The organism is Caballeronia sp. A2-2, assembly GCF_057612605.2.
In genome coordinates this window covers 800,866-916,208 of record NZ_CM173618.1, presented here as the reverse complement: position 1 = coordinate 916,208, position 115,343 = coordinate 800,866, and the positions used below count along the sequence as shown (strand labels likewise).

At 59.5% G+C, this 115,343-nt stretch carries 108 protein-coding genes and 9 pseudogenes (2 of these 117 only partly in view); 44 read left to right on the top strand and 73 right to left on the bottom strand.

Going from position 1 to position 115,343, the window contains the following annotated elements:
• Window positions 1–1,184, top strand: the 3' portion of a protein-coding gene (locus ACZCWR_RS27840) for an aconitase X (protein ID WP_487304892.1). It extends 70 nt beyond the left edge of the window; 1,184 of the gene's 1,254 nt are visible here — the last part of the coding sequence; its start codon lies beyond the left edge, outside the window; the stop codon is at window positions 1,182–1,184.
• Window positions 1,171–1,596 (top strand): aconitase X swivel domain-containing protein, encoded by a 426-nt coding sequence (locus ACZCWR_RS27835; RefSeq protein WP_487304891.1) that lies wholly within the window; start codon window positions 1,171–1,173, stop codon window positions 1,594–1,596. The genes ACZCWR_RS27840 and ACZCWR_RS27835 overlap by 14 nt, the downstream gene beginning before the upstream one ends.
• Here ACZCWR_RS27835 and ACZCWR_RS27830 read toward each other — a convergent pair.
• From ACZCWR_RS27830 to ACZCWR_RS27790, 9 genes are all read right to left on the bottom strand, one after another.
• Window positions 1,583–2,278 (bottom strand): GntR family transcriptional regulator, encoded by a 696-nt coding sequence (locus tag ACZCWR_RS27830; protein WP_487304890.1) that lies wholly within the window; start codon window positions 2,276–2,278, stop codon window positions 1,583–1,585. The genes ACZCWR_RS27835 and ACZCWR_RS27830 overlap by 14 nt on opposite strands.
• Before the next feature lie 51 nt (window positions 2,279–2,329).
• Complete coding sequence (locus tag ACZCWR_RS27825) at window positions 2,330–3,565, bottom strand: metal-dependent hydrolase family protein (RefSeq protein ID WP_487304889.1); 1,236 nt, start codon at window positions 3,563–3,565, stop codon at window positions 2,330–2,332.
• Between the two features lie 16 nt (window positions 3,566–3,581).
• Window positions 3,582–4,580, bottom strand: coding sequence for a 4-hydroxyproline epimerase (locus ACZCWR_RS27820; RefSeq protein WP_487304888.1), 999 nt, complete (start codon window positions 4,578–4,580; stop codon window positions 3,582–3,584).
• A gap of 13 nt (window positions 4,581–4,593) precedes the next feature.
• Entirely contained in the window at window positions 4,594–5,496 is a 903-nt protein-coding gene (locus tag ACZCWR_RS27815; protein ID WP_487304887.1) for a dihydrodipicolinate synthase family protein, read from the bottom strand.
• 20 nt (window positions 5,497–5,516) lie between these two features.
• Window positions 5,517–6,767 (bottom strand): NAD(P)/FAD-dependent oxidoreductase, encoded by a 1,251-nt coding sequence (locus tag ACZCWR_RS27810; protein ID WP_487304886.1) that lies wholly within the window; start codon window positions 6,765–6,767, stop codon window positions 5,517–5,519.
• Window positions 6,764–7,831 (bottom strand): proline racemase family protein, encoded by a 1,068-nt coding sequence (locus ACZCWR_RS27805; protein ID WP_487304885.1) that lies wholly within the window; start codon window positions 7,829–7,831, stop codon window positions 6,764–6,766. The genes ACZCWR_RS27810 and ACZCWR_RS27805 overlap by 4 nt, the downstream gene beginning before the upstream one ends.
• A 3-nt stretch (window positions 7,832–7,834) precedes the next feature.
• Entirely contained in the window at window positions 7,835–9,139 is a 1,305-nt protein-coding gene (locus ACZCWR_RS27800; protein ID WP_487304884.1) for an MFS transporter, read from the bottom strand.
• A gap of 145 nt (window positions 9,140–9,284) precedes the next feature.
• The gene (locus tag ACZCWR_RS27795) at window positions 9,285–12,386 is read right to left on the bottom strand and encodes a CHAT domain-containing protein (protein ID WP_487304883.1); all 3,102 of its coding nucleotides are present in this window, start codon (window positions 12,384–12,386) and stop codon (window positions 9,285–9,287) included.
• 645 nt (window positions 12,387–13,031) lie between these two features.
• Window positions 13,032–14,234 carry a hypothetical protein gene (locus tag ACZCWR_RS27790; RefSeq protein ID WP_487304882.1) on the bottom strand — a complete coding sequence of 401 codons (1,203 nt, stop codon included), beginning with the start codon at window positions 14,232–14,234 and terminating at the stop codon, window positions 13,032–13,034.
• Between the two features lie 568 nt (window positions 14,235–14,802).
• Here ACZCWR_RS27790 and ACZCWR_RS27785 point away from each other — a divergent pair.
• The 5 genes from ACZCWR_RS27785 to bfr all read left to right on the top strand — a co-directional run bounded on the left by ACZCWR_RS27785 (window position 14,803) and on the right by bfr (window position 21,130).
• A complete protein-coding gene (locus ACZCWR_RS27785; RefSeq protein ID WP_487304881.1) occupies window positions 14,803–16,056 on the top strand; it encodes a CHAT domain-containing protein in 1,254 nt (417 codons plus the stop codon).
• A gap of 37 nt (window positions 16,057–16,093) precedes the next feature.
• On the top strand, window positions 16,094–17,809 hold the full coding sequence (locus tag ACZCWR_RS27780; RefSeq protein ID WP_487304880.1) for a hypothetical protein: 1,716 nt from the start codon (window positions 16,094–16,096) through the stop codon (window positions 17,807–17,809).
• Between the two features lie 47 nt (window positions 17,810–17,856).
• Window positions 17,857–18,228, top strand: coding sequence for a GYD domain-containing protein (locus ACZCWR_RS27775; RefSeq protein WP_487304879.1), 372 nt, complete (start codon window positions 17,857–17,859; stop codon window positions 18,226–18,228).
• Complete coding sequence (locus tag ACZCWR_RS27770) at window positions 18,225–20,420, top strand: CHAT domain-containing protein (RefSeq protein ID WP_487304878.1); 2,196 nt, start codon at window positions 18,225–18,227, stop codon at window positions 20,418–20,420. Before ACZCWR_RS27775 ends, ACZCWR_RS27770 begins: the two co-directional genes overlap by 4 nt.
• Window positions 20,421–20,644: 224 nt before the next feature.
• Complete coding sequence (gene bfr, locus ACZCWR_RS27765; protein ID WP_487304877.1) at window positions 20,645–21,130, top strand: bacterioferritin; 486 nt, start codon at window positions 20,645–20,647, stop codon at window positions 21,128–21,130.
• On the opposite strand, the gene ACZCWR_RS27760 is transcribed toward bfr, so the two are convergent.
• Window positions 21,113–22,021: a LysR family transcriptional regulator gene (locus ACZCWR_RS27760; protein ID WP_487304876.1), complete on the bottom strand. Its 909-nt coding sequence runs from the start codon at window positions 22,019–22,021 to the stop codon at window positions 21,113–21,115. The two genes, bfr and ACZCWR_RS27760, sit on opposite strands and share 18 nt — an antisense overlap.
• Window positions 22,022–22,132: 111 nt before the next feature.
• Between ACZCWR_RS27760 and metE the strand changes: the two genes are divergently transcribed.
• Complete coding sequence (metE, locus tag ACZCWR_RS27755; RefSeq protein ID WP_487304875.1) at window positions 22,133–24,388, top strand: 5-methyltetrahydropteroyltriglutamate--homocysteine S-methyltransferase; 2,256 nt, start codon at window positions 22,133–22,135, stop codon at window positions 24,386–24,388.
• A 185-nt stretch (window positions 24,389–24,573) separates the two neighbouring features.
• The gene (locus tag ACZCWR_RS27750) at window positions 24,574–25,302 is read left to right on the top strand and encodes a CbtA family protein (protein ID WP_487304874.1); all 729 of its coding nucleotides are present in this window, start codon (window positions 24,574–24,576) and stop codon (window positions 25,300–25,302) included.
• 45 nt (window positions 25,303–25,347) lie between these two features.
• Here ACZCWR_RS27750 and ACZCWR_RS27745 read toward each other — a convergent pair whose 3' ends face one another.
• On the bottom strand, window positions 25,348–25,662 hold the full coding sequence (locus tag ACZCWR_RS27745) for a hypothetical protein (RefSeq protein ID WP_487304873.1): 315 nt from the start codon (window positions 25,660–25,662) through the stop codon (window positions 25,348–25,350).
• A 226-nt stretch (window positions 25,663–25,888) separates the two neighbouring features.
• Here ACZCWR_RS27745 and ACZCWR_RS27740 point away from each other — a divergent pair, with 226 nt between their 5' ends.
• On the top strand, window positions 25,889–27,484 hold the full coding sequence (locus ACZCWR_RS27740) for an aspartate:alanine exchanger family transporter (protein WP_487304872.1): 1,596 nt from the start codon (window positions 25,889–25,891) through the stop codon (window positions 27,482–27,484).
• On the opposite strand, the gene ACZCWR_RS27735 is transcribed toward ACZCWR_RS27740, so the two are convergent.
• Entirely contained in the window at window positions 27,468–28,202 is a 735-nt protein-coding gene (locus tag ACZCWR_RS27735) for a phosphatase PAP2 family protein (RefSeq protein ID WP_487306171.1), read from the bottom strand. The genes ACZCWR_RS27740 and ACZCWR_RS27735 overlap by 17 nt on opposite strands.
• Before the next feature lie 192 nt (window positions 28,203–28,394).
• Here ACZCWR_RS27735 and fae point away from each other — a divergent pair, with 192 nt between their 5' ends.
• The 3 genes and pseudogenes from fae to ACZCWR_RS27720 form a co-directional block, all read left to right on the top strand.
• Window positions 28,395–28,907, top strand: a complete 513-nt coding sequence (gene fae / locus ACZCWR_RS27730; RefSeq protein ID WP_487304871.1) for a formaldehyde-activating enzyme — start codon at window positions 28,395–28,397, stop codon at window positions 28,905–28,907.
• Window positions 28,908–28,920: 13 nt separating this feature from the next.
• The gene (locus ACZCWR_RS27725; protein WP_487304870.1) at window positions 28,921–29,958 is read left to right on the top strand and encodes an aldo/keto reductase; all 1,038 of its coding nucleotides are present in this window, start codon (window positions 28,921–28,923) and stop codon (window positions 29,956–29,958) included.
• Window positions 29,955–31,370 (top strand): annotated as a pseudogene (locus ACZCWR_RS27720) (NAD-dependent succinate-semialdehyde dehydrogenase); the annotation flags it as partial. The gene ACZCWR_RS27725 and the pseudogene ACZCWR_RS27720, both read left to right, overlap by 4 nt.
• A 687-nt stretch (window positions 31,371–32,057) precedes the next feature.
• Here the strand turns inward: ACZCWR_RS27720 and ACZCWR_RS27715 are convergent.
• Window positions 32,058–33,230, bottom strand: a pseudogene (locus tag ACZCWR_RS27715) (IS3 family transposase).
• On the opposite strand from ACZCWR_RS27715, the gene ACZCWR_RS27710 reads away from it, so the two are divergent.
• The 7 genes and pseudogenes from ACZCWR_RS27710 to ACZCWR_RS27680 all read left to right on the top strand — a co-directional run bounded on the left by ACZCWR_RS27710 (window position 33,202) and on the right by ACZCWR_RS27680 (window position 39,214).
• Window positions 33,202–33,756 carry an Lcl C-terminal domain-containing protein gene (locus tag ACZCWR_RS27710; protein WP_487304869.1) on the top strand — a complete coding sequence of 185 codons (555 nt, stop codon included), beginning with the start codon at window positions 33,202–33,204 and terminating at the stop codon, window positions 33,754–33,756. The pseudogene ACZCWR_RS27715 and the gene ACZCWR_RS27710 overlap by 29 nt on opposite strands.
• Window positions 33,746–34,114, top strand: coding sequence for a hypothetical protein (locus tag ACZCWR_RS27705; protein ID WP_487304868.1), 369 nt, complete (start codon window positions 33,746–33,748; stop codon window positions 34,112–34,114). Before ACZCWR_RS27710 ends, ACZCWR_RS27705 begins: the two co-directional genes overlap by 11 nt.
• Before the next feature lie 48 nt (window positions 34,115–34,162).
• Window positions 34,163–34,531 (top strand): annotated as a pseudogene (locus tag ACZCWR_RS27700) (transposase); the annotation flags it as partial.
• Window positions 34,532–34,607: 76 nt separating this feature from the next.
• The gene (locus ACZCWR_RS27695; RefSeq protein WP_487304867.1) at window positions 34,608–35,081 is read left to right on the top strand and encodes a hypothetical protein; all 474 of its coding nucleotides are present in this window, start codon (window positions 34,608–34,610) and stop codon (window positions 35,079–35,081) included.
• A gap of 756 nt (window positions 35,082–35,837) precedes the next feature.
• Entirely contained in the window at window positions 35,838–37,457 is a 1,620-nt protein-coding gene (locus ACZCWR_RS27690) for an asparagine synthetase B family protein (RefSeq protein ID WP_487304866.1), read from the top strand.
• Between the two features lie 7 nt (window positions 37,458–37,464).
• Entirely contained in the window at window positions 37,465–38,247 is a 783-nt protein-coding gene (locus ACZCWR_RS27685; protein WP_487304865.1) for a class I SAM-dependent methyltransferase, read from the top strand.
• 25 nt (window positions 38,248–38,272) lie between these two features.
• Window positions 38,273–39,214 carry a phosphotransferase enzyme family protein gene (locus ACZCWR_RS27680; RefSeq protein WP_487304864.1) on the top strand — a complete coding sequence of 314 codons (942 nt, stop codon included), beginning with the start codon at window positions 38,273–38,275 and terminating at the stop codon, window positions 39,212–39,214.
• 249 nt (window positions 39,215–39,463) lie between these two features.
• Here the strand turns inward: ACZCWR_RS27680 and ACZCWR_RS27675 are convergent, their stop codons facing one another.
• Both ACZCWR_RS27675 and ACZCWR_RS27670 read right to left on the bottom strand, forming a co-directional pair.
• Entirely contained in the window at window positions 39,464–39,619 is a 156-nt protein-coding gene (locus ACZCWR_RS27675) for a hypothetical protein (protein WP_487306194.1), read from the bottom strand.
• A 39-nt stretch (window positions 39,620–39,658) separates the two neighbouring features.
• Window positions 39,659–39,763: pseudogene (locus ACZCWR_RS27670) on the bottom strand (hypothetical protein); the annotation flags it as partial.
• Here ACZCWR_RS27670 and ACZCWR_RS27665 point away from each other — a divergent pair.
• The 5 genes and pseudogenes from ACZCWR_RS27665 to speG all read left to right on the top strand — a co-directional run bounded on the left by ACZCWR_RS27665 (window position 39,762) and on the right by speG (window position 43,928).
• Window positions 39,762–40,883 (top strand): annotated as a pseudogene (locus ACZCWR_RS27665) (IS3 family transposase). The pseudogenes ACZCWR_RS27670 and ACZCWR_RS27665 overlap by 2 nt on opposite strands.
• 118 nt (window positions 40,884–41,001) lie before the next feature.
• Window positions 41,002–41,475: a hypothetical protein gene (locus ACZCWR_RS27660; RefSeq protein WP_487304863.1), complete on the top strand. Its 474-nt coding sequence runs from the start codon at window positions 41,002–41,004 to the stop codon at window positions 41,473–41,475.
• Between the two features lie 568 nt (window positions 41,476–42,043).
• Window positions 42,044–42,442 carry an ATP-binding cassette domain-containing protein gene (locus ACZCWR_RS27655; RefSeq protein ID WP_487304862.1) on the top strand — a complete coding sequence of 133 codons (399 nt, stop codon included), beginning with the start codon at window positions 42,044–42,046 and terminating at the stop codon, window positions 42,440–42,442.
• The gene (locus tag ACZCWR_RS27650) at window positions 42,411–42,713 is read left to right on the top strand and encodes an ATP-binding cassette domain-containing protein (RefSeq protein ID WP_487304861.1); all 303 of its coding nucleotides are present in this window, start codon (window positions 42,411–42,413) and stop codon (window positions 42,711–42,713) included. Before ACZCWR_RS27655 ends, ACZCWR_RS27650 begins: the two co-directional genes overlap by 32 nt.
• A gap of 651 nt (window positions 42,714–43,364) precedes the next feature.
• Window positions 43,365–43,928, top strand: a complete 564-nt coding sequence (speG, locus tag ACZCWR_RS27645) for a spermidine N1-acetyltransferase (protein ID WP_487304860.1) — start codon at window positions 43,365–43,367, stop codon at window positions 43,926–43,928.
• 120 nt (window positions 43,929–44,048) lie between these two features.
• Here the strand turns inward: speG and ACZCWR_RS27640 are convergent, their stop codons facing one another.
• From ACZCWR_RS27640 to ACZCWR_RS27630, 3 genes and pseudogenes are all read right to left on the bottom strand, one after another.
• Window positions 44,049–44,495, bottom strand: a complete 447-nt coding sequence (locus ACZCWR_RS27640) for an Rz1 family lipoprotein (RefSeq protein WP_487304859.1) — start codon at window positions 44,493–44,495, stop codon at window positions 44,049–44,051.
• A 171-nt stretch (window positions 44,496–44,666) separates the two neighbouring features.
• Entirely contained in the window at window positions 44,667–44,801 is a 135-nt protein-coding gene (locus tag ACZCWR_RS27635) for a hypothetical protein (RefSeq protein ID WP_487304858.1), read from the bottom strand.
• A 50-nt stretch (window positions 44,802–44,851) separates the two neighbouring features.
• Window positions 44,852–45,424: pseudogene (locus tag ACZCWR_RS27630) on the bottom strand (methyl-accepting chemotaxis protein); the annotation flags it as partial.
• A 64-nt stretch (window positions 45,425–45,488) separates the two neighbouring features.
• Between ACZCWR_RS27630 and ACZCWR_RS27625 the strand changes: the two are divergent.
• Window positions 45,489–46,324: pseudogene (locus ACZCWR_RS27625) on the top strand (IS110 family RNA-guided transposase); the annotation flags it as partial.
• 101 nt (window positions 46,325–46,425) lie between these two features.
• Here the strand turns inward: ACZCWR_RS27625 and ACZCWR_RS27620 are convergent.
• Window positions 46,426–47,801, bottom strand: a protein-coding gene (locus tag ACZCWR_RS27620; RefSeq protein ID WP_487306170.1) for an IS3 family transposase whose coding sequence is annotated in 2 segments (ribosomal slippage) — window positions 46,426–47,327 and window positions 47,327–47,801 — 1,377 coding nt in all. Because the reading frame shifts where the segments join, the coding sequence is not laid out codon by codon here.
• Window positions 47,802–47,846: 45 nt separating this feature from the next.
• On the opposite strand from ACZCWR_RS27620, the gene tnpA reads away from it, so the two are divergent.
• From tnpA to ACZCWR_RS27600, 4 genes and pseudogenes are all read left to right on the top strand, one after another.
• Window positions 47,847–48,230 (top strand): IS66-like element accessory protein TnpA, encoded by a 384-nt coding sequence (tnpA, locus tag ACZCWR_RS27615; protein ID WP_487304857.1) that lies wholly within the window; start codon window positions 47,847–47,849, stop codon window positions 48,228–48,230.
• Window positions 48,227–48,565, top strand: a complete 339-nt coding sequence (gene tnpB / locus ACZCWR_RS27610; RefSeq protein ID WP_487304856.1) for an IS66 family insertion sequence element accessory protein TnpB — start codon at window positions 48,227–48,229, stop codon at window positions 48,563–48,565. Before tnpA ends, tnpB begins: the two co-directional genes overlap by 4 nt.
• 63 nt (window positions 48,566–48,628) lie before the next feature.
• Window positions 48,629–50,182 (top strand): IS66 family transposase, encoded by a 1,554-nt coding sequence (gene tnpC, locus ACZCWR_RS27605; RefSeq protein WP_487304855.1) that lies wholly within the window; start codon window positions 48,629–48,631, stop codon window positions 50,180–50,182.
• Window positions 50,183–50,218: 36 nt separating this feature from the next.
• A pseudogene (locus ACZCWR_RS27600) lies at window positions 50,219–50,416 on the top strand (IS110 family transposase); the annotation flags it as partial.
• Window positions 50,417–50,681: 265 nt separating this feature from the next.
• Here ACZCWR_RS27600 and ACZCWR_RS27595 read toward each other — a convergent pair.
• The 43 genes and pseudogenes from ACZCWR_RS27595 to ACZCWR_RS27385 all read right to left on the bottom strand — a co-directional run.
• A pseudogene (locus ACZCWR_RS27595) lies at window positions 50,682–51,185 on the bottom strand (methyl-accepting chemotaxis protein); the annotation flags it as partial.
• Between the two features lie 139 nt (window positions 51,186–51,324).
• Window positions 51,325–51,765 (bottom strand): MCP four helix bundle domain-containing protein, encoded by a 441-nt coding sequence (locus ACZCWR_RS27590; protein ID WP_487304854.1) that lies wholly within the window; start codon window positions 51,763–51,765, stop codon window positions 51,325–51,327.
• 263 nt (window positions 51,766–52,028) lie between these two features.
• Window positions 52,029–52,589 (bottom strand): flagellar transcriptional regulator FlhC, encoded by a 561-nt coding sequence (gene flhC / locus ACZCWR_RS27585; protein ID WP_487304853.1) that lies wholly within the window; start codon window positions 52,587–52,589, stop codon window positions 52,029–52,031.
• Window positions 52,586–52,903 carry a flagellar transcriptional regulator FlhD gene (locus ACZCWR_RS27580; RefSeq protein WP_487304852.1) on the bottom strand — a complete coding sequence of 106 codons (318 nt, stop codon included), beginning with the start codon at window positions 52,901–52,903 and terminating at the stop codon, window positions 52,586–52,588. The genes flhC and ACZCWR_RS27580 overlap by 4 nt, the downstream gene beginning before the upstream one ends.
• An 874-nt stretch (window positions 52,904–53,777) precedes the next feature.
• Window positions 53,778–54,275, bottom strand: a complete 498-nt coding sequence (locus tag ACZCWR_RS27575) for a lysozyme (RefSeq protein ID WP_487304851.1) — start codon at window positions 54,273–54,275, stop codon at window positions 53,778–53,780.
• A 70-nt stretch (window positions 54,276–54,345) separates the two neighbouring features.
• A complete protein-coding gene (locus ACZCWR_RS27570) occupies window positions 54,346–54,546 on the bottom strand; it encodes a hypothetical protein (protein ID WP_487304850.1) in 201 nt (66 codons plus the stop codon).
• Window positions 54,547–54,864: 318 nt separating this feature from the next.
• Window positions 54,865–55,848 carry a pentapeptide repeat-containing protein gene (locus tag ACZCWR_RS27565; protein WP_487304849.1) on the bottom strand — a complete coding sequence of 328 codons (984 nt, stop codon included), beginning with the start codon at window positions 55,846–55,848 and terminating at the stop codon, window positions 54,865–54,867.
• Window positions 55,848–58,988 (bottom strand): phage tail protein, encoded by a 3,141-nt coding sequence (locus tag ACZCWR_RS27560; RefSeq protein WP_487304848.1) that lies wholly within the window; start codon window positions 58,986–58,988, stop codon window positions 55,848–55,850. The genes ACZCWR_RS27565 and ACZCWR_RS27560 overlap by 1 nt, the downstream gene beginning before the upstream one ends.
• Window positions 58,976–59,728 (bottom strand): C40 family peptidase, encoded by a 753-nt coding sequence (locus ACZCWR_RS27555; RefSeq protein WP_487304847.1) that lies wholly within the window; start codon window positions 59,726–59,728, stop codon window positions 58,976–58,978. Before ACZCWR_RS27555 ends, ACZCWR_RS27560 begins: the two co-directional genes overlap by 13 nt.
• A complete protein-coding gene (locus ACZCWR_RS27550) occupies window positions 59,729–60,418 on the bottom strand; it encodes a phage minor tail protein L (protein WP_487304846.1) in 690 nt (229 codons plus the stop codon). It lies immediately after the preceding gene.
• Window positions 60,415–60,774 (bottom strand): phage tail protein, encoded by a 360-nt coding sequence (locus ACZCWR_RS27545; protein WP_487304845.1) that lies wholly within the window; start codon window positions 60,772–60,774, stop codon window positions 60,415–60,417. Before ACZCWR_RS27545 ends, ACZCWR_RS27550 begins: the two co-directional genes overlap by 4 nt.
• Complete coding sequence (locus ACZCWR_RS27540) at window positions 60,771–63,518, bottom strand: phage tail length tape measure family protein (protein WP_487304844.1); 2,748 nt, start codon at window positions 63,516–63,518, stop codon at window positions 60,771–60,773. The genes ACZCWR_RS27545 and ACZCWR_RS27540 overlap by 4 nt, the downstream gene beginning before the upstream one ends.
• On the bottom strand, window positions 63,511–64,011 hold the full coding sequence (locus ACZCWR_RS27535) for an HK97-gp10 family putative phage morphogenesis protein (RefSeq protein ID WP_487304843.1): 501 nt from the start codon (window positions 64,009–64,011) through the stop codon (window positions 63,511–63,513). The genes ACZCWR_RS27540 and ACZCWR_RS27535 overlap by 8 nt, the downstream gene beginning before the upstream one ends.
• Complete coding sequence (locus ACZCWR_RS27530; protein WP_487304842.1) at window positions 64,008–64,391, bottom strand: phage tail assembly protein T; 384 nt, start codon at window positions 64,389–64,391, stop codon at window positions 64,008–64,010. The genes ACZCWR_RS27535 and ACZCWR_RS27530 overlap by 4 nt, the downstream gene beginning before the upstream one ends.
• Window positions 64,392–64,411: 20 nt before the next feature.
• Window positions 64,412–64,747, bottom strand: a complete 336-nt coding sequence (locus ACZCWR_RS27525; protein WP_487304841.1) for a hypothetical protein — start codon at window positions 64,745–64,747, stop codon at window positions 64,412–64,414.
• Between the two features lie 41 nt (window positions 64,748–64,788).
• The gene (locus tag ACZCWR_RS27520; protein WP_487304840.1) at window positions 64,789–65,292 is read right to left on the bottom strand and encodes a phage tail tube protein; all 504 of its coding nucleotides are present in this window, start codon (window positions 65,290–65,292) and stop codon (window positions 64,789–64,791) included.
• A 67-nt stretch (window positions 65,293–65,359) separates the two neighbouring features.
• On the bottom strand, window positions 65,360–65,713 hold the full coding sequence (gene gp17, locus ACZCWR_RS27515; RefSeq protein WP_487304839.1) for a tail completion protein gp17: 354 nt from the start codon (window positions 65,711–65,713) through the stop codon (window positions 65,360–65,362).
• A complete protein-coding gene (locus tag ACZCWR_RS27510; protein ID WP_487304838.1) occupies window positions 65,703–66,026 on the bottom strand; it encodes a phage head closure protein in 324 nt (107 codons plus the stop codon). Before ACZCWR_RS27510 ends, gp17 begins: the two co-directional genes overlap by 11 nt.
• Window positions 66,026–66,589, bottom strand: a complete 564-nt coding sequence (locus ACZCWR_RS27505) for a hypothetical protein (RefSeq protein ID WP_487304837.1) — start codon at window positions 66,587–66,589, stop codon at window positions 66,026–66,028. Before ACZCWR_RS27505 ends, ACZCWR_RS27510 begins: the two co-directional genes overlap by 1 nt.
• Window positions 66,590–66,595: 6 nt before the next feature.
• Window positions 66,596–66,781, bottom strand: coding sequence for a hypothetical protein (locus ACZCWR_RS27500; protein ID WP_487304836.1), 186 nt, complete (start codon window positions 66,779–66,781; stop codon window positions 66,596–66,598).
• Complete coding sequence (locus ACZCWR_RS27495; protein ID WP_487306169.1) at window positions 66,782–68,089, bottom strand: phage major capsid protein; 1,308 nt, start codon at window positions 68,087–68,089, stop codon at window positions 66,782–66,784.
• Window positions 68,090–68,172: 83 nt separating this feature from the next.
• Window positions 68,173–69,132, bottom strand: a complete 960-nt coding sequence (locus tag ACZCWR_RS27490; RefSeq protein ID WP_487303061.1) for a S49 family peptidase — start codon at window positions 69,130–69,132, stop codon at window positions 68,173–68,175.
• Window positions 69,129–70,382: a phage portal protein gene (locus tag ACZCWR_RS27485; RefSeq protein ID WP_487304835.1), complete on the bottom strand. Its 1,254-nt coding sequence runs from the start codon at window positions 70,380–70,382 to the stop codon at window positions 69,129–69,131. Before ACZCWR_RS27485 ends, ACZCWR_RS27490 begins: the two co-directional genes overlap by 4 nt.
• A gap of 3 nt (window positions 70,383–70,385) precedes the next feature.
• On the bottom strand, window positions 70,386–70,580 hold the full coding sequence (locus tag ACZCWR_RS27480) for a hypothetical protein (RefSeq protein WP_487304834.1): 195 nt from the start codon (window positions 70,578–70,580) through the stop codon (window positions 70,386–70,388).
• On the bottom strand, window positions 70,577–72,316 hold the full coding sequence (locus ACZCWR_RS27475; protein ID WP_488876498.1) for a terminase large subunit: 1,740 nt from the start codon (window positions 72,314–72,316) through the stop codon (window positions 70,577–70,579). The genes ACZCWR_RS27480 and ACZCWR_RS27475 overlap by 4 nt, the downstream gene beginning before the upstream one ends.
• Complete coding sequence (locus ACZCWR_RS27470) at window positions 72,313–72,789, bottom strand: terminase small subunit (RefSeq protein WP_487304833.1); 477 nt, start codon at window positions 72,787–72,789, stop codon at window positions 72,313–72,315. Before ACZCWR_RS27470 ends, ACZCWR_RS27475 begins: the two co-directional genes overlap by 4 nt.
• A gap of 112 nt (window positions 72,790–72,901) precedes the next feature.
• Window positions 72,902–73,096 carry an HNH endonuclease gene (locus tag ACZCWR_RS27465; RefSeq protein ID WP_487303284.1) on the bottom strand — a complete coding sequence of 65 codons (195 nt, stop codon included), beginning with the start codon at window positions 73,094–73,096 and terminating at the stop codon, window positions 72,902–72,904.
• Between the two features lie 278 nt (window positions 73,097–73,374).
• Window positions 73,375–73,830, bottom strand: a complete 456-nt coding sequence (locus tag ACZCWR_RS27460; protein WP_487300316.1) for a hypothetical protein — start codon at window positions 73,828–73,830, stop codon at window positions 73,375–73,377.
• A 19-nt stretch (window positions 73,831–73,849) separates the two neighbouring features.
• Window positions 73,850–74,080, bottom strand: a complete 231-nt coding sequence (locus ACZCWR_RS27455; RefSeq protein WP_487300315.1) for a hypothetical protein — start codon at window positions 74,078–74,080, stop codon at window positions 73,850–73,852.
• Entirely contained in the window at window positions 74,077–75,237 is a 1,161-nt protein-coding gene (locus ACZCWR_RS27450) for a tyrosine-type recombinase/integrase (RefSeq protein WP_487304832.1), read from the bottom strand. The genes ACZCWR_RS27455 and ACZCWR_RS27450 overlap by 4 nt, the downstream gene beginning before the upstream one ends.
• On the bottom strand, window positions 75,234–75,413 hold the full coding sequence (locus ACZCWR_RS27445; RefSeq protein WP_487304831.1) for a hypothetical protein: 180 nt from the start codon (window positions 75,411–75,413) through the stop codon (window positions 75,234–75,236). The genes ACZCWR_RS27450 and ACZCWR_RS27445 overlap by 4 nt, the downstream gene beginning before the upstream one ends.
• A 109-nt stretch (window positions 75,414–75,522) precedes the next feature.
• Window positions 75,523–76,107, bottom strand: coding sequence for an HAD domain-containing protein (locus tag ACZCWR_RS27440; protein WP_487304830.1), 585 nt, complete (start codon window positions 76,105–76,107; stop codon window positions 75,523–75,525).
• Between the two features lie 9 nt (window positions 76,108–76,116).
• Complete coding sequence (locus ACZCWR_RS27435; RefSeq protein WP_487304829.1) at window positions 76,117–76,605, bottom strand: hypothetical protein; 489 nt, start codon at window positions 76,603–76,605, stop codon at window positions 76,117–76,119.
• Window positions 76,602–76,850: a hypothetical protein gene (locus tag ACZCWR_RS27430; RefSeq protein ID WP_487304828.1), complete on the bottom strand. Its 249-nt coding sequence runs from the start codon at window positions 76,848–76,850 to the stop codon at window positions 76,602–76,604. Before ACZCWR_RS27430 ends, ACZCWR_RS27435 begins: the two co-directional genes overlap by 4 nt.
• 131 nt (window positions 76,851–76,981) lie before the next feature.
• A complete protein-coding gene (locus tag ACZCWR_RS27425) occupies window positions 76,982–77,575 on the bottom strand; it encodes a hypothetical protein (protein WP_488876497.1) in 594 nt (197 codons plus the stop codon).
• Window positions 77,569–77,898: a hypothetical protein gene (locus ACZCWR_RS27420; protein ID WP_487304827.1), complete on the bottom strand. Its 330-nt coding sequence runs from the start codon at window positions 77,896–77,898 to the stop codon at window positions 77,569–77,571. Before ACZCWR_RS27420 ends, ACZCWR_RS27425 begins: the two co-directional genes overlap by 7 nt.
• Complete coding sequence (locus tag ACZCWR_RS27415) at window positions 77,895–78,056, bottom strand: hypothetical protein (protein ID WP_487304826.1); 162 nt, start codon at window positions 78,054–78,056, stop codon at window positions 77,895–77,897. The genes ACZCWR_RS27420 and ACZCWR_RS27415 overlap by 4 nt, the downstream gene beginning before the upstream one ends.
• A complete protein-coding gene (locus ACZCWR_RS27410; protein ID WP_487304825.1) occupies window positions 78,053–79,114 on the bottom strand; it encodes a helix-turn-helix domain-containing protein in 1,062 nt (353 codons plus the stop codon). The genes ACZCWR_RS27415 and ACZCWR_RS27410 overlap by 4 nt, the downstream gene beginning before the upstream one ends.
• The gene (locus ACZCWR_RS27405) at window positions 79,111–79,896 is read right to left on the bottom strand and encodes a Rha family transcriptional regulator (protein WP_487304824.1); all 786 of its coding nucleotides are present in this window, start codon (window positions 79,894–79,896) and stop codon (window positions 79,111–79,113) included. The genes ACZCWR_RS27410 and ACZCWR_RS27405 overlap by 4 nt, the downstream gene beginning before the upstream one ends.
• A gap of 100 nt (window positions 79,897–79,996) precedes the next feature.
• Window positions 79,997–80,686 carry a ParB/RepB/Spo0J family partition protein gene (locus ACZCWR_RS27400; RefSeq protein WP_488876496.1) on the bottom strand — a complete coding sequence of 230 codons (690 nt, stop codon included), beginning with the start codon at window positions 80,684–80,686 and terminating at the stop codon, window positions 79,997–79,999.
• A 123-nt stretch (window positions 80,687–80,809) separates the two neighbouring features.
• Entirely contained in the window at window positions 80,810–80,968 is a 159-nt protein-coding gene (locus tag ACZCWR_RS27395) for a hypothetical protein (protein ID WP_487304823.1), read from the bottom strand.
• A gap of 69 nt (window positions 80,969–81,037) precedes the next feature.
• On the bottom strand, window positions 81,038–81,409 hold the full coding sequence (locus ACZCWR_RS27390; RefSeq protein ID WP_487304822.1) for a hypothetical protein: 372 nt from the start codon (window positions 81,407–81,409) through the stop codon (window positions 81,038–81,040).
• A 396-nt stretch (window positions 81,410–81,805) separates the two neighbouring features.
• Window positions 81,806–82,183: a hypothetical protein gene (locus ACZCWR_RS27385; RefSeq protein ID WP_487304821.1), complete on the bottom strand. Its 378-nt coding sequence runs from the start codon at window positions 82,181–82,183 to the stop codon at window positions 81,806–81,808.
• Window positions 82,184–82,493: 310 nt separating this feature from the next.
• Between ACZCWR_RS27385 and ACZCWR_RS27380 the strand changes: the two genes are divergently transcribed.
• From ACZCWR_RS27380 to ACZCWR_RS27355, 6 genes are all read left to right on the top strand, one after another.
• Window positions 82,494–82,958: a helix-turn-helix domain-containing protein gene (locus ACZCWR_RS27380; protein WP_487304820.1), complete on the top strand. Its 465-nt coding sequence runs from the start codon at window positions 82,494–82,496 to the stop codon at window positions 82,956–82,958.
• Between the two features lie 629 nt (window positions 82,959–83,587).
• Window positions 83,588–84,343 (top strand): hypothetical protein, encoded by a 756-nt coding sequence (locus ACZCWR_RS27375; RefSeq protein WP_487304819.1) that lies wholly within the window; start codon window positions 83,588–83,590, stop codon window positions 84,341–84,343.
• A gap of 723 nt (window positions 84,344–85,066) precedes the next feature.
• Window positions 85,067–85,759, top strand: coding sequence for a hypothetical protein (locus tag ACZCWR_RS27370; RefSeq protein WP_487304818.1), 693 nt, complete (start codon window positions 85,067–85,069; stop codon window positions 85,757–85,759).
• 62 nt (window positions 85,760–85,821) lie between these two features.
• Window positions 85,822–86,022, top strand: a complete 201-nt coding sequence (locus tag ACZCWR_RS27365) for an excisionase (protein ID WP_487304817.1) — start codon at window positions 85,822–85,824, stop codon at window positions 86,020–86,022.
• Complete coding sequence (locus tag ACZCWR_RS27360) at window positions 86,019–87,128, top strand: tyrosine-type recombinase/integrase (RefSeq protein WP_487304816.1); 1,110 nt, start codon at window positions 86,019–86,021, stop codon at window positions 87,126–87,128. The genes ACZCWR_RS27365 and ACZCWR_RS27360 overlap by 4 nt, the downstream gene beginning before the upstream one ends.
• A gap of 254 nt (window positions 87,129–87,382) precedes the next feature.
• On the top strand, window positions 87,383–88,741 hold the full coding sequence (locus ACZCWR_RS27355; protein ID WP_487306166.1) for an MFS transporter: 1,359 nt from the start codon (window positions 87,383–87,385) through the stop codon (window positions 88,739–88,741).
• 828 nt (window positions 88,742–89,569) lie between these two features.
• Here the strand turns inward: ACZCWR_RS27355 and ACZCWR_RS27350 are convergent.
• The 6 genes from ACZCWR_RS27350 to aldA all read right to left on the bottom strand — a co-directional run bounded on the left by ACZCWR_RS27350 (window position 89,570) and on the right by aldA (window position 97,281).
• Entirely contained in the window at window positions 89,570–90,460 is an 891-nt protein-coding gene (locus ACZCWR_RS27350; RefSeq protein ID WP_487304815.1) for a LysR substrate-binding domain-containing protein, read from the bottom strand.
• 28 nt (window positions 90,461–90,488) lie between these two features.
• Entirely contained in the window at window positions 90,489–91,385 is an 897-nt protein-coding gene (locus tag ACZCWR_RS27345; protein ID WP_487306165.1) for a LysR substrate-binding domain-containing protein, read from the bottom strand.
• A gap of 153 nt (window positions 91,386–91,538) precedes the next feature.
• Window positions 91,539–93,197, bottom strand: a complete 1,659-nt coding sequence (locus tag ACZCWR_RS27340; RefSeq protein ID WP_487306164.1) for a GMC family oxidoreductase — start codon at window positions 93,195–93,197, stop codon at window positions 91,539–91,541.
• A gap of 39 nt (window positions 93,198–93,236) precedes the next feature.
• Entirely contained in the window at window positions 93,237–94,454 is a 1,218-nt protein-coding gene (locus ACZCWR_RS27335; protein ID WP_487304814.1) for a mandelate racemase/muconate lactonizing enzyme family protein, read from the bottom strand.
• Window positions 94,451–95,752, bottom strand: a complete 1,302-nt coding sequence (locus ACZCWR_RS27330) for an MFS transporter (RefSeq protein WP_487304813.1) — start codon at window positions 95,750–95,752, stop codon at window positions 94,451–94,453. The genes ACZCWR_RS27335 and ACZCWR_RS27330 overlap by 4 nt, the downstream gene beginning before the upstream one ends.
• Before the next feature lie 104 nt (window positions 95,753–95,856).
• Entirely contained in the window at window positions 95,857–97,281 is a 1,425-nt protein-coding gene (aldA, locus tag ACZCWR_RS27325) for an aldehyde dehydrogenase (protein ID WP_487304812.1), read from the bottom strand.
• 275 nt (window positions 97,282–97,556) lie between these two features.
• Here aldA and ACZCWR_RS27320 point away from each other — a divergent pair, with 275 nt between their 5' ends.
• From ACZCWR_RS27320 to ACZCWR_RS27295, 6 genes are all read left to right on the top strand, one after another.
• Window positions 97,557–98,702 carry a porin gene (locus tag ACZCWR_RS27320; RefSeq protein WP_487304811.1) on the top strand — a complete coding sequence of 382 codons (1,146 nt, stop codon included), beginning with the start codon at window positions 97,557–97,559 and terminating at the stop codon, window positions 98,700–98,702.
• Between the two features lie 1,023 nt (window positions 98,703–99,725).
• Window positions 99,726–100,385 carry a hypothetical protein gene (locus ACZCWR_RS27315; RefSeq protein ID WP_487304810.1) on the top strand — a complete coding sequence of 220 codons (660 nt, stop codon included), beginning with the start codon at window positions 99,726–99,728 and terminating at the stop codon, window positions 100,383–100,385.
• A 152-nt stretch (window positions 100,386–100,537) separates the two neighbouring features.
• Entirely contained in the window at window positions 100,538–101,098 is a 561-nt protein-coding gene (locus ACZCWR_RS27310) for an RBBP9/YdeN family alpha/beta hydrolase (RefSeq protein ID WP_487304809.1), read from the top strand.
• A gap of 146 nt (window positions 101,099–101,244) precedes the next feature.
• Window positions 101,245–102,210: a sulfate ABC transporter substrate-binding protein gene (locus ACZCWR_RS27305; protein ID WP_487306163.1), complete on the top strand. Its 966-nt coding sequence runs from the start codon at window positions 101,245–101,247 to the stop codon at window positions 102,208–102,210.
• 104 nt (window positions 102,211–102,314) lie between these two features.
• Window positions 102,315–102,686 carry a hypothetical protein gene (locus ACZCWR_RS27300; RefSeq protein WP_487304808.1) on the top strand — a complete coding sequence of 124 codons (372 nt, stop codon included), beginning with the start codon at window positions 102,315–102,317 and terminating at the stop codon, window positions 102,684–102,686.
• Window positions 102,687–103,049: 363 nt separating this feature from the next.
• On the top strand, window positions 103,050–105,422 hold the full coding sequence (locus ACZCWR_RS27295; RefSeq protein WP_487304807.1) for a beta strand repeat-containing protein: 2,373 nt from the start codon (window positions 103,050–103,052) through the stop codon (window positions 105,420–105,422).
• A gap of 38 nt (window positions 105,423–105,460) precedes the next feature.
• Here ACZCWR_RS27295 and ACZCWR_RS27290 read toward each other — a convergent pair whose 3' ends face one another.
• Window positions 105,461–107,188: a ShlB/FhaC/HecB family hemolysin secretion/activation protein gene (locus ACZCWR_RS27290; protein ID WP_487304806.1), complete on the bottom strand. Its 1,728-nt coding sequence runs from the start codon at window positions 107,186–107,188 to the stop codon at window positions 105,461–105,463.
• A 369-nt stretch (window positions 107,189–107,557) separates the two neighbouring features.
• Between ACZCWR_RS27290 and ACZCWR_RS27285 the strand changes: the two genes are divergently transcribed.
• Entirely contained in the window at window positions 107,558–109,951 is a 2,394-nt protein-coding gene (locus ACZCWR_RS27285; protein ID WP_487304805.1) for an ATP-binding protein, read from the top strand.
• Window positions 109,952–110,809: 858 nt separating this feature from the next.
• Here ACZCWR_RS27285 and ACZCWR_RS27280 read toward each other — a convergent pair.
• The gene (locus ACZCWR_RS27280) at window positions 110,810–111,964 is read right to left on the bottom strand and encodes a porin (protein ID WP_487304804.1); all 1,155 of its coding nucleotides are present in this window, start codon (window positions 111,962–111,964) and stop codon (window positions 110,810–110,812) included.
• A 409-nt stretch (window positions 111,965–112,373) separates the two neighbouring features.
• Window positions 112,374–114,140 carry a RecQ family ATP-dependent DNA helicase gene (locus tag ACZCWR_RS27275; protein ID WP_487304803.1) on the bottom strand — a complete coding sequence of 589 codons (1,767 nt, stop codon included), beginning with the start codon at window positions 114,138–114,140 and terminating at the stop codon, window positions 112,374–112,376.
• 345 nt (window positions 114,141–114,485) lie between these two features.
• Here ACZCWR_RS27275 and ACZCWR_RS27270 point away from each other — a divergent pair, with 345 nt between their 5' ends.
• Complete coding sequence (locus ACZCWR_RS27270; RefSeq protein ID WP_487304802.1) at window positions 114,486–114,731, top strand: hypothetical protein; 246 nt, start codon at window positions 114,486–114,488, stop codon at window positions 114,729–114,731.
• Here ACZCWR_RS27270 and ACZCWR_RS27265 read toward each other — a convergent pair whose 3' ends face one another.
• Together ACZCWR_RS27265 and ACZCWR_RS27260 are read right to left on the bottom strand one after the other, a co-directional pair.
• Window positions 114,732–115,001 (bottom strand): hypothetical protein, encoded by a 270-nt coding sequence (locus tag ACZCWR_RS27265; protein ID WP_487304801.1) that lies wholly within the window; start codon window positions 114,999–115,001, stop codon window positions 114,732–114,734.
• A gap of 82 nt (window positions 115,002–115,083) precedes the next feature.
• On the bottom strand, window positions 115,084–115,343 hold the 3' portion of the coding sequence (locus ACZCWR_RS27260) for a hypothetical protein (protein WP_487304800.1). It continues 130 nt past the right edge of the window; only the last 260 of its 390 coding nucleotides appear in the window; the start codon falls outside the window, past its right edge; its stop codon occupies window positions 115,084–115,086.

The following is a 115,343-nucleotide window of genomic DNA, read 5'->3' as shown; positions in this document are numbered from 1 at the left end:
TGCGCATCGTCGCGGCGACCGCGCGTGTCATGGATGCCCGCACGCTCATCGATATTTCGTCGGCGCATATCGACGGCTGTCTCTATCACGGCGCGGCCAGCCTCGACTTCGTGGAGCGCTTCGTCGCGAGTGGCGCGAAGGTTGCGGTGCCGACCACGCTCAATGTCGGCTCGCTTGATCTCATCCATCCCGAACTTTTTCATGGCGATGCCGCCACCGCGCACGCAGGCACGCGTCTCATGCAAGCGCATCTCGAACTCGGCTGCGAGGCGAGTTTCACATGCGCGCCGTATCAGTTGAAGCATCGGCCACGTGCGGGAGATCAGATTGCGTGGGCGGAATCGAACGCCATCGTGTTCGCGAATTCGGTGCTCGGCGCGCGCACGAGCCGCTATGGCGATTTCCTCGATCTCGCCGCCGCGATAACCGGCCGCGTGCCGCATGCGGGATTGCATGTGAGTGCGAATCGCGCGGCGCGCATCGTGATCGAAGCACCGGATTTGCGCGCATCGATGCATCGCGATGCGGACTTTGCCGCGCTTGGTTTCGCGCTGGGCGGCATCGCGGGCGCGACGGTTGCGGCCATCACCGGATTGCCTGCGGACACCACGGAGGACGAACTGAAGGCGCTAGGCGCGGCGGCGGCATCGAGCGGCGCGGTGGCGCTGTTTCATGCGGTCGGCATCACGCCCGAAGCACCGACGCTCGATGCCGCGTTGCAAGGTCACACGCCCGAACGCACGATCGCGTTAAGCGCAGCCGATCTGCTCGACGTTCGGCGCCGCTGGAACCGCGCACAAGCAGGCGATGCCCTCGTCGCCATAAGCCTGGGCACACCGCATTTCTCCGTCGATGAATTCCGCACGCTCGCCGCGTTGTTCGACACGCACGAAGGCACGCCGCGCTGCGATGTCTACGTGAACACGAGCCGCTTCGTGCTATGGCAACTCGAAGAAGAAGGCCTGGCGCAACGCTTGCAGAAACGCCGCGTGCAGATCGTGCTCGACACCTGCACTTACATTACGCCCGTCATGAAACAGCTATCGGGCCTTGTCATGACCAACTCGGGAAAGTGGGCGCATTACGCGCCGGCGAACATCGGCGTGACGGTGGCATTCGGCAGCATGAGCGAATGCGTGCGGTCCGCGTTCGAAGGTAAGGTGTGCATCGATGAACACGTTTGATGCCACCGTGCTCGTGCCTGGCCGTGCACGCGGCGACGTCATCTCCGTCGCGCCATTGAGCTTTTGGGGCGGCTATGATGCCGCGCGCGGCGTGATCGTCGATGCGACGCATCCATCGCAGGGCGCGAGCCTCGCCTCGCGCATCCTCGTGATGCCGCGAGCACGCGGTTCAAGTTCGAGCAGCAGCGTGCTTGCCGAAGCATTGCGTAATGGCACCGGACCGAGCGGTATCGTGTTGATGGAGCGGGACTTGATCGTGTGCATCGGCGCGATCACGGCCAACGAGCTATACGTGCTGAACGTGCCTGTCGTGATGTGCGATGAAGCCGCGTTCGATGCCATCGCCGCATCGCCAGGATCAATCGAAATCGATGCACAAGGCGCCGGATCGATCCGCCTCAACGCGCCATGATCTTCTCGACCACCGCCACAATCTGCTGCGACGCCACCTTCACATGCTGCTCCAACAGCTTCGCGCCGAGTTTCGCATCGCGCTTGCGGCAGGCATCGACCAGACTCATATGCTCGGCATGCGATTGTTCGCGAATGGGCACCTGTACCACCTGAAAGCGAAAATAGCGGTCGCTGCGGTCGTGCAGCACGCGCAGCATCTGCAAGGTGATATCGCGGCGCGCGGGCATGTACAGCGTTTCATGCAGCCGCCAGTTCAGTTGTCCCCACAGGCTGGACTCCGCGCGATCCATTTCATCGACGAGTTGCGCGGCACGTTCGATCTCCGCATCGCTGATATGCGGAATTGCCTGTGAAAACAGCCACGGCTCGAGCCGCAAGCGTATTTCGAACGTCTCCTGCACTTCCTCGATAGAAAGCTGCGCGACATACGCGCCCTTATGCGGCACATTGAACAACAGGCCTTCGCCCGTCAGCCGAGTGATGGCTTCGCGAATCGGCACGCGGCTCACGCCCAGTTCATCCGCGAGTGCTTCCTGACGCACCGGTTCGCCCGGCGCGAGATCGCCGCTCAGGATGCGCTGACGAATCGCGGTGGTGACAAGCTCTACCGTGGTCGTGCGCACGATCCGGCGCGTGATGTCGTTATCCTTCGTGTGCGGCTTGCTCGCGACCGGTGGCATAGAGGTTTTAGTGCTTGTTTAAAGGGTTCGGCGGCATCGTAGCATGCGGGCTTATTGCAACGTCTCACGCGCCCACGCGCCGTTTTTCATCACGCCGACAATGCGTCCGCCTTCACGCGTCAGCACGCGAATGTCCTTGAGCGGATCGCCATCGACTACGAGCAAATCCGCGAACGCGCCCGCCGCGATCACGCCGAGCTTGCCCTTCATGCCGATGATCTCCGCGCCCGTTTCCGTCGCTTGCCGCAGCGTTTCGAACGCACCGATCACGCCCGCGCGAATCGACAGTTCATCGTTCTGATATTGATGCATGTCGCCGAGCAGATCCGTGCCGAGACCCATGCGCACGCCGTGCTTGTGCAACATGCCGAGCGCTTCGATACCGCGCTTGCGCACCGCTTCGTTCTTCACCAGCGTATCCGGCCCGATGCCCATTTCCGCGCCGACCTTGTTCATCGCGTCATACGTGACGAGCGTCGGCACGACGAACGCGCCGTGTTTTTGCATGACGTCTGCGGTTTCTTCATCGATCAGATTGCCATGCTCGATGGTGCGCACGCCGAGCTTCACCACGCGCGCAATCGCCTTCGCCGTGTACGCGTGCGCCATCACATACGTCTGATGCGATTCGGCTTCTTCGACGGCGGCCTTCACTTCATCGACCGAGAACTGCATGTTGCCGATGGGATCGGTCGGCGACGCCACGCCGCCCGACGCCATGATCTTGATGTGATTCGCCCCGGCGCGCATTTCCTCGCGCACGGCAAGACGCATGGCATCGACGCCATCCACTACACGCCCGATTGCGCCGAAGCTGCGATTGCAGCCGCACGGGTCCGGGTCGGAGTTATCGAAGCGCTCGCGAAAATCGCCATGTCCGCCGGTTTGCGACAGCGCCTTGCCCGCGACGAACAAACGCGGCCCCGCGATCACGCCTTCTTCGACAGCACGCGATAACGCGTAATCCGCGCCGCCTGCATCGCGCACGGTGGTGAAGCCGCGCTCCAGCATGCCCGCGAGAACGGGCACCGCGCGCAGCACGGCGAACGTGTTCGGCAAACGGCTGTTGTTGCCCAGATGCGCGACGGATGCCACCACATGCACGTGGCAATCGATCAGGCCGGGCATGACCGTCTTGCCGCCGACATCGATAACCTGCGCGCCTTCTGCATTCACCGGCTCGCGCGTGACTTCGCGGATGGTGTCGCCATCGATCACGATGGAATAGCGGCCGTCGTCGCGTTCGTGAGCGGCATCGAGCACGCGGGCGTTCTTGAGTATCAGCATCGCTTGAAATCTCCCGTTATTTGAGCAGGAATCCGTGCGCGAGCGGGTCGCGGTCATCGACGAAAATGGTGTTGTGGCCGGTCACGCGCGCCCAGCCTTCGATGGCGGGCACGATGGCTTCGTACTTGCCTACGTGCGTTGACTGCATCGGCGTGCCTTCGAACAAGGTGCCGATAATGCTCTCATGCACGAAACGTTCGCCGATCTTCAATTGCCCCTTCGCCACGCGTTGCGCCATGCGCGCGGACGTACCTGTGCCGCAAGGCGAACGGTCGATGGCCTTGTCGCCATAGAACACCGCATTGCGCGCGCTCGCGCCCTGCACGGTCGGCTCGCCGGTCCACATCACATGAGAAAGCCCGTTGATGGCCTCGTTCTCAGGATGCACGAACGTGTATTTCTCATTGCCCTTCTGCCGCAACAACGGACTGAGCCGTTGAATGTCCGAAGGCTTCAACGCATGCAAGCCTTCGTAATTGCGCTGCGGCTCGACGATCGCATAGAAATTGCCACCATACGCCACATCGAAACGAATCTCGCCGAGCCCTTCCACTTCCACCGACAGATCGCGCGAATGCAGAAACGAAGGCACGTTCACAAGCTGCACGGAATCCACATGCTCGCCGTTCATGCGATAACGCGCGACCACCACGCCCGCAGGCGTATCGAGCCGCAACACGCCCGGCTCGCGCGGCTTCACCAGACCATGTTCGATGGCCGTCGTCACCGTGCCGATGGTGCCGTGTCCGCACATCGGCAGGCAGCCGCTCACTTCGATAAAGAGAATCGCGAGATCGCAGTCCTCGCGCGTGGGCGGATAAAGAATGCTGCCGGACATCACTTCATGGCCGCGCGGCTCGAACATGAGCGCGGTGCGTATCCAGTCGAACTCGCGCAGGAAATGCGCGCGCCGCTCGATCATGTCGCGGCCTTCGAGACGTGGCGCACCGCCCGCGACCACGCGCACGGGATTGCCACAGGTATGGCCGTCGATGCAAAAGAACGTGGACTTCATGAGGTAGCTTCCGTCAATGCGACAACGCGTGAACGTTCGCCAGCGCCTGCTCGACGATAGCCACCACGCGTTCGCGTTCCGCGCCTTCCAGCACGAGCCGCGGCGCTTTCACATGTTCCGCATAACCCGCCGTGATGCTCTCCGCGAGCTTGATGTACTGCACGAGCTTGACGTGCGTATCCAGATGGAACAAGTCGATCAACGCACGATACAACGCGCGCGCCTTGTCATAGTCGCCGCTCATCGCGAGCTTCATCAGTTCGACGGATTCCTTCGGCACCGCGTTCGCCATGCCCGAGACCCAGCCTTTCACGCCGAGCGCGACGGATTCCAGCACGAGATCGTCGACGCCGCACATCACGGTGAAGCGATCGCCGAAGCGCGCGAATAGATCCGTTACGCGCGTGGTGTCATACGTCTCCTCTTTGATGGCGACGATGTTCGCCTCGCTCTTGAGTTCATCCAGCAAGTCCGGCCGCACATCCACGCCATAGCCGCGCGGATTGTTGTAGAGCATGAGCGCGAGCGTGGTCGAACGCGCGATGGTGCGGTAATACTCGACCGTCTCGCGGTCATCGGAGCGGTAGGTCAGGCCCGGAAACACCATCAAACCCTGCACGCCGATGTTCTGTGCATCCTTCGCGAACTGCACGGCGTTCGCGGTGCTCAACTCCGCAAGACCCGAGATGACGGGCACGCGGCCCTTGACCGTTTCCACCGCGATCTTCAGCACCGTGCGCTTTTCTTCGGGCGTAAGCTGCGCGTTCTCGCCGACCATGCCCATCATCACCACGCCGCCGACACCGTTATCGATGAGGCGATTCAGGCCGCGCGCGATGGCATCGTGATCGAGTGCGCCATCGGCTTTGAGCTTGGTCGTGACAGCGGGAAATACGCCTTGCCAGTCGATTTGCATGTTCTCTCCTGTCTTGTGAATCACGTTTCGAAGCGTTTGATCGAATAAGGCGCGAGCGGCACGCGCGGCGTGTGGCCGGTCAACAAGTCGGCGACGAGCGCCGCCGTGGTCGCGGATTGCGTGAGGCCAAGATGACCATGCCCGAACGCATAGATCACCGAAGGCGCGCGCGGCGATGCGCCGATCACCGGCAGCGAATCCGGCGTGGCGGGACGATTGCCCATCCAGTTCACGGCATCCGTTTCGTCGATGTCGGGAAGGAAGCGCCTGCCGAGCGCGAGCAACGCTTCGCTGCGCCGATAGTTGGCCGGCGCATTCAGTCCCGCGAATTCCGCCGCGCCACCGATACGCACGCCCACATCCAGCGGCGCGGCCACGAACTTGCGTTCCGCGAAGATCACTTCGCGCGACAGGCGGATGCCGTGCTTCGGCAGCGTGGCGTTGTAGCCGCGTTCGCTTTCTAGCAACACGCGGTCGCCGAGCGTCTTCGCGAGCGCCGCCGACCACGCGCCCGCTGCAACGACGATTCGCTTGCCCGTTATGCGCGTGCCATCTTCCAAAACCACCGCGCCCGCCGCCTCAATAGCCTGCGCCACGCCTGTCACGAAACGCGCACCGAGCGCAAGCGCACGCTCACGCAAGAGCTTCACGATTCGCTTAGGATCGCCAACATGCGACCAGTCTTCGAGATACACGCCATGCCTGAACACGGGCGCAAGCGACGCTTCCATCTCACTCACTTGCTGCGCGTTCATCGCGTTCCAGCGCACGCCGAGTTCGCGCTTGAGCATCCATTCGCGTTGATCGGCCTCGAACGCCTCGTCGGTTTCATAGACCGTGAGCGCGCCGTTGCGATAATGCATCGACGATGCGCCGATGTCGTGGAACATCGGCAAGATATCGTCGTACACGCGATTATTCAGTAATGCCAGCGAATGCGAAATCGCGTGATAACGGTCCGGCTCGCCCGCGCGGCGAAACGCCATGAACCACGGCAGCGCGGACGGCACATGCTTCCAGTCGAGCGCGAGCGGCCCGAGCGGGTCCATCAACCATTTGACGCCTTGCGTGAACATGCCGCGCACGATAATAGGCGTGCATTCCGTCACCGCGATGCCGCCCGCATTGCCATGCGATGCGCGGTCGCCCTCGAAATCGCGGTCGATCACGGTCACGCGCAAGCCTTCGCGCAACGCGGCCCACGCGCACGCCAGCCCGACGATGCCCGCACCGATCACCACCACGTCCGAGCCGTTTTCGTGATCGCTCATGAAGACACGCGCGACTTGATGAGCTTGTCGTCCACGGCTTCGCGCCATGTGTCGGAGAGCGTGAAGCCGGTCTGGAAGCGGTCGGTCGGATCGACGCCGACTTGCGAGATCGCGGTGATCCACGCCTGTCCCGCGACGACGGGAACGACCGCGGGGACATCGCCCAGACGCGTCAACGATTCGATGCGGCTCTCGAACACCGAACCGATGATCGACTCGTGCATGAACGTTTCGCCCGGCTCGATCAGCCCTTTTGCGTGCATCACCGCGAGCCGCGCCGATGTGCCCGTGCCACACGGCGAACGGTCGCAGCGCCCCGGCGATACGATCACCGTGTTGCGCGATTTCAGCACGCCGTCTTCGCGTCGAAGCGGTCCGGCGAACTCCGTCATCGTGATGCCCTTGATGAGCGGATTGAGCGGATGCGGCGAAGGCAATTGCTCCGCCGCCGCGTGTTTGATGATCTGTCCGAGATCGCACAAATCGCGTGCTTCGTCGGGCGTGATGGCGAAGCCGAGCTTCTCTGCATCGACGATCACATAGGTCATGCCGCCGTAGCCCACATCCACCGTGAGCGTGCCAAGCCCCGGTACTTCGATCGTCCTGTCCAGATGATTCGCGAACGCAGGCTGATTGGTGAACTCCACCTTCGTGACCTTGCCGCGCTCGCAGGTGCATCGCACGCTGATGAGTCCGGCGGGCGATTCGAGCATCAACTCCGTGAGCGGTTCCGCCATCGGCAGGATGCCGGTTTCGAGCAACACGGTGGCCACGCACATCGTGTTGGAGCCGGACATCGCCGGATATTCGGTGGATTCGGCGATCACGTAGCCCATCTGCGCGCGCGGGTCGGTCGGCGGCAGAAGGAAGTTCACGCTCTGGTTCGCCGAACCGCGCGGCTCGAAAATGCAGATGCGGCGCAGGTCGTCGCGCACTTCTTCGAGATGCATCATCTTGTCGAACATCGTGACGCCCGGCACGTCGAAGACGCCGCCCGTCACCACGTTGCCTACTTCGCCTTCCGCATGGCAGTTGACGACCGTGAAGGTTCTGTTCCAGCGCATGAGTTATTGCAGCGGCGCGTGCGCCGTCTCCCTGATCGTGAAAATCGTGATGGTGGACAGGAGCGCCGCGAGCATCACGAAATACGCGGGCGAAAGCGGCGAACCGGTGGTCTTGATGAGCGCGATGGAGATCATCGGTGCGAAGCCGCCGAACACCGCGTTGGCGATGCCGTAGCCGATCGACATCCACGTCGTGCGGATTTTCGTCGGAAAGAGTTCGGAGAGCACGGCCGGACCCACGCCCGAAAATATGCCGATGAGCGCACCGCCGATTACTTGCGCAATCCCGACGATCCACGCCGCCTTGTATTCGAGCATCAGATGAAAGATGGGATACGGCAGCACGAGAAACGCGATGCAACCGAACGCATAGATGGGCTTGCGTCCGTGACGGTCGGACAGCGCGCCCCAGAACGGAATGGAAGCGGTCATCACGAGCATGCCCGCGGTGTTGAGCCATAACGCCGTGGACTGCGTGATGCCCGCGTACTTGGACGTAAACGACGGCAGATAATTAAGGAGCACGTAGAGAGAAACCGTCCACACGATCACTAATCCGCACGCCTGAAGGCCGAGCACCACGGGCGCGCGGTGGGCGGGTGCTTCATCGCTGGCGCTGGCGTAGACGGGCGTTTCCTCGCTGCGGCGGCGAATGATCCAGCCGATCGGCCCGATCACCAGCGCACCGACCACGAACGGCACACGCCAGCCCCAGTCGAGCATGGCTTGCGGACTGAGCAGCGTGGTCATCAACGCGGCCGCGCCCGAGCCGAGCAACATGCCGCCGAGCGTGCTGCATTGCTGGAAGCTGCCGTACAAACCGCGCTTGTTCTGCGGCGCCCATTCGACGAGAAACGCCACCGCGTTGCCCAACTCGCCGCCGACCGACAAGCCTTGCAGCATGCGCGCCGCGACCAGCAGCACGGGCGCGGCCAGCCCGATGCTCGCGTAGGACGGGATCAGCGCCATCAGCAGCGTGGCGATGGCCATCAGCGGCATGACGAAGGTGAGCGTCCACTTGCGGCCTTTCTTGTCGCCGAGATAGCCGAAGATGATCGCGCCGAGCGGCCGCGCCGCGAACCCCAGACCGAACGCGCCGAACGTTCCGAGCATGGCGGCGAACTCGTTTCCCGTGGGAAACATGACCTTCGCGATGACGGTGGCCAAGAACGCGTAGGTGCCAAAATCGAACCATTCGAGCACGTTGCCGACGACGGCGGCGGTCACGGCGCGGCTGGTCTGCGAGGTGATCTTCGGACTGTCGCCAGCGATGTAAGGGCTCGCGACGGCGTGGGCACGGTCGGTCATAGTGGCTCCCGGGGCGGTTTTGCGGATTGTGCGCCGGAATGGGGTTTGAATCAAGGATTTTGGATCCAATATTCGTCGACAGAAAGGAGCATGCTGTCAGCGGGCCTTCACAGGCCCGCCGTACATGCTCAGAGCGATCCGCTGTCTACGTCACCCCGCGCGAGGGGCGGCGCGGTGCCTGCTGTTTCGATCGGAGCGGCGCAGTCTTGCGCGGGCTGCGGCGCGCGGGGGAACTGGTCGTCAACTGCATGGCGGGATCGACACGCGTGTCGGAATCACAGTGCACGGCGTAGAGCAATCCGAGTGGATTGCCGTCTCGTTCACGAAACTCGCGTCTGAGGTTGAGAAACGCCTCGCCCAGCGGTTCACCAGCGAGAAAGCGGGCAAAGAATTGCTTCGCCCACTCCATGGCGAACAGGGCAGGTGTCTTACACTCGGTGCCGATCACGCCGCGCGCGCCCTTGTCCATGAAGTACGGCACGAAGCCGTCATAGAAGGCCGGTGACATATCGGCGGATTCGCACGCGTTCAGAAACACGAGCGGATTTCCCTTCAGTTGCTCGGTCACCGGCGCCTTACCCTGAAGATCGCCGAGCGTCAGGTCGGCGTCGGTCAAACTGAGATACGACGCGTCGGGGCCGCCCGGATCATTGAGACCCTTCGACACGGCGTGGCAGTAAAGATAGATGAGCTGATCATTCGCGCCAGCCTCGCCGAGCGTATCCAGAAGTTCTGCGGTCGTCGTATGGAGGGCCAGCGTCACGCCCGGAATCGCGCGCCAGAAGGCGCGTTGAGCTTCGACAAAATCCGACTCCATCTGGGTATCGATGGCTTCGTTCAGGTTGATGCTGACAGCCAGCCGCGGATGGCTTCGAATGCCGTTGTCGGGCGTCGCGTCGGAGTTTTGCAGCGGAATCTGCTCGATCACGTGACGCATGCCGAGAAAGTGGTCCCAGTCGAGCTTTGCGCCCTTCGTGACGGGGCCGAGATAGAGCAGGCCCCAGGGGATGCTCACGCGATCGGCCACGATCTGAAGGTTCAAGCGCCGATCAGGCTCCATCGCGAGTTTGCGCAGTGTGTCACCGATCCGTGTGGAATCCGCCGCCGCGCCCGGCGCATGGAACAGCTTGCGGAACAGCGCGGCACCCGCGTTGGCGAGCGTCTCCAGTGCCGCGGCCGAGCTCTTCGGATCGATGCTGATCGCTTCCTGAAACACGTACTGTGCGTCCCGCCGGTAGCCGACGACCTTCATGAGTTCATTGCGGGCGACATCCACCGCGTTGGCGATATAGGCCGGTTCGAACAGCAGGCGCGCGTGGTTCATGACGGTGTGCCACAAACGGCACTCGTAGCCTCCCTCGATACGCGCGATCGACAGGCCGACGTCGCGCTTCTGCAAGCTTCCCGCACTCGATAGCGGACGTCCGAGCGACTTCACCTTGACCACGTTTTTGCCTTTCGAGCCGATCTGGAACGTCAGTGTCATCTGCTGAATGAAGTTGCCGTCCTTGTGGATCACCGCCGTGATGCGGGCCGGACCTGCGCGGCGCGGCATGATATCGAAGCGTGCCTTCGTGTAGGAGCGTCCCACACGCGGCAGCCGGATCTGCGCCGTATCACCCGATAGCTCGAAATCGTCACTGACGATCTGCACGGTCAGGACGATGTCGTCCACATCGTCCGGAAACAGTCCCGACTCGTTTAACGCAGCGAACGGCACAACGGCGCTGGACTTCGCGCGTTGCTTGACGTCGATATCGAAGGCCAGCGTGTACCAGTTGCCGGAAGCAAGTCCCTTCGCAGGATCCCGTCCCTCGATTTCCGCGTTGATCCAGCGTGCCGGCTTGTCGGGCTTCGCTGTCTTCGGTGGTTTCCCTGCTTTTGCCTTCATTGGCTTCGCCGGCCGGGCAGGCTTCGTCGATCGCACCGACCTGACGTCCCTCGGCCCTCTGGGATTCGGCGGTCGTCTCGACATGACCGTTTCGGTTGCCGTTACGCGCCCGGTCAACTCGCCCAGCAAACCCGGGCGAGCGTGGGGCTCGTCGAACGGCGACAAGCCCATTGTCGGGGTTATCTTGGACAAATCACGCCCGCGACTCGACGACGGCGCCGGAGAGGGTTCCACCACGAACTCGGTTTGTTGCACGCTTGACGCTATGTCATTCCAATAAATCGACGGCTCGATGACATTTTCACCAAGCACGCCCAACCGCGATGCTCGGGCATTTCCCACGGCCACCGCCGACCAGAAGGCGTGCGCCACTTCCGGATGCGCAATATCGCTGTGAGCGCCGGACGGTCCCGAACCATTCCTGATGACACCGTCCGCATCGAGGTTGTAGATGTGGCCACGGCCGAAGTGGTACGCGAAATCGACGCCGCGCATGACCATATCGGATGCATCCGCGACGCCACGTATGCCGAAGGTTCCGATCCCGCCATATGCCGGATATTCCTCACCGAGCAAGAGCTGACCCGCCACCTCGGCGCCGAGCGGATAGAAGCGTCCCACCGCGGTGTCGTACTTCGAGCGGGTCGTGACGAGTGGTCCGCGAACCAGACCTTGCGCGATGATGCGGTGGAAGTAACCGGCGGCGCCGGGTGCGTAGGGAATGTCGGCACCGTACGACCACAGCGAGAGCGCGCCTTGCACGAGAAACAACGAGTCCACGGGACGCGGCAACGCCGTACCTGTGACGCCCACCGGCCCCGCCACCGCCGCGGACGCCACGATGCAGCCGAAGCTGTGCCCCATCAGATGCACCCGCGTCTCGGGCGCCGCCAGTTGCAGACGTTTGACGAGGTCGTGCGCGCCTCTCTCGCCGAACTTGCGCGCACGGTCCTTCATCTTCCAGAACGAAAGTTGCCGCATTGGCATCAGAATCGCATCGCGTATGCTGTCGACAGCCGAACTCGCGCCCAGTGTCCCGGGCTTGCGGCGCGGCGCGCTTCCATTGCCGTTCTGACCATTCTTCGCTGATGCGTTGGTCGCCGCGCCCCCGATGACCGCATCCGGATCGAAGCCGTACTGATCGCTGCCGGGCCGGCCCGGAACGGAACCGACGCGCAGGCCCGACTCGGCGAACAGGGTCGAATACGCCTCGCGCACGGTCGGCGTGAGGGCCGGCTTATCGGCCTGACGGGCGTGCGCGAGAATCGTGCGGGTCGCGTCGCGCGCCGCACGGGTGTCGGCAATCTGCTCGGAGCAGGCTTGCAAATCAGCGGCATCGCGGGCGTTCGCATCCATGCCGTTTTGCGATACGCCGAGCAACGAGGCCTTGGCGGAGGGCTTCGCGTCGGCGACCGATTCCTCGCCCCACGGCAGACTCGGCCAATGCAATCCGACGATGAGCGGGTGAAAATCCGGCCGATTCTTTCGTACTGCTTCTATATCATCATGCATCGACGCCATCGTGGCGAACCAGCGGTCGTATTGTTCGATCGCGGCGGGCATGTCGCCTTTCCATCCATGACTGGCGAAAAAAATGTCCGTATAGGGATGCGCCTGATCCGTCAGCCGCTTCAGCAATGCTTCGCTCATGCAGGCGCTGTTCTCGCAGGCCTCGTTGACCTCTTTGCCTTCCTTGTCGTAGGAGATCAGGAAGTATTCCGCTCGGGTGCCTTCAATCGTGCGAATGGGCATGTCAACCTCTTCTCGATGACAGGGGTGTTCAGGCGATCGTGCGGGCACAGGATGCCCGATCACTTCCAGGAAAAGCCATACGAAAACTCGACGACAATAGACAGGATTGCTTTCTGTTTTGTCGGAAATAATTCTTCCGACAAGACCTTTCGCGTCATTCCGCGCATTCGTTGCGCGCGAGGCCGGTGTCAGCGGGAAGATCGGTATCGCCGAACATCTGGCGCACGAAGTCGAGCAACGCGGAATTCATCACGTCGCCGTGCCCGTCGATAATGCTTGCATCCGCCCTGATGTTCCAGACCAAGGTCCCCGCGTGGTCCATGCCGTCCATCGGCTTGACTTCGAGCGTGGCGCCGCCGCAGAACGTGCGCTGCCAGGTGGATGGCACTGTCTTTTGCGCATCGAGTCGTGCGCGAAGGCCTTCGATTGTGCGACCTCGAGCTGCTTGTTCGTCTTCACGGTCTGCGCGAGCGTGTCGCCGGTCAGCGCGAGCAGTTTGTCGCCGGGCGTCCAGCCCCGGCAGACGCTGCTATTCGGGTCGGGGCCGTGTAACAAATGCGTGACGTAGACATCGCCATGTCCGGGCGTCTGCTTAATGGCTTTCGCCTGTGCCCCGGATGACGTGGGCCGCTCGAAGATCGTGTTGAAGAAGCGGCCGGCGGGAAACGCAACGCCGGCTGCGTCGTCGGTGACCGAGGTGATCGACATGAACATGGGCGGCACGTAGCAGCGGTGTGTCTGCCGGTTCGCCACGCGATAGAGCGCTTCGAAGCGCGACGCCTCGAAGGCCGGATTCACGCGCGCGGCCGTATCCTTGCGGCTCCAGAACGACAGATCCAGCACGGGATCGGGCACGAGCCAGGGCTTTCCGCGCCATCCGACATAGATGCGGATGACCTGACGCCTGCCTTGCTGATACAACTCGTAGGACGCTGCGCGTTCCAGCAGCCGGCGGAACTTCATGACGTTGTCGTCGTCCTTGCTGGCGTCATGCTTCCAGCCGTGGATGAACAAAATCACCTTGAGGTCCTTTCCGTCGCGCAGATTCTCCTTAAGGTCATCCATCAGCGCGTCGATCTGCACGGCCGATCGATCAGGCGGAGCGTCGGCGCTCGCGTCCGCCTGGGGATGCACCCATCCCCGATCGTCGAACTCGACGAAATGCAGCTCGTACTTTCCATCGGCCACCTCCGGCGTGCGGTGAGCGCAGGCGGGTGGCGCTTCGCCCGCACTGTTGGCGTGGCATTGCAGGCGGTCGAGCCGGGGATCGACGACCTCGGTCCGATAGGCATCGTGAGAGGCGCAGCCGTGCAGCGCGGCGAACGTGACCCCGGTGGGACAGGCCGCCATGGTGCGCATTGTTTTGCTGCTGAACATGTTCGAAGCACCTCGAGCGTTGCGTGTTCGATCGTCGGCACGGGGGAGCATCCGATCAACCGGATAGGTCGCCATGCGCGCCTGCCCCTTCAACTTCGTATTGCATAAGAACGACTGTGGATCGGTTCATTAAAATAGATATCTTCGGATAAGCCAGACGAGTGGCGGACGAAGCGTCGAGTTTGGCCAAAAAAAACGGTGTGATCGGGAAGGTGAAATGGTTTGCCGACGACGAGACGCGACCGATAGCCCCATGCGCGCCGGCTTGACGGACAAGCGGTCGGCGCAGGCGACCCGTCTGCCCCGTCCGTCGTGGCAATGCGATACATGCGACGAATACAAAACCGTGCGGACTCCGAACACACACGTCTCCCACTCGCGGCGGGCATCGCTCATCGCATGACGAATTGGCGAAAGAATGCTTTTGATTGGCGTTCAAACGCCGCCTTCGCGTCTAGCATTGAACGGTCGTCATTCCAGCAGGAATACGAACTTTACCCACGTTGAAAAGAGAGCGCGGCGCAGACGATCCGGACTCCGGAATAGCAAACGTTGCCGTATCCGGGACCGGAGCGCTCGTCAGCCAACATTAACAAGCCACGCGCGCTCGCGATGAACGACGCCCATGACGATGAGGTGCGACATGACGGAAAAATACCTCGACTTCGATCTCCACATCGCGCGTGAAGGCGATGCCTACCGGGCGAACGTGCGCGACTCACCGGCCGGAAAAACACAGAACGTGCCGCTGAACTTTCCTCTGTTTCGCGATGAGAGCCCTGAAAGCTGGCTCACTCGGCTGGAAGACGCAATCATCAAAGGACGCGCCATTCGCGGCGGCCCTATGTCGAGTCACGAGAAGATCCTGCGGGAGTTCGGCAGCCTCGTGTTTCACGCGGTCTTCGATCACGAACCCATCGCCGACCTGTTTCGCCGCAGCATGATCATCGCACGCGAGAAAACCAATATCACGGGCCTGCGGCTCAAGCTGGCGCTCGAACCACCCGAGCTGGCGCTCTTGCCGTGGGAGTACATCGCCGCCAACTACATGAAAGCGCACGAGGGCGCGCCGCAACAATACCTTTGCCTCGACGATGTATCGCCGCTCGTCCGCTATCTGGATGGCGCGGTTCGCCCACGCAATACGCGCATCAACGGACCGTTGCGCATTCTCGGCATGATCTCCAACCCGAACATTCCGGGACGCAATCACTTCGACATCGGCCGCGAACGCCTCAAGCTCGATGCGGTGCTCGCCAAGTCCGATCAGCGGGTCCACTTCGAATGGCTCACGGGCGGCACGCGCGACGACCTGTGCAACGCCATGCAGAGCGGCGGCTGGCACGTTTTTCACTTCGTCGGCCATGGTGGCACCGAACTCGACTGCAGCGACGGCCGGACCGACTGTAACGGCTACGTCTTCATGGAAGACCAGCATTGCAATCCGGTCCGGGTCTATGCGGACGATCTGGTCAACGCGCTCAGCGGCAACAACGATCTGCAGCTCGCGGTGCTCAACTGCTGCGATAGCGGACGCGGTTCGTCGTTTTCGAGCCCAGGGGCACGGCTGGTCCTCTCAGGCGTGCCGCTCGCCATCGCCATGCAATTCGCCATCTCGGACGAGTCGGCCTCCGCATTCGCCACGCGTTTCTATCAGGCGCTTTTCCAGGGATTATCGGTCGAGCGCGCAATGACCCGGGCACGATGCGACGTGCATTTCCAGTCACGCGTGGAGTGGGGCATTCCGGTGCTCTTCACGCACATCGACTCGAGTGTCTGTTTCAACATCAACGCCAAACAGCAGCCTGTTACCCAGCGGACGCCCGACACGGACCGCAAGCTCGCGGCTCGCGCAGCGCTTCGGGAACTGATGCGCCCGGCCGGCGCCGCGCTCTGAAGCGGGCCCGAAGCGAGGCCTTCGTAAGGAGGAGATCATGATCGACCCGCACTGGAACTATGCCGTCACGCTGGCGGCGATACCCGTCGTCCTGATCGCGACGCGGACCTTCGGCCAACCAAGCTGGTCGCGTTCGTACACGATGTCCGCCTTCTATCGCGGCGCGTGGCTGGCTTACGTGATGCTTTACGTGCTGGTGCTCGTCACTATTTGCGCGACGCTGAATCGATTTCTGAGCGAGCCCTTGCCCCTTGGCCTGCCTGACTGCGCGAAGCCGACTACGCTGTCACCCGGACAGATCGAGGGGTGTGCGCTGGCACACCGGGTCTGGACCGCGCAATTTTCCGTCTGGATCGGGCTTGCCATCGTGACGCTGCTGAGCGCATACCGACCGCTTGCACGCTGGCCACGCACCTGGCTGCATCGTCAGGCAGGCATTCCCACTCACGCGCACAGGCTCGCCAAGCAACTGGCGGAAAGCGCTTTCGAGCCCGACGCGGCGATGCGCGAGGACGCGAGCGAGTTGCTCATCGCGCGCGGCATCGATATCGACATCAAGGACCCGCTGGAGCCGCTCGCCGTGCCGGCCGAGCGTCTGCTCAATGCCACCGCCCTGTTCCTGACGCTTACGAGCGTCACACGCTCCAGACGTTTCAGAGGCTTCCTGCGCGAGGCCGATAATGAATATTACGCACTACGCAGTCACTTCGACCGGCTTTCGCTGCGCATCCCTCGCAGCTTCGCTGCCATCGGCCGCGTGGGCGAGATGTTGCACCTGTTCCGCGTCGATCACCCGGACAACGCGCACAAGTCGCGTGCGGACATCGACAGCACGGCCCAGCAACTGGTGACCGACCTCATCACCGACGCGTGCAAGGACATCGCCGATTTTCATGAAGAAGCCTGTCTGTTCGCCGCGCGTGTTGCGCTTGCGTGCCGCAGGACCGGCAAACGGCGTCAGCGACTGCTGCGCAACATCGGTTTCGCCACCTACACCGACGACTCGCATCCCACCGTGATCGGCGTTCTCACACGGGCTGCGGTTGCGCTGCTCGCGGGCATCTGGGTGGCGGTGCTCATCCTGCCGCATCCGATTCCGCAGAGCCCGCACAGTTCCCCCGACATCGGCCACGGCGCATTTATCTCGATGGTCTTCGTGATCATCATCACCGCGCTGTCCATCACGATATTCATCAAGGACCGCTGGGGTTTCGCCAATGCGGGGCTCGACGGACGCACGCCGATCAGGTTCATCGTGGGCGCGGGGCTGTGCGCGTCATTGTTCGCCTTGGCAATCAACCTCGTGACCGGTGCGTTGCTGCTCGGCGGCTGGCACGGTGCGATGACCCGGCTCGCATACGGCTGGCCTTACTTGCATGTATCCGGGGCGACCTCCGCCGCTGTCGCATGGCTCGTGCAGGATCATCGCTGGCGGCGCACGCAAAGCGCCCTCATGCGACGCCTGCTCGATGCACTCATGCTGGCGGCGGTGTGGTTGCTGGCGAGCAATCTCACCGCCTTGCTCGCCAACATCGCGAAATTGTCCGACATGGCCTTTCTCGAACGCGTGCTCGTCACGCTGGAAAATGCACCGTCGATCCTTCAGGAAGGTTTCGCGACCAAGCAGCTGATCGTCAGCGTACTGTTCGGCGCCGTGCTCGGCGCCATGGTGCCCGAGTCTGTCAGGCGCGCGTATCCGCGTGTGCACTCGCCATCGATCGTGAACTACGGCGCAGTGAGCGCCGGTTCCTAGATGCCCGCCCCCACGCTCCACGCAAGTCGCTGCCGAGGAACACGACCATGCCTTTCTACCTGCATCAATGGCGCTACAAAGACACGCAGATTCGATCGATGCTGCTCGAACCCGACGATCGCGCCGAGGTCATCCGCGCGGCGACCGAGGCGTTCGGCGGCACGCTGCATCACTTCTTCTATAGCTTCGGCGAATACGATGGCGTCGCGATCTCGGAGTTCCCGGACAACGATGCGGCACTCGCCAGTCTGATGTCGATCTTCGGGCAAGGGCGTATCAACGAAGTGCACACCACGCTGCTGTTTCACCCCGAGGAAGGGCTGCGTGCGCTTAAACTGGCTCGAGAGGTGTTCGGGCCGGCCGATTCGCCTGCAAGCACCGGAACGCGACGCCCGACCCGGCCCGCGAGGTCCAGATGAAGCTCGGCGATGTGTTCAAACCCGCGTTGGTGCTCGACGCGACCATGTCCCCCACGGCAGCGCTCGAACGGCTGGCGCTACATGGGTTCTGGCGTGATCCCGGTGATGAGGGCGCCGCGCAGGTGCTCGCGCGGATCAGCAAGCGTACCGGCAGAACCGTGGCGCAGTTGACGGCGTCGCGGGCGCGCCCACTCGATGCGATGTTCGCGGTGATTCGCCGGCAACGCGCGTTGCACGTGAACTGGCATGTTCATCGGCTCGACGACTTCATCGATGCCTGCAAGGCTCACAAAGGCGCGAAGGACTTGCTCGTTCTGACCGAATTGTCCGAACCGGCGAACGCCGTGCAGGCCGACGAACTCGTCAGACTCGACAGGCCATGTGTACTGCTGCGCGGCTACGAAATCGAAACGGCAGCGATTCCGCCACGGCGGACCGACGTGGTCACGGGTCGTTCGCGGGGCGGATTGGACCTCGAGATAAGAAGCGGCACGGTTGCAAGCCAGCCGAGCGCCGAGTCGGTTGACTCCGACGCGTTTGCCGCTTCCGCTATCCCCGCTGCGCGTCCCTCTCGCCGTTCCCTCAAATTCGTCGAGGCATGGCCGTACATCGACGCCTATTCGAGAGTGCGCGCCGAACGGCCCTTCAAAGTGACCGTCGGCTTCGCGCAGCAAAAGGGAGACGGCGTGGCGGGCGCGCGCATGAAGATTCCCCGGCCATCGAAAGATGCGTCGATCGACATGACGATCGAACTCAGCGCGGCCCAAGGGGTGAGGGCCCTCGACGGATGGACTCGCTCATTGCAATTTCACCCCGACGATATCGACACGGCGCAGGTCACGTTCGACATCATCGGCGACGTCGACGATCCGGACGAAGCAATCCTTACCATGCTCGAAGTCCGTTACGTGATGGCCGGCACCGTGATCGGTTTCGCCGCCAAGCCGATCATGATTCTGGGCCGGAACATGACCCCGACGGGAGGACACCACAGTCAGCCGATGCTCGCCGAAGCGCAATCGATGCTCTTCGCGCCCGACGCCGACGCGCCCGATCTCACCATCGAGATCAGCAAGCCGGACCGCAATGCGGCGAACGGACACTACGTCGTCACGCTACGCTCGCCACATGCGCTGAACACGGCGCGCGGACCGTTCTACATCGATCTGGGGCAGGACGCCCGGACCTTTGCCAGCGCACTCGTCGACGAAGTGCGCGAGGCAAGCGGCGACGTGCTGCTCGAAATGACGCTTGAAGCGCAGGGGCGTCTCATCGCACAGTGTCTTCCGGCACAGGTGTTCGAGGCGCTTTCCGAAGTCGCGCGGCACAGCGCGCCCGAATCGCCTGCCGTGCTGATCGTCAGCGCCGAGCCTTACGTTCCGTGGGAACTGGCGTGGATGGACACGCCTCTCGATGCCACACAGCCGGCATGGCTCGGCTGCCAGACGCTGCTTGGCCGCTGGCTCCGCGCAGGCAACGACGAGCCGCTACCCAATGGCTTGCCGCGCCCGGCGACGCATCCGTTGTCGAGAATCAGCGTGCGGCATCTGGCGGTGATGGCCGCGTGGTACAAACGCAAGAGCGGCCTGACCCGCCTGCAGAAAGCCGAGGACGAAGCGCGCTCGCTCGCGCGCAGTCATGACGCCTGTCGTCTGGATGCGACCGCCGGTAGCATGCGCGACCTGCTGCAGCGGTCGCTACAAAGCACATTTCCGTCCGTGGAAGACGTTGAGGCCGTGCATTTCGCGGGCCACGGTGACTTCGAGATCGATCGGGCAGACGCGTCCGTCTTGTTTCTGTCGAATGGCGCGCCATTGCGTTCGACGCTGTTCCGTGCAGCGAAGTTCGGCGGCACGCTCCAGCCGCTGCTGTTCCTCAACGCGTGCATGCTCGGCGTCGGCGGCGAATTGCTCGGTGACATGTCGGGCTTTCCGGGCAACGCCTTGCGAGGCGGCTTCGGCGGCGTGTTAGGCGCGCTCTGGGAAGTGGACGATCAGATCGCGCACGACATCGCGCTGGAGTTCTGGCGTCGCGCCCTGCCGCCACCGCCGGCATGCGGTGAGCCGATCGGCGCCATTCTGCGTTCGTTGCGGCGAAAATATCTCGCTTCGAATGGCGTGCCGCCTGATGCAACCTATCTGGCCTATGTCTTTTACGGTCATCCGCGGCTGCGGCTGACGCGCGCGAATTGATGGCGAGCAAGCTGTTCGCCCCAAGCAATTACAACCGGAGTCTGCGACGCGTATTCGCATGCCTTGAGCGCAAATTGCACGTCACGCGCGGTGATCCAAAAGGCTCGTCGCGCATCACCCTGATCTACTCAAAGATAGATAAACGATTCGATAATGAGTCTCGTTGCATGGGTTTGTCCAATCAGCGTCTATTCTTCGGTGTAGTCAAAAGCGCCGGAGGCAGCATGCAAAGCGATCCGAAAGTCATCGACACGCTCAACGCAGAACTCAAGAACGAACTGACTGCAGTGCATCAATATTTGTTTCATGCGCGGCAGTATAAGCATTGGGGATTGACCGGACTCGGCGCGCATGAGTATGACGAATCGATGGACGAGCTATCGCACGCGGACAAACTCATCGAGCGCATCTTGATGCTCGATGGCACGCCGAACCTGCAGGACATGCACACGCTCAAGCTCGGCACGCACACGCAGGAGGCGCTCGAATTCGATCTCACGCTGGAGCGCGCCGCGCAAGTGCAATGCAAGGAAGGCGCGGCATATTGCGAGTCCGTGCGCGATTATGTCTCGCGCGATCTGCTGGTCGAATTGCTCGATGCCACCGAGGATCATATCGACTGGCTGGAGACGCAGCTTGGTTTGATCGACAAGATCGGCATCGAGAATTATCAGCAATCCGCCATGCATTCGTCATCGGTGAGCGCTTAGGCGCGCATGCTTGGCTTCGCGCGCCAGCTTTAAAAATGCCGCGAGATAATCGATGCCGAGGTCCGCATCGCGCACGCCGAGATAAATCTTCTTGTCGATGCCTTTCCTTCCAAGCTTCACGGTGGTGATCTTCATGCGGTCCGCGTACTCTTCCGCCAGCCAGCGCGGCAAGGCCGCGACGCCGCGCCCGCTTTCGACCATCTGCAACATGATGTCGGTCGTTTCGATCGTCTTGTGACGGCGCGGCACGACATTCGCAGGCGTGAGAAATTGCGCGTAAATGTCGAGGCGATCCGTTTCCACCGGATACGTGATGAGCACTTCGGTGCCGAGTTGCCCGGGCATCACATGCGGCAGGTTGGCGAACGCGTGGTCATCCGCCACCACGAGCACCTGCTCGTAGTCGAACACCGGCTCGAAGCGAATGCCCGGCTTCTTCAGTGGATCGGGCGTGACCAGCATGTCGATCTCGTAATCGAACAGCGCGCCGATGCCGCCGAACTGGAAGCGCTGCTTCACGTCCACGTCCACATCCGGCCAGCGCGCAAGGTACGGCGACACGACCTTGAGCAACCACTGGTAACACGGATGGCACTCCATGCCGATGCGCAGCGTGCCGCGCTCGCCCTGCGCATATTGCTGCATGCGTGCTTCGGCCTGCTCGAACTGCGGCAGCATGCGATTCGCCAGCCCGAGAAGATAGTGGCCCGCCTGCGTGAGCCGCATGGAACGCCCTTCACGCAGCCATATCGGCGTGCCCAACTGCTGCTCCAACTTTCTCACCGTATGACTGAGCGCCGATTGCGTGAGATTGAGTACATCAGCGGCAGCGGTCATCGAGCCTTGCCGCTCGACTTCGCGCACGACCATCAAGTGAGCGCGTTCCAGCATGTTTTTGCTCCATGAAATAAGTTAATCGATGCATGAAAACATACCATTTTTATTCATGCATTGGAAACTCTATCATCGGCGATGAAACCTCATTCAAGGACGACACGCACGATGGTCACGACACACAATCTCGGCTTCCCGCGCATCGGCGCACATCGCGAACTCAAGTTCGCGCTCGAAAGCTATTGGAAGAATCAGTCGTCGCGCGACGCGTTGAAAGCCGTCGGCGCGCAGCTACGCGAACAACATTGGAAAGCGCAGGCGCATCTGGATTACGTGCCGGTGGGCGATTTCGCGTTCTACGATCAAGTGCTCGACATGAGCTTCACGCTCGGCAATCTGCCGGAGCGCGTGCGCGGTTTTGATGGCGACGCGCTCGACAACGCCTTTCGCGTGGCGCGCGGACGTTCGGCCACATGCTGCGGCGGCGTGCACGCAGGCGAGATGACGAAGTGGTTCGACACGAACTATCACTACATCGTCCCCGAGTTCGATGCGAACACGCAGTTCACGCTCGATGCCTCGCGCCTGATCGAACAACTGACACAGGCGCGCGCATTGGGCGTGACGGCCAAGCCCGTCATCATCGGGCCGGTGACGTATTTGTGGCTCGGCAAGTCGAAGGATGAAACCGACCGGCTCGAACTCTTGCCGCGCATTTTGCCGGTATATGCCGCCTTGCTCGATCACTTCGCGGCGCTCGGCGTGGATTGGGTGCAGATCGATGAACCCGCGCTCGTGACCGAACTCGATCCGCGATGGCAAGCCGCGTTCGTCGCGGCTTACGATGTCTTGTCGGCGCGTCGCGTGCGTTTGCTGCTTGCGACGTACTTCGGGCAGTTGCAGGAGAATCTGCCGCTTGCATGCTCGTTGCCGGTCGATGGTCTGCATATCGATGCGATCAACGCGCGCGAAGAAATCGACTTACTCATTGCACAGTTATCCGAAACATCCGTATTGTCGGTCGGCGCGATCAACGGACGCAATATCTGGAAGACCGATCTTATCGGAACGCTGGAATGGCTCGAACCGCTGCATGCGCAACTCGGCAAATGTCTATGGCTTGCGCCGTCGTGCTCGCTGCTGCATGTGCCTGTCGATCTGAACAGCGAAACTCGACTCGATGCCGATATCCGTTCGTGGCTCGCATTCGCGCTGCAAAAGCTCGATGAACTGAGCGTGCTCGCCCGCGCACTGAACGAAGGCCGCGATGCAGTAGCCGATGCGCTCGCAGAAAACGCTTCCGCCATCGAAAGCCGACGCTCATCGCCGCGCGTTCACAATCGTACGATCAAGGAAGCGATTGCACGCACGCAACGTCTGAGCCCTTACGAAATACGCGCGAAGAAACAAGCATCGTTGTTCAATCTTCCCGCATTCCCGACGACGACCATCGGTTCATTCCCGCAGACGCAAGAAATTCGTCACGCGCGCCAGCTTTTCAAACGCGGCGAGTTAGACGCCCACGCTTATCGCATCGCAATGGAAAAGGAAATCACGCGCGCCGTTAAAGAACAGGAAGCGCTCGGCCTCGATGTGCTCGTGCATGGCGAAGCCGAGCGCAACGATATGGTCGAATACTTCGGAGAACGACTCGATGGCTACGCGTTCAGCGAATTCGGCTGGGTTCAATCGTATGGCTCGCGTTGCGTGAAGCCGCCGATTCTGTTCGGCGACATCAGCCGTCCGAAGCCGATGACGGTCGAATGGACCCAATACGCGGCATCGCAAACAAATAAGCCGATGAAGGGCATGCTCACCGGTCCGGTCACGATCCTGAACTGGTCGTTCGTGCGCGACGATCAACCGCGTTCGGCGTCGTGTCATCAACTTGCGCTTGCCATTCGCGACGAAGTGCTCGATCTGGAGCGCGCGGGCGTGCGCATCATCCAGATCGATGAAGCCGCGTTGCGCGAACGACTGCCTCTGCGTCGCGCGCAATGGGACGCTTATCTGCGCTGGGCGGTGGAATCGTTCCGCATCGCGGCAGGCGGCGTGCAGGACGAAACGCAGATTCACACGCATATGTGCTATTCGGAGTTCAACGACATCATCGCGTCGATCGCGGACATGGATGCGGATGTCATCACCATCGAGACCTCACGTTCGGACATGGAACTGCTCGATGCCTTCGAACATTTCAGCTATCCGAATCAAATCGGTCCGGGCGTGTATGACATTCACTCGCCGAACATTCCGAGCGAAACGCATATCGTCGATCTGATGAAGAAAGCCGCGCAACGCATTCCGGCAGAGCGGCTGTGGGTGAATCCTGACTGCGGCCTCAAGACCCGTCAATGGGATGAAGTCATTCCCGCGCTCAGGAACATGGTGTCGGCCGCACGGCATTTGCGCGAATCCATGTGAACGAAGATGCGCGGCGTGCCACGTTTCCGACGTAGAATGCGCCCAATACGTTTTCCGGAAGCCGGTGCAATTCCGGCGCGGTCGCGCCACTGTGACCGGCATTCGCGCATGCCGGAAGTCAGACCCGGAACCCGTACCTTTTCAATCAGCTTCAGGGGCGCGCAACCCCTCGGGAGGACATACACATGGTCGGAAAATTGTTGGTGCGCGGCATGATCGCGGGCATCGCGGCGGGCTTGCTCACGTTCTGCTTCGCCAAGGTCACGGGTGAACCGCAGGTGGATCGCGCCATCGCCTTCGAAGAAAAAGCCGATGCAGCGAAGGGCGAAGCGCCCGAACCGGAACTCGTCAGCCGTCACACGCAAGCGGGCTTCGGCTTGTTCACGGGCGTGGTCGTTTATGGCGCGGCGGTGGGCGGCATATTCGCACTGACGTTCGCTTATCTCTACGGACGCGCGGGGCGGCTCAAGGCGCGGCCGCTTGCGGCATTGCTGGCCCTTGCGGCGTTCGTGGCCATTGTCATCGTGCCGAACATCAAATACCCGGCCAATCCGCCATCCGTGGGCGATCCTGAAACGATAGGCTATCGAACCGGATTATTCTTTTTGATGATCGCCATCTCCATCGCGGTGATGGTGTTCTCGCTGAAGGTGCGGCGACGTGCCGCCGTGGCGTGGGGCGAATGGAATGGCTCCATCGTCGCGGGGCTGCTGTTCATCGTGTTGATCGCGGTCATTCAGAACGTGTTGCCGGTGATCGATGAAGTGCCCGCCGCGTTTCCCGCCGTCGTGCTGTGGAAGTTTCGCGTGGCGGCCATCGGCATGCAGGTGGTGATGTGGACCACGCTCGGACTGCTGTTCGGCGTGCTGGCCGAACGTTGCGGCTTGCCGTTGGAGCAGCGCGCACTGGCCTGATACAAAAACGGCGCGAAGAATAAATCCTTCGCGCCGGTCATTTGCTCATCGCAAGCCGAGTTGTTCAGCCCGGTTGATGTTGCAACCCGCATGCTCGGTAAAGATCACGCGATTCTGATTGTTGATGTAGATCGCGTAACGGTCGGTCGCATACTTCTTGAAGCCGTACTCGATGCACTGCGAATGCCACGGTCCCCAGTTGCCATCGGGCGGACCGAGCCGGTCGATGACCTCGTCCTTCGTCATGCCGACATGCACCTGGCTCATGACCGCCACGGGATTCGGGTCGCTGGCGCATCCGCTCAGACCTGCGATCAATGTCATCGCGCCGATGAATGCGCCTAGTAAGGTTCGAAGCATCGTGTCACCTCTTTTGAGAAAGGTGCAAAACTAACGGCACGCCCGCGTCGCGACAATCGACCAAATCCGAATCCGAACCGATGCGTGATGCGCGTCGTTTCAAGAAAGTCCATTGCGGCGCGCGTGCGCCTTTCGTAGCATGGCGCGACGCGTCTTTCTTCCGGCTTACGCAGGCCGCGAGAAACGGTGCGTTTCACGGGCAGCGGACCAGCGACGAGGAGCCGCCATGAACTTCGTGATCGCGTTACTCGAACAGCAGCCGTTCTTCGCGCTCTTTCTCACCATCGCGTTGGGTTATCTGGTGGGCGAGATCAACCTCAAAGGGTTCTCGCTCGGTGTGGGCGCTGTGTTGTTCGTGGCGCTCGCGGTGGGCTGGCTCGCACCGAAATCCGCGCCCGCGCCGATGGTCGGCACGCTCGGTCTCGCGCTCTTTCTCTATGCCGTCGGCATTCAGTACGGACGGCAGTTTTTTCTCGGCTTCAAGAGTGCTTATGGACGGCGCGCGAATCTGCTTGCGCTGATCGGCGTCGCGCTGTCGGCGTTCGTCAGCGTGATGTATGTCAGGGTGCTGCATATCAATCCGGGGCATGCGCTTGGCCTGTTCGCCGGTTCGGGCACGAGCACGGCGACCTTGCAGGCGGCCATCACGAAGCTCGGCAGTCAGGACCCGGCGGTCGGTTATTCGGTGGCCTATCCGTTCGGTGTCGCCGGGCCTATTTTGATGCTGTATATCGTCTATGCCTTCATGAAGCCGAAGAAGGAAACATCGGCGGATGCGGGTTTGAGCGGCCTCGAAATCACCGTACGCAATCCGAAGCTGCTCGGCATGCGAATCGAGGAACTGACGCATCGTGTGCCCGCGGATGTGCGGATCGTCGCGCGACGTCATGCGCAACACAACGAAGCGGCCACGCCGGACATGAAGCTCAACGAAGGCGATTCGCTGCTGATCGTGGGCACGAGCGGCGAATCGCTGGCGGCGGCGGTGCAGCAGATTGGCGAAGTGGAACCGGGGCGGATATCGAAGGATCGCAGCGATCTGGATTATCTGCGCGTGTTTGCGTCGCGTGCGGGCGTCGTCGGGCGCGCGTTAGGTGAGTTGGAATGGCCGGGCGGCCAACCCGCCGTCGTGCTTCATGTTCGGCGCGGCGATACGGACCTGCTCACGCATGCGGATTTCGTGCTGGAACCCGGCGATCGCGTCGGGCTGCTTGCCAATCGCGGATCGTTCAAAGCGCTGCGGCGGTATTTCGGCGATTCGATCAAGGCAACGGCGGACTTCAGCTATATCTCGATCGGTTTCGGCATGGCGCTCGGGTTCTTGCTCGGCGCGATTGCCGTGCCCTTGCCAATGATCGGCAAGATATCGCTCGGGCTTTGCGGCGTGCTGATCGCGGCGCTCATCCTCGGGCATCTACGGCGCACGGGCAACGTATCGTGGACGATGCCGCTCTCGGCCAATCTGGTCCTGCGCAATTTCGGGCTGACGGTATTTCTCGCGCAGGTCGGCATGTCTTCAGGACCGCGCTTCGCAGCGACGGTTTCGCAGACGGGCTTCGAAATGTTGGGACTCGGCGCGCTGCTGCTCGTCGTGCTCGTGCTGCCTATCCTGCTGTTGGGCCTGCTGGTGTTTCGCATGCCGTTCGATCAGGTCGCGGGCATCGTCGCGGGGGCGACGGGCAATCCGGCGATTCTCGCGTATGCCAACAAGCTCGCACCGGGCGATGCACCGGATATCGGCTACGCGATGATCTTTCCGGGAATGACGATCGTGAAGATCGTGTTGGTGGATGTTTTGCCAGCGGTTATTGGTTTGGGTTGACGGCGTTACGTCGCCGCATCACTTCCGCCAATCCAATACACCCCGCCAGCCACGCCCCACCCACCGCGAACCCGCCCACCACATCCGCCGGAAAATGCACGCCGATCACCACGCGGCTCGTGCCGATCATCAGCACGACGAAGCTCGCCAGCGCGACGATCCAGCCATCCCAACGACTCGGCGCGAGACGCATGAGCATGTACGCGCACAGGCCATAGCAGACCATCGAGCCGAACGTATGGCCGCTCGGAAAGGAAAAGCTCTCGGGCAAGGGAACGAGCGCGCCGGTCGGGCGTGTGCGGCGCATCGATAGTTTGATCGTCGTGTTGAGCAGACCGCCCGCGCTCGCCGCGACGGCAAGATAAACCGCCAGCCCCACGCGCCGCCGCACGAGCAGCACGCCGCAGACCAGCGCGCACATCACCGCGAGAAACCACGGATCGCCGAGATGCGTGAGCCGCGAAAATAGCGGCGATGCAAACGCCGGCAATCCACCGCGAATCGCATCGAGCAAGCGCTGATCGGCGGCGGCGAACGCAGAACCCTCCGCGACGCGTTTCGCCATCGCGATGAAGACGCCGACGCCGAGCGCCATCATCGACGCCGCAACATACGCAACGGCACGCCGGCCCCAGCGCCACGCGACAACACACACCGCTGGCACAACGAGATGCGCCAGCACGATCACCGCCACGGCATGGCGATGCGCGAAAGTCATGTAGTCCAAGTGTCCTCACTCCGGCAAAGCCAAAAAAAGAACCATTCTCTCCGAAACCCTTACGGGTCATCCCGGAGTTGATTCCATCTCACACCCCTCCTCAAAAATCCTCGATTCCTCCTCGCGCGAAGCCCGCCGCAGAATGCCTCATCCACCGGGGGCGGTGGCAAAAAACGCTATAGGAGCAGTCAAGTGGAAAAGAACCTCTTTATCGGTGAAGGTTTCGAAGGGCCGGGCGTGAATCTCGCCCATATCAACGTGCTGGTCGGGCCGCGCAACGGTCCCGCCGGACAGGCGTTCGCGACCGCGCTCGCCACGCCGTCCACGGGTCACGCGCCGTTCGTCGTGATCGCGCAGCCGGGCGTGCCGACCAAGCCGCTCACGCTGTACGTCAACAAGGCGCAGATCGACGGCGACTTCCACGGTAACGCGACGTGGGGCGCATCGCAGGCGGGCATCGCGAAGGCGGTGGCGGAATCGCTCGAAAACGGCACGCTGCCGCCCGAAGCCGAGAACGACTGGGTGGTCGTGTCGGCCAACTGGGTGAATCCCAAAACCGACGATCTCGATGCCGTGTTCGAGAACAACTACCGCGCCTGCAAGAACGCGATCATCGCCGCGATGGAAGGGCTGCCGCACAAGAGCGCCGTGTTCAAGGCCGCGCGCGATGTGTCGAACCCGTTCTACACGCCCAAGAAGCGCTAAGGAGTTCTGGCAAATGGAATATATCCGTCTCGGCCAGTCCGGCCTGAAAGTCTCGCGCCTGTGCCTCGGCACGATGAACATGGGCACGCCGCAATGGAAGCCGTGGATTTTCGATGAAGCGCAGAGCGAACCCATCGTGCGCCACGCGCTGGAAGCGGGCGTGAACTTCATCGACCTGGCGGATTTCTATTCGACGGGCGTGGGCGAGGAAGTCGTCGGGCGCATTCTCAAGCGGCTGGCGAAGCGCGAGGATATCGTGGTCACCACCAAGGTCGGCTACGACATGGGCAGCACGCCGAACGCGGGCGGTCATTCGCGCAAGCATGTGATGGACGGCATCGACGCGTCGCTGAAGCGCCTCGGCATGGATTATCTGGACATCTACATGCTGCATTTTTTCGACGTGAACACGCCCGTCGAAGAAACCATGGCCGCGCTCGACGATATCGTGCGTGCGGGCAAGGCGCGCTATATCGGCGTCTCGACCATGTACACGTGGCAATTCGCCAAGATCATGCAAGCCTGCGAGCGGCATGGCTGGCACAAGCCGATCAACATGCAGTTGCAGTTGAACGCGGCGTATCGCGAGGAAGAACGCGAAATGATTCCGTACTGCATGGATCAGGGCGTGGGCGTGTCGGTGTTCAGTCCGCTCGCGCGCGGCCTGCTTTCGGTCGATCCGAAAAGCACGCGCAATCAGACGGATTTCTTCACGGCGCAAATGTATGGCGACCCTGCATCGCAGGCCATCGCGGCATCGGTGGCGCGCGTGGCGGCACGTCGCGGCGTGAGCGCGGCGCAGATTGCGCAGGCCTGGGTGCTCGGGCGTCCGGGTATCGCGAGCATGCTGGTCGGCGCGGATTCGCCCGCGCAATTCGACAGCGCGCTCGCCGCGCTCGATACGAAACTCGACGCCGACGAACTGCACGAGATCGAGCGCAACTACACGCCGTGCGATCTCATCAACGATTACACGGCGGGCAAGCGTATCGCGCGCCACGCGCGTGAGCCGCAAGGCGCGTTCGATGAACAACTGGAGCGCGCAGCATGAAGGATCTGTTGAGGACCGGTCATTACATCGACGGCAAATGGCTCGAAAGCGCGGATACGTATCCGGTGAGCAATCCCGCGTTGCCGGGCACGACTATCGCGCGGGTGGCGCGTGGCGGCGCGGCGGAAACGCAGCGCGCCATCGACGCCGCCAAGACCGCGTTTCCCGCCTGGCGCGCGTTGACGGCCAAGGAACGTGGCGCACGCGTGAAGCGCTGGGGCGAGTCGATGCTCGAACATCGCGAAGCGCTCGCCACGCTGCTCACGCGCGAGCAAGGCAAGCCGTATGCCGAAGCGCTCGGTGAAGTGGCCTATGCCGCGAGCTTCTTCGAATGGTTCGCCGAAGAAGCCAAGCGCAGTTATGGCGACATCATTCCGAGTCCGAAGCCGAATTCGCAGATCGTCGTCACGCGCGAACCGGTGGGCGTGGTCGCCGCCATCACGCCGTGGAATTTTCCGTTGGCGATGATCACGCGCAAGGCCGGCCCCGCGCTCGCTGCCGGTTGCACGATGGTGCTCAAGCCTTCCGAGGAAACGCCGCTGTCCGCGCTCGCGCTGGCCGTGCTGGCGGAAGAAGCGGGCATTCCGGCGGGCGTGTTCAACATCGTTTCCGGCGATGCCATCGCCATCGGTCAAACGCTCACCGAATCGGCGGATGTGCGCAAGCTGTCGTTCACCGGCTCCACGCGCGTCGGCAAGCTGCTCGCGAAGCAATCGGCGGACACGCTCAAGAAGCTCTCGCTGGAACTCGGCGGCAATGCGCCCTTCATCGTGTTCGACGATGCCGATATCGACGCTGCCGTGCAGGGCGCCATCGCTTCGAAATTCCGCAACACGGGACAGACCTGCGTGTGCGTGAATCGCTTCTACGTGCAGGACGGCGTGTACGAAGCCTTCACGCAAGCGCTGACGCGCGCGGTCCACAAGCTGCGCGTGGGCGACGGCTTGCAGGGCGAGTTCGATCAGGGTCCGCTCATCAACGAAGCGGCGCTGAAGAAAGTCCAGACGCATGTCGCCGATGCCGTGCAGAAAGGCGCGAAGGTGCTGACCGGCGGCAAGGCGCACGCACTCGGCGGCACGTTTTACGAACCCACCGTGCTCGCGGATGCGCAACCGTCCATGCTGATCGCGGACGAAGAAACCTTCGGCCCGGTCGCCGCATGCTTCCGCTTCAAGACGGAGGAGGAAGTCGTCGCGCTCGCCAACGACACGCCGTATGGCCTGTCCGCGTATTTCTACACGCGCGATCTCGGCCGTGCGTGGCGTGTGGCGCAGGCGTTGGAGAGCGGCATGGTGGGCATCAACGAAGGCATCATCTCGACCGAAGTCGCGCCGTTCGGCGGCGTGAAGCAGTCGGGACTCGGCCGCGAAGGCTCGAAGTACGGGCTGGATGAGTACATGGAACTCAAATATCAAGAAAAATCGCTGAAACCCTTTTTCGGTGGACGTCTGAGCGGTTTTCAAGCAGTCTACGAAAGCGAGCGAAACCATACAATGCGCCACCAAAAATCAACAACTTATAGCAACATTTTTAACAAGCATAGTCCACGGGGCACCGCGGATCTTTGATCAAGGAGTACTGGCTATCGCGCATCCAATGCCTTGCTCGGCGGCTTAAGTACGTGGCTCAAATCTTCGCGTGCTCGTGCAACACGGGTAGCTCATCATCATTACGCTTCCGCCAACGCTGCATTGAAGCAACCAACCAAGCTCGATGGCGAGGTTGGTTGCTTTTCGCATCAGGGTTGGTAGTCTTTAAATTCCCATGCAAATACCTTGGCGAGCTTATTCGCAATTGCATATTCGAGATTAGCTCTTCGCCCGTGCGGACGAGGTTTAGAGTTGGCGGCATTTCGCATCTATCTCGCGATTCCCTCTGGCCCACGCCGATTTCCACACAATCACTTCGAAATCCAATGACGAAAGAGATAGAACGAATTAATCTTAACGCTGGTTTTCCTTCGACCAGCCGCCACTTTACTGTGCATCGATACGGGACCCGTGGTGCTCGACCAAAAATTTACCTGCAGGCAGGCCTGCATGCCGAGGAAATACCCGGAATGCTTGTGAGGTCGGTCGGAATCCGTGGACTCCAACGGATTAAGCAGCGATTTTACGCAAATGAAATCGCTGCATGAAAGCGGCCGGCGACAGATAGTCCAAACGCTCTTGTGTGCGTTGCCGGTTGTAAAAGATCTCGATGTATTCCGTAATTTCTCTCTGGGCCTGATTACGAGTCACGAACTTGCGATAATAGACGGGTTCATTTTTCAGTGAACCCCAGAATGACTCGATGGTTGCGCTGTCGAAGCAATTGCCTCGTCTGCTCATTGACGCCTGCATGCCGAACTGTTTGAGAAGCTTCTGATAGGCGTGAGCGCAATACTGACTGCCGCGGTCCGTGTGCTGTATCAGACCGGCCGGTAGTCGGTGCGACGCCACAGCACGAAATAGTGCATGCATTACCAGCTGTTTTGTCATGCGCTCGCTCATCGCGTAGCCGACTACCTCTCCGCTAAACAGATCTTTGAGGCCGGCCAGATAAAGCCATCCCTCATCGGTCGCGATATACGTGATGTCACCGCACCAGGCCTGTTTCGGCCCGCTTACCTTGAAGTCCCGATTCGGCAGGTTCGGTGCGACTGGTAGGTTGTGGGTTGAATTGGTCGTCGCCTTGAATTTGCGTTTTTACTTGCATCGCAGGCCGAGCTTTGCCCGCAAACGCTTGATGCGATGAACGCCGATTTGAACACCATGATTCGCCAGATCCTTTTGTAGCCGCTCTGGACCGAAGGTTTGTCGGGTCCGCTCGTGAGCGGCGCGCCTGTGCTTCGAGTTGAAGCTCCCGCTCAGCGTGCAGCGACACCGGCCGTGTGCGCCAGGCGTAGTAGCCGCTGATGGATACGCCCAGAAACCGGCACATCGGCGGCACCGGGTAATGCTGTCGTATTTGTTCGATAACGCCGTACCTCACCGCGACTCCTTCGCAAAGTACGTCGCAAACTTTTTTAAGAGATCGCGCTCCATCTTCACTTCCGCCAACTCCCGTTTGAGCCGCCCCAGCTCCGCCTCGATCTCTGTGAGTGGCCTCTGGGTCTGTCCAACCTGCTCCAGCTTGCCCTCCTTTGCGGCGCGAACCCAGTTCGCCAACGTCTTCATCGAAATGGACAGTCGACGCGCCGCTTCGGACACGCCAACGCCGTCAGTCATTGCCAGCTTTACTGCTTCTTCACGAAATTCCTTCGTGTACACGGCCTTGGGGATTCGATTCATCAATGCCTCCATTCTTCAATTCTACGGAATGTTGGCATCCACTTTCTTCAGCCGACCTCACTACGCTGGCGTCGTGCTCGGTGGAAACAGCGCAGCGGACTATCACCTGATTCTGCTGCCGGGCGAGGTCGGAGACGTCGAATGGAAGCGCGCCGGTCAATGGGCTATCAAGCAAGGCGGTGAACTTCCCACGCGACGCGAGCAGTCCCTGCTCTTCGCCAACCTGAAGGGCGAGTTCGAGTCTGACTGGTACTGGTCCGGCCAGCAGCAGGAAGAGAACACCGGCTGGGCCTGGTGTCAGAACTTCGGCTACGGCAACCAGTACTACGGTGCCCAGGACGACGAGTTCCGCGCCGCGCTGTGCCCAGATTCATCCCTTCAGCAAATCTATCAGACCCCAATTATCAAGCGCACGAGCGCGAGCTTATCAAGGACGAGAAGTGAAAGAAAATCTGAAACCGTGTCCGTTCTGCGGATCGACCAATGTGCGCGATGCCCGCCACTACATCGAGTGCATGAACGATAACTGCATGGCCTTTGGACCCATTGGGAACACGCCTCAGCAGAAATTCGAAGCATGGAATCATCGCGCCTCCTCCGCGAGCATTCTAGGGGAGTATCGAACCGCAGAGTATTGGACGGCCAAGCACCGAGCCCGAAAAACAGAGATTGAGCGGTTACGCAAGCGGATCACGACGGCGCAGGCGAACGCTCGGGAGGCGCAAGAGGCCCTCCATCTCGTCGCGGCAAAAGTAGGTGGACTTTTTGCATGCACGGCGCACGGCATGCCGGTTTCCGGGGCGGCGTTCGATGAAGCGCGCGACGCAGTGAGAATGGCATCCGACTTGGCCGCCGACATTGCCGAGGAGTCGTGCCATGGATGAGCGCGGGCAATTCGAGCCGGCTCTCTGGATGTGCAGCAGCACTCGCAGCCGAAGACGGTACTGGTCGATCTGGGGTTTCGCGGTGTAGATGCCGAAGTATCATCAGAACGCCTGATTCATCGTGGAAAACACAAGACCCTGACCAGCACACAACGGCGCTGGCTCAGGCGACGGCAGGCGATCGAGCCGATCATCGGCCATGTGAATCAGGATCACGGTATGCAGCGCTGCTGGCTCAAGGGGCAAACCGCTGACGCGCTGCGTGCGGTGCTGTGTGCGGCCGGCTACAACCTGCGCTGGCTACTGCGCGCGATCGTTCGCCTGGGCCTCGGCCCTGTATTCTCGTTGCTCGCGTGGGCGCGTTTCCGACTCAACGTCATGCCTCAACCTTCACTTGTGCGCCGCAGATCTGGCTGAAATGTGCGCTTACGTCCGGACCAGACTGCGCAGTCGTCGGACCTGCAAGATTCAATTTTGCAGGTCCGACTCTTAAATGAAGGCGCTTTTCGCGACGCGCTTCGCCTGTGCATTTTCTAGGATGATTACCTCGGCAGCGGGTCTCTGTGAATGGCATGCTGCCAAAAATCGCTGCGAGCGTTGTGGTCGTCGACTTTGGGAGCACTTTTTTATAATCAAAGCAACACACCTTTTGCACCATAACGGCCTATTTGCAGTAACTTCACCAGTTGACGGCAGAGTTCATGCCGGACGTACCGATGCGGCTGGAGTCCAACCCGCAGGAGCCGCACAGGTCGATTTCGGCACGTGTCCGATCTTCGCCAATGCGCACACCGGCGAAATCCACAAGACTTGGTTCTTTGTGATGATGCCGCGCTGGTCGCGGCATCAATACGTTGAGTTTGTCCGCAATCAGAGCGTCGACACGTGCTTACGATCTCGTCATCACCCCTTTAAATCGCTCAATGCTGTAACGGAGCGCGTCACGCTAATAAGCACGGTCACCTAACAGGCCGAATTATCTGATTTATTATCCCAATATGTGGGTTTACACGAATAAAAGCACGAGCGTTACCTGTGCAAACTTGCGTCTGAGCATGTGGCGTCCGCTCAACGGTCGAGCGCTCGCCAAAGAGGTGACGCCCTACAAGTACGCGTTGAATGTAACTTTCCACGCAACAATTAGCAGGTCAGTTGGTGGGGCGTACCACTACCGTCGATCAGATTGCATTACAAGGAGAAACGAATGCGCAATTAATATAACCAACCAGCGCGGGTGATAGGCTCTCAAAACCGTAGAGTAACAAACTCTCGGCTCGTTTTATTGCTTTGAAGCGAATGCAGAACGTCCAACGGAGGCTGCTTCAACAGACGCGAATAGGCATGCCGCGCAGATTTGGCACAACCCTCGCTTTAGGCTTTCCGAAATCGCTCGCAATCACCTAATCGCCAAGAAAAGCCCAATTATCGCTGTGAATAAGCCGCATTTCCCCGCATGACCATCATGCGCTTTCAACGTACTCTCATCACGGAGTGTTACTTTGCAAATCACTAGATCTGCCACTGAAATTGCCGCTACAGAATCGCTCGCTACATTCATCGATGCGGTGAAACCAGCGGGGTTACACTCGTTCGAAGTACAAACAAGCCTTCTTGATAAACCACCGCGATCGCAGCCCAAACATCCCGGTGTGGGCGACAGTGCAACTTTAACCTACTTCTGACCTCCGCTAGCGATATTATGCGGTCCGGCCCCGATAGACCAATGGCATATCGGGCCGACCGAGCCACCGATGCGCGTAACTCTTCGATGCTGACTTCTGAAATTCGAGCTGACATATCCGTTCGTCGCCCTTTCGTTGATGGAACCACACTGTCGTGGCCCGAGGGTCGCATAGATTTACTCCAACATCCCTCTCTCTTATCGCGCCTCTATTTAACCGCAGGGGCGTGGTTCTTGCTGGTTGCGGAAGCGCACGCGCGCGATCCGCATCAGACCGACATTGAGACAATTTTCTGTTCAACCGACGAATATAGGGATCATTTTGCAAGATCTACAAATCGCCGCGGCGAACACTTTATAGTCGAACATATTTTCGAAAGGGATCGTTGCGAATGGCAATTTTGCGCTAGCGCGCAGGGAACATGTCCGGTTTATTTCAATTGCCAAGGCTCTAAAGTGAATCTGGGATGGGATCTGGCCGACTTTATTGATCGAGTAAGGCCATCGAAACTCGACCGACGGTTCATTATTCAACAGATAGCTATGCAGAGCATCTACACCAGTCGAACAGCGTTCGAAAGTATTAGATTGCTGACCGAGCGCGCCCGTTTACGTTGGCAAGATGGCCATTTTCAGTTCAGTTATCCCTCAGATAGCGGGCTTTCAAGGAAGAACGAACTGAATTCGGCAGTTGATGTCGTCGACGCGTTTGACGAAGTGCTAAGAGATGCACTTGCTGTCCGTAGACTCGATCTCGAAGCGACCATCGCTGAATTGAGTGGCGGTGTTGACTCAGCGTGCGTCTTCACTGCTTACAGGCGTTTCGTTCGCAGCTCATGTGACTCGGCTGGAATTATTCTTCCTGGGACCCTCGGTCGGGACCAGGCGGAAAGGCGACAGTTGATTTTAGGTCGAAGCAGAGGCGTTGATCATTCATGTGCTATCGAATCTTGCATGCCCTCTTTTTTTCTCACCAACGACATAAGACCCGCTCGCTACATGCCTTATGAGTATTATCACCGAGCGTTTTCCGTCATTTGGGATTCGGCAGCTTCGGCTCGGAAGCGCGTGATACTTGGTGGTTATGGCGGCGACGAACTATTTTTATCTCGAGACAAGGCTGGATCGGCTTTGGTTGAGCGCGAACCAGATCCGACTGCGAGTGCACAAAATTTACTATCAAGTGAAGCTCGAAGAGAACTTTCAGAGCTATTTCACGAGCGCGCGCCAGCTGGAATTTTAGCTGACAGTACGCTTCTCGCTAACTTGTCTCATAGCGCTCAACTAGTGCAGAAAGGCTTGTGGCCAGTGAACGTGCTGGCCGACCCCCTTGTCATTGCGTTTTGTCAGAATCTCCCTGACGATTGCCGGAAAGAAAAGTTCGTCGCGATAAAATATCTCGAAACGTTTTATGGCATGCCGTTCTATAAGGTCCGCGACTATGGGGAAAATTTTGTGGAGGTGGCAAGAAAAGCTCTTCGATCTGAGTGGCCGAAGGCCTTATGCGTGGTAAAAGATGGGATCCTCGCCTCCGAAAACTTGATCGATACGGCTGTTGTAGAGGCGCAATTTCGGGCGTTCATTGCCGGCGACAAACATGAGCCCTTCGCACAACTGGCAAATTTAGCCTCCATTGAGCACTTTCTTCGTCTAAATCTTTAACGACGCTATGACTCAAGAAGACGTAACGATGCAGTACACAGGGGTTGAGGGAATGATGGATGGGTCATCCGACATATATCTTCACTTTTACCGACAAGTCCTTGATGCCGAATTAACGAAGCGAGAAGCTGGAAAATTATGTGAACGCATTAGCGTCAGACCAGGAATGAAAATTCTTGATCTAGGGTGTGGTCACGGACGGATGTCGAATCATTTGGCTGCGATGGGAGCAGTCGTTACTGGCGTGGATTTCAGCGAAACGGCTATCGGCCTCGCCCAAGAAAGCGCCCGGCCGCCGCAGTTCGCTGCGACTTACGTTCGCGGCGACATGAGGGAACTTGACTCGATCGTCGATTGTCAGACCTTTGATGCAGTTCTTCTATGGCATGCGACCTTTGGTCTTTTTAGTGACGTGGAGAACGCACGAATGCTGGCTTTATGCAAAAATGCACTGAAGCTTGGGGGATCACTGGTGATTGACCACCTTAATAAAGCGCACTATATCCGCAGAGATCAACCCTTCTACGATGTACTTAAGACTCAAACCGGATTATTGGTCAATCAATATACATACAATCTACATACCGAGCGACTAAGCACAAAGAGGATGAGCGTAATTGAAGGAGATCATCACGCGGGCGCTTTCTCGGTAAGATTATACGGTGCTCAGGAGATCGCTTCACTCCTTCAGAACTCTGGATTTGCCGACATTAACATAAGAGATATCGATGAAAATGAGCTGACGCTCGATTCCACTAGAATGCTAGTGTCCGCTCGCCGGAGCAGCTAGCTTTTGATAGGGCAAGGAGAATGCAATGAGTTCCAGTCCAAAAGACATAGCAGACCTACTAATTCAACACTATGGACTAAAAACCCCGGATGTATCATTGGTAATCGACGGAGCTAATACCACTTTCTCAGTACGCGACGGCGGACAGCAGTATTACGTGCGAGTCTACCGACAATGCCTCCGAACTGAGGAGCAAATTGATTTCGAATTACGAACGCTCGCTGGATTTCCAACTGATGTCGCGAATGTATCGGTATGCCGGCCACTGCTGACGAAATCCCAAAGCTATCGTTGTAACGTTTGGCTTGAAGGAATTGTTCGGTCAATAGCCGTCTTCACATCAGTTGGTGACAAAGACCTAACCCACGATGCGCAAGGGTTTAGCATATTTGGCAAGGGTTTATCGATTCTTCATCGAATACTACCTGAATGCAATTCAACGACGGATTCAAGCGAAAAATTAGCAAAGCTGATAAAAGAAACTTCCGTAATGCTTTCACTAGGCAACCTGATTACAAGACAAATTGAAGCTGACGTAAAAAAGGCAGGAGAAATAGTGCTAAGGAACTTCAAGAGTGAGATTAACAATCTCCCCACTGGGGTTTGCCATGGCGATGCGAGAGTCGCGAATGCAAAGCTACAAGACGGAAGAATCGGTTTCTTTGATTTTGAAGATTGCTTTATTGGTCCGCGTCTTTTTGATTTGGGGACTTTGGCATTCAATATTGCGCATCTACAAGAAGACGAGAGAGTCCATTTGTGGAAGGCTTTTGCCAACAGTTACGCCGAGGAGACAGGTAGCACATTCGACTCAGGGCTACTTTCCGTTTTTGTCGCTATAAATCAGATTCGTGCGATTAATTTTCTTGCTGGCTGCTGCGCGCTCGATGAAGGAACGTGGACTATCGTTAGAGACAGAGCCGGTGCCGCATTCTCTAATATAAATACCGACGCTTGGCGCGTTTGACTGTATTAGTCTAGCGAATCCGGGCACCGCTTTAGGTGAAAGTGGCCTCCACGAAAAGGTGTCTGATGACCAAGCAACGTCGTACGTTTTCCCGGGGTCAAACAGCAAGCCGCCTGTATCGTACCGCCATTGTTGTCTTTCGCGCCGCCGCCCATATGGAATTAAAGCGCGCCATTGGTCACGATCTGTTCCGCCCTGTTGGACACCACGCCCGGTGTCTTGACGAACAGTGCCCCCGCACCCGGGTGCTCAATCGCGCCTGTTGTTCGCGAGCGCCTGCGTGTTGATTGCAAGGCTTTTCGCTTGGGATGTAATCGTGTCGCGGGTGTTATCGAGCGTACCGCGCACGCTGATGGTTTGATCAGCCACACCGTGCTGCGTCAGTTTGCCCGAGCGGTTCATCAAGTCGCCCGAGCTCGTGACGGCTAACGTACCGCCTTCAATTGTACCGCTGCTGTTGTCGATAGACGCGCCTGATACGGCCGTTGACCTGCCCCCCGAGATTAGTACGCTGACGGTGTAGAGTCCGTTCCGACAAGGAGCGGTCATGAAGAAGCGATTCACCGAAGAACAGATTATTGGCGTGCTGAGGGAGGGCGAGGCTGGCTTGAAGCCCGCAGAGCTGTGCCGAAAGCACGGCATCTCTGAGGCGACCTACTACAACTGGAAGGCGAAATTCGGCGGCATGACGGTTTCCGACGTCCAGCGCCCGAAGGAGCTGGAGCAGGAGAACAACAAGCTCAAGCGACTGCTGGCCGAATCGATGCTCGACAACTTGGCGTTGAAGGACCTGTTGTCGCAAAAATAGCAAGCCCGCAGCCCAAACGCGAGACGGTCCAGATGTTGATGACCGAACGCGCCATGGGTGTCACCCGGGCCTGCGGGCTGGTAGGGATTTCGCGCTCGCTGTTCCAGTATGAGTCGCGCCGACGAGCCGACGACGAAGCGCTGACTGGCCGGATGATGGCCATCGCGGCTCAAAAGCGACGCTATGGCTATCGGCGAATTCACGTGCTGTTGCGGCGCGAGGGCTGGCTGGCCAATCACAAACGCATCTGGCGGCTGTACAGCAAGGCCGGACTGAGCGTGCGCAAGCGGCGACGCAAGCGCATTGCCGCTGTCGAGCGCACACCGCTGCCGGTGCCAACGGGACCGAACCAGAGCTGGTCAATGGACTTGTCAGCGACGGGTCGGCCAATGGTCGGCGCTTTCGCTGTCTGAACGTGGTCGACGATTACACGCGTGAGTGCCTGGCTATCGAGGTCGATAGCTCGTTGCCGGGTCTGCGGGTCAAGCAGGTGCTTGAACGGTTACGCGAGATGCGCGGCTTGCCTGCTTCCATCACGGTGGACAACGGTCCGGAGTTCGCTGGTAAGGTGCTGGATGCGTGGGCTTATGAGGTGGTGTCACGCTGTCGTTCATCCGGCCCGGCAGGCCCTTGGAAATCGCCTACATCGAGAGTTTGAACGGGCGATTCCGCGACGAATGCCTGAACGAGCACTGGTTCGTTTCCATGCGCCATGCCAGGCATTTGATTAAGGAATGGCGTATCGAGTACAACACCGAGCGGCCCCACAGCTCACTCGGTTATCTGGCGCCGATGAAATTCGCGCAGGCGCACGAAGCGAAGGAATTATTAACCTCGGACTCTAACTCTACTTCGTACTAAAACCGGGGGGCAGGTCAGGATGTGCAATTTCCCTGGTGATCTTCTACTCCGCCATCGCACTGGAGCAACTTTTCAGGCAGATCTTCCAGGCTGCTATCGTCTCGCCAAAAAGATGATCATGGACATTACATTACTTCGCAATATTAGAACGCTGACATCGATTTTTAGTAAGAAAACACTGAAAGCGGCATTCTTCGTCACCCGCATGTCATGCGCTGCAGTAGTCTTGAAGGTTGTCCAACCATTTGTGTTGGCCGCTGCGGCGGTGTCAATCGAAAGCGATAAAACGCAACTTTCGATGCTACTGGTCACGTATATCCTCATTGGATTAACTAGTGGCATGTGCACGGCAGTCAGCAACTATTTTGCGCTGCAATCGCGCGAGCGGATCGGTGGTGACATTTCGCTCGCCGCGTTGTTGGCGATGCTGCGGCCAGACATGTCATTTTGGCGGCACTCCATAAGCGATTTGATGCATGCTTATCTAAAGGGTCGTGAGACTGCGCACGCGATCATTCCGATCTTTCAGTTGATCTATTGCCATATCTTACAGGCCTTATTTTATCGATTTCGATCGTGGCGACAAAGATAAGTGTAGTAACTGCAGGCGCCATCAGCGCGTTCGCAATGGTATTTATCATTCTCACTGCATTAGATGTGAGAACCGAAAGAGCTCTTCCGGTCACTTTAGACAAGCGAATAAGGAAATAACGCGCAATATCGCAACCGCACATGAGCTAAGCGAGATCGTGAGAAGCTTCGGGACGGAGGCGTTTCTTTACGGCCAGCACGAAAACAATTGGCTGATTTTGAGATAATTGTCAAAAATAATGGCCTTCATTATCTCAAAAAACATATTCGTCTGGAATTGACGCGTTGGGCGGGGCTGCTTCTCACCATTGTCATTTTTGTGGAAACAAGCGGTAGCAGTTTTATAGCTGGGGGCGCGCAGATAGGCGCACTGGTCGCACTTGTGTTGGTCTACTTTCAGCTGATCGAACCTATTGTGGCACTTTCACGGGCAAGCGAGCGCCTGACGCGGGCGAGCGCGGGCATGGAACTCGCCGCGTCGGTGCTTAGCGAGGCGGACCATCGTATCGAGGAGCGACGTATGGGCACTGATAAAGTGGATCGCCTTAAACTCCGCGGGTCGTACAAGCGTGCGGGAACGGGCGCTTGGCGAAGCCTACACGCAGACATGGGTCAAAGGCGATGTGGTGATATTCCAAGGGCCCAGCGGCGTCGGCAAATCGACGCTCGCCCGCACCATCGCAGGGCTGATCCCTGCCGCAGCTGGCGACATTGTGGGTAACGGAATCAGTTTTTCGCAACCGACCGCATTCACCGAACTGCGCAAGTATGCGCTTTATGTCCCGCAAGTTGATTATGTGTTCGGTGCATCTGTTTTGGATAATATCAAGCTAGGAGATGCAACCGTAACAGATGCAGCGATCGAAGACGCGGTAGAACGCCTAGGAATTACCGAGATATTAGCAGCTCGAAGAATGTCGCTTTCCGATCAGATCAATGATCGCGGCGGCGATTGGTCAGGGTGGTGAGCGTAGACGGATCGCCTTAGCGCGAGCGTTTGTACGCAAGGCGGGCCTGCTTATCTTGGACGAACCCACAACCAACCTGGATAAGTTTTCGGGAGCGCGCATCCTCGACGCATTTCGGGAAAAGTTCAAGGATTCTATATTGATCGTCATCTCGCACGAACAAGTCGCTATCCCCCGCGACAAACAGCTAAATGGCAAGTGCTTGAACGTTGCGAATAGTTTCGGCATAGGCACTTCGCCCCTTTGCAGGAGCATCATTGTGCCGTGCTGATCCTTATAGGCATTGTTTCGTCGTGGCCTAATGGGTTTCTGCTAATTGCTCAGCTCGGACGCAGACGATTAGGCCTTATTACGACACGGTGCAAGCAAAATCAGATCGTCCCGCAATAATACCCGTATGCCGGAGTGTGCAGATGTAGCGCTGAAGATACTTGGCCTTAGCGCGAGCACCGCCGTCCGCTTCGTCTATTATCTCGAAAAGAGCTACTCCAACCGCAGGGGATAGCTCGGCGTAGCGACGAGCTCCATTGCCTATGCTGCCGCCGAAGGAACTGATTTTCATATGCGGAACCTTGCGTTTTGCGGCAACGGTACGAAGCCGACAGGCGATGACTTAGGACGAAGCCGTGCGTTGCGCGTCGAGCTGTTATCGTGGCCTTTTGTGTGCAGTGGTGAAGTCAACCAGATTTATCGGTTCGCGTTCGTCACGTGCGCGCCAGGACTCGCACGATACGGTTTCCTCCAGTGCCCAAATTGCCCTCTAGATCGCTTGATGCGAAAATAGGCATAGGCGGCGCTACTCGTTCCGCCAATCTTCACTTTTTCGAGGCACGATCATGTCGCAACATATCGAGTTCGCAAACTAAGAGGCGTGCGCGCCCATCCTTAGTGTCCCGAGATCCTTCGATACATTGGAAATTTTATGCAAAGCGAGCAAAGCAAAACGAGCGAAGATGCCACAAAGGATCCTGGCGTTACCCTGCGCCCCCTTGAACAAGAGGATCTTCGCTTTGCTCACAGTTTAGCCAATAATGCCAGTGTTATGCGCTATTGGTTTGAAGAGCCATTTGAAACCCTTGATGAACTTACCGAGATCTATCGACGTCACGTTCACGACCAACGCGAACGCAGGTTTATTGCGATTGATTCAAACGGAACTTCAATCGGTCTGGTCGAGCTAGTCGAGCTAGATCATCTTCATCGGCGCGGCGAATTTCAGATCATGATTTCTCCTTCCGCTCAAGGAAGGGGATACGCCACCGCAGCAACACGAAAAGCCATACATTATGCGTTCGCGACCTTAAACCTTCGAAAGCTATATCTCGTTGTCGACACGACAAACCACGCTGCAATCAGCGTGTATGAGAAATGCAGATTTGTCAGGGAAGCAACGCTGAAGCAAGAATTCTTCAGTGAAGGCACTTACCATGATGCCATTCGGATGTACATGTTCCAGAGTGATTATCTTAGCGCCAGATCTCTTTGACACCGGTTTTGTCACTATAAATCGGACAGCGACCTGCGGCTATCCCATCCATCTGAACGGCACAGCCATAGCGCTGGAAGTAACCCGCTTTCGCCCGAGCATCGTTATCAGCATCATCGATTATTGCGAAAAGAGCTCTTCCAGCCGCTGGTGATAGCTCGGCGTAGCGACCGGTTCCATCGCCCATGCCGCCGGCGGCGGCGCTTGGATCCTTGGTATTGCCGTGTCCTGTGTTTGCGATTGCGATGCGCAACCGACGAGTGCCCTCAGCAATAGCGGCGCGATTCTTCGCGTTGTCAGCTTCATGGGATGTCCTCTCACGGTGATTTGCTGGTCGAGCTCTGCGATACGGGCCGCCGCTGCGTTGTGAGTTGCGATCGCCTCGCTTGCGGCCTTCGCCGTTTGCTCCGAGAGCGTCGCGAGCTTTCGGGTGTTCGTCTCGTTGTCGCGTGCGTGAGCGGCCTGCTCCCGGGCGAGTTGACTGCCGTCGAACACGTGGAGTGCAGCACCACCGATCGCGATGCCAACGGCGTATGCCGTCAGCCCCCTGATGAAGTTGGCAGACATCTAGGTGTTCAACGCAAGGGATGAGGAACGTGGTGTGACCGATGTTTCGCACGTCATCGCAGTTCAAGCTGGATCTGCATCCGCCGATCCAGCTGGGCGATCAGCGCGACGTGACGCGGCTCCTCGGCTTGCCATCGGCGCAACGCGCACCCGTCGATGCTCGGCCGTCCTTTACCTGCGAGATAAGTCCATCCGTCTCTGCCAGAGGCCACTGCGCAGCAGCTCGGCCATCGCATTAAACGCGTTTATGAAGACCAATTTCACAGCGAGTGCTTTCTTTGCGGTAAACCCCATGACGAGCAGCATGAATCCATCTAGAAGGCGTGCCAACCAGTGTTAGCCGAACGGTCAGCCATTCACGCCGTCTTGTCGACTTTACTGAGAACGCCGTTCATCACGCCCGTAGGATTTCGAACAGGCGACGTTCGCCGGACACCCCCTGTTCCTCGATCCTCAGCTCGTTCGATGTTGTTCGGCAACGCTCTAGTAAATGCTCGCGGTCCAGCATCTGCGACCTTGAATACGGATACCGCGTCATTTAAATTGATTGACTCTTCTTCCAGCGAATGGGCCGCGGCTAAGGCTTGCTCGACAAGCGCCGCATTCTGCTGTGTGACAATATCCATTTCAACGACGGCCCGATTGACCTGCTCGATATCCCGGCTTTGCTCGTTTGATGCAACAGCGATCTCACCGACGATCTCCGACACCTGCTTGATAGCCTGTTTGACATCGGCCATCGTCGCGCCAACTTCCGTCGCTTGTTTAGCGCCGTCTTGAATCATCGCAACCGACGTACCGATCAATTCTTTAATCTCTTTTGCGGCGGAGGCCGAACGCTGCGCGAGGCTGCGAACCTCACTCGCCACAACGGCGAAGCCGCGCCCCTGTTCGCCGGCACGAGCTGCTTCCACAGCTACTGAGATGGACCCGACGCACCTTCCAGAGGAAAACTGAGCATCTCGTTCGCACGAACCGATGTGGAGGCACACCATGGAAATCGATCTTCTCGGCATTGACCTCGCCAAGCGCGTCTTTCAACTCCACGGCGCCGATGTGCGCGGCCGGCGGTGTATCGCAATAAGGTTTCACGAGCGGCTTTGGTTGAAACCGTGCGGGCCTTGTGTCCTCAGACGATCGCGATGGAAGCCTGTGGTTCTGCCCATCACTGGGCGCGGCGTTTCCAGGAAGCAGGTATCGATGTGCGCCTCATCAGCCCCCACTACGTTTCGCCTTTCGTTAAAACGAACAAGAATGACCGCAACGACGCCGAAGCTATTGTCGAGGCCGCATCCCGGCCGTCGATGAACTTTGTTGCCGTGAAGTCGGTTGAACAACAGGACATGCAGGCAGCGCACCGCGTGCGCGAACTTCTAGTCCAGCAACGAACGGCGATTATTAACCAGGCAAGGGGTCTTCTGGGCGAGCGCGGCATCGCAATAGCGCAGTCTCCAGCAGCCTTCAGGAGAGCGATACCCGAGATTCTTGTACAGAGTGAGGGGGAGCTCACCCGCTTCTGCCAGTCCCTGATCTTGGCGCTTGTACAGCATTTGCTCGTTCTGGAAGAGGAAATAGCCGTGGCAGAAGGCTGGATTCGCTCGTTCATGAATCGCTCGGCTCTGTGCCAGAAGATCGCCGCCGTCCCGGGAATCGGCCCAATTACAGCGACGGCAATTGTCGCCGCTGTTGGCCGCGCTGACGGCTTCCGGAATGGCCGTCATCTTGCGGCGTAGCTTGGTCTGGTGCCCAGGCAGCACTCGTCCGGCGGGAAATCGCAACTCTACGGCATCAGTAAAAGAGGAGACAAGTATCTACGGACACTGTTAATTCGTAAGCGGCCAGCCAATCCGTCTTGAGTTTGGTCGAGGCGCTTGGGAGTATCGTGTCCACCTAACGATGAACTGACCCCGGAATGTTGGACACGTTGACGTTAGTGCTGCTTATATTTCATTCTGTATTGGACTGGGCTCAGCCCGTGTAATCTTAGCTTGATTCGATCATGGTTGTAATAGTGGATGTAGTCTTCGATGCCGGCTTGCAGCTCGTCAAGGTTGCGAAACTTGTTCAGGTAGAAAAACTCCGACTTGAGCGTTCCGAAGAAGCTCTCCATCGTAGCGTTATCGAGGCAATTTCCTTTGCGCGACATACTCTGTCGGACTTTTTGCTGTTTGAGGCGACGGCTATAGACAGGCATCTGGTACTGCCAGCCCTGATCCGAATGCAGGATCGGCCTGTGGCGTGGCCCCAGTTTCGCGAAGGCCTTGTTCAGCATCGTGTTGACCATATCGAATAGCGGGCGTCGTGCCATCTCGTATGCAATGATTTCGCCGTTGAAGAGGTCGAGGACCGGAGAAAGATAGAGCTTCTGGCCCCCGACGTTAAACTCGGTAACATCCGTCACCCACTTCTTGTTGGGGCGTGATGCTTCAAATTTTCGCTTCAGGACATTGGGAGCTATCTTGCCGACGTTCCCTTTGAACGACTTGTACTTCTTTGGTCGGATGCACGACTTCAGGGACAGCTCGCCCATAAGACGCTGTATCGTCTTGTGGTTGATTCTGTCGCCCTGGCGCCGAATGGCAGCCGTGATCCGGCGATACCCATAGCGGCCCTTGTGCTGATCAAAGAGTGCACGGATGCGTTCCTTCAAGCTCGCATATTTGTCTCCGGCCTGCAGTACCTTCTGCTGGTAATAGAAAGTGCTGCGGGCCAGCCCGGCCACTCTAAGGAGGTCTGCGAGCGGGTAACGCTGCCTTAGCTCAAGCACGATTTGCGCTTTTTCTGCCGCGCGGCTTTCGCATTCGCTTGAACCAAGGCGTCGAGCTTTTTTAGATATTCGTTCTCCATGCGAAGCTGCTTCACTTCGGCGAGCAGATCCTCGCGGCTGCGGTCCGTATCCGCAACCGGCTTCTTTTTCGATATCGGTGTCTTCGGCATTCTGACGGTGGAAATTGCAGGCCGCGAACGTCCCGTGGCCAAACTGCCGTCATCATACTGCTGCTCCCACACCCCAATGATATTGAAATTGCGAACGTTCGAGAGCGCTGCGACCTGACGGAATGAAAGACCTTCTTTCCGCATCCGTCTCACAACCGCACGCTTGAACTCCACGCTGTAGCGCGCGCAGCTCGTTCTTTTTTGCAGGCCTTCTTCGCCCTGCGCCTGATATGCCGCGATCCACCTGCGAAGCGACGAGACATCCACGCCGTGGCGCTCAGCAACCCTTTTCAGGCCATCATGGCCAGCGCAATAATCTTTCGTTGCTGACAGCTTTCTCTTTTCACTGTATTTCACAAAACACCCCAAAAAGGTGTCCAACTTCGTGGGGTCAGTTCACGAATAAGCGGACACGTGAACACTATCGAATCGGAATCACTCCCCGAGCGTCGTCGTCGACAACGCTATAGCGAGGAGTTCAAGGCGCAGGTAGTAGCGGCCTGCCAGGGAATCGGCGTATCGGTTGCGGCAGTCGCTCTGGAACACAGGCTCAACGCGAATTTGCTGCGGCGCTGGATCGATCAGGCCGAAGGCCGACTTCCCAAGAGACCGCTGGGTCGTCCGCCGGCCACGACCCCGTCGCTGCCGGCCTTTGTGCCGGTGGCATTGGGAGCGCCGAGTCCGCATTCGCCGGAGATCCGCATTGAGATACGCCGAAGAGATCAGTCGATCACGGTGAGTTGGCCGGTATCCGCGGCAACCCAGTGTGCCGTCTGGCTCCGCGAGTGGCTGCGGTGATTCGTGTCGACGAGATCTGGCTGGCGGTCGATCCACTGGACATGCGTGCCGGTTTCGACACGGCCCTGGCGCGTGTGGTCAAGGTGTTCGGCGCCGCGCACCCACACCATGCCTATCTGTTCGCCAATCGGCGCGCCAACCGCATGAAGGTCCTGATTCACGACGGGATCGGCATCTGGCTGGCCGCGCGACGCCTGAATCAAGGGCAGTTCGCGTGGCCGCAAATCGGCAGCGAACCGAAGCAGCGTGTCTTGACGCACGAACAACTGGCCGGCCTGGTGCTGGGCTTGCCCTGGCAACGCATCGGCGAGGATGGCGTGATCCGCATCGTCTAAATCCGGCGGGGAGGTAAACAGTCGCGCTTCCTCCGTCGGCAGGGTTCTGGCAGACTGGCCTGCATGAACCTCGCGGACCTCGACGCACTCAACCCGGAACAGTTGCGCGCCCTTGCCGCGCAACTGATTGCCGAGGTCAGGGAGAAGGAGCGGGAAGCGAGTGAACGAGACCGGGAACTACGCTTCCGTCAGACCCGGATCGATCAACTCACCCACGAGGTCTCGATCCTCAAGCGCCAGCAGTTCGGCCGGCGCAGCGAACGGCTCAACAGCGAGCAGATGAACCTGCTCGACGAGGCGATCGATGGCGACCTGGTTGCCATCGAGATGGAGCTCGAGCAACTTGAGCCGACACGAGTTGAACGGCAACGCGAGCAGCCGAAACGTGCACCGCTGCCGCCGCAACTGCCGCGCACGGACATCCATCACGAACCGGACAGCACAACGTGCCAGTGTGGTGACGAACGCATCCGCATCGGCGAGGACGTGAGCGAGAAGCTGGACTACACGCCGGGTGTGTTCACGGTGGAACGGCACATCCGGGGCAAGTGGGTGTGCAAGGCCTGCGAGACGCTGATCCAGGCGCCGGTTCCGCCGCATGTGATCGACAAGGGCGTGCCCACTGCCGGGTTGCTCGCGCAGGTGCTGGTCGCCAAGTACGGCGACCACTTGCCCCTGTATCGCCAGGAACAGATCTTTGGTCGTGCAGGACTGGCCATCCCAAGATCCACGCTGGGTGCCTGGGTGGGCCGGTGTGGCGTGCAGTTGCAGCCGCTGGTCGACGCACTGCGCCAGGCCATCCTGCAGCACGACGTGCTGCACGTGGACGAGACGCCGGTGCAGATGCTCAGCCCCGGCAAGGGCAAGACACACCGGGCGTACCTGTGGGCATATACGTCAACTCAGTTCAGCGAACTGCGCGCGGTGGTCTACGACTTCGCCGATAGCCGCGCCGGTGCTCACGCTCGCACGTTCCTGAAGGGCTGGCACGGCAAGCTGGTATGCGATGACTACAGCGGATACAAGGCATCGTTCCAGCACGGGATCACTGAGATCGGATGCGCGGCCCATGCCCGACGCAAGTTCTTCGAACTGCATGCCAACCACAGCAGCCAGGTTGCGGGGCAAGCCCTGCCGTTCTTTGCCGCGCTCTACGACATCGAACGCGAGGCCGCGGCACTGGATGCTGACGAACGGCAGCGGCTTCGTCAGCGCCGGGCCAGGCCGGTTTGTGATGCCCTCCATGAGTGGCTGGTGACGCAGCGCAAACTCGTTGCGGAAGGCTCGGCGATTGCAAAGACGCTGGACTACAGCCTGAAACGTTGGGATGCGCTTACGCGCTATCTCGACGACGGGAACGTGCCGATCGACAATAACTGGGTCGAAAACCAGATCCGTCCTTGGGCAGTCGGCCGGTCCAATTGGCTGTTCGCCGGATCACTGCGTGCGGGTCAGCGCGCGGCCGCAATCATGAGCTTGGTCCGCTCGGCACAACTGAACGGGATCGAGCCTCTCGCCTATCTGAAGGACGTGCTGACGCGCTTGCCGACCCACAAGGCCAACGACATCGACTCGCTGCTGCCGCATCGCTGGCAGCCACTCTCGGCTGTCGCCTAAACTCGCTCGTCAAGATGGGTTGGCCGGCCGCTTACGTTAATTCACGGAGCCAGATCTGTCCTGATACGTGTGTCTGGCAAACTCGACGCCCGCAGCCGTTGGCTGCAGGAGTTGATTGCGCGTCGAGGCTATAACCGAGCCTGCGTTGCACTCGCCAACAAGAATGCACGCATCATTCAAGTACTTTTGAGCACCGACGCCACATACAAACCTGTTGCACTGGCCGATGCATGAAGGCACTGAACACTATGAAGAGCCCATGTTAGCGATAGCGAAATAACCATCACGGGTTTGCTAAGCTTCCTGATTGTGATGACAAAACCGGTTAGACCAGCGCCCCACGATCCTGTACTTAATGCCGGCCGATAAAAAAGGCCGAGCAGCTGCCAAGGACGGGGCGCGCGGATCTCATCAAGGCTGCGGGCATGTCGATAGGCCCACCAAGCAAGCCGGATACATGTTTGCAGACCGTTTTACGTCACAAAAGAAAGCTTGCAAAACGCGTCGGGTCCATACAAGCGTTAAGCGCTAGGATGTTAGTCTGAAACGCGATACCTTCGATTGTGCCTGTGATCTCAGAAATCTTGCTGGAGCTACTGCTGATGTTCTCGATGGTGCCGACCATGCCCTGCACCGCGTCGTTCCCCGTGTCGGCCACGTTTACGGCACGGGTTGCCAGCGTGTTGGCCTCGCGAGCGTTGTCTGCATTCTGCTTCACTATTTCAGTCAGTTGAGTCATGCTGGATGCGGTTTCCTCCAGCGACGCCGCCTGCTCTTCTGTACGCGCAGACAAGTGGGCGTTGCCGCTTGCGATTTCGCGGGAGGTGGCAGTAACGGATTCCGTAGAAGTCTTGATGTCTCGTACCGTTTCGCTAAGTTGCCGGTCCATCTTATCGAGCGCACCGAGGACCTGACCGAACTCGCCGCGCGAGTTCGCAACAATCTCATTTTCCAATTGACCGCACGCTATGCGGTCGGCGACATTGACCGCCTCATCCAGCGGATTCGAGATCGCGCGAAACAAATTCTAGATACGGCTATCCCAAGGATGGCTCCGGCAGCCGTCAGGCAAATTGCAATACACAGCGTTGTTCTATAGGCGACCTCGCTGTCTGAAACAAATTTCTTTGCTTGTTGGGACTTTAACCCAGCAATCTGGAAGGTAGCATCGACCAATGCATTTGCGTTGGGTGAACCGTCCTCGAGCAAAACTGTACCGCTTCGTAATTTTCTGCGGATAAGGCGGCAATCGCCTCATCAACTTCCGAGAGAAAGGATGGAAGGTTGCTTTTGATCTTTTCAGCGAGCTCACGCTCCTCCTCGCTAGCAATGCCGCTCGGATAATACGCCTTCCATGCGTTTTCGATCTGTTTCTGATCAGCACAAATTTCGTTGATTGCAATATTCTTTTTAGCCCGATCGCGCCAAATCAGCATGTTCCTTAGACGAAACCGTATGTCAAGTTGTCCAGCACGAATGTCGGAAATCTCGCCAGTCGGTAACGTATTGGTGGTGTACGCGCTACGTATATTCGAATTCAGCCTATACACTTCAAACGAACCAAACGAACCATTTGCAATCAAGATTAGAGCGAAAAATGCAAATGCAGCAATAATTTTAATTTATACTGTAAAAACAAAGTGCTTCAAGGTTAATCTCTCTCTTAGATCACGTTATCAACGTATTCCACATGAAGCTCACGCCAATGCACTGGGATTTAGACAACTTTTGAATCTGGGAGCGGAAGCGTTAAGCAGAGTGTTTGTCGCCTCACTGCGATTTAGCTAACTTTCCCGCAGTGATATTCCGATTTAGCTATGTTGAGCAGATTGCTTGTGAGCAACGGTCATTTTCTATACCCGCTCTCTTCCATCCGATACTTGCTCGTCATTCCCGCTCGTGATGGTGGTCGACAAAGTCCGCACATCAAACCATGCGCAACGTCATGCGTATGAACAACGAATCGGCCATGGCATCGAACACAGGCTCTCAAACGCAAAACGTCGGCATCCTTGAAACGCAGAAAGGTCCAAGCGCGCGTTAAATCCATCTCCAGAGGCATTCCTTCCATTTGGAAGTGTTCCACGTATAATTTGTATGCGCGAGTTAATAAATCAACGCGATCTAAGCTCTGGTTGTGTCTTTCAAGGCAATCATACACATTTGCGAACATTGAAACGTGGAGATTCGGCCGCCACGTTAAATACCACTCAATTGAGAACGGCAGCATGCCTTTTGGCGGTGAGGCGCTCTTCACTTCCCGATAAAGACGGCTGAGGCGCTCACGCGAAAGAGCAGAAAACTCCGTATCAAGCACTTGCATGCGAGCCCCCAACTTTATCAGTTCAACGGCTCGCAGTATCTCTGTTGCTTGATCAATAAGCCTCCCAGGCTTCTTCGCATTCAAAACTCAATCTCAAAAAGAGCGTCGTCGGAAGTAAAGGCGGAGCTCGACTCCATCTTGCTTTCGCAAGCTAAACTTGGAACAAAAGCATCCGCCTGTGGCCGTAAGCGTAAAAGCAACTGCGATGATGAGGCGAGACGGCCGGCTTGAGTGGGTGAAAGATTTACCAAAATTTCTGCGATTTCCGGTGATATGCCAAAAGGTTGTTGGGTAGCGTCGCAATTCGACAGCAAGACGCGCTTGACCAACCTCAAAAAAGACAAGTTTAGATCGTGAATCGACCTGAGGTCGGAGTTTGATTCCAGCATGATCGTCATTAAATGTCGTGAGTTTCTAGAACATCCGCGCTATGCAGGAGACCACGCACACGTAACAATATTCATGATTTTGCAACAAATAGTAACGAACGTAAACGTTTGGCTGGAGCAAAAAACATCTGCTGCGAAGAAGATACGGAGAATTTTTTTGCGCCATGATTGGCTGGAGGTTGCAGATCACCAACTAATAGCCCTTTAACGGAACAGCTGTCCTCATTTCCTTGGTATGCGCTAGTCGACGCTTGGGACAGAAAAATAGCGCTAGCGCTTGCACGCAGCCGCCGTTCCATGACGCAATTGTAACGGTAAGGTAATTCACGAATACTTGGGCATGGCAATCATGTGCACCGTCACGTCCGCCCGGCCCGGGCGACGCTACATATCAGTCGCCATCGGCATTGTGCGGCTTCCCCCGTCGGAACGACGCAGCATTTAGAAATTCATCACATGATCGGCTTTGTTAAGGTGCACGCATGCCTCAATCTTTTCGAGCAGGTGCCCGCGGTGCTCTTCAAACCAAAGGCCAAACGTCTATGCCGCCATCCATCCCGCAACCGCGTAACGCGCATAGCCGTCGCCGGTTCCTTCAGTCAGATCAACACGTCGCGATGACGCTTGCCGAAACGCTCTGCCACCTTTCGTGAGTCCGTTCGCGGCGCGCCATTCTCGACCACAACAAAATCCATCAAGCTACCGATGAAGTTCATATCACTCCCCAACCTCCTAAATTGAGGAGTGCGGCCAGCCGCGCTAGGAGGCATCACGCTGCGTTCGGTCCGTCGACCTAGGCCGCACAAAGCAAAAAGCCGCCCCAAAGGCAGCTTCAATGACTCATATGCTTGCCGATATCGGCATACCATTATCGACGCCCAATTCACAGATCTCGCTCACACAGCGCACGTTCTTCGGCGCGACGCCTCACGAGCCCTGGCAACACGCGTCCGTGCGATGTCACCCACTGCGCCCGTCCATCGTCGGATTCGTTTATCGCCCGACATGCGCCCCGCCAGTCGTGCGCGTTGAAGCGCTTCGCAGTCGTGCTTTTGCAGTAGGCCTCACCGCCAATGTTGTAGGCGAAGCTCACGGCGGCCGCGAGCTGATTCGGGCGGCCTTTCAGATCGGGCGTGCACCCGAGCACATCGTCGGCGTGCGCAAGCAGTTGTTGATTCAACGAAGCCCAGCACTCGGCCTGGCTGTACTGCTGCCCGACGACGACATCGTGCGTGTCGCCGCTGCACTTCGTAGCAATGCAGGCAGGATCGAGATAGCCACGGTGGACGGCACCTTCGAATCGAGGCACGATGCAATACAGGATCGTGGCAGTCGCGGCGCCTACCCCGCCCGCGAGCGTGCGCCTCGCTAAGTTAGCCATCAGCAGTCTCCAGAAACAGCAAAGCCCCGACTGCCAGTGACAGACGGGGCTCGATTTCCATTCAATCGAATCAGACGTGAGCCGACTCGTGTTCGCGCGCGCGTTGGTCGCGCCGGTCCTTTCGCCAGGCGAACACGAAGCTCGCGCCGACGTAGGCGAGCGTCGCCACCGCCACCCACCAGTTGATGTCGTGATTACTCACCCACAGCCAGAAGTTGCCGCCCACTACAGGCGTAGCCTTCGCCGCACTCGACACAAACCCTTCTCTCATTCTCTTCTCCCAAGAACTTCTTGCGGAGCGAGCGCGCATGCCTTTGCCAAGTGCGTTGGATAAAAAAAGCCGCCCGAAGGCGGCTTAAACACCATATCCATACTTCGAGAATGACCTCACCGCACGTTAATCGGCAATGGATGCCGGGTGGCGTGTTCGAACCCGGTGAGGTCAAGCCGATTTTGAAAATCCGGCATCTCTGGCGCAAGCGCATGCGCGTACTCACTACGCTCAAACGGTTATCATTTTCTGCATTACGCGATCGCTCGCTCCGTTTTCGAACTCGCCGCTCCTTACTTTCGCTTGAACAACGCACCGCTACCGCTGCATGTCCGTCACCTTGGCTTCGCGCAAATTTGTCCCCGCGAGGTCTGCGCCGCGAAGCTTCGCGTTTTCTAGGCAGGCTCCATCCAAATCTGCGCCGCCCAGATCTGCACCGAGCAGCTCGGCACCCGTTAGATCCGCACTGCGCAGACAAGCGCCATTCAGATTGGCGCCATTCAGCACGGCGCGCGTCAGAATCGCACCGCGTAGGTCCGCGCCGCTTAAGTCGGCGCACGTCAGGTTCGCGCCTGTAAGATCCGCGTCGCGAAGGCAAACGCCAGCAAACGGCGCGTTGACAAGCGGCGCTCGACCTCGCTGCGCGTCGCTCAAATCAGCGTGACTTAGATTCTTGTGCTGCGCAAGCGCTTGGCGCAGCTCGGCCATCAGGTCATCGCTCTGCGTGGTGAATAGCTCCGCGCCTGTGCGTCGATTTTTGACGACACAGCCACGCTTCCATGCAGTGTCGCTACGGATCGCTCCGTCGAAATTCGCTTCATCCACAATCGCCTCATGAAGCCTGCAGTCTCTCAAATCGGCTCCGCTCAAGTCCGCTCCATACAGATTCGCTCCGCCTAGATCCACGCCCCTCAAGACCGCGCCGGCCAGCTTTGCTTTCGCCAAGCTCGCGCCTGCCAGACGCGCGCCGTCGAGTTGCGCTTGCACGAGATCGGCATTGTCCAGGCACGCCCCGCGCAGATCGGCGCGTTGCAGATTGGCGCGGGTGAGGCTTGCGCCCTCGAGATAGGCATCGGCCAGACGTGCTGCGGGTAACTGCGCGCTCGACAGCGGCGCGCCAGTATTCAATTTGTCTCGGCCCAGTTCGATATGGCTCAAATCCTTCGCGTTCGCTACCGCCTTCACAAGCGAGTCTCGAAATTCGTCCGTGTCCTGCTCAAGCATCACGCTCTCGGTACGGCGATGCTTATATTCGTAGCCTTTGCTCCATCGAGTGGTCCAGAACGCCTCGTTTGCCTCCATTACCCATCACCTCCGCCGAAATGAATGCCGGCTTGCGCTTCTCCCGGAAACCACGCGCTCGCGCTGAACTTGCGGCGATCGTTCGCGTCGGCAGCGCTTGCGTAACGCACCCGCGCCCACACGTAGCCAGCTGACTGACGGCGGAACTGAAGCTGTGCCTGGTGGCTTTCCCCAACGAAGTAATCTTTTGCCTCGTCGAATTTTCCGGTTTCGCCCAGCCGTAGCTCAACAAAGAGATCGAGTTCGGGCACGACATACTTGAGGTCGAGATCGATCGTCACGGTACGACGCTCCCGCCTGGCCCTCAAGCCGTCGAGGTAGACCAGACCACGCAGCACGCTGTTCGCCTCAGCCATTTGCGACAAGCGCCCATCCCACGCCTCGCCTTGCACCTTCGCCGTATAGACGCCAGGCGCGATATCGTGAATGATCAGTTCGCGATTCGTATTCGATAGGCTCTCCTCCTTTATTTTCTTGCCCAAGACCCACCACTCGACGTGGTAACGCCGCGCGCTCTCGACTGCGCCCCACGAAACCTTCGCTGCCATCTTCGCCGCGAAGTCCGGCTTGACTTCGATCCTCAGGTTGGATGGCGCCGCAATCGGCACGTAGGGGCGGTGGATCTCGTCAGTGATCGCCGCATTGTCTACCGCCGCGAACTTCTCCGGCGCGTGCCGCGTCGCGGTGATACTGAAGCTCGTGCCGTCGTGCGCCTCCGACACGCTGACCACTCGGTAGCGCTGCTGCGGGGCGCTGCCCGACTGCACGGTCCATGCTGCGCCTGCCACCGGAAGCTGTTCAAGCGGCGAAGCAACATCAACCGTTGCTCCGCGTACGCCCGCGATTTCGACACGTCGCGCTCGAGCGTCGGGCAGCACCACCGTGAGGGTGTCCCCGTGCTGCGCCTCCACTTCCCGGTCCAGCACGAGCTGGCCGTCGAGTGCCTCGCTGATCCGCCCACCCGAGCAGAAGTCTGAGCGCGCATCCGAGCGCAACGGATCCGCAATCTCGATGATCTGCCCAGGAAGCGCGAGCGTCCCATCCAGCCCCACACTGAATGTGACAGTCTCGGTCTCCAGGCGCGAGGTCTGCAGCAACCAATGCCCCGCGCGCTGCGCCTGCCCCCGGCTCGTGCATCCAAAGGCCGTAATTTCCGCCGCGTTGTAGCCGTATAGCGCAATGCCATCAACATCTTCGACGCTTTCAACGGCGCGCTTAAACCCGTCGAGCGGATCGCACCACGTCACCATCGCCGCGGTGTACCGTGACTTCAGCGAACTGCCCGTGTACTTGAAGATCCCGTTTACAACGTTGGCCGGGTTATAGACGTACACCGGATCACTCGGCATGTCGGCCGATCCCCACACGTGCTCTGCGCTCCAGTACGCGATCCCTCGAAACACGCTGGCGAGTTGCTGAAGCAGCGCAAACGCGTGCGTGCGCGAGGTGATATAGCAGTTGCAGGTGAATCGCGGCTCCGTGCCACCGGCGCAGTCCGGCACCGGCTCGTCACAATACCTGCCGATCGCATACAAGGAATAGGGATCGACCATCTCCGGGCGCACCCAGGCACCCGCGCCATAGCGGCGATTGAGCAACACGTCTCTAAAGATCCAGACCGGGTTATCCGTCCACGCGCGCTTGAACGTACCGTCCCACGTGCCGTCATACTTTCGCGTCTGCGGGTCATAATTGCGCGGCACATCGACCAGCAGCCCTTTCACCTCATACGAGCGAACCGGGATGCGCTCAAACTTGTCGGAACTAATCTGCAAGGCCGCCAGTGCGCTTGCCGGATATTTGAACTTGCCGGTGCGGCGCTTGGTGTAACTGACGACATGCACCGTGCCGTGCTCCTTGCCCGCATGCTTTCCCTGGTCAATCTCATCGGTGCGCGTGAGCGTCAATCTGAACCGTGCGCCACCCGTGATGCTGACGGGAAATGTAAAGGTCTTGTAGTAGGCCTGGCAGGTACCCGTGATTTCCCGCTCCTCCGGCACCGGAGCGGGCCTGTCCTTTTGAGCGGGAACATAACTTGGCGAGAATCTGAATTTGACGCTTGCGTTGGTATGCCCTTTGTTCGAGTCCCACCACAGATCACTTACCTGCAGGGTGACATCCACTTCATCGACGTCTGGCTCCGCTACTTCAAGTACCCACGGCGTGAACTGAGTGACCTTTCTTGTCTTGCCATTCGCATCGATATCCGCCAGATGTCTGCGCAGCTCAACGCCCACCGGTATTTCGTTTGCCGCAGCCGTGACCCAATCCACTGCTTTTTGCTCAACTGCGCCGCTGCGAAAGTCGAGCTTATCGATCTGGAAGTTACGACTACCGCCGTCGTTCAGGACCCTCACATCATCCAGATAGACCGAGTAAAGCGGAAACCAGTCGGGAGGAATCGGACCAATATTGTTGGCCAGCCCCCCGATCTCGCCCTCGGCGATCAGATCGACCACCGTACAGGTGAGCCTACTGTTAAGGGGCGTGTTCTTTTGCTCTTCGATCTCATCAGGCATCTGCGGTGGCGCCGTGCACGCTTGCAGAACGTCCCTCGCCGGCGCATCCACAGCTTGCACACTGGTGCTGATGACGGTGGAGCCGACACGCATGCGCCCGTATAGCAGCGGCACAGGCCCGCCCTGCGCAACCACGTTCTGGATGCCAGGCATGCCGTGCTGGTTTTTTGCCGGCGGCGTTGGCGTTTGCGGCGAGAGCATCTGCGCAATGCCGCCCAAGGCCAACGAACCGCCTGCGAGCATCATGTTGATGCCGTACGGATTGTCAAAGAACAGCGACGCAGCACCGGCGGCCGCGAGCGCCACGCCCGCAATCGTCTGAAACAGCCCACCCGCCTTGCTGCCCGCCATGATCGGCGCGATCCGAATCGGCTCGCAGCCCGCCGGCCAATCGAGCTGGGCCTCGCTCACGTTACGTTGCCCGACAAACACCGCGTAGCGCACCCCTCGCTCACCGCTTCGATAAAGCTCCTGCCAGAAGCCAGGAATCATCGCGCCCAGCGCACGCAGCACGTCGCGCGGCGATTGCACCACATAATGATGCTCGCGGCCAAACTTCGCGCCCAAACCTCCATATAGCCTGATTGGCCGAACTGTCTGTTCCTGCGCTACCTGTTCCATTCGAGTGCCTTGATGTGGCGCAGCACATGCGTGACGTGCGTCCGATAACGCGGCAGCGGCTCGCGCCGCGACAATTCATTCCAGAGGTGATGCACGATCTCGTCTTCGCCGAGATAGACCGCTGCGTGATTGGGCACGCCGTGGCGGCTGGCAATCGACATAAGCAGCACATCGCCCACGTGCAAGATGGCGTCGCGCCCGACGCTCACAAAGCCGGCTGCTTCATAATTTTCGAGATATAGCGAGGACTGGCCATCGTTCCACCACTTTCCCGATCGAGCAAAGTCGGGCAGATCGACACTGAGTGCTGTGCCGTAATAGCGACGCACGAGCCCATAGCAATCGATCGCGCCATGCACGAAAGGCGCGCCGATAAGCGGGACCTCCTCTTCACGCGGGCTAAAGCGGTGCCATCGATTCACGAAGGGCCTACCATCCCCTTCCCTTCGAACGCTGACGATAATCCACGTCGGTACTCCGGACTTTTCCCCGGCGGCAAGATCTCCCACGCTCGGCCAGGCGTCGCAATCGGTATGCGAATGAACAATTGCCTGGATCGTGCCCGTGTCCTCGACACGCGCATAATCGAAGCCGGAGATCGCAAATTCTTGCGTTGGATGGGCGGCGATATTCGTGCATGCAACGTACTCGCCGTTCACAATTAACCCGCACGATTCGTTCGGGTAACACCGCAGCGCGTGCGTATCGATTGCCGCGCGCACGTGATCGGCAACCACCATTTACTGCACTCTCACCAAAGCGCCTGCGACACCCGCTGCCGGGAAGCCGCCGAACGGCAGTTCGATCCCGGCCCCGTGGCGACACCTGCAACATGCCAGTCGCTTGCCGCAAGCATCTTCTCTCTCGGTGGTCGTCGGAGAGTTGTTACGCGTGAAGTACGGCGGCCCCTTATAACCGCATTCCGGTCCGCGGTATTGCCATTGGCACACCGAACCGATGATCTGGCGCGCCGGCAGCTTCCGGCCCGACAGATCCAGCACGGAACTCAGCGAGAACTCCACCAATGTCGGAGTCTCGAGCGTCTTCTGCTCAATCAGCCACAACTCGACGGGCATCTCGGCGCTCGGATCCGCGCTCGCGCTGCCATCAAGATATTGCGCCAGCGTTCGGCGCCGACGCACCGGCGCGCCAACCAGATCCGCACACTTCATGCACAGCTTCGACACGAAACCGTCGAGGTTCGCCACGCTCAGCGTCGGTGTTGGCTGAGCGGCATCGCCCGTGCGCCCGAATCCCGAAACCTGCATCGGCCACGCGCCGTATTCGTGCCCGTTCCACCTTATGATGCCACCGTGCTCATGCGCGTGAAACCGCAGTACCTCATTGCTCCAGCGCGTGAGATCAAGCTCATACAGCTCGATGAGCGCGCCCGGCTCCAGGCGTTGGACATCCGCTCGCAACGTGTTCATGGTTCGAATACTTCCTTGAATGTGACACTCAACGAATACAGATCGAGACCAAGTGCGCACGTTTGCACGCCTTGCTGCGCGTCCATGCGAAACAAACCTTGCGTGCGCAACGGCGGCGTCCAGAAGAACGGTTCACTGCCACGCGTGGCATCCAGAAAGGTCCGAATCGCCTGGATCTCCGACCCATTACCGACAAACCGCAGCGGCCACGAGTCAGCGATATTGTGAATGCCGTCCGGCACCGCCTGGCTATAGCCGTCGCCGAACTGCACGGTGCGAACCCGGTAGTGTGTCGTGCCCTCCACGCCGATCGCGGGCGAATGCGTGAAGATGCGTCGTGATGATGCCGGCTTCACCCGAAATGCCCCTGAGAGATCAGGCTAGCAAGGCCGCCCTGGCCGCCCATCTTGCGGGCGATCTTCTGATCGACGAAGGCGCTCACCATCGCCTGCAACTCGCGCAAATCACGCTCGCTCAGTCCTGCGCCTGCGTGCGAGTGAATCTCCAAATGCACATGCGCACCCTCCGAACGCAACGCCGCAGGCGCCGAAGCACCCACGGGACCGCCCGACGCAAAATGAGCAACGTGATTCGAATTGATCGCATCGAGCAATGCATGATGCTGGCGTGCCGCGTTCGCGTTTACGACATACTCGCCGTTGGACAACATGGCCGGAATGCTGTCGCTCGTGCCGGTGCCCGGCCCTGCGATCGCTCCACCGCTCGCATGATGGGGCAAGTGCCTCAGAAATTGAGCGATCAAACCCGTGGCGGACGACTTCTGCATCAGGCTCTCGATCATTGCCCCCATCGCCTGATGCAACGCGAGCTTCGACAGATCGGCGAGCGCACTGGCGACGAACTCCTTCATGCCGAACTTGCCTGTTGTCACGAACTTCGCCACCGCGTCCTCCATGCGGCTCATCTGCGCTACCACCGCACGGCGCGCTACATCAGCCTTGTCCTGCGTGTCGATGAAGAAATCAGTCATACCCCGCTTCGCGCCACCCACCCAGTCGCCCTGCACGCGCTTGAGATCCTCATAATGCTTCTTGATCTGCTCAATCGTCTTGCTGTACTCCTGCTCGATCCCGGTTACTTTGGCAAGGTATTCGCTACCATTGAGAAGCGCTTCGGGCATGCCTTTCTTCAGATCCTCAAGGGCCTTCTGATACCGTGTGAGCGCCTCGCTCTGCTCGCCCCGCGCACCTCGGCGCAACGGGTCAGGATCGCGATCTTCCAGCTGGCGCGTGTTGCGTTGCTCCTGTGCCTGCCTGAATTCGCGCATGCTCTGCTGTATGTGCCGCACCCGCTGCTCAAACTTATCGCGCGCCTCGCGCAGCTTGATTTCCGTCTCCAGCCCAGCATTGCGCTCAAGCCCAAGGCGGATGGCCTTCTCATCGCGCAACAGGCTCCTCTCCTCCGCGCTCGCGATATGCCGCTTGGCCGCTGCAATCTTCTCGTTGAACTGTGCCAGTTCCTTCTGCGCAGCCACGAGTTTCTCGTTCGTGTGCCACTGCGCCTCGAGCGCCGCCCCCTGCTCGCGCACATGCTCAACATACCGCGCCCCCGCATCTGCTCGCGGCTCGCGCGTCTTTCTCTCGTGCGGCTTGTAGCGTTCTGCGTTATGGGCGAGCATCTTCTGACGGTCTTTATCCAACGCATTGAGTTCCTCGCGAGTCTTGCCGGCGGCCTCACCGGCTCGCTTCACCGCATCAAAGTATTCGTTCGTTTCCTTGTTGGCGTCGCCAAGTTGCTCCTTGGGCGTGCGCGCCTGCTTCATAAACTCGGCGTGATGCCCCATCATCGCCGTGTACGTCTCGACGCTCTTCTGATGCGGATCGTCTTTCTCGGTCGACTTGAGCGTCGATTGCACGAGACGCTGCGCCTCGGCAATGCGCTTTTCAATTTCCGATGTGTTCGTTCCGCCCGGATTAAGGTCAGGGTCGAGCAGTGCGGCCTGCGCGGCTTTCAGTTCGTCTTGCGCCTTCTGCAGAGCGTCGCCTTTGCCCGTGATGCCCCGCCAGAAACGCTCCCACTTCTGACCGAGCGTCTCGTAGCTCTCGGCCATGTCGCGATTATCGGATTGGACCGCCTCACGCGCCTTCTTGCTTGCCGCCTCCACAAAAGCTGCCCACGCGCCGGCCTTGTCGCCCGACAACTCGAGAATGCGTACATGGTTGATCTGTTCGCGGCTCAGATCATGATGTTGCTCAGCCCATTTGCGTGCCGCGTCCGTTGCATGACCGTATGACTGCAGGAACTGGCGTACCACCTCATCCACCGACTGCTTCGAGACCTTCGCGTACGCCGCCACGCTCTCAGCGGCTTGTTGCATATCGGCACCTGCGACATGCCCCGAATTGGCAAGCGCCATCAGCGCATCGCGCGCTTCGTTCACCGACACGCCCACACGGCGCGAGATGATGTCGGAATACGCCTGCAGCTTGCCCTGCGTGAGCGCGGCATAGTTGCCCGTGAGCAACATCGCCCGATCGAGCGCCTCTTGCTGCTCGGTAAGCGCGTGAATCGCATGATAGGTCGCGTACGCGCTCGCCCCCAAGGCCCCGAGCGCGACGCCCGCCGGGCCGCACAACATTGGCAGCACGTCGATGCGCTCAGCCATCACCATCAACGAGCCCATGAAGTTCTTCCAACTGCCCTGCATGGCCTCATGACCGAGCACAAATAACTCTCGGCGCGCGGCTACCGACCCCGCTCCGAGGTGATGCATGGCGCGCGAAGCTGCCTCGGCCTTCGCGATCAACGGCTCCACCGACTCGGCGATACCAAGGTTCGCCGCCTTCGAACGCATTTGTTCAAAGCGCGTCTTACCCGCGGCCTCCGCAATCTTTTCGTAGCCCTTGACCGCCGTGCTCACCTGCCGTGCCGTCGCAGCACTCCCCGCTCTCACCGCTTCCTCGAGCGCACGCGCAGTCAGCGTGCTGCTCGCCGCCATCTGCTGCTGACACGCCTCGTACTTGCGCGCGCTCGCCTCTTGACCGGCGACGAAGCCCTTCGCGGCTCGGCTCACCCTCTCCATTCCGGCTTCGAAACCGCTCGCGTCGACACTGACCCGCGTGACGAGTTCGTTAGCCAACGCCTGCCTCCTTCAGCTTCTTTTCGACCACCTCTGCCATCTTGCGTACGGCCGTCGCCTTGGTCGCGTCGAACGCAGGCCGAATGAATGGCTGCGCCGGCGTGCGCGAGCTACCGAATTCAATCTCCCGAATCGCGCGCGCAAGCGTTCGCTCGGTCAGCCTCACCGCGTCTCGCTTGCCCAGCTCGACGAAGCGCCCGTAGAACGCATCCCTGCTCCAGGTGATGAGGTAGGACGCGTACTTGCCCGGCACCGACTCTAGCTGGTCGTACGCGATCAGCATGTGATCCCGCAAGAAACCAGGTGCATGCGGCTGACCGCGGCGCTTGCCTGTGAAAGTCCCGATCGGCGCGCGACGCTTGACCTCGTCATGAATCACGCGCGCGCCGGCGACCGCCGCCTGGCGAAGCGTGCTTTCGCTCACCACCGCATCGAGCTTGTCTAGCATCCCCGTCAACGCGCCAAGATTTTCGACACGATAGCTTTTACTCATCCCCTGATCACCTCGCCTTTGCGTACCACGACCCGCTTGCCGCCCGAGCGCTTGATCGCCTCCAAATCAATGCCAAACGCGCAGGCGGCGATCTCGTCCGCATCTCGCTCGCACTCGCCACCATGTTCCTGCGCCTGAAGCGACTCGCGGCACCACCCCGCCCACGGCGTGAAATCCGCTGCACGCAGCACCGGCGCGTCTTTGCCCCTGTTAATGTTGTACAAAAGGCTCATCAGGGTGCCCACCCGCAGATCCTCAATGTGCTCGCCCCAGGGCTCATGCTCGAATAGCGCCACCCAATCTGCATACTCGGCACTGGACACTTCGAGCTTGGCGCGCCGCACCGACATCCCCAGTTTCGAGGCGATACGCATCCACATCAGCTTCTGCGGGCTGGCCTTCAGTTTTTTGAGGCTTCCCCCTGCGCGCGCTGACCGAGCGCATTCAGGCGCACCGCGATCTGCGCGAGTTCTTCCAGCAACGCTGCTCGACCCGAGCACAGGACGCCCACATGATCTTCACCAAGAAGCAGTGCATCGTTCTCGTCCACGAGCGTTGCAGCAATCAACGCCGCTTCAAAACCGCTATTGCCACCGCCGTTCCTGGCACTGTCGTACAACGCATCGCGCGCCGCACCCGATAGTTCCCGGAATCGCACCGTCGCGCCGTTTAGGGCCTTGACCGATTCTTCGACGACCTGCGGCGCAAACGCCGCCAGGATTTGTTCCTTGTTCATAGACTCTCCTTGCGGCTGTGCCGCGCTCCTTGATTTGATGTTTACGGCCCCGGCGTCACGATGATGTCGCCGGTGATTTCGAGACTGATCGCACCCGAGATCCGTGCGTCGATCTTTGCCGAGATCGGAAAGTCTTTGACATACGCGGTGAACTCGATCGTGGTCTTGTCGGACAGCGCCAGCTTGAAGTCGAGCGGCGCGCCCGTCTGCTTCGCTTTAAGCAACGCCTTATGCGATGTCTCTTTGAAGTTGATCAGCAACGAGATCGTCACCTGCCCCCAGTCCTGCAAGCCCGGACGTTTCTCCTTGCCATCACTATCAAGACGCGTGACCTCGGTCATGCTCGCCGAGCCATTGAATCCTGTAATGTCGGTTAGATTCTCGACCTTCTCCCACGCCTCTGACTGCGCGCCGTCGGCCGAGCGCCCAGACGCGGCCGTCATCTTGCTAATCACCTTGTAATAGAGCGTTGTGCCCTGCGACGGAACATCCGTCGAGCGCTTCTTACTGCTTCCGTCATCCAGCAATCTTTGCGCTTCTGTCATCTCCCTACTCTCCTTAACAAGCATAAAAAAACCGCCTCGGAGGCGGTCGATTGAGCATCACGTTCAGCTAAAACTTGCTCCACACATTGACATGGATACGACTGCCGTGCAGACGCGTCTCATGCTCGAACACGTTCGTGGGCGCAGCGAGGGGAATCGCACCCACCTTTGTGTTGATCAGCGCGTTCAGCACCTCTTGCATGAGCGAGGACCGACCCTTAGCTGTTTCATGCCACACCGCGACCTGCACGCGCATGCAACACTTGTCGAACGGGGTGCCACCCAGATCCACAGCAATCTCGCCCCCCACCACCTGATACACGATCCACGGCGGGCGCACGCCTTGATCGGCAACATCGGCGAACACACGAACGCCCTTTAGATCCTTCAAGGCTTCATGAACAAGATCTTCAGCGCTCATCGACCACACATACGAGATCAATATGCTCGCGACGCGCGAGATCCGGCTGCACGGCCTCGATACGCATGACCATTTCGTCAACCGTGACGCGCATGCCCTCGCACAGACTTTTGCGCAGTGCTCTGCTGTACCGAATACGCACGCTCGCTTTCACTCCGCTCACGAGTGCATCCGCTGCGATGACCTCTTTGCCGCTGCGCATTCGCACGTACGCCTTCGTGCTTTTGACAAGTTCCCATCTGACAGACTCGCCCTCTGACTCGACCACACGACGTTCAATGATCACTCGACTATTTAGGCGACCTGCCTCCATCAGAACCTCGTCGGCACGCAGATGGGTGCGAGCAGCACGTCTGCGTAACCATCCGGCATCGCCGTGACGCCCTGGCCTCTCGCAAACAGTTCGCGATGGTCGTACGCCCATGCAGCGGCCAGCAGCATCCACAACCGCACTGATGGATAACGCGTCAGGTCGATCCCGGCTTGATACGTGATGGTGACAGCGCCCGAATCGGGCCACCCAGTCCCGTTCATCGGCGCGAGCAGCGTCTCGCGACCGAGCTGGACGAGCTCATAGGTGCTCGCATCCAGCGTCGTCTCGCCCGATGTGCCACGGGCTTGCAACTTTTCAACGCTCAAAACTTGTCCGACCGAGAGCGGGAAAGCACCTGGCGGGAAACTCGTCAGGCGCTCGAAATATCGGGCTTTTCGGATCGCCGCACCCGACTTGCTCTCCGCCGCTTGGCGCGCCCCTGGGATCACGATGCGCTCGATAAAATCCCGCTCATCATCGTCGTCGATCCGACACTGAGCGACGACGTCTTCGAATCTTAACGGCTCCGCGTCGTCCAGGTAGTCCACAAGAACTGCGGCCATGCTGAACTAGCTCCGTGCGGCAGCGGCCTTAACTGGACCGCGCTTTTCAGACCCCTTTGCATCGCTCGACTCAACTGCGTACTCTTCTGCGATTCCCAGATCGATGAGTTTTTGAGCGTGCTCCTCATCGAATCCGGTGATGTCGCCTGGCGTGTACTGCCGGTGGTGACGCTTGATTCGGACCAGTTTCATTTACACACCCCAGCTCACGCCGGTCAGCATGGCGATCGACTCGACGTGGCGTGGGCCGAAGTCGTTCTTCGCGATCACACGGATTAACGTCTGGTCCCGCTGAAACGCACTGACGACATTGCCGTCAGTGTCCTTATACGTAGCCTCCTTGCTGTAGTCGATCTCCAGCGACTCCTCCTCCCCGATGAACACGTCGCCGAAATCCACGAAGTAGATCTCCGACTCGTTCGTGTCCTTGCCTAAGTTGACGGGTACTTGCGTCGTCCGGCCGACCGGATAACCCTTCAGCATCCCGCTGTCGAGCTCCGGATAGACCTTGTTGCCGTTGCCGTCGCGCATGCTCGACAGGAAGCGGAACACGCGCGGCGCCATGATCCACCCCGGCGACACCATATTCGCGTCGGCCCCTTCGAGCGCGAGAATTACCTTGTTCAGGTCGGTCTCGACTTTCTGGATCGTCGAGCCATCGCTTGCGGCCAGCTTGTTGCCCACGATCGCCCAGTGCAGCAAGCCCTTGGGCGTGTTCGCTGCCCCGTCGTCACGGATGAACGCCTTGTCTTCTCGCGCACCGATCGCGCTCGTGAGGTCACTCACGACGATCTGGTCTACATTCGGATTGACACCGGCATACTTGAGCAGATCGTTGGCGATCGGCACCAGTGCGGCAAGCTTCTTCGCGCGAAGCTGCAGGTCGTCGAACTGCTGTTGCGTCGCGGGAATATCAGTATCCGCGCCGATGTAGCCGACGATAGCGCCGCCTTTCAGTCGCGGAATGGTCATGTTGCCGTTCGAGAGCGGCAACGTGCGCGCACCGAGCTTCCGTACGACGGACTTCGGACGCAGCAACTCGATTACTTCACTCGACAGGTTCGTTGGCACCAGCACGCCACCCGCGCTCGAGGTGAGGGTATTCAGCGACATGGCGACCTCCTCCCCGAAACCACGCTCGATCGCGAGCTTCGAGGCGAGCTGCGCATCGCCGCGCGCGGCCGCCAGGGCGCGTACCATGCGCGCCATCTTCGCACCCTTCACCTCTGGCACTTTCGGTTGCACCGGGATGCTCGACGCCCCCGCAGCGCTCACGGCAGCGGGCGTCGGATCGACTGGTACAGCGGCGGCCGCGGCCATGCGCTCGGCTGCTTCCGCGCGTTCGATCTGCGCCGTGAGCTCTTTGAACTGCGCGCTCAGGTTCTCGAATTCCGCGTGTTGTTCAGCCGACAACGCAACGTCGCCCGCTTCGATTGCGGCCAGTGCCTGCACTTGTTTATTGACGCTTGCGCGTTCGCGGCGAAGTTCATTGATGTTCAACATTGATCTCCAAAAAAAAAGCCGCCCGCAGGCGGCAGTACTGGACTTAAACGCGAACGCGCTCAAGTGCGAATCAGGTGGTTTTAGTAGTGGTTTCGCATGTTCATCGCTGCTGCACGCGCGGCAACGCTTCGACTCGGCTTGCGCTGCGCACGCGAGGCACCAATTTCCGCTGCGATCCGGTTCACAGCGGCCTGAGGCGTCTCGACGCTGTCGGCCAGCCCTGCCGCTACGCCGCCCCTGCCGAAAAAGACACCCGCCTGCGTGTCCCTGACCGCGTGCGTGGTCAGCCCGCGGAATTCTGCGATCGCGTCGACGAACTGCGTGTAGCTGGTTTGCACGATGCTCGTCAGGCGCTCGAGCGACTGGTCACTTAGCGGCTCATGTGGCGTGAGATCGTTTTTTTGGTCGCCGGCGAACACCGATGTGACCTTGATGCCCTGCTGCTCGTCGCGCTTGGAGACATCGAGGTGTTTCGCAATCACACCAATCGAACCCACGCCCGAGGTCTGGCTCACGATCACGTGCGATGCCGCGGCTGCAATCAGATAGCCGCCAGAGAAGGCCGAAAAATTGACGATCGCCGTGATTGGCTTCAGTTTCGTGGCCGCGCGAATGTCGTGGGCAAGCTCGAACGCACCCGTCGCGCTGCCGCCGGTGCTGTCGATGTCGAGAATGATGTGTTCGACCGCAGGATCTGCCACCGCCTGATTGATGCATGAACGCAAGCTCTCGTAGCTGGTCATGGGCTCGCAGGGGTTCATATGCGCGGATCGCGAGACGAGGATGCCCGACACCGGGATGATGTTCAACCCCATATCGGCGACCACCGCACGGCGGCGATCGCTCGCGCTCATCATCTGCGCACCGCCACCGATGTCGTCATCGTCCATGAGCCTCGGCTGCGTGCCATTCACCGTCAGGTTGACGATGTTCAGGTGCAGCGCTTGGTTGGCCCATTGAACAGCCAGCGACATCATCTGGTCGCTCACGAGCTGCGGCTGATTAAAAATCAGGTTTGCAAGTCTAATATGTGATTTCACGCCAACATCCTTCCGACGTCTTCGATTTGTGCTTTGGTGGCTCTGGCGTTCTCTGGTGGCAACGGTTTGGATGCATCCACCATGTTGAGCGGACTCAAATAGACATCCCCTCCCTCGACTGGCGGCATGTTCTCCAGACGCCGGATGTCGTTGATCGAAAGCCACCCCCACTGCCGCCCAACAGCGTAAGCCGCGTAACGCGACGAAAGATCCCCGCGAAGCAGACCCGCGAGGTTGTACTCGATGAAGTACTTTTTGCGCTCCGACGGCAGCAGCAAATCGCGCATTTTCGCCTGCTCGTGCCGCCTGACCCATGGCAATAGCGTATAAATGACGAAATGGATTCCCTGGTGCTCGATATTGCTGAACGTGGCGCGCTCGAGCTCGTTAACCATGTGCGCTGGAATCTTGTACATCCGCGCAATGTCCAGTGTCGAAAGGCGCAGTGCGTCGATGAGCGCTGCGTCGACATTCGTCATCGACAGTGGTTTGAAGGTCATCCCCTCTTGCAACAGCGCAACCTTTTTCGCATTGCCTGAACCGCCGAACTTCACATTCCAGCCATCCGTTACCCGGTCCACGCTCGCCTGCTCCTTCAACGGCGTGCTCGTACTCGGGCGCTCAATCACCCCTGAGAGCACCGTACCATTCAGGAACGATCTGCCGGCATATTGCTGGATGGCCTGGGCGTGCCCAATCGCGTTTGCGTGAAGCAAGATGGGCGATACACCGGTGTAGTCGTCCATCGACAACCAGCGAACGTGATGAATCAGGCGTTGCGGTATTCGATCACAACCGTTGATTTCATAGACGGGCGTCAGGTCATCACTCTTTAAGACCCGGACAACCCTGCGATCCAACGGATACAGTCCGAGAATCTCGCCATGAGGATCACGATCGATGTAGCTATAGCTGTTTCCGCAAAGTCCGACCGCGATCTGAGATTGCTCCTGGTACTCGAAGGGCGTCTGCCACGGATTCGGTTGATACTTCAGAACCGAATACAACGGGTGATCGACCGCCGGCCTGCGCTCTTCTCCCGAACGTTCATACAACTCGATCGGCAACTGCGCGATGCTCTCCGCAAGCAACGTGACGCAGTTCTGCAGAACCGTAAGCGACAGAGCGCTTGCGGTGCTCACCACTTGCCCCGACTCCGAGCGCGTGCTACCGAGCAGTGAAGAGACCCACCCGCCCGAGCCCATCTGGGACAGCCCCGGGTTGGACAGCAAGTGTTTGCTGAAGAACACCGACTACTCCTTTGCTTGGGTCGCCAGCGCCATCTGCGCAATGCGCGCAGCAGCCCGGTCGGCCAGGAAGGCCCAGAACAACAAAGACAGGCCGGCTACGATGAATCCGGCCGGCACGCTAATCAGCACTACGCCCGCCACCAGCAGCCCAAACCCGAGCACTCCGGCCACCCATGCCGCAACACTAATTGCATTCAAACACCTACCCCCTGGTCATACACTGAGCCGCCGTAGAGCGCCGCAGGATTGAGCGACATTAGCGTCACGGCGTTGAACAGCGCCATCAACGGGTCGATCTTCCCTATGCCGCTGGCCTGCTTCGTAATATTCACGGCGTTGCCAACAGGCACGACGCGTGCATTCCCCACACACCACGCCATAAGCGGCTGACCGCCGTGCAAGAGCACGCCATCAGGCGTCGGACCCTGTGCGTCTGCCTTAAAGCCGCTCGCAATAGCAAGACGCCGCTCTGCTGTCTTGATCGCACCAGATAGCTTCCAGCCCTGTGAAATGCCTATCACCTTCTCTTCCGGAATGCCCACCTCTGCCAGCGCATCGAGCACACTCCCTATGCCGGCCGGGTCCGCCCCGACCTTGTCGAGCAGCCCAGCGTAATAGATTGTCGAAACGATGTCGGCGACGTCCCGAACGTCGTCGCCGATCTGCGCAACCATCGTCAAATCGCCATCGCTTTCGAAATCGCGCAAGCGCGAGGCAATTCCTTTTCGACGCTCAAGGACTGACGGATGCGCCCAGGCGTGTGTCCACGCGAGCCAGTTGCGCGTCTCTTTCTCTCGGCCAACCACCGCGAGACCAAGCAAGTCATCAAGACCCCCGCCGTCGATCCCCACGTCGATTACCTCGCAACGGTCCATCAGCTCCACGAGCGTGAGCCCCGATGCAAGCGCTGCTGCCTCCCAGAATTCCGCCGCCGCCCAGCGATCTGACCGCAATGCAAGGCCGATCTCTACGTTGGCGTGCTTCGCGAGGAAACCCCGGAACGACTCTTCGCCCTCTTCGCGTGCCTTGCGGAATTCGCGCTCCAAAAATGCCTGATCGACCGAGAATCCGAAGTTCGGATTGACCATCGCCAAGTTTTCAACTTTCAGATGGTCCTTCGAGCGCACCATTTCCGGCGGGTGCTCATAGATAACCGGTACGAACTGCTTGTCGATGATCTTGCCGTCGCGAATATCTCGCGCGTATTGCAACTTCTTGGCGAATACGCCTGCCGGTGGCTCGTTCGACTGTGTAGTCAGGTAAATAACAAAACCCTCAGGCCGGGCAGCGAGACCGCCAATGGCTTCACGCAGCATGTCTTCTGCGTTCGCCATCTTTCCAAACAACCATAGCTCGTCAACGAGCGTGCCGACCGACTTCTTGCCCGATACCGTGTTGGCATCCGCCGCCACGACCTTGAGCGTCGCGCCCGTGATGCGGTGCGTGATCGTCTTCACGTGCACCTGAACTTGGAAGATCGGCTCAAGTTCCTCTTCGTGCTTCACCATGTCCCGCGATGGCGCGAAGCTGTTATTTGCGACTTCAATCGTGGGCGCGAGAATGGCGAACTCCGCTGACTGGCGCTGATTAACCAGCATCGCAGTCATCATGATGCCCGCCGCAAGCGTCGACTTACTGTTTTTCTTCGGCAGGCACACAAACCATTCGATAATCAGCCGCCGATTGTTCCCTCGGTCATACGCACCGAAGATCGACGCCACCAGATCGAACACCCACTGCGCCGATGCCTCGCCAAACGAGGGCGAACCGGGCGCGTCAACGATCTTCAGCGCCTTGAAGATTGATAGCGCGTACTCTGCCTCCTCGGCAAAGATGGGCGGCGGGATGATCGTGCGGCCATCCTTCAGCCGAGCACCCCAATCCGTACACGACGTGACCCAATCGAGAACGATGTCCTCTTCCTCCGGGGTCACAGCTTCTTACCCCCGCTCGCTGCGAGGCGGGGTGCAGGCGGAGGCGCCCCGAATTTGGATGCGGCCTTCTTCGCTGCCTCCTGCTGCTCCTGCTTCTTGCCACCCTCACCTTTCTTGGCACGCTGATACGGAAGCACCGCTTTCGCCGCGTCGATCCGCAACCTCGGCTCAGTCATCGGGTCATTAAACGATGCAACCAAGAAATCGAGGGCATCCTTAGTGGTGAACGCGACGCTCACATCAAAGCCCGCAGCTTGCGCCCCTTTCTTCAACTCGGGCGCGACCTGCGCGCCAAGTTGAAGCAACTTTTTGCGCCGCTCCAGCTCCGCAATGATTCGCGGGTTCTTTAGCAACCTGCTTGCTTCGACGTTAGCACTTCGCGCGCTGTATCCGGCCGCGATCGCGGCGTTTTTCCCTTTTCCGTCAACGAGATACGCCTCTACGAACAGCCGTTGCTTCTTAGTTAGCAACATTAGCAACTTCCGTAAAAGGGGAAAAAATTCTGCGCGTGAGGGGATAGCCTGTGTCCGCGCCCAAAAGTCTCCAGACTTGCGATACCCCCTCCCCCTTCGCTCCTCTCGCAGCTCACCATCCAACGCGCTCTGCAGTCTCCGCTGCCGACTTACGCGCATGGCATTCGACGCACAGCAATTGCAGGTTTGCATCGTCGTTGCTGCCGCCCACTTCAAGCGGGACACGATGATCGACGTGATCGATGCGGTGGTTCCAAACGCGACCGCAATCGGCGCAGCAGAGGTTGTCACGCCCAGCGATGCGCATGCGCGTCGTCATCCATCTGCGCCCACGAATGCGCGGCGTGGACCCGGCTTTCACATCCAGCACTGTCAACCGACTTGCCTTCGCATTTGCCAGTCGAGGCTTGAGCATTCGGAGCTTTGACATTCGCAACTTGCAACAGAGTGATCCATGAACTAGCCTCGAATGAGGCTATCGGGCATGCAATACGCCAATGAAAAAGCCCGCACGGTATAAACCATGCGGGCTTTGAAGACAATGATGCAGCCTATCGATTAAGGGCCGATTTTAGCTCAAAGTGTTCAATCGACAGTAGAACTATTTTGTTCAATTCTTCTTGAACACCTTTCGGACATGAGGCTTTCACTCACTCGGCGGATTGATTTACTGAGGGATTCGGCGCGTACCACAAAGCGTCGAGCGCGGTTATAGATCGTGCCACGCGCGCAGTTTTGCTCTCGCGCCAAAGCCTTGATATTCGCGTTGTACCAGTAGATTCCAAGGAAGCACTCGGCCTCGTGCGCGCAGTCGCCCTGCTCACACAGCGAATGAATGGCCATATTAAGGAATGACATCTCGGGATCCAAAAACGAGTCCGGCTCCTCAGCCGGCGACCGCCGGAAAGGCTGAAGACGCGCAAGTACATTGGACTTCACGTACGGTGCGAAGATGCGACGCGTCAGGCACCAAGCGACCCACCGATGTGCCCTGTTGTCCGCAGCGTTTCGCGCATCAACACTCAACTCTTGTTCGTTCATAGCATATTCCTTCAGCCCGCTAGCGTTCGACCCCGTAGGGAATGTTCCAGTGATCCAACCATGCCACCAACTGCTCGCGCAGCTCTCGATTTCGCGGATACGGCAACTGAACCTCGCCTTCTTCCTCGACTCCAGCGAATGGGCAACCGGGAATGGAGATCCAAGTCTGCAATTCCTCCACGCGTCGCACGGCCATCTGCAAGAGCGGCCGCGGAATAGCAGACATCTCAATGTAGGTGTACGCGCTCATCTTGTCGACCTTGTGATGCTGTGCGTTTCGTCGTCGGCATTTTGAGCGGATGACACACAGGAATTTGCAAACTCAGTCGCCACGCGGCTTTGCGCGATGCACGTCGCCACTTTCTCGCCACTCACTTCAGGTTTTGATGCTTCGGCCAAGCCCATCTTCTCGCTCAGTCGGGCTTGCGCATCGATAACCGAGCCGAGGTCAGCTTCCAGGTACACCATCGTCGTGCGCGGATCCTTGTGGCGCATCACACGCCTGATCGTTTGGATGGGAACGCCCTGTTCGCTCAGCAGCGTGGCGTACGTTCCTCGCAGCCGGTGCGGCGTGAGACCCACCACTTCACACGCGGCGTTCGCGGCGAACATTGCTCGACGCGTAAAACCCGGCTTGAACGCCTCCCCGCGCTTGCGCGTGACGATCAGTCCATGTGCTTGGCGCATGGGTTGCAGATAGTCGAGCATCCACTGCGGCACGGGTACGGGGTCCGCCTCGCGCCCTTTGGTCCGACCTGGGGTATAGGTGCCGCGCTCCCAGTCGAGCCACTCCCAGCGCGCCGTGATGGTCTCGAACTCCCGCAAGCCCAGCCCGAGCATCAAGCGCACCGCGATCGACACGCCCGGCTGCCGAGTAGCCGCATCTACCTCACTCAGCCACTTCGCAGCCATCGACGCCGGCAACGTCGTGCGCGGCCTCTTCTGCAATTTGATCAGCTTCACCGACCAGGGAACCATCGGCAGGATCTTTCGCCGAACCGCCCAATTGCACACGACCTTGATCGACTTGAGCCAATGATTCGCGCTCGCGCGGCTATGAGTCTTCAGATGTTCAACGCGCGCCTGCTCGATAGCTTCATTGGTCAGGCTGTCTACCGAGACGTCGCCGAGCGCGTAAAGATGCAAACGCGCAACGGTTTGCATCGACTTGATGTGCACGCCGCTCACGATCGGCTCGTTCGCTGCAATCCATTTGAGAAACAGCTCTCGTAGCGTCGGAACAGGCTCGCGGCCTCTCGACCATAGCTTGGCGTCGTTATACGCGCGTGCGGCCACAGCTTCGGCCTTGTGCTTGACGCTCTCGCGGGTGCTGCGCTGCACACGCGCACCGTTCACCTGGAACCGGAAATGCCAGCGTTTCCCAACACGAAATAACTGATAGCTCACCGGCTCGCCTCTCGATAAATCCCGAACGACTTCAATTCGCCGCCGCGAATCCGGTGCTTGGCAAGCACGATGAATTTGCCCGTCCGCTCAACAAAACGATCGACGATGATGTCTCCATTGCGAAGCACCACGCGAACACGGGTTCCTCGCGCACAGCGCGTGTGCGGCGTCTTCATGGCGAAGCCGCTTCACACGGCGAATGTCCCAGACCGCTTTTACACTTTCGCTCATCCGCAGAACACGCGCAAAATCGGCACGCGTAAAAGCGCCGGCAAAGATGATCGCTCACATGTCCTCCCAGATCAGCGCGTTGCGATGCACGCCTCCAAGCTCGCCGCGCAGGATGCGCGCGAGCGCCGCGGCGTCGGAGAACGACAACCCGTCTTCTTCGCTGGTCTGTACGAAGTGTTCGGCTTGCGACGCCAGCATGTCGCTGTTGTCGTCGACGATTGCCCAATGCGTGACCTCCGGATGGCGGTCTAGCCACGCCTGGATCTCCTCACCCCTTACGCCGGGCAGTGCGGGCGTCTTGTCGACGATTGGCAGATTAAGACCCCGAGCGCATTGCCGCACACTGTCGTGACTGAGGCGCCACGACGACGACAGCACGATCGACGCGCCCTCGTGAGCACACAGCCGGCGAATCAATCCGACCGCCACCCAATCGAAGCGCGCGAGATCCACCTCGGTGAAGCTGCCCGGATAGCCGCCGAAGGCGCCGGCGGAGCGGTGACTGTTGAGCACGCCGTCAATGTCGAGGAACAGAACCTTGGTCGGCTTAACCGCGATCTCGGGAACCGCGCAAACGCTTCGGCGCAAGACACGAGCGTCAGCACGCGCGCGCGGCGAATCAACGATGTCGAGTAACATACCCACCTCCTATGCAAGGCCTTTGAAGAGCGCGTGAAACTGGCGCAGCTTGTCCAGGTCGGCGGTGTCCTCCGCTCGCCGCTGTTCGATCGTCAGCGCCGCGGTCTCCATGTCTGAAGCCAGCTCCGTCAGATCCTCGGCGAGCTTACGCGCACGACCGGAAAGAACGGACAGAATGTCGAGCGCCGACTGGCTCGGCTCGCTGTCTGCCGCGCTGGGTTCAACCTGTTTTGCTGCTGCCGTCACGATGTGCTCGTTTTCTCTGACTTCCACACGCTGAAAGCGCCCTCTGGACTTCTCCCGAACCAGGCCTGCGTCCTGCAATCGCCGCAAGCATCCGTCGAGCACCGCGATATCGAGTGAGCTCTTAGTCGTGCGCCTCAAGTGCATCGCAATCTCATTGCGCGACCAACTCTCCTGCATCGGCACCATCTCGAACACCTTCCTCGCGATCGAGGACTGACCTCGCAACGCCATCTGATATCTGCCCGCGCTCACGCCACCTCCTTGACGTCCATTTCCTTCAAGCCGCTCGCCAGAAAATTCGCGAGGGTTTTGCGGTTTTTCTTGATCGACGCTCGGGTGCGATATACGCCAGGCGCGATCCACGCCAGGTCAAGAATCGGAATGTCCGAGCGCCGCTCCTCCGGGATCCACGCATCGACCCACACAAAGGGATCGATCTCACTTTGCGCGTGTGGCAATGCAAGCCTGTACACCGTCGTCTCGAATTCGACGCTCATCTGCCACCGCTCCCACGCATACCGCTTCCCGTTGCGCCCTCGGTATGTGTGCCACGTGGTGCTCGTTGGTATGCGGATCAGACAACGCATGCCTCTTGCTACTTCGCGCGCATCGGTGCTCGAGCAATGACTCATCGGATCTCCTCGATATCCCACCCGCCGCCATCCCTAGCCTTCCTCGGGTACGCCACCTTGAACACGAGGGGAAAGATCCATGCGGCGACCTTCATCTTGACCTTGGCGTCATCGCTGAAAATGGCGCGCGCACCCTTCACGTCGTGCATTTCTAATAGCCCCGACGCTGACAGCACCACGTAATCAACAGTCAGAAAAGTCCGCCGTGCGAGCTTGAGCTTGATACCCTCGAACATGTACCACTCGATCTCGCCGGCGCGCCGTTGCTCTTCGAGATGCGCCTCATAGCGACGCTCGGTGGCGTTCCGCTCGCCGTCGCGTAGTCGTCCAAGCGCTTGCAGCTTTTCTGTCGCGGCCTCTCGCTGTGTCGCGGTCCCGCGCGCCGCCGGCACTGGCGCGAGCGATACGGCCGGCTCGGCGCAAGACATGATCTCGTCGACCTCGCTGTTGGGCTGCGTGCCGAACTTCTTCGCCAGCGCCCGCTGCTGCGAGTCGCGGCCAACCGTCATGTCCTCGCGCACGCGCGCCGTGCCAACGACCTTCGTTCCCGCCGGCACGTGCACCGGCCAGGATGTGGAACGCTTCACCATGCTGCGGCCACCTCCCGCTTCACAAGGGTGAGTGCATACGGGATCCCAAGCAACAGCGCGACGATGAATTCGCCCCGCCAAGCGAGAATGCCGATGATGGCCGTCGTCGACACGAAGTCGTAGAACGCGTTCACGGGATAACCGTGCTCGTAATCCTTCGCAGGCACCAGCACGGCTGCAATCCACATGATTTCGGCCATGACGATGAGGTAGGCGAGGGCGACGTCACGTGCCAGATCGTTACCGCGCGAGATCCACAGGTACAGGCAGACGGCGAGCAACACGTCAAACAGGACAGCTCGGGCAAGCTTTTGTGCATTCACGACTTTTGACTCCAACGAATCGGGTTGATGCGGCAAGGCGAGCGACCGGACACGTATTGCCAGTCGGGCAGCCATGCACAGTTGCGAAAGCCGCGGCGATGCATGCGCTCATGACCGGCTTTCTCCATGACGTATTTGCAGGTGTGGCAGGTGTTCATGCCGCCTCCGTGTTGCCGTTCCTATCGCGCGGGATGTCATTGAAGTACGCGTAGAGCTGCTCGTAGTGCTCCTCACTCTCGCGACCCACGGTGCGCAGCATGTCCTCCATCCATTCGCCTGGGCCCGCTGCCTTGAACACGCGGGCCTTGAAGCGCATGAACGCTTCGCCCTCGCCCTGCTGCATGCCCAGTTGCTTGCCGCGCGCCTCAATGCCGCTCGACGTGCGCCACCAGTCCGCCGCAAGCGGGTGCGCGCCGCCTGGTGGCGTCGACATGATGGTCTGTGCCTTCACCGGGAAAAGGCCAGTCCAACCGCGCAGCACCGATTCCTCGACCGTCACATCGGGCGGCTGGCCGCCAGCAGCCAGTGCGAGCAAACGTTTGACCGAAATGGCTGCAGCGGCAAGCGTCCATGGCGCGTCCTTGTGCTTCGCCTCACGGTGCTCGCACCACATCGCCCAGACATCGACCGAGATGCTGTCCGGCAGTTCGCGTTTTCGGATCTGCTCATGCCACGCAACTCGCGACGCACGTCGCGCGGGTTGGTGGTTCTCTGATGGTTCGGATGGTTCTTGGTGAATCGGGTGCAACCCATTGCACCCTTTACTGTCGCTCGTTGCACCCTTTACGTCGTTCGTTGCACCCTTTTTGTCGCGTATTGCACCCTTTGTATTGGGTGCATCCCTTGCACCCTTTGGAAACGATGCATCCCTTGCACCCTTTGGAAACGATGCATCCGTTGCACCCTTTACGGCACCGATAATGGGTGCAATCTCTGCACCGTTTATCCAATCGGGATTGATGCGGTACTCGCAGGTCTTTCCTCGACCGCCGCTGGCGTTCGCGACCTGAACCAACCAACCGCGCTGGACCATACTCTTTATCTGATACTGAACCGCGCGTGCTGAACGACGAGTCTTTAAGGCCAACGTCTCGATGCTCGGAAAGATATGCTCACCGTTGTCGTCGCAGTAGTCCGCGAGCTTCAGCGCGAGTAGGAGCTCGTGATCCTCGCCCGGGTAACGATCCCAGACCATTGTTTGAACTTTGATACTCACGCTGAGGCTCCAACGACTCGCGACGAGACGAGCGCATGCAGATCGGCGAACCGATCAACGTACCAATGAGGCTGCGTCTCGCGCGGGCTATTCGGGTTGGTGATGTTCTTGCCGTACAGCAGGCCGGTTTCCGTTATCGCCCAGAACCGCTTCGTCCCGTTCACCGCGCGGGACGACGAGCTGCGACGCGTTCGCTCCACTTGCATGCCCGCGTCAGCCAAGAGGCGGTTGTAGGTTCGCGCCGAGATCGAGATGCCATGTGCGACGAGCAAGTCTGTCAGCGGCTTCGTTTCCATCGAGCTCCCGGACGTGGAATCGCATGCTCCATCGACGACGTAGGCCGACAAAAAGGCAGGCTCAAGCCCATGGTTCTTCGCGATGTGCGCCAGCATGGCGACTTGGCTCGACGGCGACGGCTTGAGGAGTCTCGCGAAACATTCAGCGATCGCGATCTCGCCAGCGAGTTTTGATTGAGACAGCGAGGGTTGTGTGCGTGTTTCGAGCTCCGTCCATCGATCGATGATCCGGGCGCGCATCTGAATGTTGTAGCCGGATACGAGGATCAACGTCTCCCGCTTCGGAAGCTCGAAAATCTCGAGTTCTCGGACCGAACCATTTGGACCTGCAATTTTTGCTGCTGCTGAAAAGTCAGCAGCAGCTTTCCCAAGCTCGGGCAGCATCTTGCGAATGTCAGCGAGTACGTTGCGGTGCTCTTTGCCGGTCAATTCGGCAATTTCGCGGCTCGACATCGTCGGCCCTTTGATCTTTGCAATGTCGTTCATGGATGACCTCACATGCCGTTGTCGTGACCGCACGGCAGCGCACCGCCGGCGTTTTGCTCTGGACCGCGCCTCACGAGAAGCGGGCAATGATTCAATGCCGTCACTCGTCACTCTCCTGATTCAGGTTGAGCACCCAGCGCAAGGCTTCAGCTCGCTCGCCCGACGATGCCTCCAATTCGTCTGCGATCTGTTTGCGGCTTCGCATCCGGGGCGTGCGTTCGCCGAGTGCCTCGCGTTGAGCGCGAGCGCGTGCATGCCCGGCGACGTTAGCCCCTGCGGCAACCAGTTCCTGAACCTTCTCGCGTTGCTGCGCCGGGGGAAGCTTGGAAAGTCGACGGGCATGAGTGACGTTGATGCGCGCGCTCTCGACCGCCTTGCGCACATCAGCGCAGCAATCGAGCAGCGCAACCGTAGCGCGCACTGTGGCGGCCGAGCATCCGAAGATCGTCGCCACCTCCGCCTCGCTATAGCCGAACGCCATGACACGCCGCATCTTCTCGGCGCGACCAAGCGGCGTGTCAGCCTCCCGCAGCTCGTTCTCGCTGATGATCGCGGTCAGCGCCGTGCGTCTCTCGCCCCGATAGACTTGCCCGGGGATCTGGATCGGCGGCTCTCCCCGCGCTCGCCGCCACTCGTTCACCAGTCGCGTCGCCTTGACTCGCTGCCGGCCGACTGCAACTTCCGTTTCGCCCGTCTCCGCGTTCTTGACGACTGAGATCGGCTGCAACACGCCGTGGAAGTCGATGTTCCGAGCGAGATCCTCGTTGACTGGCAAATCCACGCGGGTCATACAGCGGCGAAGCAACATCCGTCACGAGCATCAGCCGCTCGGGATCGAAGAACAGCAGGTTTGTTTTGCCTGACGCGCCATACGCGTCAATCGAATTCTTTGCCATCGGTCATTCCCGTTATCTCAGTGGCCGCATAGCAACGAGCCGTCGTCTTTCTGATCGGCGCCGCAGGACAGGCATTTCTTCCGCTCTTGCTGGCGCACATCGTTGCCTGAAGTCGTTTGAACCTCAGCGGGCGTGTCTTCCCGCTCACGGTTTTGCTCCGCTTTAATTTCGTCCATCACTTTCTTTCTATTAGTACTACTAATCCTGAGGATACGGTAACGCTGCTCGATATTTTGCGTACCTGGTTATGCCGCGACCGCCGCCTTCGGCACTTCCTCGCAGGCGCGAACAAAGCCCTTCATCGGAAGCGCGTTCGTCGGCTCAAGCAGGAAGGTCCATGTCGAGAGCGTCTCGTTCGCTCCCGTTTCGATGTGGAAAAGCTCCGGCCCTTCCTCCTTGATCTGCTTCGTAACCGGCTCCAGTGTTTCACTGGTCGCCTCTTTAAGCATTTGTTGAAGTCGAAGATTGAGCATCTTTCCTCGCAAATAATGACCAACAGTTCCAAGTGCTTGCGTAATATGCAAACCCGTTGTTTGAATAAAACTGCTACTCGACGAGACGAGGTTACGTTTGCTCGTAGAATCAAAAGTTTCACAACGCACCAGCGATGTCGCCATGCCAGACTTTTGAATCCTTGCTGACTTGATCTGACCGCTCACCGATCGATGATCGTATTGCGTTCCGTCGCGTCTTCACCTTGACGGGATGCCACTCTTCAACAGGACTATTCACTGAAGGAATCGCATGGTCACAGACCTCTTTCATGCTAGAGACGCTCAAGGAAACGTCTACCGAGTTGTCGCGACACTTAAGCACGCTCAGACCTCTCCCTTTGGGTCGCAAGAAACGCCGGAACGAAAGCAATTCAGACTCATTGATGGGCGGCTGCTAAGACCTGTCACCAACGACATCTTTGAGATCATCCCTAGCGGAACGCGAATCGTGCGGATCTAAACGCTATGAGGCGCAGGGAGCTGAAAAGCACCTGCGCTACCTGCAAGCACGCTGCTCGATCACGACCACAGCGGAAGACATCCCCCCGTCGCCCTGCCCGCCCCCTGAGCGCTCGCATCGAGCGTCGCCACATCGATCACGGGAAGGCGTTTCGAATTGAGCTTCGTTACGTCAATCGCGCGCGCATATCTCGCCGCGAGATACTCCCAGAGTGCGTGCTCGACGCTCTCGGGCATCGTTACATCGCTTACCATGATCGAGGCGTTTTCGGTCTTGATGTCCTTCCCCAGGCTAAGCTTGAGGTTCACAACAGGCGGCTCGTCGGCTGTCAACACCGTTCTGACAGATTGAGCGCCGGGAATGACCTTACCGTCGATGACGACGCTGATGTTCGACGCGCTGCCGATGCTCGTCCCATCAATGGTTACTGTTTTCATACGAGGTCTCCTATATTGCAGAGGAGACGACTTTACGTGGCGGGTGAACTATCGGCTCCAGAAGTCGTAGCCACCTCAGGCCTTGCGACACGTAGAAGCTGGAACCTAACGCGGCAAATTCCATTTTGACGCCACTGCGAAACAGCAGAGGGCGTTATCTCGAAAAAACGCGCCGCAGCGCTCGTTCCGCCAAGGCAATCGATGGTGTGGGCCGCATCCGCAGCAATCGGAGAGGTACGCATACATCGATTTAAGCACACTTAACCTAAAAAGTGAAGTGCGCTTACACTCGAAGGTTTAGCCTACTGAAATGGATAATCTGGATACCTTCGTCGGACGCCTCTTGCATGCGACTAAGCTTCGCGAGACTGAGCTAGGGGCAACCATCGGAAATAAGGAACTAGCCGCGAAGGCAGGCATATCTCCTTCCGCCGTCTCCCAATGGATGCATGGCAACGTGAACACCGAAAATCTGAAGGCAGCACACGTCTTCAGGGTTGCACGTTTTCTTCGAGTGCGCCCCGAATGGCTTTGGGAAAAGCGAGGGCCGATGCGCGAGGCACCCGATGAGATGTCCGCCTCTACGAGAGAGCTGCTTGCCGACCTAAAAAAGGCAGCTGGCTTAGGATTAGTCGAGATCGCGATCCCAGCAATGCGTGCAACACTGGCCGCTATACTCGCTCTGCATGACAGATTTCACGCTCCACTCCTTGATCTAAATGCTCCCACGCATCAAGCGGGGTTAGATTCCAATCGAAAACGGCGGCGCGGCTAAAAAGTCCCGCACGCCTCGTTCGGGCGTCATATCCCTCGATTGGCTTGCCAAGAATTTCTACATCCCAATCGAACGCAACTGTCGAGTGACGACCGATAACGCGGACCAAAAGTCCCACACGATCTGCGTTCTGACACCGACAAACGATTGCCGTGACTCCTGGTTCAATTTTCCGCCTCACCTGGTGTCTAACCTCATAACGTAGGGGACTCGCGCTCACGTGTAACGCCATACTGTATAAACATACAGTATGGCGGCAGGTTTCACCTCGGTCAACTTAAGTAAGCTTCATTTTACTTGAGCGGCGAAATTAAGTGTGCTTAAATAGGTGAGACCACTTTCGGACTTGTGCGGTGGAAATCGAATTCCTGCGCCCACAGCTTATGTAGTCTAACGCGCGCGCCGCACGACTCGATCCGATCGCGATTCGAAATGCCGACCACTTCCGTCCAGATGACTGGAGCGCCGAAGGACACAGTCGCGATGCCCTTTGTGCCCTCGGAATCGCGGGCGTCTTGTTTTGGCGTAGTTGTACGCGCAGGAGTCTATTCAGTGACCGGCTACTAATTCGCCCCGTCTCAGTCGTTCGGCCTAGAAGAAGACTAAGTTGTGCTAACCGAAAATTTTAAATGATCGAAGCAGTTTTTCGTCCCCCGCAGTTTCGGAACCTGGACCTCCGGTTCAGTTTCCCCTTTAACGACGATCCGCCGAAACACGTCCTTCCCGACCAGTCGCTCGTGCTTTGCGTGTGTAGCGCCGACATGTCGACCGACTATGGCTACACATGGCCGCGCATAGGCAAGAATGCACAAGCGCCCTGCTGGGAGCCGACGCACCGTTTTGGCGACTTGCGCGGCTGGCTTTACGGTCACGGCGACCACGCGCTCGGCGGCTGCATCGAGCCGACATCAAACTGGCTCGTGGTCGAAGCCAATACGAATGAGATTGTCCAGTTCGAGGGCTTCTGCAAGTTCCCTCGCGGCAAAGTCGTTTTCGTCGGAACGAGCGAGGACGCTGCTGACTACCTTATCGAACATGAACCGCGATCGCACGAGTTTCCCGTGATCGGCGCGCATCGAACAGTCGGCCACGGCGAATCCGTCAGCGTCGGCGCGCTTGGCTCTGCGTCTGCTGGCGCTGACGGCTTTGCCGTGGCCGGATATCTCGGCGTCGCCTCTGCGGGGTTCCGGGGAACCGCGACCACCGGTTCTCGCGGCATGTCTACCGCAGGTTGCCAAGCACAGCCATCGCTGGCAACGGAGGCGTCGCCACAGCCGAAGACTATGGAACTGCGATCTCGGGCGTTCACGGCAAAGCAAGTGCCGGCGAGAAAGGACAGATCCGCATCTGGTACTGGGATTTCTTCGAAAGACAATACCGCCTGAAGGTCGGCTACATCGGCGAGGAAGGCCTCGATCCGCACACGCTTTACACGCTCGACGACCAGCACCACTTCATCAAAGTTTAAACGCGTCGATTTCAAGTCGGGACAGATTGTATGGATCTTGACCAATTCGACAAGCCATGTAGTTGTACTCATTGGAAGAATCATTTTCATGCTCCTGAGCGACCAACCAAACAATCTTGCATGCCTGAATAGGAGGCGACGTGACGCGCAAAGCAATGACGGAGGAAGAACGCGCTGCAAGGAAAGCGGCACAGGCGGAGGCGACCCGAGCGAAACGCGATGCCGACAAGTGCGAGGCTCGCGCGGAAATATTTTCGCTCGCGAGCCGCATACCGCCGCACATCCGCACGGGTACACACGGTTCGCATGTGCAAAGAATCGCTGGATGTCGCAGTTTCGGCAGCAGAGCATTCCCGAATCTCCGTCGAGAGGCTTCAGACGGCGCTCACAGATTTGCGCAGACGCATCGAAGCACCTAATGCCACGAGCAACCGGTGAGTTCTATCCTCACTCACACTGCACCGTAGCGAGCAGTGACTGCTTCACCGTTGGTCGATGCCTTGGATCGTGCACGGCAAAGAAGAAGCTTGATCAGGCAGCGCGGATTGAAGAGCTTGAGAAGCGCGTACTGCAGCTTGAGCACATCGTGTGCAGCGCGTTGAGCCGCCGCAACTGACGCCACCCGTCTTTGAGACACATCATGACTGAATCAGAAATCCGCGTAAGTATGCCCACCTTGGAACTGCGCCTACTCAATCAGTTGCGCAGATTCAGCGAGTGCTGCGAGGACCCTCAGGCGGATGGCCACGACGTGGACCGGGATGACATGCACGCACTGGCCGAATTCGGCGCAGTGCGCCCTGCACCCGGCGGCCGTCACTACATGACCGACTTCGGCGCATATGTGCTCGCCTGCGCCACCACTCCCGCGAGTTCGGTAGCGGATGCGGCGGGGGCGAAGCCGGGTGACATTGTTGCGGCCGCACTGAAAGCGGCGCGTGACTTCATCGTCAATGGCACAGCACTAGGCTATATCCGAATGCCAGATGCCGACTTGACCGATCCTGCACATAACACGCTTCCAATGATCGAAGCCGCGATTGCATCTCTCGGCACTGCCGCGAGCTCGGTAGCCGTTTCGGCGGGAGCGAAGCTGGAATGGCTTAAGGAACTTGACGCAGAGTTGCTGCAGATCTACGAATGCTGGCAGCACAGCGGAGAGTCACCGACATCGCTTTTCCGCGCTCTATATGTCTTCGGAAAGCATGACGGTAAGATCGCCGCATCCTACGCGAGTTCGGCAACTGATGCGGCGGGAACACTCGACGGCAGGAAGTGCTTTCAAGGTGGCCACGACGCGCATCTTGGCTCCTGCGTCAATGTTGCGCTTTGAGCAGCAGGACTTTGGGAAGTGAACGACGGAGTTCTGCAGATTAGCAAAAAGTTTATGGAGAAATGATGCCACGACTAATTCCAGTGGCCGAATGGGCTGTTCTGATGTTTGGCGAGCACAAACCGCATTCATACACACTGCTGCGCTGGATTCATGGAGGAAAGATCCAGCCGCGGCCGATAAAAGTCGGACGCGCATATTACGTGGCCCCGACCGCAGAGTATGTCACACCCAAATGCGAGTTACTCGAGAGGACTTCGTGAACGCACGCAGAAGACAAGCTAGTCGGCGCAACTGGCCAGCCAATCTTTACCAGAACCCTAACGGCTATCTGTGGTTTCGCAATCCCGATACGAAACGGACGCTCGGCCTTGGCTATGATCTAGAGAAGGCGAAGCGGCAGGTAAAACGCGCGAATCTCGAACTCGCACGGTGCCATGACGAAAGGAATCTGCTTGATGCTACTGGCGACGCGCCGATAACACTTGCGGCACACTGCGTGGATTATCAGACCGAATACCTGAAGGATAAGAAGCCAAACACGGTCAAAAACTACAAAACGCAGATCAAGGCGATACGCGAAGACGTGCTGGCAACCAAGCCGATTTCATCCTTCACTCCCAAGGACGCAGTGGCTTTGATCAAAAGAGCCGCAGCAGATCGGGGTCCGTCGCAGGCGGGGCACATCCGCACCCGACTGCAAGACATTTTTAGAGACGCGATCACGCATGGACTCATCGAGCCTGGCAAAAATCCAGTGGAGTCTGTGCTGAAGCCGAAGTCAGAAGTGAAGCGTATGCGAATGACGGAAGACGTGTTTTGGGCGATCTACGGGAAGGTCGAGGAACAGTGGCTACGAAACGCTCTGTTGCTCGCGCTGCTAACCGGCCAGCGAGTCAGCGACATCGGCAAGATGCGCTTCGACGATGTGCGAGATGGATTCCTCTGGGTCGACCAGATGAAAAAGGGTGGAAAGACGAAGCTCAAAATCCCGCTCGACATATCGCTAGGCGAGCATTCTCTCGCGAGCGTTATTGCTCAGTGCCGTGACGACGTTGTTAGTCGATACCTTATTCACTACAGAGGCGGCCGCTATGCAAACAAGCAAGGGAAACCTGTGAGCTACAACACACTAAGCCAGACCTTTGTAGTGGCTCGCACAGAAGCCGAGATCGACGTTCCGGCGGATCTAAATCCGACCACGTTTCATGAAATCCGTTCGCTGACTGCTCGTTTGCACGCGGAGCAGAACGGAGAGAGGTTCGCGCAGGCTCTTCTGGGCCACAAATCAGCAGCAATGACCGAACACTACATCGACACCCGCGGACAGCAATGGGTTGAGGTCAAGCTCCCTGCGAAGGCGAGCTAGCGCTTTCCGACGTTCGATTCGTCGCGTCCGGTTTTTAAAAAACTTTGGATTAATTTTGGATGAGGCCCGGACGGCCTTGCTGGGAAAAGGACAGATCTCCCCGTGTATTCGGAACTCAAGTACATGATGATGGGCGGTCTGGGCCGCTGAGTCATCTTCTGTCCGCGCCGCGCGCGTCAATTCAACAAGCAGGCACAATCGCGCGCGCGGCCTTTCATGCAGTGGAGGAGACACCCTTGGATACTCGAATCGTCATTCCCGATGCGCTCGATGCGCCTCTCACCCCTTCGCACCCAAGCGGCCGCGTCACGCTCGACGATGCGCCGCTCAACCGCTTCCATATCAAAATCGCGGGCCTGACCTTTGGCGCGCACTTCACGGAAGGTTATGCGCTCGGCACCATCGGTTACGCGCTCGGTTCGCTCAACAAACAAATTCCGCTCGATGCGTTCTGGATGGGCCTGCTCGGCGCATCCGCGCTGATCGGCATTTTTCTGGGTAGCCTCGTGTTCGGCTGGCTCTCGGACCGGCTCGGGCGGCAGAAGATTTTCCTGCTGAGTTTCGTCATCATCACCGTGGCGGCGTTCGCGCAGTTCTATGCGACCACGCCCGCGATTCTGGTCGCGCTGCGCGTGCTGATCGGCTTCGGCATGGGCGGCGATTTCGCGGTGGGTCATGCCATTCTCGCGGAGTTTTCGCCGCGCAAGCATCGCGGGACTTTGCTCGGATCGTTCAGCGTGATCTGGACCATCGGCTATGTGATCGCGAATGTGCTAGGCATGCATTACGCCGATGCATCGCCGGATGCATGGCGCTGGCTGCTGGCGTCCGCAGGTGTGCCGGCGTTTCTCGTGCTTATTTTGCGCATCGGCACGCCGGAGTCGCCGCGCTGGCTGATCGGTCAGGGGCGCGTGGAAGAAGCCATGCGCATCGTGCGCAAGCATTTCGGGCCGAACGTTATCATCGATGCCGGTTCTGATGCGGGGGATCATCATGCATCGCACGGCGGTTTCGCGCGGCTGTTCAAGCCGGACCTGATTCGCCGCACGGTGTTCAATTGCGCGTTTTTCGTGTGTCTCGTGATTCCGTATTTCGCGATCTATACGTTCTTGCCGGCGATTCTCAAGGCAATCAACCTGAGCGAAGGTTCGGGCGCGGACTTGCTGCTGAATGCGTTTCTGGTGCTCGGCGCGTTGCTTGGGATCTGGTTGACGATCAAGTTGTCGCGCCGGTCGTTTCTGATTGGCTCGTTCGCGGTGTGCTGTGCGTCGTTGCTGGCGTTGGCGGTGTTGCCGGCGTCTGCATCGTTAGGGATGATCGTTGCGTTTGGCGTGTTCACTTTGACAATGTCGGCGTTCTCGAATCTCGTCGGCGTGTTTCCTCCGGAGTGCTTTCCGACTGAGGCGCGTGCGTGTGGCGTGGGATTGTCGATCGCTTGCAGCCGGTTGGGGTCGGCGGTGGGGACGTTTCTGTTGCCGATCGGGATCGCGCAAGTGGGCGTTCAAGGGACGATGATGGCGCTTGCTGCTGTGTTGCTTGTGGGGATGATTGTGTCGATTGTTTGGGCGCCGGAGACTAAGCATTTGACTTTGAATCAGGCTAGTGGGGGTTGATTTGTATTGCAGACTCTCCTTGGAAGGGGCTGCTGGTTTTTGGGCTTTTTATGCAGTAGCCGCCTCCCCGGCGGGGGGGTAACTTTCTTTGCTGCTGCAAAGAAAGTCACCAAAGAAAGCAGCTTTTTACCCCATGCACGATGGCTGGAGAGGGTTGGTCTGGATTAACGATACAGTGGCCGCAATAGGACGTCCCACGTTTCATTAAGCGTGTGGGCAACCTGGCGACTACGCGCTCGAATTCTCTAGCCTATGTGGACCGCATTCATTCTTTCGACCATGCGCTTCGCGCGCCGAGAACTTTAGAACGGAATCCCGCAGCGTATCAGCGCCCAGCCACTTCATACGTCACCGTTATGTCGTTATTCGGCCCTACCTTGGTAAGCGCTTCTGGACAAAGCGTGCATACCAACGCAAGTCATCTTTAGTCGGAGCACTAACCAAGGTAGGGCCGAATAGCAATCTTGCGGAGAAGCGTGAGGTGGCTGGGCGCTTATAGACTGCGGGATTCCGTTCTTATGTTCTCGGCGCGCGTAGCGCATGGCCGAATGAATGAGCGCGGTCCACTGTGCATCGGTTATTTGAGCGCGTGATCGCTAGGTTGCCTAAGCGCTTGTTATGAGTGGCAAGTCCTATTGCGGCCACTGCATCGTTAATCCAGACCAATTCTCTCCAGCCAGCGTGCATGGGGGTAAAAGCTGCTTTCTTTGGTGACTTTCTTTGCAGCAGCAAAGAAAGTTACCCCCCCGCCGGGGAGGCGGCTACTGAATAAACAACACAAACAAGAGCAGCCCCTTGCACGACACACACACACCAACCCTCGACAATCTATTCAAGCGACAGCAAAGACCCAAACCCGCCTTCCTCCCTCAACCACTCCGCAAACGCCTCAACCGCATCCTCCCCCACATGCCCCTGCGCAATATCGATCCAATACCCATAAGGCCCATTCGATTCCACCGGCGACAGCATCGCCAACACACCATCGTTGAGTTCATCCGCGATCATATTGCGATCCACCACCGCCAGCCCCGTTCCCGCGCGCGCCGCATGAATCGCCTGATCCAACGTCGAAAACTCGATCCCGTTCTCCGCGTAAGCCTGCGGCAGACCCGCTGCATCGAGCCAATTCGGCCAGAGCGTGAGGCGCGTATCGTTGTGCAGCACGTGCAGCGCGGGCAAACGCTGAAGAAGCGCTTCGACCGGCTGCCCGGCGAACTTCATCGCGCCGACGAGCACATGCCGCTCGATAAAAAGCAACTCCGAGCGCGCATCGTCCGATGCATCGACACCAAAGCGAATACAGCAATGCCGCGCCTCCGCCGCATCCGTGCGCACGGACAGATCGATGTTCGGCACCGCGTCCATCAACGAGCCCAGACGCGGCGACAGCCAACGCGTGGCGAACGTCGGCGGCACGCACACGGTCAGGCGTTTGCGCTCGCCACTGCGCGCGGGTGACAACGCACGCGTCACGCGTTCGATCGAATCGAAAGCATCGGACACGCACGTCAACAGTTCGCGTCCCTGCGGCGTCAGGCGGATGCCCTTGTGATCGCGATCGAACAGCTTCGTGCCGAGCGCATCTTCCAGCAGGCGAATCTGCCGGCTGACCGCGCCCGGCGTCACGCACAACGCGGTCGCGGACTTGTTGAAGCTCATGTGGCGCGCGCTTTCTTCGAAAAAGCGCAACGCGGTGAGGGAAGGCAGGCGGCGCATGGTGTCTCTCTTTCTTTTGTCTGGATGATCAGCCGCGCCGCTGCTCGTCGATCTGCGTGCGCAGCCATTCGCGGAACAGCGCGACCTGCGGCGAGTCGTCCTGCCCGGTGCGCGTGACGAGCCAGTACGACTGATGCCCGTCCACTTCGATATCGCGCAGCGGCACGAGTGTGCCTTGCCGCAACTCGCGTCCGATCATGTGGCGGTCGGCCATGGTGACGCCGAGGCCATCGGTGGCCGCGCGGATCGCGTGATCGAGCAGATCGAATTCGTAGCCGCCGCTCAGATCGACATCCTCGATATTCGCGGCCTTGAGCCAGTGTTGCCACGTCAGATAACGCTGATCGCTGCTCGCCAGCACATGCAGCAGCGTGAACGCGCCGAGATCGGGCGGCGGCCCGCCCGCGTGATCGCCCAGCAACGCAGGCGAGCACACCGCGATATGCCGTTCGTTCATCAGCAATTGATTGTCGAGCGCGTCCCATTCGCCGTTGCCGAAGCGGATGGCGCAGTCGAGTGAGCCGGATTCGACGAGATCGTCTTTCAGGCTCGTGGTCAGCGACAATTCGAGTTCCGGCGCACACGCGCGCAAGGCAGGCAGGCGCGGCATGAGCCAGCGGCTCGTGAAAGTCGGCGGTGCGTTGATGCGCAGCCGCTTGAGATGCGTCTTTTCCTGAATGCCGCGCACCGTCAGTTCGATCCGGTCGAACGAATGCTTGAGCGCCTGCAGCAGCAGGCGCCCCGTCGGCGACAGTTCCAGATGATGATGCCGGCGCACCAGCAACGCCTCGCCGAGTTGCGTTTCGAGCTGGCGAACCTGACGGCTCACCGCGCTCTGCGTGACGTGCAGTTGTTCGGCCGCGCGCGTGAAGCTGCCGGTGTGCCCGGCCACTTCGAAAGCCCTCAGCGCGTTGAGGGCGGGCATCTTTCGCTTCAAGTCGATGTCTCCATGTCCAGCGATCAAGGTGCGGATTTAACACGCTTGATCGCCAGTCGATGCCGCTCTACGGCAGCATTTTACGAATCGAGGCAAATTATGCCGCTTTCACGGCGCGGTCGGAAGCCAGCGGTGCAAGCGTCAGGCGGCGTTCGCCAGTTCGGCCGGAGCCGCCTCGCGCGCGGCTTCGGCGCGGGCGTCTTCGAGGATCATGTCCGCGCCCTTCTCCGCGACCATCATGGTCGGTGCGTTGATGTTGCCCGACGTGATGTTCGGGAACACCGACGCATCCACCACGCGCAAACCCTCGATGCCATGCACGCGCAAACGCGCATCGACCACGGAATCGCGCGCATCCGGGCCCATCGCCAGCGATCCGCACAGGTGGTAGATGGAACCCGACTGATCGCGGAAATACGCGAGCATGGCTTCATCGCTCTGAATATCCGGTCCGGGCGAAATTTCCTCGGCGGTCACGCCGCGCAACGCCTGCGTGCCCATGATGCGGCGAATCAGCTTGCTGCCCTGCACCGCTTCGGCCAGATCCTTCGGCGTGGTCAATGCGTTGATGCGGATCTTCGCGGCATCTTCCACACGGTTGGATGCAATTTCGATCGTGCCACGGCTCGTCGGACGGCACGGGTTGAAGCACAGCAGGAAGCCGGAATACGGCTCCGGCACGAGCTTGGCCTTGTTGCTCTTTGGAATGCGGTACGACAGCGGATTGAAGTAAAGCTGCAGATTCGGTTCGGCTTCCTTCTCATCGCCCTTGAAGAAGCCGCCCGCCTGATTCACGCTCATCGCAAGCGGTCCCTTGCGCGTGAAGAAGTATTGCAGCGCCGTCTTCGCCTTGCCGATGAACGTGCCGAGCTGATCGTTGAGCGTCTTGACGGTCGCGCGATAGTAGAAGCTCACGCACAAATGGTCCTGCAAATTCTTGCCGACCGCCGGCAGTTCATGCACCAGCGCGACGCCGTGCTTCGCCAGCAACTCACGTTCGCCGATGCCGGAAAGCTGCATGAGCTTGGGCGAATCCACCGCGCCCGCCGAGAGAATCACTTCACGCTTGGCGCGGAATTCGACCGGCTGACCGTCACGCGAAGCCATCACGCCGGTGGCGCGTTTGCCATCGAACGTGAGCTTTTGCACGGTGATCTTGCGTTCGAGCCGCAAGTTTTGACGTCCGAGCACGGGATGCAGATATTCGAAGCTGCTCGACGAACGCTGGCCGCGTCGCGTGCTGACATCGTAAATGCCCGCGCCTTCGTATTGCGCACCGTTGAAATCTTCCGTGGTCGGAAAGCCGGCCTGCTTCGCGCCTTCGATAAAGTCGCGGCAAATGGGATGCGCCTCGTCCTTCATCGGCGAAATGCCGATCTTGCCGTTCGCGCCGTGATAGGCCGTCTCGCCCAGCGGATGCGCTTCGAGCCGCTTGAAATACGGCAGCACGTCCTTGAAGCCCCAGCCCGGATTGCCCGCGCGCGCCCAGTCGTCGAAATCGTGCGGCTGGCCGCGCACGTAGATCATCGCGTTGATGGAACCGGAGCCGCCCTGCACCTTGCCGCGCGGACAATACAACTGGCGGTTATTCAGTTGCGCTTCCGGCTCGCTGTAGTACATCCAGTTGAATTCCGGGTTGTAGTAGGTCTTGGTGAACCCCACCGGAATCTTGAACCAGAACGATGCGTCCTCGCCGCCCGCTTCCAGCAGCAGCACCGAATGCTGTCCCGACTCGGACAGCCGGTTGGCGAGAATGCAGCCCGCCGACCCCGCGCCCACGATGATGTAATCGAATTCCATGCTCATTGCTTCTCCCGTCCCCGGACGGCTCCTTCAAATTCAGCCCTTGGCGGGCGCGAGATCCTTGACGTCGAACGGCTTCTGCGCCATTTGCAGATGCAGGCGCTCGCCGGTGTACGGCGTATTCGCGCGCACCACGTCCATGTTCAGTTCGACGCCCAGCCCCGGCTCGTTCGACGGAATGATGTAGCCGTCTTCCCAGCGAATCTTGGTCTTGAGCACGTCCGCATGGAAACCGTCCCACGTCCCGATGCTTTCCTGAATCAGGAAGTTGGGCGAACACGCCGCGATCTGGATGCTCGCCGCCGCGCCCACCGGTCCGTTATAAAGATGCGGCGCAATCTGCGCGTAATGCACTTCCGCGAGGCTCGCGATCTTCTTAGCTTCCAGCAGGCCGCCCACGCGTCCCACGTTGAATTGCAGGATCGACGCGGCGCGCGCTTCGAGCAGCTTGAAGAATTCGTACTTGGTGGTCAGGCGTTCGCCCGCCGCGATCGGAATGCTGGTCTTGGCCGCGACTTGCGCCATCGCATCTTCCTGTCCGGGCGGAACGGGTTCTTCGAACCACAGCGGATCGAACTTTTCCAGACGTTGCGCCAGACGAATGGCCGATGACGGCACCATCTGCCCATGCGTGCCGAACAGCAGATCGGCCTTGCTGCCGACTGCTTCGCGCACCTTGCGGCAGAACAGTTCGCAACGGTCCATGACTTCGAGCGACACCTGATGGCCGGAATACGCGGTGTAAGGACCGGCCGGATCGAACTTGACCGCCGTAAAGCCCATTTCCACGTTCTGCGCGGCGCATTCGGCGGCGAGGTCGGGGTCGTCGTAGTCGTATTCGCCGCGCGCGTTCTTCGGATACAGATACGTGTACGAGCGCAGACGTTCATGCACGCGTCCGCCGAGCAGTTCGTACACCGGCTTGTTCGCCGCCTTGCCGATGATGTCCCAGCACGCCATTTCCAGGCCGCTGACCACGCCCATCATGGTGAGGTCGGGGCGTTGCGTGAAGCCGCTCGAATACGCCTCGCGATAAAAGCGCTCGACGTGATGCGGATCGTGACCGAGCAGATAGCGTTCGAATACGTCCTCGATGATCGGCATCATCGCTTTAGGATGGAACGTGGCGGCGTAAATCTCGCCCACGCCCTCGATGCCGCACGCCGTGCGCAGCTTCACGAAAATCCAGTACATGCCACCGACGTGCGGCGGCGGAACGGCGACGATATGCGTCTCCAGCGCGGCGATCTTCATTGTTGCGCTTCCTTTGCAATACGATGTTTGAACACGAGTCCGGCCACGCCGCCGAGGGCTGCCATGCAGGCGATATAGCCGAAGTACATTTGATAGCCGTGCACGCCCGGATAATGCTGCGTCAAGTGACCGTTCACGAGCGGGAGGAAGGTATCCGGCGAATAGCCGATAACCGAGATAAGACCAATGGCAAGACCCGAGATTTCCGCGGGCACCTTGCATTCATCGAGCAGCGACCAGTAGAGGCCGCGAATGGCATACGTCATCACGCCGATGAACAGCACGAGCGCTGCCAGCAAACCGTGATTCGCGATCGAAGGCGCGGCCATCAACACGAGCAGCGCGATAGCCGATGCAAACAGCGCGAACACGAGCACGGAAATCTTCGAGAAACGGTCGCCCAGAAAGCCGCCGCCGATGCCGCCGATCGGCCGCATCCACAGCTTGGCCGTGGTGATCGCACCGGCCATCACCACCGTCAGACCGATTTCCTTTTCGTGCAGATAGGCGGAGAAGCTGTATGTCGCCCAGAACACCTGATAGCCGCAGAACACGATGGCCGCGAGCAGCCACAGACGCGGGTTCTTCAGCAGCACGCCGAGATCGCTGACCACGTTGCGCTTTTCACGCTTCGTCTGCACGGCTTCGACGCCTTGCGGATCGCGCACGAGGCCGAGGATCACACCGAGCGCGATACACAGGAACGCGTACATATAGACCACGAGTTTGAAGCCCGCCGCCGTCGAATCGCCGCGCGTATGTGTGACATAGGCGAACAGCGAAATGGCGATGGTCGCGAGCATGGCTTCGATCAGGCCACGGCCACCGTCGAGGAAGCCGAAGAAGCGTCCTTGTTCGTCGGCGGAAGCGATCATCGATACGCGCTTGATGATGGCCGCCCAGAACGTGAGGCCGGTCGTCAGCCCCCACGCGCCGAAGATCACGATAAGCGCGTTGAACGCAGGCGCGGTCGAATACCACAGCCCGAGTGCGCCCGTTGCGATCAGCGAGAAGCTGATGAGCACGCGCGGCTTCACGCGGTCGGCAAGCCAACCGCTCGGCAGATAGCAGATCAGGAAGATCGTGCCGAGCGCGGAATACAGATAGCCGAGTTGCTCTTCGGTGATGTTGAAGACTTCGAGCATCGTCGGCTGATACACCTGCCGCAGATACAGAATCGGATAGATCGCGCCAGCGGCAATCACCAGCAGTGCAAGCTGGATATAACGGTCGGCGCGCGTGCTTTTAAGCGGCGTCGCGGCCGCGCCTGAAGTGGGTTGAACGGAATTCGTCGACACGGAAAGGTGCTCCTGAAAGACGCTTTGTGGCGTCCCTTATGTTTTTTGGCCAGCGTTGAAATAAAAAACCGCGCCGTCTGTGCGACGGCGCGGTCAGTGGAAACTCAATACTTCATGACGACGAGGCGCGTCTGCGTGAACTCCAGCATGCCGTGCTTGCCGTCGTCGCCGCCGATGCCCGAGCGCTTCCAGCCCGAGTGGAAGCCCTGATACGGATCGGCCGGCGTGCGGTTGATATACAGTTCGCCCGCTTCGATGGAATTGGCGGCCTTCATCGCGTTGCGATAGTTCTCGGTATAGAGCACCGAAGAAAGACCGAACTGGTGATCGTTCGCGTAGCCGATGGCTTCATCCAGCGTGGAATACGACAGCACCGCGAGCACCGGGCCGAAGGTTTCTTCCTGCACGACCTCCATGTCCTGACGGCAGTTGGACAACAGCGTCGGCGGATAGAAAAAGCCCTTGCGCGCGGGGATTTCGCCGCCGGTTTCGAGCTTCGCGCCCGCTTCTACCGCACGGCGAACCATCGCGTGAATGCCATCGCGTGAAGCCTTGTTGACGAGCGGGCCCATGTAGCTCGCGTCTTCCTCGCGGTCGCCGATCTTCTTCGCGAGCATCTGCTCTTTGAGCATGGCGACGAAGCGGTCATGAATGCTTTCGTGCACATATACGCGCTCGATGGCCGTGCACAACTGCCCGCTGTGCGTGAGTTTCGATGCCACGAGTTCACGCGCCGCCTTCTGCAAATCCGCATCCGGCTCGACGATGGCGGGCGTCTTGCCGCCCAGTTCCAGCGACGGCTTCGCGATGTTCGCCTTGCAATACTCCAGCACCTTGCGGCCCGCATTCACGCTGCCGGTCAAGGTAATCATGCCGACCGCCGGATGCGTGCAGACCACTTCCGCCGTCGCGTGATCCATCGACAAAATATTGATGACGCCCGCAGGCAGCGCCGCGCGTTCGATGGCGCGCGCCACTTCGAATGCGGACAGCGGCGTGTTGTTGCTCGGCCGCACGACGACCGTGTTCCCCGCGATCAGCGCCGGCGCGATCTTGCGCATGAGCGTGTAGATGGGGAAGTTGAACGGAATCAGACACGCGACCACGCCGACCGGCTCGCGATGCAGCACGAGGTTCTCATCCGGCGTGTCGCTCGGAATGACTTCGCCTTCGATCCGGCGTGCCCATTCCGCGTGATAGCGCGTGATCTCGGCGGCATAGATGGCTTCGTTGGTGGCGTCCGACAGGCTCTTGCCGGACTCCATCGCGAGCGCCGCGCCGATATCCGCCGATGCTTCCACGATGGCATCCGCGAGCTTGCGCATGTGTACCGCGCGTTCGGCGGACGGCAGCGCGCGCCATGCACGTTGCGCCACGCGGGCCGCTTCCACGGCGTCCAGCGCCTGTTCGCGCGACGCATTCTGAACTTGCCCGACCACGGCTTCCGTGGCCGGATTCACCACGGCGGTGACCGATTCGTTCACCGGCTGAATAAAACGCCCGTTTGCAAAATTTCGTTCTTGCTTCATGTTCTTTCGAGCCTCCTCGATGACGTGACCGCATGATCGACGTGAAATCCGAACCGCTGCGGCAACGAGTCCAATTGCGTTTTCAGGGCATTCTTCCGCGCCTCGCGCTGCAACGACAAGCGAAGAATTCGCTGGGGAAACATTCATAAAACTCACGATTCACTTGCCACGAAATCCTTTTGCGCTTGAGGCCGTCATCCAGGACAATCCGTCGCTCCGAGCATCGGTCGCAGATGCTTGGATATCCTCATAAATCGTAAAAGATTGAGACTTTCATGAAGATCAAGGCGTTCATCGTCGCAGCGTTGGGCTGCGCTTCCACTTCCCTTTTCGCGCAAAGCAGCGTCACGCTGTATGGCGTGCTCGATGAGGGCTTCGACTACACGAGCAACGTCGGATCGCACGATACCTACGAACTGACGAGCGGTTACGCGTCGGGCAGCCGCTGGGGCCTGAAAGGCGTCGAGGATCTCGGCGGCGGCACGAAGGCCGTGTTCCAGTTGGAGAGCGGTGTCAACCTGAGCAACGGCGGCGCGGGTCAGGCGGGCCGCATGTTCGGACGTCAGGCGTATGTCGGCGTGCAGAACGCGAACTACGGCACGTTCACGCTCGGCCGTCAGTACGACTCGGTGGTGGACTATCTCGCGCCGACGACTGCCAACGGCAACTGGGCGGGTTATCTGTTCGCGCATCCGTTCGATAACGACAACACGGACAACTCGTTCCGCGTGAACAACACGGTCAAGTACGCGAGCCCGTCGATGGGCGGCTTCAAGTTCGGCGGCACGTACAGCTTCAGCAATCAGACCGGCTTCGCGAACAACCGCGCCTACAGCGCGGGCGCATCGTATGCGAACGGCGGGTTGTCGGCGGGCGTGGCCTATCTGCGCGCAGACAACGTGGGCAATGGCAACATCGGCGCAGTCGCGAACAACGACGCGAGCTTTATCGCCGAGCGCATGCAGATTTTCGGCGCGGGCATCAACTACGCGTTCGGTCCGGCGCTGGTCGGCTTTGCGTACACGAATTCGAGCTATGCAAATCCGACGGCCAACGGTTATATCGGCAACACCGATCTGAGCAACGGCAGCGCGCTCAAGAACCTGCGTTATCAGAACTTCGAAGTGAGCGGCAAGTATCAGTTCACGCCGGCGTTCTTCGTGGGCGCGCAGTATGTCTACTCGATCGAAACGTACGATGCCGCGGCGGGTACGATCCGTCCGCGCATTCATTCGGGCGGTCTGATGGCGGATTACTTCCTGTCCAAGCGCACGGATGTCTATGTGCAGGGCGCGTATCAGCATATCGCGGGACACAGCACCGGATCGGCGTTGGATGATGCGTATATTCCTGGCGCGCAGGGTTTGTCGTCGTCGGGTAATCAGTTTGTTGCGCGGGTGGCGGTGCGGCACGCGTTTTAAGCGCGCTCTTCGGGCGCGGGTTGGTTATGCGCGCCTGGGGAGGTTAGTTGTAGGCAGCAGCGCTTGAGCTGTTTTGCTGTTTTGTCGTGGAAGGGGCTGCTGGTTTTTGGGTCTTTATTGCAGTAGCCGCCTCCCCGGCGGGGGGGTAACTTTCTTTGCTGCTGCAAAGAAAGTCACCAAAGAAAGCAGCTTTTACCCCGTGCCCGCTGGCTGGAAAGTGTGGTCTGAATTAACGATGCAGTGGCCGCGTTAGGACGTCCCACGTTTCGTTAAGCGTGTGGGCAACCTCGCGATTACGCGCTCGAATCCTTTAGTCTTAGTGGTCCGCATTCATTCATTCGGCCATGCGCTGCGCGCGCCGAGAACTTAAGAACGGAATCCCGCAGCGTATCAGTGCCCAGTCACATCACACCACATCGCACCTCTCCCATTGGGCCCTACCTTGGTAAGCGCTTCTGGGCAACGCGCACACACCAACGCAAGTCACTTTCAGTCGGAGCACTAACCAAGGTAGGACCAAATAGCAATCTTGCGGGGAAGCGTGATGTGGCTGGGCGCTTATAGGCTGCGGGGTTCCGTTCTTATGTTCTCGGCGCGCGCAGCGCATGGCCGAATGAATGATTGCGGTCCACTAACTCCAAAGGATTCGAGCGCGCAATCGCAAGGTTGCCTACACGCTTAACGAAACGTGAGACATCCTATTGCGGCCACTGCATCCGTTAATCCAGACCAACCCTTTCCAGCCAGCGTGCATGGGGTAAAAAGCTGCTTTCTTTGGTGACTTTCTTTGCAGCAGCAAAGAAAGTTACCCCCCCGCCGGGGAGGCGGCTACTGCAATAAAAGCCCAAACAAGAGAAGCCCTTTGCACGAATATCGACAGCAGCCATCAACAACCACAGGAAAGCATTACCTCGACGAAAAATCCACCAACGTTCGCTAAAAGTTTCTTAAGCGCTTCCGTTAACAGAGTCATCCCCGATCCGACGCACCACTCGCGTCACCCCCCCATAGGACTCTGTCTCAATGAAGAAGCTCTTGCTGACCGCTGTCGTCACAGGTGTCGCCACGCTCGGCTCTCCGCTCTCCCACGCTCGCGAAGTCTACGGACAGATCGGCACCGAAGGCGTCGGCATCGGCTATGCGGAACCGCTCGGCACGCACGACAACGTCCGCGCCGAATTCAACGGGTTCGCGTTCTCGCACGACTTCAACGCCGGTCAATTGCACTACGACGGCACCGCGCATCTCATGCACGGCGGCCTGTATCTCGACTTCTTCCCCGTTCCTGACACGGTGGGCTTTCGCATCACGGCGGGCGCGCTGATCGGCAACGATCACGTCGATGCCACCGCCACCAGCATCGCCAGCACGTACACGTACAACGGCACGACGTACTCGACCGCAGGCGCGCACATCAACGCGAAGATGAGCTATCCGACGGTGCGGCCGTATATCGGCATCGGCTTCGGACATACGCCGGTCGCGGCGAAAGGCTTCTCCGCTTTCTTCGATGCAGGCGTCGCGTATGGCCGTCCGACCGTCGATCAGTTCGATGTGCCCGCGAATGTGCTCGCCATTGCGGGTCAGGCCGTCGCGGATCAGCAGCGGCAAGACTTGCAGGACAAGATCGATAAGTACCGCTGGTATCCGATCGTCAAAGTCGGCGTGACTTACCGCTTTTAAGCGTTGCAGAGCAGCCCCATAACCTAATCACGAAAAAATGGTTAGCGGTGGCGGGCTTCGCGTCGAGAATGGCATCAGGGAGGCGCTTTATGTCACGTCTGCAAGCCGTACCAACGTCACCGCGAAAGTCAGATAGGCCGCGTGCTGCGGTCATGGTCGTCACCGTGCCCGGCCTGCGTGGCAGCGAAAGCGCGCACTGGCAAAGCTGGCTCGAAGGCGAGTTCGCAGGTTCGCGACGCGTCGAACAGCGCGACTGGAACGCGCCGCATCTCGACACCTGGAGTCAGGCGATCCACGACACGCTCGCGGCAATCGACGGCCCCGTGGTGCTGGCCGCGCACAGCTTCGGATGCCTCGCCACGGCGCATCTGCTCACGCGCGCATCGGCTCAAAAGGTGCGCGGCGTGTTGTTCGTCGCGCCTGCAAGCCCGGTCAAGTTCCGCCACGCGGGCGAGTTCAGCGCACGCAGGCTGGATGCGCCCTCGCTCGTCGTCGGTAGCGAAACCGATCCGTGGATGCCGCTGGACGACGCCCGCACGCTCGCGCAACGCTGGAACAGCGCGTTCGTGAATCTGGGCGATGCCGGGCATATCAACACGGCGGCGGGTTTCGGTCCGTGGCCGCTCGCGCGGCATATCGTCGAAACGCTTGCGCGCCGTGCTGCTGCCGAGCACGACGAACCCGCCTTCGAGGAACGCCGCGCCTACGGATGACGCGCCCTCGCTTTACTTTTTGCTGACACAATGGCCGCCTCAGAGCGGCCTTTTTGCGTTTGTATCGACCATCGTCAACGGAGAAATCAAGCATGACCATCGGTAATAAACGGGGCGTCGCGGCGGCGTTGCTGTGCGCATCGGCGATGCTGAGCACCGCGGGTATCGCGCACGCGGACACGACCTTGCTGAACGTGTCCTACGACGTGACGCGCGAGCTGTACAAGGATATCGACGCGGCCTTCGTCGCGGACTACAAGAAGAAGACGGGCGAAACGGTGTCGGTGCGGCAGTCGCACGGTGCATCGAGCGCGCAGGCGCTATCGGTCACGCAAGGTTTGCAGGCCGATGTCGTCACGATGAACCAGCCCAACGATATCGACCTGCTCGCCGAGCGCGGCCAACTCGTGCCGGCGAACTGGCGCACGCGCCTGCCGGATGCCAGCGCGCCCTACACCACGACGATGGTCTTCCTCGTGCGCAAGGGCAATCCGAAGCACATCAAGGACTGGAACGATCTGGCGCGCGCGGACGTGCAGGCCGTGATCGCGAACCCGAAGACCTCGGGCAACGGGCGTTACGCGTATCTCGCCGCGTGGGGCTACAAGAAGCAGCAAGGCGCGAGCGACAAGGACGCGCAGGACTTCGAGCGCGCCATCTTCCAGAACGTGCCGGTGCTGGATGCGGGCGGTCGCGGCGCGACCACGACCTTCACGCAGCGCGATATCGGCGACGTGCTCGTCACCTTCGAGAACGAAGTCGGCTTGATGAGCGCCGGACCGGGCGCGGGCGAGTTCGAAGCGGTGTATCCGTCCGTGAGCTTGCTGGCCGAACCGCCAGTTTCCATCGTGGACAAGGTGGTGGACAAGCGTGGGACACGCAAGCAAGCGCAGGCGTATCTGGACTTTCTCTACACACCGGCCGGACAGGAAATCATCGCGCGGCATCATCTGCGTCCGCGCGATGCCGCCGTGCTCGCGAAACACGAAAGCGAATTCCGGCCGCTCAAAACCTTCACCGTGGAACAGATGTTCGGCAGTTGGCAAAAGGCCCAGCAAACGCATTTCGCCAATGGCGGCACGTTCGATCAGATCATCGCGGAGAAGAAGTAGCGCGTCTTTCCGAACGCGCGCGCATCGTGACGGCCGTATGTCACGCGCGTGCGCGGCGTGCTATCTTCGTCGGGTCCTGCGTCGTGTCCCGTGCCACTATCCAAATGAGTCAAGTCCGCTATCCGCTCGGACCCGACGATCGGGTGCATCTCCTTTGCTGGCTCACTTGCGGCTTTCTCGGCGCGTACTATCTCGACGCGCGGTGGCCGGACCCGACGTTTCAGGTGCGAGCGGCGCATCGCTGGCTGGACCGGCATCATCGGGCGGCGGACTGGTTCGAGACGGCACGGCTTTCCGTGCTGGCGCAATCGCTGGCGGCGCGGCTTTCATCCATCCTCGAAACGGAAAGCGGCAAGAGCGGCATCGAAAAGGTGCTGGAGGGCGAGGATCTCGATTACGACAGCCCGCTCGTTCAGCGCGTGTATCACGAATGCTGGGCGCAATTGAGCACGCCGCGCCGTCCTTCCTCGCGCTAACCCAAACCTGCCTTTTTGTGCCTCGCGTAAGCGGCCAAAAACGTGCGTTATTTCGGAATGCCATGTAATTTGAACTTACTCGTTCACTTACATTATTCCTTCATAAAGCTCGCACGTACGTTCAATTTTCATGCCCGTTTTGAAAGAATCCTTACGGCAAAAGGCGTCGCGTGCGGTCAAGTTTTTTCTCGCCAAACGTTTGCGTCGAACCCACATTTTTTATTTAAGTCTGCTGATAAGATCGTCGCGCCTGATCGCACGTCGATGATCGCGCCTCTGACTTTGCAGTGGCGGCGACGGCTCCACCCGCGGCGGCCCGCACGAATCGAACGACCAAAAAAACCGGCTCCGACTGGAGGGCATATGCAAGGCTGTTCCCGCTTCAATCCCGCATCTTTTCGCACCACCTGTATCGCTCGCGCAGCCGCGCTCCTTCCACTCATCGCCTGTTTGGGCGCGCACGCCGCGCCGCCGCTTCCCAGCGGCGGCAAGTTCGTCGCGGGCAGCGGCTCGATCGGCGGCGGCGGACAGTCGCTCACCATCGACCAGACCAGCACGCGCGGCGTGATCGACTGGAACAGTTTTTCGATCGGCGGCGGCCGCAAGGTCACCTTCAACAATGGCTCGGGCGCGACGCTCAATCGCGTCACTGGCGGCGATCCTTCGGTGATCCTCGGTCAACTGAGCGCGACGGGCAGCGTCTACCTGATCAATCCGCAAGGCGTGATCGTCGGGCCGGGCGGCGTGGTCACGACGGGCGGGCGCTTTCTCGCTTCCGCGCTCGACGTGAGCAACAGCGCGTTCATGGCGGGCGGGCCGCTCACGCTTTCGGGCGGCGGCAACGGCATGGTGGTGAATCTCGGCAAGATCGGCTCGACGGGCGGCGACGTGGTGCTCGTGTCGCGCTCGGAAGTCGTCAACAACGGACAGATCAGCGCACCGAACGGCACGGCGGAACTCGCGACCGGCGCGAAGGTGCTGCTTCAGGATTCGTCGGGCAGCCAGCAGGTTTTCGTGCAGACCGGCAGCGGCGGCGAAGTGATGAACACCGGCGCCATTCGCGCGGCGCAAGTTAGCCTGCAAGCCGCCGATGGCAACGTCTACGCGCTCGCCGGCAACAGCGCGGCCATTCGCGCGACCGGCACCGCGACGCGCGACGGCCACGTATGGCTCGTCGCCGATTCGGGCGCCGTTCACGCGCATGGCGCGATTGCAGCCGTGAACGCGGACGGCAGCGGCGGCATTGCGGAGACGCGCGCGAAGCAGCTCGACGTGAGTGGCGCGACCGTGCAGGCGGGCACATGGAAACTCGGCGCGCCCACCTTCACGCTGAACGGCGCGAACGCGAGCACCGTGGCGCGCAATCTCAGCAACGGCACCTCCGTCGATGTCGAAGCGACCGGCGCGAACGGCAATGTCACGGTCGGCAGCAGTGTGCGCTGGACGGGCGATGCATCGCTGACGCTCGGGGCCGGGCACAACGTGGGCATCGCGGCGGGCACGACGGTGGCGAACAGCGGCGCGGGCAATCTCATCGTGCGGGCGGATTCGAACGGCGTGGACAACGGCGGCAGCGTGAAGAATCGCGGCACCATCGACTGGTCGAAGAGCACGGGCATCGTTAGTTTGCTGTACGACATGAACGGCAGCTATGCGCCGGGCACGCTGCTGTCGAACAACGCATGGACCGCCGCGCCGTACAGCGGACAGGTCACGCAGATCACCGCGTACAAGCTCGTCAACTCGTTCGACGATCTGATGAAGGTGTCGCAAAATCTGGCGGGCAATTACGCGCTCGGCAAGGATATCGATGCCAGCGCGTCGAAAGTGCTCGATCCGAGTACCGGCGAAGGGCCGTACTCGCCCATCGGCCTCGACAAGACCGCGCCCTTCACCGGCCAGTTCGACGGCTTCGGCCACACCATCGACTCGCTGAACGTGGACGATGGCACCTCGGGCGTCGGCGTCGGCCTGTTCGGTGTGATCGGCACGGGTGGCGCGGTGCGCAACATCACCATGACGAACGGCGGGGCGTCGGGCTTCTTCGGCTCCAACGCATACGGCATTCTCGCCGGATGGAACTACGGCACCATCGCGAATGCGAAGACCTCGGGCTTCGCAGACAACGAAGGCTTCGGCAATCAAGGCATCGGCGGTCTGGTCGGCGTGAATAACGGCCTGATCGAACGCTCGTCGAGCGATGCATCGGTCGGTATTTCGGGGCCGGCCGGCGGGCTGGTCGGCGTCAATAACGGCACGATCACGCAATCGTTTGCTTCCGGCGACGTCAGCGCGGGGAATCACGGCACCACGGGCGGACTGGTCGCCGTCAACAACGGCACGATCACGGAGTCGTATGCCACCAACAGTCCCGGCGGCGTGCAGGGCACAGGCAGTCTCGTCAACGTGAACGGGCCGAAGGGCGTGATCAAGGAGTCGTTCGCGACAGGCGGCGTGGGCGGCGGCGGGCCTTCGGGCGACCCGTACGGCGGCATTGCATCGGTGAATCAAGGCACGATCGACGACACCGTGTACTGGGACAAGGACACCACGACGCAGACGAAGGCCGCCGGACAGAACACCGGGAAGATGCCCGGGGCGTCGAACGGTCTGACCACGGCGCAAATGGGCATGCAAAACAGCTTCACGGGCTGGACCTTCGGCTCGAACGGCGTCTGGGCGATGCCGGCAGGCGCGACGCATCCGGTCCTGGAATGGCAGCAAGCGCAACACTGAAGCAGTAATGGAAAGGGCGTCTTATAGCGCCCTTTCCATCAACTCCCGATCACCACGAAAATCTCGCCTAGCGGCGCTTTCGAGCCGTTCGGCACCGCCGCCTTGAGCGGAAATCCATACGTCCCGCGCACGCTCACGAAGCGTCCCACCTGAAAGCGAAAGCCCGCGCCAACGCTCGCAAGCGACGCATTGTTGGCCTCGCCCGTTTCCGCGATACGGTTCCACACGTGGCCCGCATCGAAGAAAACGAACGGCTGGATGGCCGCCGCGCTCCAGCTCCACGCGGGGCCGCGCAATTCGGTCTGCACGTTCCAGCCGCGGTCGCCCTGAACGGCGTAGGGTTCGTAGCCGCGCACGGTGGCGTCGCCCCCGAGGCCGAGTTCTTCGCTCGGCAGCAGCGTGTTGCCCGTCCACTGAAACAAGCCGCGCGCCGATGCCGACAAGCCCGTGCCGAACAACGGCATCTCGCGTTGCGCGGACAACTGGAAATACTGATAGCGCGGCTTCGCGCCGAGCCGCGCGGCGTCATAGGCGGCGTCGTTGTCGGAACCGTCGAAATAACCGGGGCTCGCGTAGAAGGTGGCGTTGGCGTGCGTGTCGCCGCCCGTGTCGCTCTTGGTGATGTCGTACGCGACCACGAACTGATGAATATGCGTATTCGCGTTGAACACCTGAAAGCCGCCGAATTCGAGGTCGTTGTTCGAGCGCTTAAAGTCGTAGCCGAACTGAACCTGCTGCTGCCAGAGACCAAGCGCGGGCAAACGCCAGTCGTAACGAAAACTCACCTGCGAACTCAGCCCGGTCTGTCCGTAACTGTCCGGCAAACGCGGCGTACTCTCCGCGAACACCCCGAACAGTTCGATGCGATCCAGCCACGGCAGCGGCGCGGAAAAATTAACCGCATGCGCGATGAAGCGCGCGCGATCGGGCCGCCCTTCGATATCAGGATTGCCGGAAATCAGATCGTTGCTCGCCGTCATCTGATAGCCGATGCGCGCATCCACGCCGAACAGATTGCCGTAGTCGAAGCCCGCGAGCACACGATCGCGGCCAAGATCGCGCACGCCGTCGTTGTCGTAACCGCCGTAGACGCGGAAGGGAAAGCGGTCATCGGTTTGCAGAACGACATCCGTCGTGTTCTGCGCCGTGCCCGGCTGATAGATGACATCCACGCGCCGGTACGGATTCGAATTCAGCAGCGCGAGACCAGCGGCGATATCCGATTCGCGGATGGGCGCGCCGGGCGTGAGCGGCATCTCACGCTTGAGCAGCGAATCGGAAAACCAGCGATTGCCCTTCGGCACCACGCTGCCCGCGCGAAACTCGGCAATATCGATGGTGACGACGCCATTGCTTACGTCCTGCTCGGGCACATAGACATCGACGAGCGGATGCCCCGCCTCGCGATAACGCTGCACGACCGCGCGGCGGATTTCCGCGAGACGCGCGAAGGTGAGCGGATGGCCGACATCGGCGGTGAAGGTATCGAGGAAATGCGGGTCGAGCAGCGGCAATCCTTTTGCAGAGACCGCGCCCTGCGCTGATGCGGTCATACCGCCGTTCGGCTCCGTCGCGGCGACGAAGGTCACGCCCCGCAGAGTTTCGATGGCGACCTTCTGCGAATCATCGACCGGCTCGGGCGGCGGCTCGGGCGCGGTCGGCTTCGCCACGCTCGGCGGCGTGAGCGGCGCGACATCGCGATAGGACTGCGCATGCGCGCCACACGTCACGCTCATCAGGAATACGGCGGCGATACGCGGCCTCATGCGTTCCTTAGGCGGCGCAAACCCCGCAAAGAATCACGCAAACGATTGCGAAAAATATTCCGAGCACTTTCTCTTTTCATGGGCAATGCCGCGTCCAGTTTTTTTCGCCGTGGAAAAGCGGGCCGCCCATGCTACCAGCGCAGATGCCAGCATGCGAGGGCATTAAATCGTGACGCGGAACGCTCATTGCAGGGGCTTTATTTGAACGCACGATGGAGCAAGCGGCAGCAGGCAGGCGCATTGCGGATTTACAATTCGTGGCGAACCATCATCGTGATCGGTAACGGTCGCGGCAGCGTAAAAAACTCCACGCGAGCGCGCATCGCGTGTCATGAAGGGCCTGGAAAAGGCCTGACTTTCAGGACTATGATGGACAAAAATTCTACGGCACAAAGCACCGGCTCCGACGCGCTGGACGCGTCCGCGTATGCCGAGTGCGCGCGCGAGCCGATACACATTCCGGGCGGCATTCAACCGCATGGCCTGCTCATCAGCGTGGATGCGCAGGGTCATGTATTGCAAGTGAGCGGCAATATCGGGCAGTGGTTTCCGTTGAGCCCGCAGGCGTGCATGGGCAAGCCGCTCGAAGCGTTGCTCGGCCGTGCTGCCGCCGAACGCGCGAAGAACGGCATCGAACGGCTTTCGCGCGATGGCGCCGCGATTCACGTCGGCAACGTGCTGATCGACAGCGCGCAGAAAAGCGAAAGCGGTCCGATGGCGCTGGTCGTGCATCGGCATGACGGCTTGCTGTTCGTCGAACTGGAACCCGCGCAGGACACGGCGGACGTGTTCTCCACCATGTACCCGCTCGTGCGTTCCTTCGTCACCGACGTGCAGACCATGCGCACGGTCGAACAGTTGTGCCAGTTCGCGGCAACCGAGATTCAGCGCATTACCGGTTTCGGGCGCGTGCTCGTCTATCAGTTCGATGACGAAGGTCACGGCGAAGTGCTCGCCGAAGCGATCGAGGATGGTTATCCCTCTTACCTCAATCAGCACTTTCCGGCCTCCGACATTCCGGCGCAGGCGCGCGAACTCTATCGCAAGAACCGCATCCGTCTGATCTCGGACGCGAATTACGAAGCCGTGCCGCTCGTGCCCGCGCTGCATCCGCAAACGCAACGCCCGACCGATCTCACGTATGCGTCGCTGCGCAGCGTGTCGCCGGTGCATCTGCAATACATGCGCAACATGGGCACGCTCGCTTCCATGTCCATGTCCATTCTCGTCGATGACAAACTCTGGGGCTTGATCTCCTGTCATCACGCGACGCCGCGCCTGCCGCCCTTCGAAGTGCGCACGGCTTGCGAGCATGTCGCGCAGATCGTGTCGCTGCAAATCGAGGCGCGCGAGATGCAGACGGAAGCGCATTACCGGCTCGAACTGCGGCGCATGCTCTCGAAGCTGTTGTCGTCGATGGCGAACACGGACAGCTTCATCGATTCGCTCGTCAACGATGCCAGCGACCTGCTCGGCTTCACGCGTTCGTCGGGCGCGGCGGTGATCTTCGAAGGGCGCACCTCGCTGCTCGGCGTGACGCCGGACGAACGCAGCGTGACCGCGCTGGTCGACTGGCTCGACAATCAAAGCGAGGACGTGGTGATGTCGGACCGCGCCGCCGAGGCTTGTCCGGCGCTGCGCGAATCGCCGGATGTCGCGGGGTTTCTAGCGGTATCGATCTCGAAGATCTATCGCAATTACGTGATCTGGTTTCGTCAGGAAGTGGTGCAGACCATTCAGTGGGCGGGCGATCCGCGCGCGAAACTCACCACGCTTTCGCCGCAACTTTCGCCGCGCGTGAGCTTCGAGACATGGACCGATGTGGTGCGCAACCGCTCGTTGCCGTGGCGGCCTGCGGAACGCGAAATTGCGCTTGAATTTCGTGCGGCGGTGCTCGGGATTGTGTTGCGGCGCGCGGAGGAAATCGCGCAACTCGCGACCGAACTCGGCCGTGCCAATCATGAACTCGAAGGCTTTTCGTACACGGTCTCGCATGATTTGCGCGCGCCGTTGCGGCATATCGTGAGCTTCGCGGACTTGCTGCGGCAAATGGATGGCGAGAAGTTATCCGAGCGCGGACGTGGGTATCTGGAGCGCATCGTTACTTCGGCGCGCTTTGGCGGACGGCTCGTGGATGATTTGCTGTCGTTCGCGCAACTGGGCCGCGCGGCGTTGCGGCCGCATAAGGTCGATGTGCATGCGCTCGTGCATAACGTTATTCAGAACGATATCGATGAGCAGGCTTCGGCGCGCGTGCATTGGAATGTGGATGCTCTTTCGCCTATCGAAGGGGATCACGTCTTTCTGCACGTTGCGTTCACTAATGTGATTGCCAATGCGGTCAAGTTCAGTGCGTTGCGTGAGCAGCCTGTCATCGAGATTGGCTCGAAGCCGGGTACGGGGGAGACCACTGGCTATACCGTGTACTTCGTGCGCGATAACGGTGTGGGCTTCGACATGCGTTATGTGGACAAGCTATTTGGCGTGTTTCAGCGGCTGCACGTGAATGAGCAGTTTGTTGGGACGGGGATTGGGTTGGCGAATGTCCGGCGCATCATCGAGCGGCATGGCGGCAAAGTTTGGGCGGAAGGTGAGCTGGATGGCGGTGCGACGTTTTTTATGGCATTGCCGAGAGCGTTTCGGCCTGAGAGCGGTGTGCGGCGGGATACGGCGGCTTCGGCGTTGGCGCGGCTGGCAGCGGGGACTGGGGGGGCAGGGCATGATATTGAGCAGCTTATCAAGCGGTCGGAGGAGAGGAAGTAGTTGCTTTTTTTATGCTTAGGTAGTGGCGCGCGGGTGTTTTGGTTTGTTGTTGTTTCTTGCGTGGAAGGGGCTGCTGGTGTTTGGGTGTTTATTGCAGTAGCCGCCTCCCCGGCGGGGGGGTAACTTTCTTTGCTGCTGCAAAGAAAGTCACCAAAGAAAGCAGCTTTTTACCCCATGCACGATGGCTGGAGAGGGTTGGTCTGGATTAACCGATACAGTGGCCGCCTTAGGACGTCCCTCGGTTGGTTAAGCGTGTGGGCAACCTAGCGATTTCGCGCTCGAATCCTTTTGACTTAGTGGACCGCATTCATGCTTTCGGCCATGCGCTTCGCGCGCCGAGAGCTTTAGAACGGAATCCCGCAGCGTATCAGTGCCCAGCTTCCTCAAACGTTCCCGCTATATTGTTATTCGGCCCTACCTTGGTAAGCGCTTCTGGACAAAGCGCACCCACCAACGTCAGTCACCTTTTAGTCGGAGCACTAACCAAGGTAGGGCCGAATAGCAATCTTGCGGAGAAGTGTGATGTGGCTGGACGCTTATAGGCTGCGGGATTCCGTTCTAAAGCTCTCGGCGCGCGCAGCGCATGGCCGAAAGTATGAATGCGGTCCACTAAGCGTTGATTACTCAAGCGCGCAATCGCCAGGTTGCCTAAGCGGCTCGTGATGCGTGGGAAGTCCTATTGCGGCCACTGCATCCATTAATCCAGACCAACCCTCTCCAGCCATCGTGCATGGTGTAAAAAGCTGCTTTCTTTGGTGACTTTCTTTGCAGCAGCAAAGAAAGTTACCCCCCCGCCGGGGAGGCGGCTACTGCATAAAAAGCCCAAACAACAGCAGCCCCTTGCACAACAAAAAAACATCAGAACCGATGCCTCAACCCCACCGTAGCCGCAACCTGATTCCCAGTTGAAGACGGCGACAACGTATTGATCATCGCCACATTCGCGCCAGCGTTGCCAAGCTGCCCCGATGCATGCTGATACACGCCTTCCGCATACACGTCCGTGCGCTTGGAAAGCGAATAGTCCGCTTGCAGCGAAACCGTATGCCACTTCGGATCACCCGAACCGTTCGAACCGTTCACCTTACCGTCGGTGTACGTGTACGCAGCATCCAGCGCAAGCGCCGGCGTGAGCGCATATTTGCCGTTCAGTTCAAAGTTGTTCAGATGCAGGTTCGTGCCGGACGGCAATGCAAGCGACGTCCCATTCTCCGATGCCGCAATGAGATTGTCGTAGTGCGTGTTGGTCCATACGAAGCCGACTTGCGCCGGTCCATAGACATAGTTCACGCCCGCGCCGAAGGTGCGTTGCTGATCCGCGGTCAGGTTCGTATTGCTGCTCTGCCCTGCCGAAACCGCGCCGTTAGCATTACCCGTGCGCGAGTTGTTGATCTGCAAATATGATGCCGCGAAATTCAAAGGCCCCGTGGCATACGATGCCCCCGCGCTCCATGCGCGATTGTTCGAGAACTGGCCGGCATCGTTGGAGAAGCCATAGAGTCCGCCAAACTTGAAGCCGCCGTAATTCGCGCTTTGATACTTCACCGCGTTCTTCACAGAGAACGAATTGTCGAGATTGTCGTTATCGAACGGATGCCCCGCCAGGTTGTTGCCATATCCGCCGCCCGCCTCGGAGAGCGGCGCGAGATAGTCCACCGTCGAATCGTATTGACGGCCCAGCGTGATGGTGCCGTACTGGTCATGCTGCAAGCCGACGTAGGCCTGACGGCTGAACATGGTGTTGCTTTCGCTATAGCGGCCATTGTTGAGGTTGAAGCCGCTCTCCAATTTGAAAAGCGCGTGCAACCCGCCGCCGAGATCTTCCGAACCCTTCAGGCCGAAGTAAGTATCCGAGACCGAGCCGCTGCCTTGCTGCCAGTTGTTATGGCCACCGGAATTGTTGGTATAGAGAAGGCCGGCATCCAGTGTGCCGTAAAGCGTCACGCTGCTTTGTGCATGGGCTGCTGCGGCAAAAGTTCCAAGAACACCCGCGAGAATAAGCGTCTTTTTCATGTTTCCGAGTTCCTTAATAGAGCATGAGTTTCTTTGATGCCTTGGGCGCGCTCGAACTTGAGCCAGGCCCCAAGAAACTGGAAACACTTTATTCGACCGATGCCTTTGCGTGGACCTCTTTATGCCGAATCGAGGCACAACAATATGTTGTGCTTTTTGAGGACGATGCTGCTCATCGCTTCATAAGCGTTTAAGGTCAACCGCTTAGCGCGCGTTGCATGCTAAAGCGATGGCCAATGCTGTTGCACATGAGCGACGTCATTACTCCGTATCGCACAGAAGATCATTGCGATTCATACGCTTTAAGTCGTGTACGTGCCTTGCTAAGCTACGTGCTGTCTAAGGAACTCCGAGATGCACTCTGAAGACATGGAGCGGTTTCGCGAGAGGAGACCGCTCCGCTTTCATCTCACGCGCGCTTCACTGAGCGCGCGATGAATGTACGCGTCTGCTCGTCGGGAAAGCGTACTGCCACGCTGTCGCCACTTGTCATCTCAACCGTGCCTTTGCCATAGCGACGCACGCGTACCGCCTCGCCGGGCTTGAATGAGTCTTTAGGCAATTTTTTATTCTCTTTCTTTTCGAGTTCATGCTCGCGCAATTCACGCGGGCTTTCTATTACCTCCGGTGGATGCATGCAGTTGTCGCACACACCGCATGTCGCGCCGCCGAGTTCATCTTCGGGCGCGCGATAACTCGCTCGCTTACCTAGCAGATCGTTAGAGCGGGCATCGGCGATATCGGCGGCGAAGTAATCGAGCAGCATGCGCCAGCGACAACGCGCACTCTGCGCATAAGTAATCATGCGTTCGAGCACGGCGCGATCGTGTTCGCTGCGGCGTGTATATCGTTCGGCGGCGGTATCGAGATCGGCGAGCGCCGCGCCATCGTCGATGAGCTTCATGCCGCCGCGCCGCGTGCGACGCGTCACGCCTAAGTCGTGCATCAACGCAGCCGCCACGCGCAGCTTGTTCAAGCCGATATCCGGCAATGCTTCGCGCAAGCGTTCTATGGGCTTTTCCAATGTGCCTTCGTGTGCGAGTGTTTGGATCGTATCCGCGACACGACGAATGGTTTGCGCGCTGGGATAACGTCCGCCGAGAAAGAATTGTTGGACGTGCTTGTCTTTCAGTTCGAATAGCAGAACGCATTGCGCGGGTTCGCCATCGCGTCCGCCGCGCCCGGCTTCCTGATAGTACGCATCGAGGCTGCCAGGCATTTGCGCATGAAGCACGAAACGAATGTCCGGCTTGTCGATGCCCATGCCGAACGCATTGGTCGCCACCATCACGCGTGCGCGGTTCTCCATGAACGCGTCCTGCGCTTCGGCGCGTGCGTGCGACGCGAGCTTGCCGTGATAGCGCTGTGCCTCCACGCCCGCATCGACCAGCGCGCCGTGCAAGGCATCGCATTCGGCTACCGTCGCGCAATAAACGATACCGCTGCCTTCAAGCGTCTGGGCCAACGTCAGCACGCGCTGACGCTTGTCCTGCGCGTTGGTGAATTGCTCGACGGCAAAGCGGAGATTGTCGCGATACACGCCGGTATGAATCACCGTCGCGTGCCGCATCTGCAATTCGCGCACGATGTCGGCGACTACATTCGGCGTGGCCGTCGCGGTCAATGCCAACAAGGGCGGATGGCCGATCGTCCTGATTGCGTGAATGAGTTCGACATAGGCGGGACGAAAGTCGTGGCCCCATTGCGAAATGCAATGCGCTTCGTCGATCACCAGTAGCGGCACGCGCGGACTGTCTTTCGCGTTGAGCATGGCGATGAATTCTTCGGTGACGAGACGCTCAGGCGTGGTGAAGAGAATGCGGATGGTGCCTTGCGCGACCGCTTCGATGACATCGCGCGTTTCTTGTGCAGACAGCGTGCTGTTCATCACCGCTGCCGAAACGCCGACTTCCGCGAGCTTCGCGGCCTGATCGCGCATCAGCGAAATAAGCGGCGATACGACTACCGTCATGCCTTCGAGTTGCAGCGCGGGCAACTGATAACACAGCGACTTCCCCGCACCTGTCGGCATGACGGCGAGCGTGTCCTGACCGTCGAGCACGCTGCGTATCACATCTTCCTGTCCCGGCCGCAAATGCGGAATGCCGAATAGCTTTCGAAGCGCGGCTTCCAGCGTTTTTGTACTTGCGCGCGTGGCGCGGCTTGCATCGGTCATGAAACGGACTCTGGGTGGTTTGATCGAGTCAGAATCAAGCAACCCACGGGCCGTTGCGCGAATTTGAAAAAAGGCCCGGTCGAAGATGAAAAGTTTGCTCACGCAGGCGCGTACTTTCCTCATGATTCTTAAACGAATCGATTTCTTAGCGTTTGCTAAGACGCAAGCCCGCAAAGGGTCCGCGCCGATTGCGTTTCATCTGGAAACAAATTAGTCAGAGGAAACGCCCAAAGCGGTACATGCTTTGCTTATTATCAGAGGTGAAACAGAGGCACGAAGGAGACGATGATGAGAGATTCAGATGCACACGCCAATCCCGAATTCCGACAGCGCCGACCTGCTCAAATGGCCGAAAGGGAATTGCAACACCTCGAACTTGTATTGGCGAATTTCATCGAGCACAGCGCGGAGCCGGCCCGTCTGCCTGCAAAGTATTGGGACATGCGCGTGGCTCAACTCGATGCCGAGTACGATCTCGTGCCTTCGCAATGTCAGCGCGTCGCCATGTTGCAGCGCAAGCTCGCGCTCATAGATACGGCGCTTGCCGAAACCACCGCTCATCACGAAGCACATGGTCGCGCCGCGGCCTAGTTAGTGCACTGTGCTGACCCAATCGTCCACATAGAGTTGCGCGGCCGAATGCGCGCTCATGAGCGCATCTTCCGCACTCACGAAATTAGCGATTCGTTTCTGCTCGACATAAAGCGGCGAAAACGAAGTAATGGGCCGGCCTGAGCGGCTGATCGTGACGACCGCGAGATAGCGTGCGGGATCGGGCTCGGGCGCGCGCCTCACCACGCTGAACACCGCTTCTACCGATACTTCGAGCACGAAGCCCTTATGGTTGTAAGACCGTATCATCGCGGCACGCCTCCATGGAACGTCTAAGCACGACTGTTCTTTCGTGCCTTGAGGTGCCTAGAGCATTGGGCGTTCCCGAAGTTTATTTCGTGCGCCGGATCATGGCGTGGACTTCGCTGCTCGCGCGCTCGGCGCAGAATTCGGCCCACTTGCCGAGCAGGGAAGAATCGTTGGTCAGAAAGTAAGGCGCGTGGGTCCAGTCGGTCACGCCGGTGTCGTCGTGCGCGCATTCGAATACGCGCAGATCGGTGTCTTCGCTCATGCCCATTTGCACAAGTTCGAAAAACGAGTGCACGTCCCGTATCTCGACCTGATGAACGCCCACGGCATGTAGCACGCCGA

Bases quoted from the DNA above. Each gene is read 5' to 3' on its own strand.
- ACZCWR_RS27785 (WP_487304881.1), top strand. From the start codon at position 14,803: ATGACGGAAAAATACCTCGACTTCGATCTCCACATCGCGCGTGAAGGC.
- ACZCWR_RS27725 (WP_487304870.1), top strand. From the start codon at position 28,921: ATGGAATATATCCGTCTCGGCCAGTCCGGCCTGAAAGTCTCGCGCCTG.
- ACZCWR_RS27340 (WP_487306164.1), bottom strand. From the start codon at position 93,197: ATGGAATTCGATTACATCATCGTGGGCGCGGGGTCGGCGGGCTGCATT.
- ACZCWR_RS27365 (WP_487304817.1), top strand. From the start codon at position 85,822: ATGATGCCACGACTAATTCCAGTGGCCGAATGGGCTGTTCTGATGTTT.
- ACZCWR_RS27695 (WP_487304867.1), top strand. From the start codon at position 34,608: ATGAAGGCGCTTTTCGCGACGCGCTTCGCCTGTGCATTTTCTAGGATG.
- ACZCWR_RS27810 (WP_487304886.1), bottom strand. From the start codon at position 6,767: ATGAGCGATCACGAAAACGGCTCGGACGTGGTGGTGATCGGTGCGGGC.
- ACZCWR_RS27530 (WP_487304842.1), bottom strand. From the start codon at position 64,391: ATGTGGATGCGTATCGCCTCGAAACTGGGGATGTCGGTGCGGCGCGCC.
- ACZCWR_RS27460 (WP_487300316.1), bottom strand. From the start codon at position 73,830: ATGAACGAACAAGAGTTGAGTGTTGATGCGCGAAACGCTGCGGACAAC.
- ACZCWR_RS27575 (WP_487304851.1), bottom strand. From the start codon at position 54,275: ATGGCTAACTTAGCGAGGCGCACGCTCGCGGGCGGGGTAGGCGCCGCG.
- ACZCWR_RS27775 (WP_487304879.1), top strand. From the start codon at position 17,857: ATGCCTTTCTACCTGCATCAATGGCGCTACAAAGACACGCAGATTCGA.
- ACZCWR_RS27345 (WP_487306165.1), bottom strand. From the start codon at position 91,385: ATGCCCGCCCTCAACGCGCTGAGGGCTTTCGAAGTGGCCGGGCACACC.
- ACZCWR_RS27415 (WP_487304826.1), bottom strand. From the start codon at position 78,056: ATGAACACCTGCCACACCTGCAAATACGTCATGGAGAAAGCCGGTCAT.
- ACZCWR_RS27385 (WP_487304821.1), bottom strand. From the start codon at position 82,183: ATGAAAACAGTAACCATTGATGGGACGAGCATCGGCAGCGCGTCGAAC.
- ACZCWR_RS27425 (WP_488876497.1), bottom strand. From the start codon at position 77,575: ATGGTGAAGCGTTCCACATCCTGGCCGGTGCACGTGCCGGCGGGAACG.
- ACZCWR_RS27265 (WP_487304801.1), bottom strand. From the start codon at position 115,001: ATGATACGGTCTTACAACCATAAGGGCTTCGTGCTCGAAGTATCGGTA.
- ACZCWR_RS27285 (WP_487304805.1), top strand. From the start codon at position 107,558: ATGGACAAAAATTCTACGGCACAAAGCACCGGCTCCGACGCGCTGGAC.
- ACZCWR_RS27335 (WP_487304814.1), bottom strand. From the start codon at position 94,454: ATGAAGATCGCCGCGCTGGAGACGCATATCGTCGCCGTTCCGCCGCCG.
- ACZCWR_RS27800 (WP_487304884.1), bottom strand. From the start codon at position 9,139: ATGACCGACCGTGCCCACGCCGTCGCGAGCCCTTACATCGCTGGCGAC.
- ACZCWR_RS27280 (WP_487304804.1), bottom strand. From the start codon at position 111,964: ATGAAAAAGACGCTTATTCTCGCGGGTGTTCTTGGAACTTTTGCCGCA.
- ACZCWR_RS27555 (WP_487304847.1), bottom strand. From the start codon at position 59,728: ATGGTGGTTGCCGATCACGTGCGCGCGGCAATCGATACGCACGCGCTG.
- speG (WP_487304860.1), top strand. From the start codon at position 43,365: ATGCAAAGCGAGCAAAGCAAAACGAGCGAAGATGCCACAAAGGATCCT.
- ACZCWR_RS27510 (WP_487304838.1), bottom strand. From the start codon at position 66,026: ATGGAGGCAGGTCGCCTAAATAGTCGAGTGATCATTGAACGTCGTGTG.
- ACZCWR_RS27465 (WP_487303284.1), bottom strand. From the start codon at position 73,096: ATGCGCATCGCTGGGCGTGACAACCTCTGCTGCGCCGATTGCGGTCGC.
- ACZCWR_RS27295 (WP_487304807.1), top strand. From the start codon at position 103,050: ATGCAAGGCTGTTCCCGCTTCAATCCCGCATCTTTTCGCACCACCTGT.
- ACZCWR_RS27640 (WP_487304859.1), bottom strand. From the start codon at position 44,495: ATGTCTGCCAACTTCATCAGGGGGCTGACGGCATACGCCGTTGGCATC.
- ACZCWR_RS27305 (WP_487306163.1), top strand. From the start codon at position 101,245: ATGCTGAGCACCGCGGGTATCGCGCACGCGGACACGACCTTGCTGAAC.
- ACZCWR_RS27500 (WP_487304836.1), bottom strand. From the start codon at position 66,781: ATGAAACTGGTCCGAATCAAGCGTCACCACCGGCAGTACACGCCAGGC.
- ACZCWR_RS27405 (WP_487304824.1), bottom strand. From the start codon at position 79,896: ATGAACGACATTGCAAAGATCAAAGGGCCGACGATGTCGAGCCGCGAA.
- ACZCWR_RS27300 (WP_487304808.1), top strand. From the start codon at position 102,315: ATGAGTCAAGTCCGCTATCCGCTCGGACCCGACGATCGGGTGCATCTC.
- ACZCWR_RS27470 (WP_487304833.1), bottom strand. From the start codon at position 72,789: ATGTTGCTAACTAAGAAGCAACGGCTGTTCGTAGAGGCGTATCTCGTT.
- ACZCWR_RS27780 (WP_487304880.1), top strand. From the start codon at position 16,094: ATGATCGACCCGCACTGGAACTATGCCGTCACGCTGGCGGCGATACCC.
- ACZCWR_RS27635 (WP_487304858.1), bottom strand. From the start codon at position 44,801: ATGCTGCTCGTCATGGGGTTTACCGCAAAGAAAGCACTCGCTGTGAAA.
- ACZCWR_RS27395 (WP_487304823.1), bottom strand. From the start codon at position 80,968: ATGGACGAAATTAAAGCGGAGCAAAACCGTGAGCGGGAAGACACGCCC.
- ACZCWR_RS27560 (WP_487304848.1), bottom strand. From the start codon at position 58,988: ATGGAACAGGTAGCGCAGGAACAGACAGTTCGGCCAATCAGGCTATAT.
- ACZCWR_RS27835 (WP_487304891.1), top strand. From the start codon at position 1,171: ATGAACACGTTTGATGCCACCGTGCTCGTGCCTGGCCGTGCACGCGGC.
- ACZCWR_RS27505 (WP_487304837.1), bottom strand. From the start codon at position 66,589: ATGGCCGCAGTTCTTGTGGACTACCTGGACGACGCGGAGCCGTTAAGA.
- ACZCWR_RS27525 (WP_487304841.1), bottom strand. From the start codon at position 64,747: ATGAACAAGGAACAAATCCTGGCGGCGTTTGCGCCGCAGGTCGTCGAA.
- ACZCWR_RS27565 (WP_487304849.1), bottom strand. From the start codon at position 55,848: ATGGAGGCAAACGAGGCGTTCTGGACCACTCGATGGAGCAAAGGCTAC.
- ACZCWR_RS27350 (WP_487304815.1), bottom strand. From the start codon at position 90,460: ATGCGCCGCCTGCCTTCCCTCACCGCGTTGCGCTTTTTCGAAGAAAGC.
- metE (WP_487304875.1), top strand. From the start codon at position 22,133: ATGGTCACGACACACAATCTCGGCTTCCCGCGCATCGGCGCACATCGC.
- aldA (WP_487304812.1), bottom strand. From the start codon at position 97,281: ATGAAGCAAGAACGAAATTTTGCAAACGGGCGTTTTATTCAGCCGGTG.
- ACZCWR_RS27380 (WP_487304820.1), top strand. From the start codon at position 82,494: ATGGATAATCTGGATACCTTCGTCGGACGCCTCTTGCATGCGACTAAG.
- ACZCWR_RS27705 (WP_487304868.1), top strand. From the start codon at position 33,746: ATGAACGATAACTGCATGGCCTTTGGACCCATTGGGAACACGCCTCAG.
- ACZCWR_RS27290 (WP_487304806.1), bottom strand. From the start codon at position 107,188: ATGAGGCCGCGTATCGCCGCCGTATTCCTGATGAGCGTGACGTGTGGC.
- ACZCWR_RS27680 (WP_487304864.1), top strand. From the start codon at position 38,273: ATGAGTTCCAGTCCAAAAGACATAGCAGACCTACTAATTCAACACTAT.
- ACZCWR_RS27760 (WP_487304876.1), bottom strand. From the start codon at position 22,021: ATGCTGGAACGCGCTCACTTGATGGTCGTGCGCGAAGTCGAGCGGCAA.
- ACZCWR_RS27820 (WP_487304888.1), bottom strand. From the start codon at position 4,580: ATGAAGTCCACGTTCTTTTGCATCGACGGCCATACCTGTGGCAATCCC.
- ACZCWR_RS27660 (WP_487304863.1), top strand. From the start codon at position 41,002: ATGGACATTACATTACTTCGCAATATTAGAACGCTGACATCGATTTTT.
- ACZCWR_RS27690 (WP_487304866.1), top strand. From the start codon at position 35,838: ATGGCATATCGGGCCGACCGAGCCACCGATGCGCGTAACTCTTCGATG.
- ACZCWR_RS27375 (WP_487304819.1), top strand. From the start codon at position 83,588: ATGATCGAAGCAGTTTTTCGTCCCCCGCAGTTTCGGAACCTGGACCTC.
- ACZCWR_RS27825 (WP_487304889.1), bottom strand. From the start codon at position 3,565: ATGCTGATACTCAAGAACGCCCGCGTGCTCGATGCCGCTCACGAACGC.
- ACZCWR_RS27390 (WP_487304822.1), bottom strand. From the start codon at position 81,409: ATGGCGACATCGCTGGTGCGTTGTGAAACTTTTGATTCTACGAGCAAA.
- bfr (WP_487304877.1), top strand. From the start codon at position 20,645: ATGCAAAGCGATCCGAAAGTCATCGACACGCTCAACGCAGAACTCAAG.
- ACZCWR_RS27740 (WP_487304872.1), top strand. From the start codon at position 25,889: ATGAACTTCGTGATCGCGTTACTCGAACAGCAGCCGTTCTTCGCGCTC.
- ACZCWR_RS27430 (WP_487304828.1), bottom strand. From the start codon at position 76,850: ATGAGCGTCGAATTCGAGACGACGGTGTACAGGCTTGCATTGCCACAC.
- ACZCWR_RS27520 (WP_487304840.1), bottom strand. From the start codon at position 65,292: ATGACAGAAGCGCAAAGATTGCTGGATGACGGAAGCAGTAAGAAGCGC.
- ACZCWR_RS27650 (WP_487304861.1), top strand. From the start codon at position 42,411: ATGATCGCGGCGGCGATTGGTCAGGGTGGTGAGCGTAGACGGATCGCC.
- ACZCWR_RS27445 (WP_487304831.1), bottom strand. From the start codon at position 75,413: ATGAAGACGCCGCACACGCGCTGTGCGCGAGGAACCCGTGTTCGCGTG.
- ACZCWR_RS27735 (WP_487306171.1), bottom strand. From the start codon at position 28,202: ATGACTTTCGCGCATCGCCATGCCGTGGCGGTGATCGTGCTGGCGCAT.
- ACZCWR_RS27745 (WP_487304873.1), bottom strand. From the start codon at position 25,662: ATGCTTCGAACCTTACTAGGCGCATTCATCGGCGCGATGACATTGATC.
- ACZCWR_RS27685 (WP_487304865.1), top strand. From the start codon at position 37,465: ATGACTCAAGAAGACGTAACGATGCAGTACACAGGGGTTGAGGGAATG.
- ACZCWR_RS27815 (WP_487304887.1), bottom strand. From the start codon at position 5,496: ATGCAAATCGACTGGCAAGGCGTATTTCCCGCTGTCACGACCAAGCTC.
- gp17 (WP_487304839.1), bottom strand. From the start codon at position 65,713: ATGAGCGCTGAAGATCTTGTTCATGAAGCCTTGAAGGATCTAAAGGGC.
- ACZCWR_RS27580 (WP_487304852.1), bottom strand. From the start codon at position 52,903: ATGACGATCATGCTGGAATCAAACTCCGACCTCAGGTCGATTCACGAT.
- tnpC (WP_487304855.1), top strand. From the start codon at position 48,629: ATGAACCTCGCGGACCTCGACGCACTCAACCCGGAACAGTTGCGCGCC.
- ACZCWR_RS27750 (WP_487304874.1), top strand. From the start codon at position 24,574: ATGGTCGGAAAATTGTTGGTGCGCGGCATGATCGCGGGCATCGCGGCG.
- ACZCWR_RS27440 (WP_487304830.1), bottom strand. From the start codon at position 76,107: ATGTTACTCGACATCGTTGATTCGCCGCGCGCGCGTGCTGACGCTCGT.
- ACZCWR_RS27320 (WP_487304811.1), top strand. From the start codon at position 97,557: ATGAAGATCAAGGCGTTCATCGTCGCAGCGTTGGGCTGCGCTTCCACT.
- ACZCWR_RS27770 (WP_487304878.1), top strand. From the start codon at position 18,225: ATGAAGCTCGGCGATGTGTTCAAACCCGCGTTGGTGCTCGACGCGACC.
- ACZCWR_RS27315 (WP_487304810.1), top strand. From the start codon at position 99,726: ATGAAGAAGCTCTTGCTGACCGCTGTCGTCACAGGTGTCGCCACGCTC.
- ACZCWR_RS27790 (WP_487304882.1), bottom strand. From the start codon at position 14,234: ATGGCGACCTATCCGGTTGATCGGATGCTCCCCCGTGCCGACGATCGA.
- ACZCWR_RS27570 (WP_487304850.1), bottom strand. From the start codon at position 54,546: ATGAGAGAAGGGTTTGTGTCGAGTGCGGCGAAGGCTACGCCTGTAGTG.
- ACZCWR_RS27805 (WP_487304885.1), bottom strand. From the start codon at position 7,831: ATGCGCTGGAACAGAACCTTCACGGTCGTCAACTGCCATGCGGAAGGC.
- ACZCWR_RS27270 (WP_487304802.1), top strand. From the start codon at position 114,486: ATGGCCGAAAGGGAATTGCAACACCTCGAACTTGTATTGGCGAATTTC.
- ACZCWR_RS27535 (WP_487304843.1), bottom strand. From the start codon at position 64,011: ATGAGTAAAAGCTATCGTGTCGAAAATCTTGGCGCGTTGACGGGGATG.
- ACZCWR_RS27310 (WP_487304809.1), top strand. From the start codon at position 100,538: ATGGTCGTCACCGTGCCCGGCCTGCGTGGCAGCGAAAGCGCGCACTGG.
- ACZCWR_RS27455 (WP_487300315.1), bottom strand. From the start codon at position 74,080: ATGAGCGCGTACACCTACATTGAGATGTCTGCTATTCCGCGGCCGCTC.
- ACZCWR_RS27795 (WP_487304883.1), bottom strand. From the start codon at position 12,386: ATGGATGCGAACGCCCGCGATGCCGCTGATTTGCAAGCCTGCTCCGAG.
- ACZCWR_RS27400 (WP_488876496.1), bottom strand. From the start codon at position 80,686: ATGACCCGCGTGGATTTGCCAGTCAACGAGGATCTCGCTCGGAACATC.
- ACZCWR_RS27550 (WP_487304846.1), bottom strand. From the start codon at position 60,418: ATGAACACGTTGCGAGCGGATGTCCAACGCCTGGAGCCGGGCGCGCTC.
- ACZCWR_RS27830 (WP_487304890.1), bottom strand. From the start codon at position 2,278: ATGCCACCGGTCGCGAGCAAGCCGCACACGAAGGATAACGACATCACG.
- ACZCWR_RS27275 (WP_487304803.1), bottom strand. From the start codon at position 114,140: ATGACCGATGCAAGCCGCGCCACGCGCGCAAGTACAAAAACGCTGGAA.
- ACZCWR_RS27370 (WP_487304818.1), top strand. From the start codon at position 85,067: ATGACTGAATCAGAAATCCGCGTAAGTATGCCCACCTTGGAACTGCGC.